Below are 106,008 nucleotides of genomic sequence, written 5' to 3'. Positions count from 1 at the left end.
CCCCCGACTCCGCCGCCCGCGCCGCGTCCCGGTCGCCGGCTGCGGCGGCGGCCTCCGCGTGCGCCCGCCGGGCCTGCTCGGCGTGCCGGTCGGCCTCGGTACGCGCCCGCGCGGCCTCGGCCGCGGCACGCTCGGCCTGCCGCACCGCCTCGGCGGCGGCGGCGGTGGCCCGCTGGGCGTCGGCGCGGGCGGCGTCGCGTTCGACGGTCAGGTCGGCGGCACGCTGCCGGTCGGTGTCCCGTTCGACGCGCAGGCCGCGCAGCTCGTGGCGGGCGGCGTCACGGTCCCGTTCGGCCTGGGTGCGCAGCGCCTCGGCGGCGCTGGCCTCGCGGCGGGCGACGTCCCGGTCCGCCTCGGCCCGGTCGGCGCGGTCCCGCGCGGCGGCGGCCCGCGCGTCGGCCTGCTCGGCGCGGGCCAGGGCGGCGTCACGTTCGGCGGCGGCGGCGCGGGCCTCCTGCCGGGCGCGGGTGGCCTCGGCGGCGGCGGTCTCGGCGTCGGTGCGGGCCTCGTCGCGCTCGGTGTGCGCCCGGGCGACGTCGGCGGCGGTCTCGGCGCGCAGCTGGGCGAGCTGACGTTCCACGCCGGCCGGGGAGAGCTCGGCGTGCAGCGCCTCGGTCAGCGTCTCGACGATCTGGTCGAGCCGGTCCACCGCCTCCCAGGTGCGGGCCACCTGTCCCGGCAGGCCGGGAGCGGTGCGGTGCCGCATCCGGGAGTTGCGGGAGGCCCGCTGGCAGGCGCCGTCGTTGTCCCGGCAGTAGCGGAACGGCCGGCCGGCGCCGACGCGCTGCGGGACGTCCCGTCCACAGTGGGCGCAGGGGCGGGTGTCGGCGGGGGCGGGCTGGGCGTCCATCGAGGCGGAAGTCTAGTGCCGGCGTCGGGACGGTCAGTCCCCGGCGCGGGCGGTACGGTCCAGGGTGTAGCGGCGTTGCAGCAGCAGCGCCGCGAGCAGCGCCGCGGCGGGCAGCAGCCCGAAGCCCCAGCGGATCGCGTCCAGCGCCGCGTCGGGCTGGGTGACGCACTGTCCTGGTCGCCGCCCGCGGCCGGGTGATCTTCGTGGCCAGCCGGATGGCGGTGCTGCCGCTGCCCCTCGCCGCCGCGTACGGGGTGAGCAAGCCGGCCCTGGTCGCCTACGCCGACGCGCTGCGCCACGAGGTCGGCACCCACGTCGGCGTCAGCGTCGTCTACCCGAGCATGGTCGCCTCACCGATCCACGACAGCACCGCCGAGGCCGGCCTGTCGCTGGGCGGGGTGTCCCGGCTGGAACCCGTCGACGGAGTGGTCGCGGCGATCCTGCGGGCAGCCCCCGCCCGCCGGGCGCCCCGCGACGTGGCCACCACGACCCGGGGCCGGCTGGAGCTGGCCCTCGCCCGGCACGCGCCCGCGCTTGCCGACCGGATGGTGCGCCGTACCGTCGCGGGCCGGATCGCTGCCGGTGACCTCGACGGGGCGCCGCTGGCCGCCGGGATGGTCCGCCGGCACCGCGACGCCACCGGCTAGCGTGTGCCGGTGCCCGTCCCTGCGTACGTGACCAGGCTGCGCGCCCACATCGGCCACGACCTGCTCCTGCTGCCCGGGGTCAGCGGCGTGGTGCGCGACGACGCCGGGCGGGTGCTGCTGGCCCGGCGGGGCGACAACGGCCGCTGGTCGGTGCCCGCCGGCATCGTCGACCCGGGCGAGCAGCCGGCCGACGCCGTGGTGCGGGAGGTCTTCGAGGAGACCGGCGTGCGGGTCCGGGTCGACCGGGTCGGCGGCGTCGCCACCCACCCGGTGGTCTATCCCAACGGCGACGTCTGCGAGTACCTCAACGTGTGGTTCCGCTGCGCGCCGGTGGGCGGCGAACCGCGCGCCGACGGCGACGAGTCGACCGAGGTGGGCTGGTTCGCCCCGGACGACCTGCCGGAGCTGGACGAGTGGGCGCGGCTGCGCATCGACACCACGCTGCGCGACGACGCCCCGACCTGGCACGCGCGGCCCGGCGAGCGGCACCGGGCGCTGCGCCGACCCGACGCCCTCTGAGGCTCGGTGCCCAACCGTGCGGTCGGGACGGGTCAGCCGGTGGCGACGGCGGCCCGGGAGCGGTCGGCGGCGATGCGCACCGCGAGGCCGGCCAGCACGGTGCCCATCACGTACCGCTGCGCCCGCGCCCAACCCGGCCGGCGGACCAGGAACGCCGACACCGAACCGGCGGTCAGCACGATCAGCGCGTTGACCGTCAGCGCGATCACGATCTGGGTCAGCCCGAGCAGCAGGCTCTGCACCGCGACGTGGCCGCGCGCCGGGTCGACGAACTGCGGCAGCAGCGACACGTACAGGATGGCGATCTTCGGGTTGAGCAGGTTGGTGACCAGGCCCATGGTGAACAGCCGGCGCGGCCGGTCCGGCGGCAGCGGCGTCGGGGTGAACGCCGACTGCCCACCCGGGCGCAGCGTCCGCCAGGCCAGCCACAGCAGGTACGCCGCGCCAGCCAGCTTCACCGCCGTGTACAGCGGCGGCACCAGCACGAAGACGGTGGCGATGCCGGCCACCGCGGCGGCCAGGTAGACCAGGAAACCGACCGCCACCCCGAGCAGGGAGACCAACCCGGCGCGGCGGCCCTGGGTCACCGACCGGGACACCAGGTAGACCATGTTCGGCCCGGGCGTCAGCACCAGGCCGAGTGCCACCAGACCGATCCCCACCAGCGCGCCCACCGTGACCATCGCCGCACCGCCCTCCCCGTGTTCGCCCCGACCCTACGCCGGGAACCGCCGCCCCGTGTGCACCGGATCTTTGCGCCGGCCCGTTCAGCGGTGACACTGCTGTGATGTCCGTCGTCCTGCGGCTGCCCGCCACCACGTCCACCGCCGAGCTGGTCCTGCGCCCGTGGCGCGACGACGACGTCGAGGCGCTGCTGGAGATCTACCGCGATCCGGAACTGCGGGCGCGCACCCGGCGCCCGTTGCACACCGCCGCCGACGCCCGCCGCTGGGTGGCGCGGCACCGGCAGGGCTGGGCAGCCGGCCGCCGCTTCTGCTTCGCCGTCTGCGAGACGGAGCCGGTCGACGACGGGCAGCGGCTCGTCGCCTGCGTGCTGCTCAAGGACGTCACACCGGGACGGCCGGACGCCGAGGTGGGCTACTGGACGGCCGCGGCGGCCCGGGGCCGCGGGGTGGCCTCGCGCGCGGTGGACGCGGTGAGCCGGTGGGCGTTCACCCGCTTCGCCGCCACCGGGCTGACCCGGCTGGAGCTGCTGCACGAGGTCGACAACCCGGCGTCCTGCCGGGTGGCGGAGAAAAGCGGATACCGGTTCGTGGAGGTGCTGCCCGCCCGGCCGCCGTACCCGGGTGACGGGCACCGGCACGTGCGCTGGCGGGACTGACCGTCTCCGGCGCGGCTCAGGCCGGCGGCGTGGGGGGCGGGCCGAGCAGCCGCAGCAGCAGGCGCGGCTCGCCGGGCCAGGCGGCGAGCAGCACCTCACGCGGCACCTGCCGGCCCGCGTACCGCAGTGCGAGGGCGACCACCACGATGTCGTCCAGCGGGCCGATCACCGGCAGGAACTCCGGGATCAGGTCGATCGGGCTGGCCAGCCAGAGGCCCGCCACCACGATGGCGATCTTCGCCTTGCGGGGGACCCGGGGGTCGGCGCGCAGCCGGCGTACCGTGGTCAGACAGTCGGGGATGAACGCGGCCAGATCGCGCAGAATGCCCGGCGGTAGCCGCCGAGCCAGCAGCACCAGCAGCGCCCAGCTCGCCAGCAGGCAGGCCACCGCCACACCGAGCCCGATCAGCCAGTCCCGCACGCTGCCCTCCTCCGCCCCGCGTCGACCCTGCCGGGAATCTACGCCCCGGCCGCCGCCACCACCCGCCGGCGGGGAATGCCCGGCCGCGCCGGCACGCTGAACCTCGGCGGTACGGCGGATACGGTGGTTCGGGGAGGTGGGTGACGTGAGCAACGCGTGGGAAGCGGCGGTCGAGGCGCAGATCCGCACCGCCGTGGAGCGCGGCGACTTCGACAACCTGCCCGGAATGGGCAAGCCGATCCCGGGCCGCGGCGCCCCCTACGACGAGTCGTGGTGGATCAAGAGTTTCCTGGAGCGGGAGGCACTGCCCAGCGATCTGCTGCTGCCGACGCCGCTGCAACTGCGCCGCCGGGTCGAGCAGGTCCCCGGCGAGGTCCGTGACCTGCCCACCGAGGAGTCCGTCCGGGCGTACGTGGCCGCGCTGAACACCGAGATCGTGGCCTGGCTGCGTACCCCGACCGGCCCGCGGGTCGTGGTCCGGCCGGTCAACGTCGACGAGACGGTGCGACGCTGGCGGGCCGACCGGGAACAGCGGTCGGCGGCGGTCGTGGCCGCTGCCACCGAGCCGGCGACCACCGCCGGCCGGCCGGCCCGGCGCCGCCGCTGGCGTTTTCCGTGGCGACGCTCGCGCTGACCGCGCCCCGTCGCGGGTGCCGGCCGTACGGTTGGCCTCCTCTGGCCGGGAGTGGCGGATGGCCCACATGCTGGTTCACACACTGATCCGCCGGGGCATTAGGTTGGCGGGATGGCGCTGCGACTTGTTCAGGTCAATTTCAAGGCTCGGGATGACCAAGCCCTCGGCCGGTTCTGGGCGGAAGCGCTCGGCTGGGGTTTGTCCAGCGAGGGACCCGGTGTGACCAACGTCGAACCCGTGGCCTTCACCTACCCGGACCCCATCGCCGTCTGCGTCGATGTTGTCACCGTCCCGGACCCCGAAACCGTGAAGTACCGCGTGCACCTTGATCTCGCCACCACCTCTGCGGCCCATCAGGCGGAGTTGGTCGCGCGCCTGAAGGATCTCGGTGCGACGCCCGCGGATGTGGGCCAGGGCGATGTCCCGTGGACGGTTCTGGCCGACCCGGAGGGCAACGTGTTCTGCGTGTTGGAACCTCGGGAGATCTACCGGGACACCGGGCCGATCGCCGCGGTGGTGGTTGACTGTGCGGATCCGCGGGCGATGGCCCGGTTCTGGGGCGAGGCAATGGACTGGACCCTGCACGAGGTGACCGATGATCACGCGGTGCTGCGCTCGGCCAAGGGTGTCGGGCCGTATCTGGAGTTCCTTCGCACGCCCGTGAAGACCGTGTGGACCCGCGTCCATCTCGACCTGAGGCCGTATTCCGGTGATGATCAGGGGGCGGAGGTGGCCCGGCTGGAGGCTCTCGGTGCCACCGGCGCCGACGTCGGCCAGGGTGATGTGTCCTGGACGTGCCTCGCCGACCCCGAGGGCAACGAGTTCTGCGTCCTCACCCCGGGCTGACGAAGTCTCGGTCGAAAACCGTTTGAGCCCTCCGGCCGCGTTCCCGTAGGTTGCCTGCGGCCCCGTCGCCGTGAGGACAGAGGACAAACGCGTGACCCCGCCCGCTCTCTAGACCTGACACCTTCTTCCGCTCACCTGTAGCCGACGCTCTCCGTCGGTTCTGCCGGGCTGCCCTGGTGCGCCCCGGCCGTACAGCGTCTGAGGCCGCGCGCGTAATCGGCCTCGTGTCAGGTCCAGAGAGAGATCATGTCTTCACAACCTCATATCGTGCTGCCCTGGGTCGTTCGTCGGACCAGGCTGCCTCTGCTGTCGTTGCGGTGCGTCAACTGCCGGGCGGAGTCGGCCACCACCGCCGAGGGCAGATTCCGCGTCAACGCCAACGGCAAGCTGCTGGACGTGTGGCTGCTGGTCCGCTGCGTGTCCTGCGACCGGACGAGCAAGCTCACCGTCCACGAGCGAACGCCGGTCAGCTCCTTCGATCCGGCCGAGCTGCACGGCTACGGCGTCAACGATCCGGAACTGGTGGCGTCCAGGCTGCTGGATCCGCTGCTCGCCCGACGCAACCGCTTCAGCTTGGACTGGACGGGGGCCTGGCGGCTGGACACCCCGCCGGCATGGCCGGACGAGGCGTGGCCGGTCCAGGTGGAGGTCGTCTTCGAGGATCCGGTACCGGTGCGCCCGGAACGGCTCATCGCGCACGGGCTCGGCCTCAGCAGGAACGAGGTACTGCGCCGGATCAAGTGCGACATTTCGCTGCGCCGTCCGACGAGCGCCGGATTCACCTTCACTGTGGTGGCCGGGGACTAGTGGGGATGTAGCCGGGCGGGCCACTCGGCGCGCCCGGCTACATCCCCGAACCATGCCGGAGGCGCACGCCACATCCGTCACAGAACGGTGCGGCCCGCAGTTGGGTCAAGCCCTCGTTGGGCTGACGCTGCCAACCTCTACAGGCCGCCAGTCAGGCATGATTGTCTGTTTATTGAATAACCGGTAACGACAATTCAGTAATCAGGGTGGACATAACGGGCAAAGGGTCGATGCATCATAATGTCTGTTCTGTTGCTTCCTATCGGAGCGATAGGTTTTTTGGCGCACGAGCCGGGCCATGTTGAGCGCCAGCCGCTCTTCATTGGCTGGTGACGCGGGCGTTCAGTAGGGACGACAACGTCCTTCAGTGGGCGCGTCACCGATCTTCAGTGGTTCGATCTTCGGGCTTAAGAAGATCGGTTCGGCGATTCGGCCCGCCCGACTGGCTTCCAGCGGAACCAGCGCCAAGGAGTTGATCTAGCTGACGGGCCGGCCATTGGGGGCTGTTCGAGAATCGATCGTTTCCTGAACAAGATCAAGACAGGGTCCGCCTGCCGGTCAGAGCTGTCCAACAAACCTGTCCAGAAAGTCGGCGTGTCCAACAAGCCGATCACAGGTTTGTCGGACACCCTGAACCGCATGACCGCTTCCACGTCCGCTCCGGACGATCCGCTCGCGCAGGCCCCGCTGTCCGGGGTGCTCGTCGGCTACGGACGGGTGTCGACCCGGGAGCAGAACCTCGCTCGCCAGGAGGCGGCGTTGACCGCGGCCGGATGCGCCCGTTGCTTCTTCGACAAGGCTTCGGGCAAGAACGCCGACCGGCCGGAGCTGGCCCGCATGTTCGACTACGTTCGACCCGGTGACGCCCTGACCGTGGTGTCCCTCGATCGTCTCGGCCGCTCCCTGGAAGACCTCATCGCGATTGTCGGCCGGCTCAAGCGCCAAGGCGTGGGATTCCTGTCGCTGCACGAAAAGCTGGACACCACCACCGCCGGCGGCATGTTCGTCTTCCACGTGTTCGCGGCCCTGGCCGAGTTCATCCGCACCATCATCGTGGCCAACACCAACGAAGGCCTGGCGGCCGCCCGCGCCCGCGGGCAACGACTCGGCCGGCCGCCAGCGATGACCCCCGAGAAACTTGCCTACGCCCGTCAGCTGCTCGCAGAGCCGGACCGCTCGATCAGCGCGATCGCCAAGCTTGTCGGCGTGTCCCGCAGCACGATCTACAAAGCACTGCCCGAGCTGCTCCCGCCGCAGCTGGCGCAGCAGCACCTCGCCGCGCAGATCGCCGCTACCCAGCTCACGTCCGACCTGGCCGAGTACGACCGCCTGCTGTAGGACGGTCTGATTTGGCCCCACCCTGGGCTTGCTTCGCTTCGGCCCGACCCAACTGGGGGCGGATCGCCAGGCCGTCCGCCCGGTTTGACCGGGGGCGCGCGGGGTAGCCGCTGCGGGTGGGCGAGGTGCGGATCAACGATCACGGGCTGCTGGCCGACGGGCTCAGCGCCGCGCTGGTCGACGTGAGCGGCTCGGTGAACTGGTGGTGCCCGGCCAGGTTCGACGGGCCGTCGGTGTTCTACCGGCTGCTCGACGGGACCGGCGGACACTGGTCGCTGCGGCCGAGCGAGCCGTTCCAGGTCCGGCGCGCCTACCTCGCGGACACCCTGGTGCTGCGGACCGTCTTCACCACCGACCGGGGCGAGGTGGCGGTGACCGACGGGCTCGCGCTGGAGCCCGGGGCACGCGGCCACGGCATCGGCCGCCGGTCGCCGCGGGTCCTGGTCCGGGAGGTGGAAGGGCTCTGCGGATCCGTCGAACTGGCAGGTCGGCGACGAAGTTGTGCGACACCCGGATGTCCTCGTGTCGGGCGAGGTGGGAGGCCATCTCCCGGCTCGACCAGTGCGACAGGCCGGTCACCTCCGGCGGGGTCGTCCGGGTCAGGGCGAGGATCCGCGCCCGTACCGGGCCGGGCACGACCGCCGGCTTACCTGGCCGGGGCCGGTCGGCGAGACCGGCCAGGCCGTAGGCGTGGTAGCGGCGTACCCAGGTGTTCACCGTCGGACGCGACGCCGAGGCCAGGGTTGCGACCTCCTCCGCGGTGTAGCCCTCGTCCCCCACAGCACCATCCGCGCCCGTCCAGCCACCACCGCGTCCACCGACCGGTCACCGACCACTCTGGACAACTCTGCCGCTGCTCCCACGTCAAACCCACACACCGCAGGCACCCAACACGAAGTAACACCAAAGCACGTAAACGATCTCAATTACGAAATATTAGGCGCGGGCGGAAAGTCCCGTACCCGCGGTGCGGTGCGGCGCCTCGTCGGCGTGACCGGTGGCCTGCTCGATCAGCATGGTCGCGAGGGTTCGGGCGTCCTGGAATGGGCGTGAGTCGTTCAGCGAGGCCGACAGAGCTCGCGCTCCCTCGAACAGGACTGCGAGCTGGCGGCCAAGGTCCTCCGGGTCGCGGGCGCCTGCCGCCGCGGCGTTGTCGATCAGTCTCGCAGTGAGCTCTTTCTTGTGGCGTTCGACGAAGGCTGTCGCATCGGGCATCGTCCCGGCCGCTTCGACCACGGCGTTGTGGAACGGGCAGCCTCTCACCACGGCTTCTGACCGGGAGTCCTCCGAGCCCTCAGCGAAGAGCTCAATGAGTCGTTCGCGCGGAGTCAGATCTTCGCGCTGAAGAGCGGTCTCGACCTGTGCTGGCCCGTCCGGCTCGGATTCGATGCGCTCGAGGTAGGCGCTCACCAGCGCTTCCTTGCTCGGGAAGTGCTGATACAGGGTTCGAGTCGATACGCGAGCCGCGCCCGTCAGCTTCGCGATGCCGGTCGCATGGATGCCATCACGCGCGAAGAGCTCGACAGCAGCCTTCAAGATCCTTTCCCGCGCACCCCGACCGCCTCTCGTTGCGGGAGCGGTCGCCTCAGCTGTAGCCATCCCCAAAGTATAGCGATCGTCTTACTTGGTGCAAAAGATCGGTTACAGTACGAAGTACATCGACCATTTTACTTTGGCCAGGGGGCCCCGGGGCCGCTGCCACGAACTCGAGAGGAGCGAGCACCGAATGTCTGACCAGACCTTCATCTCCGTCCCCCATCAGGTCGTCCGCTGGTCGATCGACACCGGAGCGTCCTTCGCGGACTTCCGTGCTCGATACGAGGCCGTCGTGCCCGTGCTGGACACGAAGCGAATGGAGCGGCTGCGCGCCGACCGGGCCGACTGGGACACTGTTCTCCGCGCGGCAGCGGACAACGCCCCGCACGGCTTCATGCGGTTCTGGAGCACCGACGTCGGCGGGACCATGCAGCTCGCCGGGGACGCAGGTGACTGCTCCTCCTACCTGATGGGCAACCACACCATCGCCGAGCGGATGTACCGGCACGACCCGGCAGTGATGCTCTACGCCCCGCTGGGGGCAGCGATCCATCGCGACGAGTTGGGCATCACTCGGTTCTCAATCGATCAGCCCAGCACTCGGTTCTCCAGCTTCGACACCCCGGAAATCACGGCTGTCGGGGAAGAACTGGACCGCAAAGTTATCCACTTGCTCCAGGTGCTCGATGTGCCCGTACCCGACACGCTCTTCGCTGGTCCAGTGAACCAGTGACCGCGACGAATCGGCCCCACAACGATCCAGAGGAAGAAATCATGCTCGATGACACAGCACGAGCCGGCGACACCCAGCTCGTAGAGCTCGGCGTCGCGGCTGCCGCCGCCGCGATCCGCCGCGGCGACACCACCGCCGAGTCCTACGCCGCCGCACTCCTTCGCCAAGCACGCAGGAACTCGGATATCCACTCGTTCATCACGATCGACGATTCGGCTGTGCTCGAGGCGGCCAACGTTGCTGACAAGGCACGCGCCGCGGGCTCCACGGCACCCCTGCTCGGTGTCCCGGTGGGAATCAAGGACAGCTACCAGACGCGGGATCTTCCCACCACGCTCGGCCTGAAGGCCCTCAAGGAGTTCGTTCCCGAGGCGGACGCCGAGGCCGTCACCGCCGTCAAAGCCGCCGGGGCGATCGTGTTCGGCAAGAACAACCTCGTCGAGATGTCGTACGGGATCACCGGCCACAACGACGAGTACGGACAGGTGCTGAACCCGTACAAGCGGGACCACCTGTCAGGCGGATCCTCAAGCGGTTCGGCCGCCTCGGTCGCCGCTCGTATCGTGCCGGCGTCGTTCGGCGGGGACACTGTTGGCTCGATCAGGATCCCCGCGGCCTTGACCGGCGTCGTCGGCTACAAGCCGACCACCGGGCGGTGGCCGCGAGGCGGAGTAGCCCCGGTCTCACATGTGCTCGATACCACAGGGCTCCTGGCTCGCAACGTCGAGGACTGCATCCTGGTCGACCAGATCGTCGGGGGCAGCGCGATCGTTTCCCCGTCTGAGGCTTCTGGCCTCACTGGTGCACGGTTCGCCTACGCCCCCAAGTACTATCTCAAGCTCGTCGATCCCGACGTCCAGCAGCAGTTCTGGGAGACCGTGCGCCGCCTGCGCGACGCCGGCGCCGAAGTGGTCGAGATCGACCTCGGAGACGACTTCTCCGACCTTGCGGACCGGACGGCGTGGAACCTGTTCCTCCGTGAGACGCAGCAGGCCGTGACCCAGTTCCTCCGCGAGAACGACTACCCGGTTTCGTTCGACGACGTCCACGACGGACTCAAGCCGCAACTCCACGCAGTGTGGAGCGCCACCGTCGTGCCGGGCGCCCCCGCTTACCTCTCGGATGAGGAGTACGCCGGCACTCTCGCCGTCGACCGTCCGAAGCTGCAGCAGCGGCTCGGTGATGTGTTCGCACGAGACGGCTTCGACGCCCTGATCTTCCCCACCACCCCTGCGCCCGCGCCGGCCATCGCTGACCAGTGGGAGTTCAGCGTCGCAGGTGAAGCCGTGACGCATCTCTTCCTGTCCAAGAACACGGTTCCTGCCAGCGGCGCAGGCATCCCGGGGATCAGTCTTCCGGCAGGGCTGACCAGCAGCGGACTGCCGATCGGGATCGAACTGAACGGCGCACACGGCCACGACCAAGAGCTTCTTGCCCTGGCACTCCGCGTCGAGAGCGTTCTCGGCACGCTGCCCGCACCCGCCTGACCCTGACTGGTGCTGCTCGACACGAGGTGCACCGGCCTAACCTGGCGATTCACGGTGATCGTCGAGATGGGTCGTTCGTCGGCGTGTAGATGAGTGAAAGTGCCTCTCCTGCAAGGGAAACTTGTGATTGCGACATCTACAGGTTTCTCTACGAGGGAGGCACTTCCGAGGTGCAGTTTACGGCGTGGTCGAAGGATCTGCGGGTCACCGCGGAGGGTTCGGGTGTGGTGTCGCACGTGGGGGCGGCACTGCTGCGGATGCTGGCCGACCGGGCGGGGTTGACCGCGGCGTTGTCGGCCGGGTTGGCCCGGACCGGTTGGTGGCCGGTCCATGATCGGGGCCGGGTACTGGTCGATCTGGCGGTGATGATCGCCGATGGTGGCGAGGCGATCTGCGATATTGACGTGCTGCGCGCCCGGAATTAGGCAACAGAGTCGCACAGGCCTTCAGCGGGGATGTGGCGGCGGAGCAGACGATCGAACAGAGCCGGCAACAACTCAAGCTTCCGGCGGCAGCATTTGATCCTGCTGCCGGCCCCGGTAGGTCTCCAGCAGCCTCAGCCAGACCTCACTGATCGTCGGGAACGCGGGCACGGCATGCCAGAGTCGTTCCACCGGCACTTCGCCTGCGACCGTGACGGTGGCCGAGTGCAGCAGTTCTCCGACGCCGGGCCCGACGAAGGTGACCCCCGCCACCGTTCCGCGGTCCACATCGACCAGCATACGGGCCTGGCCGCGATAGCCCTCGGCGTACTGGTGCGCGCCCGCGACGCGTCCGATGTCGTAGTCGACCACCTCGACCCGGCGTCCGGCCCGTTCCGCCTCGCGCGTGGTCAGGCCGACGGACGCGACCTCCGGGTCGGTGAAGACGACCTGCGGCACGGCCGCGCCGTCGGCGGTCGTTGCGTGCGCGCCCCACCTGGCGTCGTCGACCGGCTCTCCCTTGGCGCGGGCGCCGATGGCGGCGCCGACGATCCGGGCCTGGTACTTCCCCTGATGGGTCATCAGTGCCCGGTGGTTGACATCGCCGGCGGCGTAGAGCCAGCCGTCGGCGACGGCGGTCACCCGGCCGGTGTCGTCCACGGTCAGCCAGTCGCCCGCGGTGAGACCGACGGTCTCCAGGCCGAGGTCCGCCGTCCGCGGGGCTCGGCCCGTGGCGAACAGGATCTCGTCGGCGGCCAGTTCTGCGCCGTCGGCCAGCGTCATCCGCACCTCGCCGTCCTCGCGCGCCACGTATGTCACAGAGGCCCCGAAACGGATGTCGACGCCGGCTTCGCGAAGCCCGTCCGCGACCATCTCGCCGGCGAACGGCTCCATCCTCGGCAGCAGTCCGGCGTCGCCGCGGACCAGCATCGTCACCTGGGCGCCGAGCGCCTGCCAGGCGGTTGCCATCTCGACGGCCACCACGCCGCCGCCGACGATGGCAAGACGGCCTGGTACGTGGTCGGCGCTGGTGGCCTCACGGCTGGTCCAGGGGCGTACGGTGTCGAGTCCGGGTGTGTCGGGCAGGGCCGCGCTGGTGCCGGTGCAGATGGCGACGGCGTGCCGTGCGTTCAGCCGGACGGTGTCGCCGTCAGGGGTCTGCACCGCCACCTGGCGGGGGCCGTCGAGCCGGCCGTGGCCGCGTATCAGGTCGACGGAAACCGCGTTCAGCCAGTCGACCTGGTTCTCGTCGTTCCAGTACGCGGACATCTTGTCACGGTGCGCGAGGACCGCCTCGACGTCCAGCGGCCCGGCCACTGCCTGGCGCAGCCCGGGGACGCGTCGGGCGTCGGCGCGTGCCAGCACCGGCCGCAGCAGCGCCTTGCTGGGCTCGCAGGCCCAGTAAGAGCACTCGCCGCCGAGCAGTTCGCGCTCCACGATCACGGTGCTGAGCCCGGCGGCGCTGGCCCGGTCGGCCACGTTCTCGCCGACCGGGCCAGCGCCGATGACGACCACGTCGTAGGTGCGGGGTGCCTCGTTCGTCACTGCTCCTCCACGACTGCGTCTGAGACTCTGTCTAGACTGCGGCTTCCGCAGAAGCGGGGCTGCCGGGCCGAGGCTCCCTGGTCGTGTCTGCGGTACGCCGGCCCGCCACCGAAGCGCCCGCTGATGCCGCTGCATGCCGGCGACGGTGCCCGAGGTCGCGCCTCGGGTCGCCTAGAAAGGGCCGTGACCCGGGCCTGGGTCTCGGCTGGGCGCCGTTGTGCCCGTCCCCGGCCGGCCCAGCTGCGGCACGGTACGGCGTATGGCTGTGGTCAAGCTTGGGGCGCGGAGGGCGCCCCGGCGGCAGCGGTCCGGCGCCGGTGTCGGACCGAGGGCGGAACGGGCCGGCCGCCACGTAGGCTGGTGCCGGCTCGTCGCGCCCTCGCTGGCTGAGGTGGTGTCAGCGGCCGGGGGCCCGCTTCTTGACCTCTTGGAGTACCCAGCCGTTGCCGTCCGGGTCGCTAAAGGTGGCGAAGGAGCCGTAGTCGGCACGGGTGGGGTGGGGCCAGCGATCCGCGCCTGGCCGCCGGCGCGGTGGACGACGTCTCCGCCGTCGTGGCCGTGGTACACGGTCCCGCCGGCATCGTGGAACACCTCGCTCACCTCGATGCCGCGACCGACGAGCTCCGCGCGGGCCTCTTCGATGTCCGAGACGACGAGCTGTGGCCCCCGTCGTCGTCATCCACACGTCGCCGCCGCCGCCGGGCCGGGTGCGCGTGAACGGCTAGACTTGCGGGAGCTTCAGGGTTGCGCTCATCGTCATCGGTGGGGCTTCGGTCCGTGTCCCCCCTCCGACATGAACTCCCACGACAGCCGGCGGGAAGTCACGCGCTGCTCGTCTGGCTGACGGCGGGGAAGTCGATGTTGGCGGGGGAGTGGTGCGACGACTCCTTTACTCGGCCCGGGCGTAGTCGAAAATCGACATGTGTGAGGCAGGCGGTAGGTGGTGGAGCAAGGACGCGGCTTGTAATGTCACGAACGGGCCTCGCGACCCGGCATGCGGGTAGTGACCTCCTGCAGCGTCCAGCCGTTCCCGTCCGGGTCCTGGAATGAGGCGTGCGAGTTGTAGCTCTTACGTTCGGGGTCGGGGCCGGGTTGGCGCGCCTCGGGCCAGAAAGGGCTGCCGGGGCCGTGGTAGACCTCGGTGATGTCGACGCCCCGCTGAACCAGTTCCTCCCGTGTGGCCACGATGTCGGAGGTCACCAGCTCTAGGTGCCGCATCGACCCCGGTGCAGCGGCTATCGGCAGGCCTTTGCCGAACACGATGGACGTATGGCCGTCACCAGTCGGGGTCAGTTGCACGACGCGGACGTCCTCGCCGACCTCGATGTCTAAGTCCAGCCGCCAGCCCAGGCGATCCCGGTAGAACTCCATCGCCCTGTCGACATCCGACACCGGGATCGTGACCACCTCAAGATTGACGTGCATCGTACCCACTCCTTGTCCGCCCTGTCTGCGGTGTTCTGTCCCGACGGCGGGAACCCTTTGGTCCCGGCCCCGGACCACCCGGGCTCCCGCCGGCCATCAGTCACCAAGGCCGGATCAACGCCCCTGTGATCAAGGACCGGGAGCGGCGACTGCCGCCGCTGTTCCTACCGCCGGACGCTACCCCCGATTGGACCATGTCACGGGAGGATCCGGAGGTTGTGCTGGTCGGATGTCCGTCGCGAGGGTCCGTGACCCTGTGCCTGCCGAAAACCTCGTCCGTGCTGCTCAAGCGGCACGTCGGTACTCGTGGAGGATGCCGCCCAGTCGATCACTTCGCTCGATGCGCAACTGGCTGATCGCGGCCGTGTCGGTCAGCGGTTGGGGGAGTGTAGCCAGCGGTCGGGCGTTGGCAATGCCTTGATGTGGTCGGTGCTCGTTGTAGTGCCGCTCGAACTCACCGAGTGCCCGCAGCAGGTGGCGCTGGTTGAAGATGAGGGTGCGGTCGAGCAGTTCCCGGCGGCAGGTGCGTACCCACCGTTCCATGATCGCGTTCATACGGGGCATGCGGACGCCGGTGAGGATCACCTCGATTCCCGTATCGGACAGGATCGCGTCGAACAGGTCGGGGAACTTGCCGTCCCGGTCACGGATTAGGTACCGGGCCCGTACGCCGGCGTCCTGTAGGCCCATGGCCAGGTTTCTGGCGGCCTGGGTGACCCAGGCGGCGGTCGGGTGGGCGGTGGCGCCGAGGATGCGTACCCGGCGGGTGGTGTGCTCGATGACCGCGAGCACGTACATGTGGGTACCGAACAGTGTGGTGGTCTCGAAGAAGTCGCAGGCCAGCAGGGCGTCGGCCTGCGAGCGTAGGAACTGCGCCCAGGTGCTGGAGGCTCGGTCGGGTGCGGGGTCGATGCCGGCCTGTTTGAGGATCTCCCACACGGTCGACGGGGCGACCTTGATGCCCAGGACCAGCAGTTCCCCGTGCACGCGGCGGTATCCCCATCCGGGGTTCTCGGTGACCAGCCGCAGGACCAGGGCACGGATCGACCGTAGGGTCGGTGGCCGCCCCGGGCGTTTCGGCCGCGATCGTGCGGCGTGCTGTCGGGCGAGCAGGTCCCGGTGCCAGCGCAGGATCGTGTCTGGGCGTACCAGCAGCCGCAACCCGCGCAACGCCTGCCGCGGCATCGGTTGCAGCAGCGCCGCCAGCAACGCCCGGTCGGCCGGGTTGAACCAGATACGTCGGTCGCCAAGTTGCCGCTGAAGGACGCCGAGTTGATGCCGTAAGGAAGGATCTCCGCGTCCTTGTCCCGGTCACCGACCGGAAGAAGCCGCAGCACGGCGAACACGTTCGACACCGTCAGATAGGCCAATCGCATCAGCACGACAGGTCATCATGCCGCCCAAGCGGCCACCTGTAGTAGGCCGGGTGACCCGCCGACGCGGAAGGGGTACCGAGCGGCGGACCGGCTCTCACCAGGGCGGACGAGGTTTTCGGCAGGCACACGGTTGATACTGGTGGGAGCGGAACGAAAAGAGGCTCCCCACCGTCATGAATCCCGACCTCGTAAGCGCCGCCAGCGACCTACTGCCCAACCCCGACGCCAGCGTCGCCTCCATCGCCCGACTCCTCGGCGTCAGCCCGGGCACCCTCTAAAACCACATCCCCGACCTACGCGAACTACGCGCCGCCGGCCGCACCCGCGCGGAGACCACCTCATGATCAGCCGACCGACTCCGCCGTCGACTGCATGGCTGGAGCATCAAGTGACCACCTCACCCCGGCGGAGCCACTGAAGAACAATGTCGTTCTCACTGAAGTTCACATGTCGTTCAACACTTACTTCGCCGCGGTGGCAGACTGCACCGATGATCGACGAGGCCGGTGACGAGGACGCCCTGGATCGCAGCGATTTCGTTCCGGCCGTGGGCGGTGAGTGGCGCGGGCTGTTGTTCGAGAACCCGACGCTAGGACTTGCACCGCAGCTGACTTGGAGCTTTCACTTCCCCTTCCAGCCGGTGTCCCGCGATCATGGGAGCAGCCCACTCACCCTGGACCTCGAGTGGCTGCCGATTCAGGCGGACGGGTGGCGGAGCATGGCAGGCCGGAGCGCCAGCAGCTCACGCTTCGCCGAGCCGGGCGAGGCCAGCGTCTACTACTTCGCGCACCATCGCTATGACGCGATCCAGCTGCAGATACTGGAGCAGCGCGACCTGGCCATCCGGGTCCGGGCGAACGTGTCCGGTGACCTGGACAGCCTGGGAGTCGAATCGGTCGCCGCGGAGGCGTGGTTGCACTTTGCCGGCATCACCGTGGCGCTGAGCGACACGGTGACCGCTGACGCGGCCCTTGCTCGGCTCAGGGGCTTCAGCGACATCACCGGGCTGACTCATGCCGACGTGCCCAACGGGATCCACTTCCGGTTCGCTCCCGCCGGCCCCATGGAATAGGTGCGGCGGTGCGCAACGCGGAGTTCACCGATCCCCGCCTCGTGGCGGTCTACGACGTCGAGTGCCCGTGGGGCCCCGACGACGACTTCTTCCTCGCCGAGGTCGGCGTCGACCCGGCCCGGGTGCTGGACTTCGGCTGCGGCACCGGCCGGCTGACGCTCGCCCTGGCCGCCGCCGGGCACACCGTCACCGGCGTCGACCCGGCCCGCGCCTCACTCGATGCTGCCCGCGCCAAGCCCGGCGCGGACCGGGTCACCTGGATCGAGGGTGGCGCGGAGGCGCTGCCCGCCGGGGCGTACGACGTGGCGGTGATGACCAGCCACGTGGCGCAGTTCGTGGTGGACGACGACGAGTGGCGGCGGGTCCTCGCCGCGCTGCGTCGGGCGCTGCGAACGGGCGGCCGGCTGCTCTTCGACTCCCGGGATCCGGCCGACCGGCGCTGGGAGCGGTGGAACCTGGTCGACTCGCGCCGGTCCATCCACCTGCCGGACGGCTCCGTCGTGGTCACCTGGACCGAGGTGACCGACGCCCGGGACGGCGTCGTGCGGTTCACCCGGCACTTCGGCTTCGCCGACGGTGAGCTGCGCGGCGACGCGGTGCTGCGGTTCCGTACCGAGGGGGAGTTGCGGAACTCGCTCGCGCAGGCGGGTTTCCGGGTGCAGCGCATCCACGGCGGCTGGCGGGGGGAACCGGTGGGTGCGGGGGACGACGGCGAGCTCGTGGTGGTGGCGACGAAGCTCTGACGATCCCGGCTCAGCCGCCGTGGCGTACCTCCTGGTCCCAGATCTGGTCCCACGGGCGCCGCAGGCCCTGACAGAGCCAGATCGGGCCGCCGTTCTCGTCGTTGTCCACGTCGACGCGCTGGTCGACGCGGCCGGCGAGGGTGACCTGCTCGAACCAGCCGCGCAGCTGGTCGGGGCGCTCCCAGCCGACCGCGATCACCACGTCGGCGTCGGCCGGTGGTCTTCCGAATTCGGCCATGCTGTTGTGCCCGGAGTAGGCGCGGGGCAGCCCGCGTGCGGGGCCGTAGCGGGCGACGGCGCCGGCCTCGCCGTAGTTGCCGGTGAGGATCACCGCGCGCTGCCGCTGCTCCGGCGGCAGCAGCCCACGGTGCACGGCGGCGAGCGAGTCGGCGAACGCCGGCCAGCCGATGGTCTCCCCGGCGTCGTAGTTGACCTCGACGACGAAGCCGGGCAGCCGGTCGGCGGGCAGCGTGGGCAGCAGCAGCACCGCGCTGCCTGTGACCGCGACGACAGCGGCGGCGGCGAGCAGCACCCGACGCGGCACGGTACGCGCCCAGTCGACGGTGCCGACCGCGCCGGCGGCGGCGAGCACCAGCAGCAGCGGCGCGTCGTAGTAGCCCTTGCCGCCGGCTACCAGCACGATGGTGGCGGCCCGGCGGGAGCTGCCGCGTCCGGGCGGTCGGTGACGGGTACGGCCACGCTCCCATGGTGCCGGCTCGGGTGCGTACCGCGCTGTCCCGTACCGGTCACGGTTCGGCACCGTCGAACCCGGTTGGCGGGGCGGCGGCGCTGCGGTTAGCTTGGCCCCGATGCTGATCAGAGAGTTCACCGACGCCGACTGGCCGCAGGTGTGGCCCATCGTGCGGGAGGTCGTCGTCGCGGCCGACACCTTCGTCTACGACCCGGGGCTGACCGAGGAGTCGGCCCGCGCGATGTGGGTGGAGGCGCCGCCGGGGGTGACCGTGGTCGCCGTGGACGGTGACCGGGTACTCGGCACGGCGAAGATCGGCCCGAACAAGCCTGGGCCGGGCGCGCACGTCGCCACGGCCAGTTTCATGGTCTCCGCCGACGCGCGGGGCCGGGGTGTCGGCCGGGCGATGGTGGAGTACGCCCTGGACTGGGCCCGCCGGCAGGGGTACGCGGCGATGCAGTTCAACGCGGTGGCCGAGTCCAACACGTGGGCGGTGGAGCTGTACCGGCGGCTCGGGTTCACGGTGATCGGCACCGTGCCGGAGGCGTTCGCGCTGCCGGACGGCAAGCGGGTCGGCCTGCACATCATGCACCGCTTCCTCTGAGCCCTGCGGCGGACACCCGCGCGGGCGCGGCGGTGCCAGGATGGGCCGATGAACGATGAGCCGATCGACCTGGCGGTGGCGCTGGCCGGTTTCGACCAGCTGTGGAGCCCGCGGATCGTCACCCGGGTCAACGACTACGACGTACGGATCGCCAAGGTGGCCGGCGAGCACGTCTGGCACGTCCACGACCACACCGACGAGTTCTTCCTGGTCCTCGACGGCGAGCTGCGCATCGCGCTGCGCGACGGCGACGGCGAGCGGACGGTGGTGCTGCCCCGCGGCGCGGTGTACGTGGTGCCGCGCGGGACGTCGCACCGGCCGTCCTCGGTGGACGGGGCGTCCATCCTGATGTTCGAGCCGTCCGGCACGTCCAGTGTCGGGGACCGGCACGACGAGGTCCCCGAGCACGTGGACGCCACCACCGGCCACGCGCTCTGACCGGTCAGCCCACCGCCGCCCCGGCCCGCTCCGGCGCCGGGGCGGCGGGCCAGGCCAGCCGCCGTACGCCGGGCACGGCGGCGGTGCCGGCGCAGGCGAGCGCGACCAGCAGCGCCGCCCCGGCCAGCGGTGCGGACGCGCCCCAGGCGCCGGCGGCGAGTGGGGCGACCGCGTAGCCGATCGGCATCGCGCCCAGCGACATCAGCCAGTCGTACGACGTGACCCGGGCGAGCACCTCGGGCGCGAACTGCCCCTGCACCACGGTCTCCCACACCGGGTTGAGGAAGCCCAGCGCGGTCAGCGCGAGGCAGTACGCGGCGATCACCGCCGGGGCGGGCGCGGCGGCGGCCAGCAGCGCCAGCGGGACCGCGTACGTGGCCAGGGCGAGGTTGCCGACCAGGACGGGCCGGCGGGGCCGGAACCGGCCGGCCGCCAGCGAGCCGGCCAGCATGCCGACGGCCCCGCCCTGGAGCATGAGCACCCACACGCCCTCGCCGCCCAGGCGATCCACGGCGACCGCGGGACCCAGGGTCATCAGCACGGCTGCGGCGCCGTTCCACACGCCGTGCCCGACCAGGCTGGTCCAGTACCAGTCCCGGGCGCGCACCTCCCGCCAGCCGCGCACCAGGTCGGTGCCGAGGGAACGGTGCGGCACCGGCACGTGCCGGACCCGGATCGCGGCCACCAGCAGGGCGCTGACGGCGAAGGAGAGCCCGTCGAGGACGAACGCCCAGCCGGGGCCGGCGGCCCAGATCAGCAGGCCGGCCAGGGCGGGGCCGGCGAGCCGGCTGGCGTTGGCGGTCACCCCCAGCAGGGCGTTGGCGCGTTGCCGCCCGTCGGCCTCGACGGTGCCGGCGACCAGCGGCGCGACGGCCGGGATGGCGAAGGCGGAGGCGGCGCCGCCGACCGCGGAAGCCACCGCCACGTGGGTCAGCGAGGGGGCGTCGGCGAGCAGTTGCACCCCGACCACCAGTTGGGCGGCGCAGCGCACCAGGTCGGTGGTCACGGCGACCCGTTGGGCGTGGAACCGGTCGGCCACCACGCCCCCCAGGGGCAGCAGGAGCAGTCGGGGGACCATGGCGCAGGCCAGCACCAGAGCCAGCGAGCCGGTGGAGCCGGTCGCCCGGAGCACCGCCAGGGCGAGGGCGACCGGTACGACCGCGTCGCCCAGGCCGGAGACGGTACGGCCGAGGAACAGCAGCCGGAAGGAGCGTACGCGGAGGGGATGGGTCACCCCGACAAGGTATTTCGACGCCGAACATTTCGTCAACGAATATTTAGCTGTCGACGTACAGTGACCGGCATGACCGCACGCGACCGCACCGATCGGCACATCGAGCGCTGGCTGCCCGTGCTGCCGGAGCTCGACCCCGACGTCGAGGGCGCGGTCACCCGGATGTCCGGGGTCACCCGGCACCTGCGCAGCGTGAAGGACCGCTCCCTGGCCGAGCTCGGCCTGCCCGCCCACGAGTACGACACCCTGCACGCTCTCGCCGGGCGGCGCGGCCGGGCCACCCCCGGCGAGCTGGCCGACGACATGGCGATGGCCCCCGCCTCGGTGACCGCCCGGGTCGACGCCCTGGAGCGACGCGGCTTCGTGCGGCGCATCCCGTCGACGGTGGACCGCCGCCGGGTCGACGTGGAGCTGACCGACGCCGGGCGCGCCGCCTGGCATGCGGCGATCGAGGTGATCGGCCAGGAGGAGCACCGCCTGCTCGGCGTGCTCACCCCGGACGAGCGCCGACTCCTGGCCGACCTGCTGCGGCGGGTCTCCCTGCACGCCGAGCGCAGCACCGGTTGAGCCGGGCGCGAAAACGCCTGGCCTCGCCGGTGAGCCGGCTGGCAGGGTGGCCGGCATGACGGCCCAGACTCTGGCGGGCGCCCTCGCCGACCCCGTACGGCGACAGGTCTTCGCGGCGATCGTGCTCGGCGCCGCCGACGCGACGGCGGTGGCGGACCGCACCGGTCTGCCGACCCGGCAGGTGGCCACCGCGCTGCGGCGCCTGGTCGAGGCCGGCGCGATCGCCGACGCGGGCGATGATCTGCGGGTCGACGCCGACCGGTTCCGCGAGGCCGCGCGGACGTCGGCACCGGCCGCCGCCGCGCAGGAGCCGACGGACCGGGTGCTGCGCACGTTCCTGCGCGACGGGGTGGTGGTGCGGCTGCCGGCGCAGCGCGGCCGGCGGCGGGTGCTGCTGGCCCACGTCGTGGCGGCGTTCGAGCCGGGCGTGCGCTACCCGGAACGGGCGGTCGACGCGATCCTGCGGCGCTGGTGCGACGGTGGCGGCTCGGACCACGTGACCCTGCGTCGCCACCTGGTGGACGAGCAGTTGCTCGCCCGTGAGCAGGGGATCTACTGGCGGATCGGGCCGTGACCGTTCGGGCCGCAAACCATCCCGCGCGGGACGGTGTTGTTAGCCTCGGGGCATGACCTCGCGCTCGCCCGGTGGCTCACCCGACCTGATGTTCCTGCTCTCCTGGGCGAGCCATGCCTTGATGGCGGAGCACGCCGCTGGCCTGGCCCGGCTGGGCATCTCCCCGCGCGCGCACTGCGTGCTGCTCAAGGCGCGGCCCGGGGGGCTCACCCAGCGGCAGATCGGCGAGCTGTGCGGGATCGACAAGACCACCATGGTGGTGACCCTGGACCAGTTGGAGGGTGCCGGCCTGGCCCGCCGCCTGCCCTCGCCGAGCGACCGGCGGGCGCGGCTGGTCGAGGTGACCCCGGAGGGGGAGAAGGTCCTCGACGAGGCGCAGGAGATCGCCGGCCGGATCCAGCGGGACGTGCTGGCCACCCTGCCGGAGGCCGACCGCGCCGCGTTCCTGCGCTCGATCAGCGCCCTGGTCGGCGGCCGGCTCGCCGGCGGCGGGGCCTGCGGCGTCCGTCCCGCCTGCTAGTTCCGAGCAGGATAGTCCCGAACGAGACTATCTGATACGGTCGCACCTGTCTGGTTTCCCGACCGAGGAGCACGCATGACCGCGACCGCGCACCCCGCCGCCACCACCCCGTCCCTGCGCCGCCGCGCCCTGGGCGTGGGGCTCACCGTCCTCACCTGCGTCGTGCTCTGGACCGTGGGCGCGGTCGCCGGGGTCGACTACACCGTCGAAAACCCCGGCCAGCCGGCGTTCGTCGTCAACCTCGGGCCGGTCATCCTCTTCTCCCTCGGCTCGGCGCTGGTGGGCTGGGCCGGGCTGGTCCTGCTGGAGCGCTTCGCCGGCCGGCGGGCCACCGTCATCTGGATCACGCTCGCGGTGCTGATCGCCCTGCTCTCCCTCGTCCCCGTCGTCGCCACCGAGGCCACCACCGGCGCCAAGGTGATGCTGGGGCTGATGCACCTGGCGGTCGCCGCGGTGCTGATCGCCTTCCTGCCCCGGCGGGCCCGCTGACGAGCGACGCATGACGGCGGCGTCCCCGCTGCGGGGACGCCGCCGCCGCGTCCCCGGACCCGTCCGGCCCGGCGAGGTCGAAACGGCGATGGCCGAGTCACCCAGCGGCGACCTCGTCCCGCCGACCGGGCTGCTGCTGGTGGCGCACCGCGACGGCCGACCCGCCGGCTGCGCCGGGCTGCGGCTGCGGCCCGACTGGGCGGAACTGACCCGGGTCTTCGTCCACCCCACCCACCGGGGCCACGGCGGCGGCGCCGCGCTGCTGGCCGGCGCCGAGCGGCACGCCCGCGCGTCCGGTGCCGACCGGATCCGGCTGGACACCCGTGCCGACCTCGTCGAGGCCCGCGCCCTGTACGCCCGGCACGGCTACCACGAGATCCCCGCCTACAACGACGACGGGTACGCCGAGCACTGGTTCGAAAAGGTCCTGCGCGAGTTGACGCCGGGCGCGCGGCGCGCTAAATAGAGAAGAGGAAGTTGAGTCGCACCGACTCAACTACGACACCTTCGGCCAGGAGAACCGAGGAGGCACGACCATGCTGATGCGTACCGACCCGTTCCGTGAGATCGACCGCTTCGCCGAGCAGCTGTTCGGCACCACCAGCCGCCCCGCCGTCATGCACCTGGACGCCTACCGCGACGGCGACCACTTCTACGCCGCGTTCGACCTGCCCGGCGTCGACCCCGACAGCATCGACTGCACCGTCGAGCGCAACGTGCTGACCGTCCGCGCCGAGCGGCGCCGCCCCACCGGGGACAACGTCGAGCTGGTCGCCGCCGAACGTCCGATGGGCACCTTCACCCGGCAGCTGTTCCTCGGCGACACCCTCGACGCCGACCGCCTCGAGGCCGGGTACGACAACGGGGTGCTGACGCTGCGCATTCCGATCGCGGAGCGCGCCAAGCCGCGCCGGGTCACCGTCACCGCCGGCAGCAGCGGCAACGGGCACAAGCAGCTCACCTCGTGACGGTGGAGTCGCCGGTGGACGCGTCCGGCGCGTCCGCCGGCGTCGGATAGATGGCGGCCATCGCGTGGGCGCTGGCCGCCATCAGCTCCCGCAGCTCCGCCGGGGCGAGCACCTCCACCTGCGCGCCCAGCTTCAGCAGCTCGGTGTGCCCGTGCCGTACCGACTCGATCGGCACCGTCGTGTGCCGCCAGCCGTGCGCGTCCGGCGCTTCGGCCGCCGCCCGGGCCGCCCGGCTCATCGCCGGCGGGAAGACGTACGCCATGAACTCCAGCGCCGCGGCCGTGACCCGCACCCGGGCCTCGTCGCGGTAGACGCCGCGCTCGTACCGGTCGGTCCACTCCCGCCAGAACGCGACCAGGTCGAAGTCGGTGGGCCGGTCGAAGCGCTCGTCGCGCACGGTCAGCGTCAGGATCGCCGCGACCCGGTAGGTGCGGACCTGCTCCCCGGCCCGGGCCACCAGGTACCAGCGGCCGGCCTTGAGCACCACGCCCAGCGGCGCCAGCACCCGGCTCACCTCCCGGGGGCGCTTCCACCGCTGGTAACGGAGATCGACCAGGCGCTCATCCCAGATCGCCTCGGCCAGCGCGGTCAGGTGCGGGGTGGGTTCCGGGTCCCGGAACCAGCCGGGCGCGTCCAGGTGGAACCGTTGCCGGATCCGGTCACCCTGCTCGGCCAGGTCCGGCGGCAGCGCGGCGCGCAGCTTCAACTCGGCCGCGGTGAGGACCGCACCGAGGCCCAGCTCCGCGGCCGGCCCGGGCATTCCGGCCAGGAACAGCGCCGCCGCCTCGTCGGAGGTCATCCCGGTCAGCCGGGTGCGGTAGCCGCCGAGCAGCCGGTAACCGCCGGCCGGGCCCCGGTCGGCGTACACCGGGACGCCGGCGGCGCCGAGCGCCTCGACGTCGCGGTAGACGGTACGCACCGAAACCTCCAGCGCGTCGGCGAGTTCCTGGGCGGTCATCCGCCCCCGGGCCTGCAGGAGCAGCAGCAGGGAGACCAGCCGGCTGGCGCGCACCCGACGACGGTAGCGCGCGCCATGGATCCGCTCGGGCGCGCCTCATGGTCATTGGCCGCCGAGGCTGAGAGCCTTTTTCACATGCTGCGTTCTGACGCCCCGGTCCTGCCCCGCGCCTCGGCCCGGCCCGCCCTGCCGACCGGGCCGGTCGACTTCACCGAGGCGTGGCTGCGCAACCGGCGGCTGTCGGAACACACCCGTGCCGCGTACCGGCGGGACATCGCCGGCTGGCTGGCCTGGTGCGCCGCCCGCGAGCTGGACCCGCTGCACGCCAACTTCCTCGACGTCAACGCCTACGGCCGCGACCTGGAGGCCACCCTGGGTGCGCGGACCGGCCGGCCGCTGACCCCGGCGACCGTGGCCCGCAAGCTCTCCGCGCTCTCCAGCTGGTACGAGTTCCTGGTCAAGCTGCGGGCGGTGGAGGCGAACCCGGTCTCCGGCGCCGACCGGCCGCGCGTCGACCGGGACCACTCGGCCACCGTCGGGCTCACCCCCGAGGAGGTGGACGCGTTGCTGGCCGCCGCCGACGCCGACACCGGCCCGACCGCCGCCCGCAACCGGGCCGCCATCGCCCTGCTCGCCGACCTCGGGCTGCGGGTGGGGGAGCTGGTCTCGCTGAACCTCGCCGACCTGGGCGCCGAGCGGGGGCACCGCAGCGTGCGGTTCGTCGGCAAGGGCGGCAAGCCCCGCCGTCGGGCGCTGACCCCCGGCACCGCGTACGCCGTGGACGCGTACCTGGCCGACCGGGCGGCCGCGCAGGGGGTGGGCGTGCAGCAGCTCACCGGCCCGCTGCTGGCCACCGCCACCGGCGGTCGACTCGACCGGCACTCGGTGTTCCGGCTGGTCCGCCGGCTCGCCCTGACCGCCGGCATTCCGGCGGCGGCGAAGCTGTCGCCGCACTCGCTGCGGCACGCCTTCGCCACCACCGCCCGCGCCGAGGGCGTGCCGCTGGAGGACGTGCAGGACGCCATGGGTCACGCCGACCCGCGCACCACCCGCCGCTACGACCGGGACCGGCACAACCTCGACCGGGACCCGGCGTACGCGATCTGGGCGGCGCGGGCCCGCCGCCGCGGCTGACCCGCGCCGCTGAAGGAGGACGATCACGCCGCCGCCGGCCGGCTCCCGGTCCGGCCGGGGGCGGCGGCCGTCAGCCCTGCGGGCGGGGGCAGATGCAGAACGGCTGGCCCACCGGGTCGAGCAGCACCACCCAGCGCCCGTCGCCGGGCTGGAACTCGGGCTTCGTCGCGCCCGCCGCCACGAACTCCTTCTCCGCGACGGTCAGGTCGTCGACGTACAGGTCGAGGTGGTAGCGCTTGGCGGAGGTCTCGTCGGGCCAGCGCGGCGGCTGGTAGCCGTCGACCCGGCCGAACCCGATCGAGACGCCGTCGGGCCTGCTGATCATGGCGTAGTCGGCTTCGCTGTGGGTGATCTCCCAGCCGAGGACGCGGTGGTAGAAGTCGGCGTGCGCGGCCGGGGCGGAGCTGTCCAGGTTGACCATGGCGAGGTCGGCGGTGACTGTCATGACCGCAAGCCTGCCGCAGGTACCTGACATCTGCTGGCAGGTTCAGTCCGCGTGCCGGCGGCGGCGCTGGTTGGCGTGCTTACGGACGGCGAAGTCGTACGCGTCGGCGAGCAGTTCCGAGACCAGCTCCCGGGTCGCCGGGCCGGGGTCGACCACGCACACCCAGTGCTGTGCGGCGTAGAACGGGTGCGGCAGCAGCGTGTCGGCGCGGGTGTGGTCGACGTCGGCCGGTGGTGTCGGGAACAACGACAGGTACCGCGCCCGGGTCAGCCCGATGTTGAGCCGCCACGCCCCCGGCCGGTCCAGCGCCGAGGCGGTGTCGTAGTGGTCGCCGGTCACGATCGTGGCGAACGGCAGCCACCGGTCGGCGGGCAGGTCACCGAGCGGGTCGTAGACGAGGAACGTGTCGCCGCCGCCGTCGACGGCGGTGACCCCCTCGAACGAGTCGCAGATGTGTCGCTTCATGTCGTCGGCGTCCATGGCTTCAATTTTTTCATTGAAGCTCGTTGTGAAAGTTGAGCCGGGCTTCGCGCACGAAGCCCGGCTCAACCCTCAACTGCGGCGGTAACCCGTCGGCAGAGCAGGTCGAGATGGTGGTGGGCGTCGGCGGCGATGTTCCTGCGCGGACCGGACGGTGCGCATACGGTCGCAGGTGATGGGCGGTGAGCAGGCGTGGAGCCGACCGGCCCGGCCCCGCCGGCCGGTACGCACCGGTCTGCTGCTGGGTGGCCTGACGATGGCGCTGTGCCTGGTCGGCGTCGCCGGGTTGGGCGCCTGGAACGTGCAGGTGGTGATGCAGGCCGGCGGCCCGGTGCGGGAGACCGCCGACGGGTTCTTCCGGGAGCTGTCCGCCGGCGAGGTCGACCGGGCCTACGATCGGCTCTGCGACCAGGCCCGCGGGCGGTGGAGCGAGGTCGGCTTCGCCGGCTGGGTGAAGACCCCGCCGGTGGTCAGCGGCTACGAGATCCTCGACGTGTCGGTGCGTACCAAGGCCGGCCGCCCGATCGGTGAGGTTACCGTCCGCGTCACCCGCGACGGCGGGGCCGCCGAGGAGCGCCGGCTGCCGGTGGTGAAGGAGGACGGCGAGTGGCGGGTCTGCGGGGACCCGTTCTAGGAGCGCGGGCCCAGGTCGCCGGAGCGGTAGTGCCGCCGGCAGAGCACCTGGTAGCGCACCTCGGCGGTGTCCGCGGTGTCGCCGATGACGACCTGCGCGCCCTCGCGGACCACCCGCCCGTCGACCACCCGGGCGTTGAGCAGCCCCTCCCGGCCGCACCAGCAGAGCACCTCGATCTGGATCCGGGCCACCTCGTCGGCCAGCTCGAACAGCCGCTGTGCGGCGGGGAAGAGGCAGGACCGGAAGTCGGTGGCCAGGCCGAAGGCGTACACGTCGACGTCGTAGCCGTCGACCAGCTCGGCCATCTGCTCGACGTGCTCGACGTTGTAGAAGGACGCCTCGTCGCAGATCAGGTAGTCGACGCGTACCCCCTCGGCCCAGGTGTCGCGGACCAGCGTGCGCAGGTCGAGGGAGTCGGTGACCTCGACGGCGGAGTGGGCCAGGCCGATGCGGCTGGTGACCTGCGGGCCCAGCGACCGGTCGATGCGGGTGGTGACCAGGCCGCGGCGGCCCTGCCGGGCGTGGTTGTAGTTCATCTGCAACGCCATGGTGGACTTGCCGCAGTCCATCGGCCCCCAGAAGAACTTCAGCGCGGCGGCGTGCAACGGCCGCCCGTCGACACCGCGGGCGGCGGCACAGCCGATGCCGTTCTCGTCCGGGCCCGGCAGGGGGCGGGCCAGGCAGGTGGGGGCGGCGGCGTCGTCGGTCACGTCGGGGCAGCCTAGTCCATCGAGGTGCCCCGATCGGTTCGGCTCAGAGGACCTTCGGTGGGGTGTTGCCGGCCGCGAGGATGGCCCGGCGGATCGGCACGGCGGCCAGCAGCGCGAAGCCCAGCACGAAGAAGATCAGCAGGGAGACCAGGCCCACCCGGTAGGAGGCGGTGAGCTGGAACACCAGCCCGAAGGCGAGCGGCCCGAGCCAGCTGGTGCCCTTGTCGCTGATCTCGTAGAAGCCGTAGTACTCACCCTCCTTGCCGGTGGGGATGAGCTGGCTGAACAGCGACCGGCTCAGCGCCTGGCTACCGCCGAGGACCAGGCCGATCGCCCCGCCGAGGGCCATGAACGGCAGCGGCGCCTCGGCGGGCAGCCGGAACGCAGCGATGATCACGCCGGTCCACAGCACCAGGGACAGCAGCACCGTCTTCCACGCGCCGATGCGCCGGGCCAGCGCGCCCAGGGCGAGCGCCCCGCCGAAGGCGAGGAACTGCACCAGCAGGATCGTCACGATCAGGGTGCTCTGCTCCAGCCCCAGCTCCTTGGTGCCGTACTGGCTGGCGAGGGTGATCACGGTCTGGATGCCGTCGTTGTAGACCAGGAAGGCGAGCAGGAAGAACAGCGTCAGCGGGTACGCCTTGACCTCGCGCAGGGTGCGGCCGAGCTGGCGGAAGCCGTCGGTGAGCACGTTGCCGCCACCGGCCAGCGCCGCGGCGGTGGGGCGTTCGCGCAGCCAGCGCAGCGGCACCAGGGTGAACACCGCCCACCACACGCCGGCCGACACGATGGACCAGCGGGCCAGGTCCAGGGTGCGCTGCGGGTTGCCCTCCTCGCTGAGCACGGTCACCGCGACCAGGTTCAGCGCGAGCAGCAGCCCACCGCCGAGGTAGCCGATGGCCCAGCCCCGGCTGGAGATGCCGTCGCGTTCGTCGGGCCCGCCGAGCTGCGGCAGGAACGAGTTGTAGACGACCACCGCCGCGCCGAAGGCGATGTTGGCGACCAGGAACAGCGCGCCGCCGAGCAGGTACCGCTCGCCGGTGACGAAGGCCATCGCGATGGTGGCCCCCGCGCCGGTGAACGCCGCGCCGGCCAGCAGCCGCTTCTTGTGCGTCGACCGGTCGGCGATCGCCCCGACCACCGGCAGCACGAAGACGGTGAGGAACACCGACAGCGAGATCAGGTACGGGTAGTAGGAGCCGGCGGCGACCCGGATGCCCAGCGGGTGCACGTACCCCTCGCAGCTGTCCGCGCCGAGTTCGCAGCCGGCGGCCAGCTCGGTGACGGTGGTGAGGAACGGGCCGAGGAAGACCGTGATGACGGTGGTCTGGAACGCCGAGTTGGCCCAGTCGTAGAGGTACCAGCCGCGGCGTTCCCGGCGGGTGCTCGCCGGCGGTGGATCCTGCACCGCGGGGGTGACGGTCTCGGCCATGGGGTTCCTCGGTGTTCAGGCGGCCCAGTGGCCGCGGCTGCGGTAGACGTCGCGCAGCACGCCGACGTGATCGGTCATGATGCCATCCACCCCAAGATCAAGTAAGTCGTGCATCTCGGCAGGTTCGTCGATCGTCCAGACGTGCACCTGCAACCCCAACCGGTGGCAGTAGGCGAGGAACCGCCGGTCCACCACCGGCACCCGGCCGTAGCGCGGCGGCACCTGCGCGGCGACCACCGACGGGGGCAGCCGCAGCCGCCACCCGTGCAGCGACGCCACCCGCAGCCGGGCCACCCCGCGCATGCCGAGGCCGGTCGCGACCCGACCCTCGGTCAGGGCCCGCATCCGGATCAGCCGGGCGTCGCTGAACGAGGCCAGCAGCACCCGGTCGGCCGCGCCTGCCCGGGTCACCGTCTCGACCGTCGGCGCGACCCCGCCGTCGGCCTTCACGTCGATGTTGAACCGCACCCGCGGCCACGCGCCCAGCACCTCGTCGAGCCGGGGTACGACCGCCGCCCCGCCGACGCGTACCGACGCCAGGTCCGCCCAGCGCATGTCGGCGATGCGCCCCCGCTCACCGGTGACCCGTTCCAGGGTGGCGTCGTGGAAGACCACGGCCACCCCGTCGGCGGTGCCGTGCACGTCGGTCTCGACGTACCGGTAGCCGAGACCGACGGCCCGGGCGAACGCCTCGACGGTGTTCTCGTCGCCCTCGGCGGCCCCGCCGCGGTGGGCGAAGGCCAGCGGCGCGGGCGCGTCGAGGTAGCCGGATCGGGTCAGCACGCAGCGCAGTATGCCCCGCCCCGGTGGCCCCCGGGCGACCGGGCGGCGAGCAGCCCGGGTCGCCGGTCCGGCCACCCGGTACGGTGCCCTGCGACGTCGCGGCGCACCCGCCGCGAGCGGCGTGAGGCGGGGGAGACGCGTGCGGCCCAGCATCCTGTTCGTCACCGACCTGGCCTACCGGGCGCAGGGCCGCCACTACGGCGACGAGGACGTCTTCCTGACCTCCCGGCTGCGCGAGGAGTTCGACCTGGCGCTGTGCCATCCCCGCGACGCGGCCGCCCTGATGGACCGCTTCGACGCGGTCGTGGTCGTCGCGCGCGACCGGCTCGCCGAAGCGGTCGACGGGCAGTCGCTGATCCAGCCGCGGGTGCCCTTCCGGTACGAGGTCTCCTTCTACTTCGTCGACGACGCCTTCCAGTACGCCCTGCACGCGCCCGACCCGCGGCGGCGCTGGGCCCTGGCCCCGTACGCGCCGACCGGGGCGGATTTGGCCTTCGCCCGCCGCTTCGTGCGCTGGAACACCCTGGCCCACGGCGTGCAGCGGGTGGACGCCTGCCGCACCGTCGACGGGGCGCTGCTGCTGGTGGAGCTGGAGGACCTCAACCCGTACCTGTCGCTGGACCTCGTCGCCGCCGAGGTGCGGGAGGGGTTCGTGGCGGCGATGAGCACCTCCCTGCGCCGCTTCCTGGCCGCCGGCCAGGGGCTTTGACGCAGGCCCTGAGGCGGGTCAGCGCAGCCAGCCGGAGGTCAGGTCGGTGACCGCCGTCCCGGCCAGGTCGGCCAGTTTCACCCGGACGAACTCCCGCGCCGTCGTCGAGGTCTGGGTGCGCGGCGACGGGGTCGGGCCGGTGACGGCCGCGACGACGACGGTGGCGGCGTCCGCCGGGGACTGCGCTGCGGCGAAGGCCCCGGCGCTGCGGTCGAGGTACGCGCGCAGCGCCGGCCCGTACACCCCGGCCCGCTCGATCGCGCGGTCCCGGTCGACGCCGACGTTGGCGACGAACTCGCTGGCGACCGCGCCCGGCTCGATCACGGCGACGGTCACCCCGACGCCCGCCGCGACCGGCGCGAGGGACTCCATGAACCCCTCCACGGCGAACTTCGCCGCGCAGTACGCCTCGTTGAACGGCTGACCGATCACCCCACCCACGCTGGTCACGGTGACCAGCCGGCCCCGGCAGGCCCGCAGGTGCGGCAGCGCGGCTCGGCTGACGTGCAGCACCCCGAAGAAGTTGACCTCCATGACGGCCCGTACGTCGTCGACGGTCTCCTGTTCCAGGGTGCCGACGTGTCCGGCGCCGGCGTTGTTGACCACCGCGTCGAGCCGCCCGTACGCGGCCACGGTCTCGGCCACGGCGGCGGCGGCCGCGTCGGCGTCGGTGACGTCGAGCGGGCGTACGTCGATCAGGTCGGCGACGCCGGCGGCGTCGGCGACCTCGCGCAGCCGGTCGGCGCGTCCCGGGTCGCGCATGGTGGCCACGGTGCGCCAGCCGGCGCGCGCGCAGCCCAGCGCGATCTCCAGCCCGATCCCGGTGGAGGTGCCGGTGACCAGTACCGTCTGCTCGCTCATGCCCTGCCTGCCTTCCCTCGCCGTTGCCTACCGGGCAGACTCTCACCGTTGGAGTGCGCTCGAAGGCAAATCCACCCGGCCGGCACCGACTCCACCCGGCACGCGCCAGCCGAGTCGGGCGAGGAGGTGGCGGGTCAGCCCGGCGGGCGGCGGCGGTGGGCGCGGCTGGTGTCGACGGGGCGGCCCGGGTCGACGTGCCGGGGCCGGTCCGGCTCGTCGAGGCGCAGCGGCACCAGGGTGTCGGTGATCGCGTCGATGATCCGGTCGGTGCCCCGGCGGGCGGCGCCGGGCGCGCCGTGGGCCAGGTCGTGCAGGTCCAGCGGGGCGCCGAAGCGCACCCGGATCACCGGTCGGCGCAGCAGCGACCGGGCGATGCCGGGCAGCATGCCCTCAGGTGTCCGGTAGGGCAGCACCTCGTGCGAGCCCCACTGGGCGACGGGAATGATCGGGGCGCCGCAGGCCAGGGCGAGCCGGGCGGCGCCGGTCTTGCCGCGCTCGGGCCACAGCCCCGGGTCCAGGCCGATGCGGCCCTCGGGGTAGACCAGCACCACCGAGCCGCGCGCCACCGCCACGGCGGCGTCGTCGAGGGCCCGGTGCACCCCGGCGGTGCCCCGGTCGACGCGCAGGTGCCCGGCGTGACGCATCAGGGCCCCGACCACCGGGGCGCGGAAGAGCCCGCCGGTGGCCATGATCCGCGGGGCGACGCCCCGCATCTGGCAGGCCGCGGCGAGGACGACCGGGTCGAACGGGCTGATGTGGTTGGCGGCCAGGATCAGCGGGCCGCGGCGCAGCTCGGCCGGCACGTCGCCGCTGACCTCCAGCCGGGCCAGCAGGGCGACGACGAGGCGGGCGAAGACCTGCGCGGCGCGCCAGAACCGAGGCGGCCGCCAGGTGGCGGTCGGGGTGTCCATCAGTGCTGGATGGTTGCACGCCGGTGGGTGACGGTGGGCACCGATCCCGGGCCCTGCGGCAGAGGTGATCAGGGTCATTGGTCCCGGGGCGGGTCGGGACCCCCGGCCCTGCCGCAATCTCTACGACGCGCAGTAGTATTTACTACGTCTCGTAGTATGAACAGCTGGGGGTTACTGGTGGACGCGTTGGACGTCGCCCGCTGGCAGTTCGGTGTCACCACCGTCTACCACTTCCTATTCGTGCCGCTGACCATCGGCCTGTCGGTGCTGGTGGCCATCCTCCAGACGCTGTGGCACCGCACCGGCAACGAGCGCTACCTCAAGCTCACCAAGTTCTACGGCAAGCTCTTCCTGATCAACTTCGCGATGGGCGTGGTCACCGGCATCGTGCAGGAGTTCCAGTTCGGCATGAACTGGAGCGACTACTCCCGCTTCGTCGGCGACATCTTCGGCGCCCCCCTCGCGATCGAGGCGCTGGTCGCGTTCTTCCTGGAGTCAACCTTCATCGGCCTGTGGATCTTCGGCTGGGACCGGCTGCCCAAGCGGGCGCACCTGGCCAGCATCTGGGTCGCCGCGATCGGCACCAACCTCAGCGCCTACTTCATCCTCGCCGCGAACTCGTTCATGCAGAACCCGGTCGGCTACCGGATCAACCCCGACACCGGCCGCGCCGAACTCACCGACTTTTTCGCCGTGCTCACCAACAAGGTCGCGCTGATCACCTTCCCGCACACCCTGGCCGGCTCGTTCCTGGTGGCCGGTTCGCTGGTGGTCACGGTCGGGCTGTGGCACGTGATGCGCAACCGGAGCAGCGCCGACACCAGCGCGTACCGGTTCGCCACGAAGTTCGGCTCGTGGGTGGTGCTGGTCTCCGCCACCCTGGTCGTGATCACCGGCGACATCCAGGGCAAGATCATGACGCAGGTGCAGCCGATGAAGATGGCCGCCGCCGAGGGCCTCTACACCACCGAGAGCCCCGCCTCGTTCTCCGTGCTCACCGTCGGCAGCCTCGACGGCAGCCGCGAGCTGTTCGCCATCAAGATCCCGTACCTGCTGTCGTACCTGGGCACCGGCGACCCCAACGGCACCGTGCACGGCATCAACGACCTGCAGGCCCAGTACGCCAGCCAGTACGGCGCCGGCAGCTACGCCCCGATCATCCCGGTCACCTACTGGAGCTTCCGCTTCATGATCGCCTTCGGGCTGGCCGCCGCCGCGATCGCCCTGCTGGTGCTCTGGTCGCAGCGCAAGGGCCGCACCCCCACCAGCCGGTGGCTGCTGCGCGCCGGCCTGGTCATGCCGGTGCTGCCCCTGCTCGCCAACTCCTTCGGGTGGATCTTCACCGAGATGGGCCGCCAGCCGTGGATCGTCTTCGGCGAGATGCTCACCCGCGACGGCGTGTCCCGCAGCGTCTCGCTGACCGAGGTGCTCACCTCGTTCACCGCCTTCACCCTGATCTACGCCACCCTCGCCGTCATCGAGTTCAAGCTGCTCGTCCGCTACGCCCGCGCCGGCGTACCCGACCTCACCCCCGATCCCGCGATCGACGACAGCCACGACGACGCCGAGCGCCCGCTCGCCTTCGCCTACTGACCCGGAGCCCACCGTGGAACTGACGACCGTCTGGTTTCTCCTCGTCGCCGTGCTCTTCACCGGCTACTTCATCCTCGAAGGCTTCGACTTCGGCGTCGGGATGCTGCTGCCCGTCCTCGGCCGCGACGACCGGGAACGCCGCGTCCTGATCAACACCATCGGCCCGGTCTGGGACGGCAACGAGGTCTGGCTGATCACCGCCGGCGGCGCGATGTTCGCCGCCTTCCCCGAGTGGTACGCCACCCTCTTCTCCGGCTTCTACCTGCCGCTGCTGCTGATCCTGCTGGCCCTGATCGCCCGGGGCGTGGCCTTCGAGTACCGGCACAAGCGCCCCGAGGCGTCCTGGAAGCGCCGCTGGGACACGGCGATCTTCGTCGGCTCCGTCGTACCGGCGGTGCTGTGGGGCGTCGCCTTCGCCAACGTCCTGCGCGGCGTGCCGCTGGACGCCGACCACGAGTACGTCGGCGGTCTGGTCGACCTGCTGCACCCGTACGCGCTGCTCGGCGGGGTGACCACCGCGGCGCTGTTCCTCACCCACGGCGCGGTGTTCCTCGCCCTGAAGACCACCGGTGAGATCCGGGACCGGGCCGGCGCGCTCGCCGTGCGCCTGGGCATGGGCACCGCGGTGGCCGCGGTGGCGTTCCTGACCTGGACGCTGAGCATCCGCTCCAGCACCGCCGCCGTCGTGTTCGCCGTCGGCGCGGCCCTGGCCCTGCTCGGCGCGCTCGCCGCCGCCCGGGTGCGCCGGGAGGGCTGGGCGTTCACCGGCACCGCCGTGGCGATCGGCCTGGCCGTGGCGACCCTGTTCGCGGCGCTGTTCCCGAACGTGCTGCCCTCCACCCTGGACGCCGCCGGCACGCTCACCGCCGCCAACGCCGCCTCCACCCCCTACACCCTGAAGATCATGACCTGGGTGGCGGTGGTCTTCACCCCGATCGTGCTGGCCTACCAGGGTTGGACGTACTGGGTGTTCCGCAAGCGGATCGGGGTAGTGAACATCCCGCAGCACTGATACCTGCGGGGTTGCGGGAACGCGGGGCCGGGGCGAGGGGGTCGCAGCGGCCCCGCGGGCTGTCGGGCGAAAACCGCTGCACCGGCCCGATCAGGCGCGACTATGGTGGCCCGATGTCCGCCACCGCGCACGTGCGTGAGCTCACCCTCGACGACCTCAGCGACGCCTGGCAGCTCGGCCGGCACGCCTTCGGCTTCGACCCGCAGCCGCCACCGCAGGTCACCGTCGCGTTGCCCGGCCTGACCCGCTACGGCGCGTTCGACGCCACCGGCCGGGTCCTCGGCAAGGCCGTCGACCTGCACCACGAGCAGTGGTGGTCCGGGCGGGCGGTATCCGCCGCCGACGTCGCCGGGGTCGCCGTCGCCCCCGAGGCGCGCGGCCGGGGCGTGGCCCGCGCCCTGCTCACCGGCCTGCTGCGCGGCGCCCACGACCGGGGCGCCGCCGTCAGCGCCCTGTTTCCCACCGTCACCGCCCCCTACCGCGCCTGCGGCTGGGACGTCGCCGGGGTGATGCGCACCGTCGACCTGCCCACCGTGGCGCTGCCCCGGCACCGCCCGGCCGCGCACCTGAGCGTCCGCGCCGGTACGCCCGCCGACCTGCCCGCCGTCGCCGCCCTCTACGAACGACTCGCCCGGGACCGGCGCGGGCTGCTCACCCGACGCGGCGCCCTGTTCGACGCGCACACCAGCGCTGACACCCTGCCCTTCGACGGGCTCACCCTCGTCGAGGAGGACGGTCGCCTCGTCGGCTACGCCGGCTGGGACCGGGGTCGCGGGTACGGCGACGACGCCGTGCTCACCGTCGAGGACGTCTTCGCCACCACCGCCGACGCGGCCCGGGAACTCGTCGGCGTCCTCGCGAGCTGGCACAGCGTCGCACCGAAGGTGCGGCTCTGCCTGCTCGACGGTGACGCCGTCAGCGGGCAGCTGCCGCTGGAAGCCGCCCGCGAACACGAGTCGCAGCCGTGGATGCACCGGCCGGTGGACGTCACCCGCGCCGTCGCCGCCCGCGGCTGGCCCGCCCACGTGCGCGGCACCGTCGAGTTCCGCCTCACCGACCCGCTCGCCGACTGGAACACCGGCACCTGGCGGCTGGCGGTCGCCGACGGGTCGGCCGAGCTGACCCGGATCAGCGGCGACGCCGACCTGCACCTGACCGTACGCGGCTTCGCCCTGCTCTACAGCGGCGCCAGCACCGCCGCCTCCGTCGCCGACGCCGGCCTGCTGCACGCCGCCGGCGCGGACCCGCGGACCCTGGACCTGCTCGCCGCCGGGGGCGCGGCGCAGCTGCTCGACTACTTCTGACCCGCGCCGCGCACCGCCCGCCGCCGCCCCGCGCCCGCCGCCGGGGCGGCTCGGGAACCGGCGCCGGAGCCGCGTTCCGGCCCCGCGGTGCGACCGCCGCACCGGCGCCCGGGCCGCCCGCCCGCGAGGTGGGGCGGCCCGGGTGCCGGTCAGTGCGCGTGGTGGTAGGTGTGCACGACCGCGTGGCCCTTGCCGCGCGAGATCAGCCAGCGGTTGACCGGCGTGGTGAGCACGAACGCCACCAGCAGCGCGAACGCCAGCGACGCCCAGAACACCCAGCTGGTCAGGCCGGCCTCCATCGCACCGGGCACGGCGAGCATGACGGTGTTGTCGAGCAGCTCCATCACCGCGATCGACACGGTGTCGGCGGCCAGCGCCACCTTCAGCGCGGTCCGCACGTCCACCCCGGCGCGCAGCACCCCACGCATGGTCAGCGCGTAGCCGAAGACGAACGCCAACGCGACCGCGAGCACGACGGTGGGCAGGGCGGACCAGCCCAGCGCGGTGCCGATGACCATGCCGAGCACCTCACCGATCGCGCAACCGGTCAGGCAGTGCAGAGTGGCCTGCGCGGCCATGGCCCATGACGTCGCCGTGGCCGGCGCCGAGGCGGGCGGGTGGTGACCGTGGTCGGTGTGCGCGGCGCCGCCGGGGTGGTGGTGGATGCTGTGGTCCATGAACGGGCCTCCCTTCAACGCCACCGACTATACCCCCCGGGGGTATTTCGGGGAAGTGGTCGCGGCGGTGGGAGGGTGGCGCTACGACGCGGCGGGTGGGCCGGGCAACACCTGGCGGCGCCGGCCGTAGCGGGTCACACCGCGTGGCTTGTAGATGCCCAGCACGGTGGTGGTCAGCAGCACCAGCAGCCCGCCCGCGGCGTGCACGACCGGCGACATCCGCGCCTCCCACCACCGTCCGCCCGCCAGGGGAGAACCGAGCGCGGCGTCGGCGAGCGCGCCGATCGAGCCCAACTGCAGCAGCAGCACCGCCGTGGCCACCACGATCAACCCGAACTTGATCAATACCCACCAGTGCCGGAGCAGGCCCCACGCGGTGCCCAGCGACGACACCAGGCCGCTGGTCAGCGCGGCGAGCGCGAGCGGGACGATCACGAGCCGGGCGGTCAGGTCCATCGCGACGTACCCGGCCCGGATGACGGCGGGGTCGGTGCTGCGTAGCGCCGCCACCGCGAGGACGAGGAACACCGCGACCGCGCCGAGCCAACCCACCGAGGTGGTGACGTGCACGGTCAGCGCCGCCCTACGCGCGGCCGGCGGGAGCGTCACCGCTGACCCGCCGGCGCCGAGGCGCCGGCCGGGGAGTGCCGGCCCGGGCCGTGCTCGCCGGCGAGGCCGGTGAGCTGCGCGATCGCGAACAGCGCCAGGAGCGCCACCACGATGATCCCGAAGACCTTCACCCAGCGCGGCACACCCGACGATCCGGGCTCCTGCGGCTGCCCCGTCATCCACGTCTCCCGTCAAGCCGGCCTGCTACCCGTACGCCCGGCCAGCTTTATCGAGACAGTGTGTAGGTGTCAAGTCATGCTGTTACGGTGGTGCCGGCATGTATGATGCCGGGGTGCCGAAGCTGTGGACCGACACGATCGAGGCGCACCGGGCCGCGGTGCGGGACGCGACCCTCGACGCCACCGCGGCGTTGGTCGCCGAACACGGGCCGACCGGGGTGACCATGTCGCGCATCGCCGAGGTCACCGGCATCGGCCGAGCCACCCTCTACAAGTATTTTCCCGACGTCCAGGCGATCCTGATCGCCTGGCACGAACGGCAGGTCACCCGACACCTGACCCACCTCGTCGAGGTCGCCGACAGCACCGCCGACCCGGTGCCGCGACTGCACACGGTCCTGCACACCTACGCCCGGATGTCGCGACACCGCCACGGCGGCGACCTCGCCGCGATGCTGCACCGCGGTCCACACGTCGACAGCGCGCACCAGCAGCTGTCCACCTTCGTCGCCGACCTGCTCACCGCCGCCGCTGACGCCGGGGCCGTCCGCGACGACATCCCCACCGGCGAGCTGGCCGCCTACTGCCTGCACGCCCTCGCCGCCGCGAGCACGCTGGACACCGACGACGCGGTGACCCGCCTGGTCACACTGACCCTCACCGGCCTGCGCCCCGGCCCCTGACCCGCCGGGCCACGGCCGTCAGGTCCGCCGCCCGCGGTGCCGGCACCGCGCCGCACCCCCGCCGACGAGGGCCAGGGTGCGGCGCGCGCGGACACTCCGTCAGCGCGCCTCGCGCAACTCCGCCAGCCGCGCCTCGATCTCCGCCAGCTCCGCGCGCAGCTTCTCCGCCTGCTGCTCCGCCTCGGCCCGCTCCGCGGCCATGATCTGCTCCACCGCCTCGTGCACCCCCGGCACGTCGACCAGCGCCACGATCTTCAACGCCTCCGCCGGCTTCACCACGTACGGCTTCGCCAGCGCCTTGGCGCCCTGCTGCGCCGCCACCGTCCACTCGCCGTCGGCGTACGCCAGGGTCACCGTCAGGCCCGCCGGGCCCTTCGGCTTCGCCGCCTTCACCGCCCGCCGGGCCGGCTTCGCCTCCACCTGCTGCTCCACCTTCGACTCCTCCCGACGCGGCGCCGGCACCCGATCCAACACGAACTCCGGCTCCGCCGGCGCGGCCGTCGGCTGCTCCACCGGCGGCTCCGGCTTCGGCTCGGCCACCTTGCGCCCCGTGCCCCGCGGCGCCACCGCCACGTCGGCGGGGGAGAAGGGCAACTCGTCGCGGCCGAAGCGCACCACGACGAACTCCTCGGACACCTCGGGGTCGGTCAGCTCGACCACCTGGCCCACCTGGCCGGCGATCTGCCCCGCCGACGCCGTGAACACCACCTTGGGCTTCCGCCCGGCGGCCAACGCCTCCCGGATGCCGTGCACCTCGTCCTCGGACAAACCCTGGCCCGCCATCACAGCCCTCTTCCGTACATGTGTTTGACAGCTGCCTTGATACCAGCCGGCCCCGACAACCGGAAGATCAACCCCCCAGCGCCCGCAACGCCCCGTCCGCGTGCTCGTTCATCCCCAACTCGTTGTGGATCACCGCGAGCACCCGCCGGTCCGGTCCGATCACGAACGTCATCCGGCGCATGCTCAACGGCCCCAACGGCAACCGCCGCCGCACCCCGAACCGCTGCGCCACCACACCGTCGACATCCGACAGCAGCGGATAGTCGAACCCGTGCCGCCGGGCGAACTCCGCCTGCTTCTCCACCGGATCCCGGCTGATGCCCACCCGCTGCGCGCCCACCGCCGCGAACTCCGCCGCCAGATCCCGGAAGTGGCAGCTCTCCGCCGTGCAGCCCCGCGTCATCGCCGCCGGGTAGAAGAACAGCACCACCGGCCCCGCCGCGACCAGCTCCGACAGCCGCCGTGGCGTACCCGTCTGGTCCGGCAGCTCGAAATCCTCCACCAGGTCACCGACACCCACACCCACCGCGCACCTCCACCGATCGACCGACGACGCGCGGTGAGCCTAAGCGATCAACCCCACACCCCGGCCACCTCGGCCGCCACCGCCTCCGCCTGCGCGAACCCCGCCCGCGCCGCCGCCCGCCGCGCCGGATCCATCACGTTACCGCCGATCGCCGCCCGCGCCGCCCGATCCGGGGACACCACCGCCACCCGCGCCACCGACCGCAACGCCGCCACCTGTGCCGACAGGCGCGGCATCGGCCCGAACCCCGACGTCACCGGAGCCAGCACCACCACCCGCTCCGCGCCCGCCGCCAGATCCGCGTTCACCACCGACCGCACCCCACCATCGACGTACCGGCGATCGGAGATCGTCACCGGCGGCCACACCCCCGGCACCGCGCAACTGGCCCCCACCGCGTCCACCAACGACACCCCACTGGCCGCGTCGAAGACCACGAACTCACCCGAGGCCGCGTCCACCGCCGTCACCAGCAACCGCCGCGCCGGCCACTCCCGCGCCGGCAACCGGGCCTCGATCACCGCCCGCCGCGACGCCTCCGACGGGGTACGCGCCGCCACCGCCATCGCCCCCACCCGCGCCCGGGCCCGCACCGCGTCCCGGGTACGACCACCCGCCCACACCAGCCGCGCCACCGCCGACCACCCGAACCGCGCCGCCACCTCACCCGTCGGCGGCGCCAACTGCGCCTCGTACGACTCACCCACCGGCCGCCCCGAACACAACTGCGCGCCCACCACCGACCCGGCCGACGTCCCCACCACCAGGTCCGCGTCCGCCAGCACCACCCCCCGCTGCGCCAGCCCCGCCAGCAGCCCCCACTCCCAGGCCACCCCGGTCACCCCGCCGCCGCCCAGCACCAACGCCCGCGTCATGTGTGACCACCCTCTCCGTGACCGGCCCGTGCCCGAAACGGTAGCGTCGCCACCACACGGGGGCAGGGGAGCGGTCCATTGAATCCGGTCACGGTCATCACCGGCGGCAGCCGCGGCATCGGTGCCGCCGTCGCCCGCCGCCTCGCCCACGACGGCCACCACATCGCCATCGGTTACCGACGCGACCACGACGCCGCCGCCGCGGTGCTGGCCGACGTGCGCGCCCTCGGCCGCCAGGCCGTCGCCGTACCCGCCGACACCACCGACCCCGACCAGGTCGCCCGACTCTTCGCCGCCGCGGCGGACCTGGGCCCGCTCACCGGCCTGGTCAACAACGCCGGCGTCACCAGCCCCATCGGAGCCTTCACCGACCTGCGTCCCGACGACCTGCGCCACGTCGTCGACGTCAACCTCATCGGCTACGTCCTCTGCGCCCAGCAGGCCGCCCGCCGCCTCGGCGCCGACGGCGCCATCGTCAACATCTCCTCCGCCGCCGCCACCCTCGGCAGCCCGGGCGAGTACATCCACTACGCCGCCGTCAAGGCCGCCACCGACACCCTCACCATCGGCCTGGCCAAGGAACTCGCCCCGCACGGCATCCGGGTCAACGCCGTCGCCCCCGGCCTGATCCGCACCGACATCCACGCCCTGTCCGGCATGCCGGACCGCCCCGACCGCAACGCCGGCCGGGTGCCGATGGGCCGACCCGGCGAACCCGACGAGGTCGCCGGCGCCGTCGCCTGGCTCCTCAACCCCGACGCCTCCTACACCACCGGCGCGGTGCTGCGGGTCGCCGGCGGCATGTGAGCCGAGCTTCCGAGCTCCGGCCCGTCAACTCGTCAGGGGAACTGTGGCGCGCGAGACTCCTGGGCCGGTTCGAGCGAGAGGTGCGCGGACAGCGCGCGGAGGAAGTCGGGCGCGTCGAAGATCTCGCCGGCGGAGGCGACACCGCTCGTCCTCGTCCGACCGTCGAGAAGGCGGTAAACCGCTTCGACCGCCAGCGGTGCGCTGATGGCGTAGATGTCCTGACCGCTGGCGACGACGCGTCGTTGCGTGTCGCCGGAGCGCACGATGACGTCGACGGTGAACGTCTGCGCCGACTGGCCGAACTCGTCGACCGCCGTCGGTGCGGGTGCGCCCGGAGCGGCCAGGTCCCTGGCGGCGTCGGCGCTCATGTACGTGCGCACCTCGGGGATCGACAGGTGACTGGGGACGGTGACGACGTCGGCCATCGTGAACCCGCCGAGGATCCGCCGCCGGCCCATCGGAGCGGGGAAGTCCCACTCCAGGCTCGGCAGGTCCGACTCGTCGACGTAATACTCCAGCCGGCCACCGGTGTAGCGGACACGCTGGCCGGCGCGCCGTTCCCGTGAGACGGTGCCGGAGTCGAGGGTCCCGGCCGTGGGGTGCCAACTGCTCAGTCCGTACGCGACGTGCGCCTCGTCGGCCGCCACCCAGTCGCCCATCGCCGCCGTGACCAGCAGATCGCCGAGCCCGCCGAAGAAGGCCATCGCCGGGACCACCGCGACGCCCGCGGCCCGAGCCCGGTCGGTGAAGTGCGTGAACGTGTCGAGGTTCGCCTCGATCTCGGCCGCCACATCCACGTACGGGACCCCGGCGCGCAGGGCGGCCTCGATCACGGGACCCGCGGTCAGGGCGAACGGGCCGGCGCAGTTGACGACCGCAGCCGCGCCCTTCAACGCCTGGTCGAGCGAGGCCGGATCGTCCACCGACGCCACCCGGTACTCCAGCCCGGGATGCGACGCCGCCAGCGCCTCGAGCTTGCCCGCGTCGCGACCGAGGAGAAGCGGGACGAAGCCGCGGTCGCGCAACTCCGTCACCACGAACCGCCCGGTGTGCCCGTACGCGCCGAACACCGCCACCGTCTGACCCGAACCCATCTGAGTTCCTCCTCGAAAGATCGACTAGGAAGAGCCTCTCAGCGTGGCCAGCCCCGCAGTAGTGTCTGGAACGCCATGCCCCATACACTTTCGGACATGGCCACCGTCGCGCTCGCCGCCACCGACGCGATGCTGCACTTCGAGCTCGCCATGGCCTGCGAGGTCTTCGCCCGCGACCCCTCCGGCCTGGCAGACCCGTGGTACGACCTCGTCGTCTGCGGCCCCGGCCCGGTCCGGATCGGCCGATTCCACCTGGAACCCGACGACGGGTTGGACCGCCTCACCCGTGCCGACACCGTGATCATCCCCGCCGTCGAGGACATCGACGCCGACGTGCCACCCGACCTGCTCGACGCCGTCCGCGCGGCCCACGAGGCGGGCGCCCGCATGGTCTCGCTCTGCACCGGTGCGTTCGTGCTGGCCGCCGCCGGAGTGCTGGACGGGCTGCGCGCGACCACACACTGGGCCCACACCGAGGCGCTGGCCGCCCGCTACCCCCGGGTGAAGGTCGACCCGGACGTGCTCTACGTCGACAACGGCACCGTGCTCGCCTCTGCCGGCAAAGCCGCCGCGATCGACCTCTGCCTGCACCTGATCCGCCGCGACCACGGCTCGACGGTCGCCAACGCCGTCGCCCGCCGCCTGGTCGTGCCGCCGCATCGCGCCGGCGGCCAGGCGCAGTTCGTCAGCACCCCGGTGCCCGCCCGCGACGACCACCCCCTTGCCAACCTGTTCCCCTGGGCGATGGAACGGCTGAACCGTCCGCTGACCGTGGAGGACCTGGCTCGCCAGGCGAACATGAGCTCGCGCAACCTGGCCCGCCACTTCAGGTCGGCAACCGGCACCACTCCGCTGCAGTGGCTGTCGACGCAGCGCATCCGCCGGGCCCAGGAGCTGCTGGAGAACACCGACAACAGCATCGACGCCATCGCCGAGGCGGCGGGCATGGGCACCGCCACGACGCTGCGCCGACACTTCCACCGCACCGTCGGTGTACCTCCGGACGCCTACCGTCGCACCTTCCGCAGCCCCGGCCCCGCATCACAATCGTGATCACCAGCCGGCCGGCGGCCGGACAGGGGGAGCGGTGTCCTCCTGCGCATTCATCCTCGGTTGCTCAGGCGAAATCAGTTGGCGGGCTTGCCGAACCAGCGGGAGAGGTGGTCGTCCAGGTCCTGCTGGTCGTCGCCGATCCAGGCGACGTGGCCGTCCGGGCGTAGCAGGACGCACGGAACATCCAGTACCGCAGTCGAATCCCCGAGGTAATCGATCCGGTCCGACCAGCCGACGACGGTCAGGCGTTCGGTGCGGTCCAGCAGCAGGCCGCGGCCGCGATGCAGCAGACCGTAAAGGTGGCCCTGTTTCACGTCGATGTCGCGCAGGCGGCGGCCGAGCAGGTCGGGGCCTGCGCCGAAGTCGTAGCGGATGCCGATCGCGGTGATCTTCTCGATCAGATGGCGGTTCACCTCGTCGAAGTCCATCAGTTCGGTGAGCAGCCTGCGCACGGCCTGCGGGCCCGGTTCGGTGGACAGCAGTTCCATCTGGGCGCGGGTGTTGTCCAGCACGTCCGCGGCGACCGGATGACGTTCGGCCTGGTAGGTGTCCAGCAGTGTTTCCGGCGCCCAGCCGCGGATCTGCGCGGCCAGTTTCCAGCCGAGGTTGAATGCGTCCTGAACGCCCAGGTTGAGGCCCTGTCCGCCGATGGGTGGATGGACGTGTGCCGCATCGCCCGCCAGCAGCACCCGCCCGACCCGATAACGTTCGGCTAGCCGGGTGGCATCCCCGAAGCGGGACAACCAGCGCGGAGAGTGCACGCCGAAGTCGGTCCCGGCGATGGTGCGCAACTGTTGCTGGAAATCCTCGAGGGTGGGCGGTTCCGCGCGGTCGCTGACTCCCGCGGCGGGGACCACGACGCTGTAGACCCCAACACCTGCGGGTCGGAGCCAGAATCGCTGATGGGTCTCGCGGATCTCGGCCACCGTGGCGGCGATCTCCTCCGGCGGCACACCCACTTCCATCTCGCCCATCAGCGTCTCGGTGCGTGAGGGCTCGCCGGGAAAGCCGACGCCGAGCAGTTTGCGCACCGTACTGCGCCCGCCGTCACAGCCGACGAGGTAGCGCGAACGCAGCTGTTCCCCGTCGGCCAGCGCGACGGTCACGCCCTCGTCGTCCTGCTCGAGACCGGCCACCGCACAACCGCGCCGGACCTGCGCACCCAGTCCGATCGCGTGTTCTTCGAGCAGGTGAACGATGACCGGCTGCGGGATGCCCAGCAGGTACGCGTACGCGGAATCCAGGCCCTCGGGCGCCGGTTTGCTGATGGCGGCGAAGAAGCCGCCGGCCGGACGCCGTCGTCCGCGTTCGAGAATGCGATCCAGCAGCCCGCGCATCGCCATCAGCTCGAGACTGCGAATATGCAGACCGACGATGCGGACGAACGACACGGGCTCGGTTTCCTTCTCCAGGACGAGTACCCGCACATCGTGCAGCCGCAGTTCGGCGGCCAGCATCGCGCCGGTCGGCCCGCACCCGGCAATGATCACGTCGAACGTGAGGGGCGCGCGATCGGTGCCGGAGGCCGGCGATGGGAGTCCGGCGACGTCGCCCACGGTGGAGTCGCGCTCGGCCGTGTCGGTCGACGACCGCTCGGCGGTGAACTGCAGAGAGTGCAAGGGTGTTGCCTTTCGGGAGTGCCTTGTTGGCGAGGCGCTCCCGGCGACACCTACGTCGATCGCCCGACCGTCACGGGAAGGGGGAGCACCCACATCGATACAGCGTTCATGGGTCTCACCTCCTCGGGCGGTGTCACGGTCAGCTGCAAGCTACAAGCGCGAGCATCATCCCGTCCAGCCCTTTACCAGCCACGTGATCACGACTCCACACGGGCCCGTGCGGCGGCGATGCTGTCATTTCTCAGTTGACCTGGGGCACGCGGATGGCTCCTGATCTGCGGTGGCCCAGGTTGGTGAGATTCCTTGAAGAGTCATGGCTCTCATTATCTCGGGCCATGTGCGGACTTCGAGTCCGGCCGGACGGCCGCCCCACACCCGAGGAAGCCTCGCAGCGTTCTTCAGGCGGCGCTCGGCGCCGGAACACTCCGCCTGGTCGTGAGCGGGAAGGCGCGTGCCAGCAGCCCAGCGAGCCCTCGCGGATGGAAGACGGTCACCACAAGCACGGCACAGGCAAGCAGTCCAGGCAGCACGCCGAGGGTGCGCAGCGCGACCGTGGCGACGGCGGCCGTACCGAGTCCGAGGCTGAAGGGGACGACCAGCAGCAGTGCGCCCGCCCGCGCCCGGGCGAGCCCGTCGCCGGCCCACCACCCCGCTTGCAGCCACAGCATCGTCGGGATCAGGACCACGCCCATCCCGTACAGGGTGAGCGCCACCGGGCTGGTGAGGAACCCGAGCGGATCGAACTCGCCCGCCCGCCATGCTGCCGTGGTGGGCGCGAAGAACCGCCGGTACCCGGTGCCGTCCCAGCCGTACGCCAGCACAAAGAACATCGCGAAGTAGCCCAACGGCATCTGCAGCCACGAGAGGTACCGGTGCCCGCTAAGCCACAGGTGCCGGGCCACGCAGTACCCGACGATCCCCTGGGTCACGTTGGTCATCGCGAAGGTGGCGACCAACCAGGCTGGCAGGTCGGCGGTCGTCGGCGCGGCGTGCATGGTCTCCCAGCCGGTGAACTGCCACACCAGCCACAGCCCGCTCGGGGCGAAAACACACGACAGGAACAGCACTGTCGTGGTGAACCGGCGGTCGGACAACAGCGGGCGGACCGGTTCGGCGACGGCCGCGCGGGCGGCCGCCGTGCCGAACCCCGCGCCGATCGCGTACGACCAGAAGACGTCTACCTGGACCATGCCGCTCCTCCTAGGCTCTCCCTAACGGGCGATTCCGTCGAACATCAGCGCGACGACGGCACGAATCCACCGGTCACGCAGGCGGCGGCGTAGCCCTTGCGGGCAAAGATCGAGTGGGCCGCGTCGAGGATGGACTCCCGGCGGTTAGGGTCAGCGGTACGGGCCATAAATGAATGACACGTCATTCCCTTAACCCGCGCAACCCTCTGCGATGGTGCGTGGCAACGGATGTCGCGGGGTTGACCTGGATCGATGGATGCGAGAAGCCGTCACGGCTGACGCCATCCGCCAAAAGTCCCACCAAAGCCCGAGCGCGGCATCATCCGTGTGCTCTCCAACGCGCCGGACGGCCCGCTCAACCCTGCCCCTGTGCGGGCAGGATGATCGATAGCGCATGCGGGCGACCTTCGCACATATGTGCCGACAGGCGGTGCCTGCCGCGCCGCCCCGGGGTGTGGCCCGGCCTCTTGCAATGCATCAATCGAAGCCGATAGCCCAGCCGCACGACCACGGCCGCGGCGATGAGAAAGTGGCACTACGCAAGCAGACAGCCCAAGCGAACACCGCGTCGACGAACTGCGGCGGGGTGACTAAAGCGACGGGGACTGGGACTGCACCAGATCACTGAGGCCCAAGCTGGCTCAACTCTGCGAGAAGGGCTCGGGAGATGGCTCAGGTCATTGGGAATGGCTCAGGTCAGATGAGAAGTGACAGCCACCAGGCCAGGTCACTGCCGCCGTATGTCCTGATTCGATAATATACATTATGTCAAGTAGTGCGGTGGGGGGCCTCCTCCGTGAGGGGGCGGCGCTGGCATCGGCCGGCGGCGAGCCATGATCGCGTAGCACTTTCCGACTGCGACGTCGGCGTGTCGTCTCGGAAATTGCTACCCGATCATGAGGGCGGCGAAGGCCGGCTAGCTGTGCTGTCCAGGGAGGTTGGTCGAGGTTGTGTGACGACCTGATCTAGATCCTGGACGGGTGAAGGCCTCCGGTTGTGGAGTGGAGCTGTCTAGGAACCGCTCCGGCAACCAGGAGGCCTTCGTGCTCCACCGTAATGCTGCTTTGACTCCACGCGCGCGTCTGCGGCTGGCGCGTCTGATCATCGACGAACGCTGGCCGGTCGCCCGGGCCGCCGAACGCTATGACGTGTCCTGGCGCACGGCGAAACGATGGGCCCAGCGTTACGCCGAGCAGGGCGAGGCCGGGATGCAGGACCGCTCGTCACGCCCGCACCACAGCCCGGCCCGGACACCGCGACCGGTGGTCCGCAAGATCGTGCATCTGCGGTGGAAACAGCGACTGGGCCCAGTGCAGATCGGCGGGCGGCTCGGGATACCGGCCTCGACCGTGCATGCGGTGCTGACCCGCTGCCGGCTCAGCCGGCTCAGCCGGCTCAGCCATCTCGACCGGGTCACCGGCGAACCCGTCCGGCGTTACGAACACGACCGGCCCGGGGCGATGCTGCACGTCGACGTCACCAAGTACGGCAGCATTCCTGACGGCGGCGGCTGGCGCTACGTCGGCCGGGTCCAAGGCCGACGCAACCGTGAGGCCACAGCCGGACGCACCGGAGCCCGCAGCAAAACCTACGAACCGCAGATCGGTACCGCGTTCGTGCATACCGTCATCGACGACCACTCCCGCGTCGCATACGCCGAGATCCGCGATGACGAGAAAGCCGCGACCGCGATCGACGTGCTGCGCAACGCCGTCGCCTGGTTCACCGCCCGGGGCGTCACCGTCGAACGCGTGCTGTCGGACAACGGCTCGGCCTACAAATCCTTCGCCTGGCGTGATGCCTGCACCGCGCTGGGCATCCGGCCGAAGAAGACCCGCCCCTACCGGCCCCAGACCAACGGAAAAGTCGAGCGCTTCCACCGCACCCTGACCGACGGGTGGGCCATCGCCCGCTTCTACAACAGCGAACAAGCCCGCAGGAAGGCCCTACCGGCCTTCCTGCATCACTACAATCACCACCGGCCTCACTCAGCCATTGGCGGCCTACCACCCATCACCAGGTTGACCAACGTCCCTGGACAGCACAGCTAGCTCGGCCCCGACGGAGAACCACTGCACCTGCCGCTAGGCGTCCACCAATACCGGCCCGTTGGGCACGACATCATCGGCACTGCTGCACCTGTAGCGGCGGCGAGCCGGGCCGAGTCCCGGAGTTCGCCACTCCCTCGGCTGGGACGCCACCTCGCGTCCCTGCTCACGGGCGGCGCCGCCCCTGCCGAACTGCTCGCCGGACACCGCAACTCGACCCGAGCCGAGTGCGATCCCTCGGCCTGCGCCGCTCCCCTCTCCCCACGGCTGGCCCTGAACCCGAGAAACCTGCATAATATGCCTTATGCATCATAAACGGGACGAATCGGTAGGGCGGCTCATCGAGGAGTTCCTGACGGCGCGGGCCACCCGCAAGCCCTCCCCCCACACGCTGGAGGCGTACCGGCGGGACCTGCGGGCCGTCGCCGCCCTGGTCGGCGAGGACGCCACTCCCCTCCCCCTCGACCAGGTGATGATCTCGGACCTCTCCCCCCGGGTGATGCGTGCCGCGTTCGCCCGGTTCGCCGCTCCCCGGGCGGCGTCCTCGGTGCACCGCGCCTGGTCCAGTTGGAACAGTTTCTTCACGTTCCTGGTGGCCGAGGGGGTGGTGGCGGGCAATCCGATGCCGGCGGTGGGCCGGCCGCGCGCTCCGCTCCCCCAGCCCAAGCCATTGCGGGGCGAGGACACCCCGGAGGAGTTGCTCGCCTCGGTCGCCCGGGAGGACGGCCGGCAGCGGGACCCGTGGCCGGAGCGGGACGTGGCGGTGCTGGCCCTGGCGCTCTGCGCCGGGCTGCGCCTGTCGGAGCTGCTGGCACTGCGGGTGTCGTCGCTGACCGGGCGGGCCGGCGAGCGGCGGGTGGACGTGGCCGGCAAGGGCGGCCGGCCGCGGGTGGTGCCGGTGGAACCGGAGTTGGACCGGGTGCTGGCGGCCTACCTGGACAGTCGGGCGCGGCGGTTCGGGTCGCGCAGCGTACGGCCGGATTCGCCGTTGCTGGTGGACCGGCGGGGTGAGCCGCTGCGCCGGGGTGGGCTGCAGTACCTGGTGGACTCCTGCTACCGGCGGGCGGGCATCGGTGACCGGGTGCCGCGCGGCGCGCGGCTGCACGCGTTGCGGCACACGTTCGCGACGCGGTTGGCCGAGGACGGGGCGAGTGCCGCGGAGATCATGCGGTTGCTGGGGCACGCGTCGTTGGCGTCGTCGCAGACGTACATCGAGGTGACGGCGGGTCAGCAGCGGGCGGCGGTGCGGTCGAACCGCACCAACCGCGCGTTGGCGGGGCTGGTGCCGCTGTCGTTCGATCCCGCGAGTTGACCGGGGCGTCGGGTCACAGGCCGGTGCAGGGGGTGCCGTCGATCGTGCAACCCTCGGGTGCCCTGGTGCGCGGGTCCGGGTTGCGGACGTCGAAGGTGATGGTCTGCGACTGTCCGGCCGGCACGGGTGCGCCGGTGAAGGTGACGGCCCGACCGTCCTGCTGCCAGTTGGCTCCCTGCGCGTTGGTGATGGTGCCGCCCTCGGCCAGGGTGACGACGAGGGTCCAGCTCTTCGCCGCCGGGCCGTCCGGGTTGTCGAGCACCACCTGGCCGGTGTAGCCGAAGAGCCGGGTAGCGGTGGTCTCGTAGCGGGCGGTCATGGTGGCGGCGCTCGGGGCGGCGGAGGTGGGTGTGCGCGACGGGGTGGCGGTGGGGGTCCGGCTGGTGGGGCGCGGGGTGCTACGAGCGGCGGCGGCGGAGGTGGGCCGGGAGCTGCGGCTGGTCCGGGGCGCGGCACTGTCGTTGGTGGCGCCGGCGGTGGGTGGTGGGGGCAGCGGGGCCGGTGCGGCGGTCTGCTCGCCGCCGGGCAGCAGGGCCGAGAGGGCGGCGCCGGTGGCGAGGGTCGCGGTGGTCACGGCCGCGACGATCACCAGCCGGCGTCGGCGGTCGGCCGGTGCGGGTGCGCGGCCGGACAGGACGATGGCGGGCAGCTCGGCGGTCGGCGGGTCCTCGCCGCGGCGCAGGTCGACCTGCTGGAAGGCGAGCCAGTCGAGGATGGCGGGGAGCCGTCCGGTCAGGATCTGCTGGTAGCACCGCTCGCGGTGGTCGCGGTCCTCGGCGGGCCAGGTGCCGTGTTCCATGGTTTCCTGGACCGACAGTCGGCAGCCGTCGGCGGTGCGGGTGATGGTGCAGGTGAGCTGGGTGCGGCGATCGCCTTCCCGGCATTCCAGGACGAGCAGCTCGGGTGCCCGCTGGTCGGTCACCTCGGCGTCGACGGCGGCGTGGAAGCCGGGCAGCCCCGCGGTGTGCAGCAGCAGCCGTTGCGGTGCCTGCGTGACCGTCTCAGTCTCGGTGAACCAGCGGCTGAGCAGCTGCGGGTTGGTCAATGCCTGCCAGACCCGGTCGCTGGGGTGCGACAGGTCAACCTGGGCGCTGATCTCGATCACGGCGAGACTGTACGGGTTGCGGCGGGTGGCCGCACGGGGGCGGGTCCCCGTCCTGACAGGATCGTCGGTGTGCGGGTGGATGCGGCGCGGGCGGTGCTGGTCTGGCTGCGCGGGTGGTGGGCGGTGGCGGATGCGGTCCGCGCCGGCGGTGTGGCAGGCTGAGGGTGGACGCGACTGGCGGCACGGGGATGGGTGAACCATCGGGGAGCTCGTCGCGGGGGTCGACCGCCTGGGCCTCCGCGGACGAGGTGAGCCATGTCTGTTTCCACTTCCCCGACGACTGCGACGGCCCGGCTGCTGCCCGGTAAGCCGGTGGCGGAGAAGATTCTGGCGGAGGTCGCCGAGCAGGTGGCGGCGTTGCGTGCGGCGGGGGTGACGCCGGCGTTGGCGACGGTGCTGGTGGGTGACGACGACGCGAGCGCCGGGTACATCCGGATCAAGCAGCGTCAGGCGGCGGAGTTGGGTTTCGCGTCGCCGCATGTGCATCTGCCGGCGTCGGCCTCGCAGCAGGATCTACACCGGGTGCTGGCGGATTTCAACGCCGACGCGGGGGTGCACGGGGTGCTGGTGCAGCATCCGATCCCCGGTCATCTGGACTATGACCGGGCGTTGGACGTCCTCGACCCGGACAAGGACGTCGACGGCATGCACCCGGTGAACATGGGCCGGTTGGCGTTGGGTCTGCCGGGGCCGTTGCCGTGTACGCCGGCGGGGATCGAGGCGTTGCTGGCGTACCACGGGGTGCCGGTGTCGGGTCGTGAGGTGGTGATCCTGGGTCGGGGGGCGACGCTGGGGCGGCCGTTGGCGATGCTGCTGGCGCAGAAGCGGCCGACGGCGAACGCGGCGGTGACGGTGGTGCACACCGGGGTGGCGGACTGGCCGCGGTACACGCGGCGGGCGGAGATCCTGGTGGCGGCGGCGGGGGTGCCGGGGATCGTGCGGCCGGAGCACGTGCGCCCGGGCGCGGTGGTCGTCGGTGGTGGGGTGCGCTACGAGGGGCGGCGGTTGCTGCCGGACGTGGACGAGTCGTGTGCCGAGGTGGCGGGGGCGATCACGCCGCGGGTCGGCGGGGTGGGTCCGACGACGGTGGCGATGTTGTTCCGCAACGCGGTGCGGGCGGCGCAGCGGGCCGTCGGGCAGGGCTGAGGCTGCGGCGGCGGCGCCGGGGTCGGGTCGCCGCCGCCGGGTCAGCCGAGGTCGACGACGAGGGGCCGGTGGTCGGAGATCGTCGACAGGGGTGTGTCGACGGCGGTGACCGGGGGCAGCCGGTCCAGGCCGTGCCGGTCGGCGAGGATGTGGTCGAGTTGCACGCGGGGCGCGGCGGCCGGGTAGGTGGGGCGGCGGCCCAGCGGCCGCCAGCCGCTGAGCAGTCGGGCCGCGCCGGCGGGCAGGTTGAGGTCGCCGAGCAGGATCCGCGGGGCGGGCAGGGTGCGCAGCGCGCGTACGACGCGGCGCAGCTGGTGGGCGTTCCAGCCGGGGACGAACGACAGGTGGGTGGCGGCGACGGTGAGTGGCCCGTGCGGGGTGTCGAGGATCGCGGCGAGCACGACGCGGGGTTCGTCGCGCAGCAGGACGAGGCCGCCGCCGGGGCCGGGGACGTAGATCGGGGACCGTACCGGGGCGGGGCGCAGTCGGGTGACCTGCCAGGAGCGGACGGGGTGTCGGCTGACCAGGCCGACGCCGTAGCAGGGTTCGCCGTGGCCGTCGTCGTCGTGGCGCAGGGGGCGGAACTGTTCGCCGGGGGTGCCGACGACGGCGGCGGCGAAGCGGTGTTCGGGGGCGTCGAGGGCGCGGGCGGCGATGGCGGTGAGGTCGAGGTTGCCGCTGCGGGACTGGTCCCGGTCGACCTCCTGCAGGGCGAGGATGTCGGCGTCGAGGGTCTGCACCGCGGCGGTGAGCCGGTCGGGGTCGACCAGGCCGTCGGTCAGGGAGCGGCCGTGTAGCAGGTTGAACGTCGCCAGGCGCACTCCTGCACCCTACGTCGCCGTGGCACAGTTGCCCGATGGTCAAGGCGTTGCTCTGTTCGATGCTGGTGTTCGTGGCGGTGGCCTCGGTGGGGCTGTGGCTGCGTCGCCGGCGCGGTCGGTGAGGGGGTCGCCGGCCGGTGAGGTCGGCCACAGGGTGGCGCGGCGGGCTGGGGCGGGTGGGCAGAATGGCCGGCCGTGGATCCCCTGTCGCTGACCACCCTGCTCGCCGCGGCCGCAATGGCCGGTTGGGTCGACGCGGTGGTCGGTGGTGGTGGTCTGTTGCTGCTGCCGGCGTTGCTGGTGGCCGCGCCGGGGGTGCCGGTGGCGACGGCGTTGGGCACGAACAAGCTGGCCGCGATCTTCGGTACGTCGACGGCGGCGGTGACGTACGCCCGGCGTACGAAGATCGACTGGATGGTGGCGGGGCCGTCGGCGGGGCTGGCGGTGTGCTGCGCGGGTGTCGGGGCGGCGCTGGCGGGGGCGGTGCCGGCGGGGGCGTACCGGCCGGTGGTGCTGGCGGTGCTGGTGTCGGTGGCGTTGTTCGTGGTGTTCCGGCCCCGGTTGGGGGTGGTGGCGGTGCCGGCGCGGCGGACCCGGCTGCGGGTGGTCGCGGCGGTGGCGGTGGCCGGGGTGGGCATCGCCCTGTACGACGGTCTGATCGGCCCGGGTACGGGCACGTTCCTGGTGGTGGCGTTCACGGCGCTGGTGGGCGCGGACTTCGTGCACGGTTCGGCGATGGCGAAGGTGGTCAACGCGGGCACGAACCTGGGGGCGCTGGTGGTGTTCGGGGCCACCGGTCACGTGTGGTGGCTGCTGGGGGCGGCGATGGCGGTGTGCAACATCGCCGGAGCGGTGGTGGGGGCGCGGATGGCGTTGCGCCGGGGCGCCGGGTTCGTGCGGATCGTGCTGCTGGTGGTGGTGTTGGCGCTGGTGGCGAAGCTCGGCTACGACCAGTGGCGGGCGGGTTGAGCGTCGTGACGGGAGGTGGCTGACCCGATGCCGGTACGGGCCGAACACGACCGCGCCGCCCTGGCGGCGCTGCTGCGCCGCGATCCGGTGCTGCACGCCTACCAGTTGGGCGACCTGGACGACTTCTTCTGGCCGTACACGTCGTGGTTTCGTCGTGGCGAGCAGGTGGCGCTGCTCTACCACGGGGTGACACCGCCGGTGCTGCTCGCGTTCGCCGGGCCCGACGGCCGGCCGGAGCTGGCGGCGCTGCTGGCCGACCTGGCGCCGATGCTGCCCGCCCGCCTGTACGCGCACCTGTCCCCCGGTCTGGAGGAGGTGCTGGGCGGCTGGTTCGCGTTCGACCCGGCCGGGGCGCATCTGCGGATGGCGTTGACCGACCCGGCCGGGCTGGCCACGGTCACCCCGGCGGGTGAGGTGCTCGGGGAGGCCGACCTGCCGGCGCTGCGCGCCCTGTACGCGGTGGCGTATCCGGGCAACTGGTTCGATGCGCGGATGCTCGCCACCGGCCAGTACGTGGGGATCCGGCAGGCGGGTGAGCTGGTCGCGGTGGCCGGGGTGCACGTCTGGTCGCCCACCTACCGGGTGGCCGCGCTGGGCAACGTCACCACCCATCCCCGGGTACGCGGGCAGGGTCTGGCCGCGGCCGTGGTCGCCGCGCTGTGCGGGCGGCTGCGCGGCCACGTCGATCACGTCACCCTCAACGTCAAGGCCGACAACGTCGCCGCGGTGCGGCTCTATCGACGGCTCGGCTTCAGCCGGGTCGCCGACTTCGGCGAGTACACCCTGACTGCGGTGACAGACAGCATGTCCAGCCGCCACGCCGGGTCAACAACCCGACCCTGAGCTGGGCCTGTGTCGGACGGGCGGCGGCCCCTCGGACCCCTAGCGTCTCCTGGCAGAGGCCGCGTCGTGACGCGGCGGAGCCGAAGGAGCACAGATGGCAGTGACATCAGTACGGGGTCGAAGTCGGTTGGCGGTCCTCACCGCCACCGTGGCGGCCCTGGTGGCGGTGACGGGCGCGCCGGCGCTCGCGGCGCCGGGCGTCGACCCGGCCGTGGTGGACCGGGACGCCGATCCGGGCGCGAGCATCGACATCGCCAAGGTGGTCGCCACCCCGCCGATCCCGCCGAAGCCGGACGTGGTGCTGCTGGTCGACACGACCGGCAGCATGGGCACCGTCATCGGCGACGTGCAGGCCAACCTGCAGCAGGTCATCGACAACGTGCGGTCGGTGCAGCCGAGCGCGCAGTTCGCGGTGGCCTCCTACCGGGACGAGAGCGACGGCGCGGAGCTGTTCCGGGTCCGGCAGAACCTCACCGACGACGCGACCGCGTTGCAGAACGCGGTCAACGGGCTGTCCGCCGGCGGCGGCGGGGACACCCCCGAGGCGTGGGTGAACGCCCTGTTTCAGGTCTCCGACGGTGGGATCGCCTACCGCTCGGGCAGCAGCCGGATCGTGGTGCTGGTCGGCGACGCCCCCAGCCACGACCCGAGCGCCGGGCACACCCTGGCGCAAGCGACCTCGGCTCTGCAGGCCGACGAGGCGAAGGTTCTGGCGGTCAGCGTCAGCGGCGGCGGTGGCGGCCTGAACGTCAGCGGGCAGGCCGGCGCGGTGGTCGCCGCGACCGGCGGCCAGCTGGTCGGCAGCGCCCCGGAGACCGTCACCGACGCGATCCTCAGCGGGCTGCGGGATCTCGACGTCACCGTCACCCCGACGGTGACGTCCTGCGACCCGGGGCTGACCGTCACCTTCGACGCGGCCTCGCGTACCCAGCAGAGCGGCACGAACGTGCCGTTCGCCGAGACCGTCACGGTGGCCGGGAACGCCCCGCAGGGCGCCACCCTGCACTGCACGGTGGACTTCCTGCTCAACGGGCTCTCCGGCGGGCCGGCGTTCGTCGAGCAGATCAGCGTCACGGTCAACGACGTCACCCCGCCGGTGGTGGTCGTGGACGACCGGACCGTCGAGGCGACCAGCCCCGCCGGCGCGGTCATCACCTACCCGGCCTCGGCGACCGACAACGTCGACGGGCCGCTCACGCCGACGTGTGTGCCGCCGTCGGGCAGCACCTTCCCGCTCGGTGCCACCACGGTGACCTGCACCGCCACCGACGCGGCCGGCAACACCGGCAGCGACACCGCGACGATGCGGGTGGTCGACACCACCGCGCCGGCCACGGCGTGCGTGCCGACGAACAACCCGAGCGGGGGCAACATCCCCGGCTCGTACAACCCGGACGGGTTCTACCAGCTCACCTCGACCGACATCGTCGACACGGCGGTGGACGTCTACATCGCTGACAGCGCCGACCCGGCGGTGAAGTTCGGTCCGTTCCCCGCCGGCACCAAGATCAAGCTGGTGCAGGCGCCGGGTGCCCAGTCCCGGGTCAAGGACGGCACCGGCGACGTCGACTACAAGGTGACGCTGCGCGGCGACGCGGTGATCACCGGCGTGGACAACGTCGGCAACAGCTCCACGGCGACCTGCCTGGTGGCCCCGCCGCCGAAGTGACCTGCGGCTGATCGGGTGCGGGGGTGGCCGTCGGCCGCCCCCGCATTGTCAGCGGTGCCGGCTGGGCGAGTTGTCAGCGGTGCCGACTGGGCGAGTCGAACCGGCCGGCGCGGATCTCCCGCAGCGCCCGGCGGCGTACGTCGCCGGACAGGGTGTCGACGTAGAGGCGGCCGCGCAGGTGGTCGGTCTCGTGCTGCAGGGCGCGGGCCAGGAAGCCGCTGCCGGAGATGGTCAGCGGCTCGCCGTGCCGGTCGAAGCCGTGCACGGTGGCGTGCATCGCCCGGCGGGTCGGGAAGTACAGCCCGGGGATGGACAGGCAGCCCTCGTCGTCGTCCTGCGTCTCGTCGGAGAGCTCGATGCTCGGGTTGATCATGTGTCCGCGGTGGCCGTCGGCGTCGTAGACGAACACCTGGGCGCTCACCCCGATCTGCGGCGCGGCCACGCCGGCCCGGCCGGGCGCGCCCAGCAGGGTGTCCATCAGGTCGTCGACCAGGTGCTGCAGCTCGGCGTCGAAGCTGGTCACCGGCTCGCAGGCGGTGCGCAGGACGGGATCACCGATGATCCTGATGGGGCGTACGGTCATGCCGGAAAGGCTATCCGTGCCTCACGGCCGGCGGTGGCGCACCCCGGTCAGCGCTCGCCGACCAGGACGGCGACGCCGTCGAGGATGCGCGCCAGGCCGAACTCGAAGGCCCGCAGGGGGTCGCCGGCCGCCTGGTACTCCTGCCCGGCGGCGGTGCCCACCCGGGCGGCGGTGGGGAACCGCTGCGGGTCCATCACCTTCTCCAGGTACGGTGCGTGCGCCCGCCACCACTGCTCGTCGGTCATGCCGGTGCGCTGTGCGGCCTGGGCGGCCTCCACCGCGCCGCGCACCGCGCCGTGGACGTACCCGTCGACGAGGGTGACCACGGCGTCCATCTCCAGGTCGGTCAGGCCGATGCCCTCGACCGCGCGCAGTTCGTACTCGTACTTGGCGGTGACGTTGGGGCCCAGGGGTGGGCGGGTGGTGGCGACCTGCAGCAGCCAGGGGTGGCGCAGGTAGAGCGCCCAGTTCTCCCGGGCGATCTGCTCCAGCCGGCCGCGCCAGCCGCCGGGGACCTCGGCGGGCCGGGCGGTCTCGCCGTAGACGGTGTCGAGCATGACGTCGAGCAGTTCGCCCTTGCCGGGCACGTGGGTGTAGAGCGACATGGTGCCGACTCCCAGGCGCTCGGCGACGCGGCGCATGGACAGCGCGACCAGTCCCTCGGTGTCGGCCACCTCGATGGCCGCCCGCACGATCCGGTCCACGCTCAGGTCGCCGCCGCGGCGGCTGGCTTTCTCGCTGGTGCGCCAGAGCAGGGCGAGGCTGCGCGCGGGGTCCCCGGTGCCGCTGTACTCGACGCTCATGCCGTCACCCTACCGACCTGCGTACCGTATGGTGTACGGTACGGCGCACGGTAACGGGGAGAGGAGCGTGCCCATGCGACGCCACGCACCGGTCATCGAGGCCGAAGGACTGCGCAAGCGCTACGGCGACACCGACGCCCTCGCCGGGGTGGACCTGACCGTGGCCGGCGGCACGGTCTGCGCGGTCCTCGGTCCCAACGGCGCCGGCAAGACCACCATGGTGCGGATCCTGACCACCCTGCTGCGCGCCGACGCCGGCACCGCCCGGGTCGCCGGCCACGACGTGCGCCGGCACCCTGACCGGGTCCGCGCCCAGATCGGCCTGGTCGGCCAGCAGACCGCCGTCGACGAGGTGCTCGGCGGACGGCAGAACCTGGTGCTCTTCGGCCGGCTGCACCACCTCTCCCCCGCCCGGGCCCGCGCTCGCGCCGACGAGCTGCTGGTCCGCTTCGGCCTCGCCGACGCCGGTGACGAGCCGGTCGGGACGTACTCCGGGGGGATGCGCCGCCGGCTGGACCTGGCCGCCGCGCTGATCCTCGACCCGCCGGTGCTGTTCCTCGACGAACCCACCACCGGCCTCGACCCGCGCGCCCGTGGCGCCGTCCGCGACGCCGTCCGCGCGCTCGTCGCCGCCGGCACCACCGTCCTGCTCACCACCCAGTACCTGGAGGAGGCCGACCAGTTGGCCGACACGATCAGGGTCGTCGACCACGGCCGCATCATCGCCGCCGGCAGCCCCGACGACCTCAAGTCCGCCCTCGGCGGCGACCGGGTCGACGTGGTGCTGCACCACCCCGGCGACCTGACCCGCGCCGCCGAGGTCATCGGCGCGGCCACCGCCACCGCACCCCGCGTGGCCCCGGACGAGCTGCGGGTCAGCGTCACCACCACCGACCGGGTGAGCGCGCTGTCCGCCGTGCTGCGCGCCCTGGCCGACGGACGGCTGGAGGCCGCCGACGTGGCCGTGCGCCGACCCACCCTCGACGAGGTGTTCCTGCACCTCACTGCCGGCCAGGACGAGGTGACAGCGTGAGCACGCCGGCCCTGGCGCTGCACCGGGCCCGCTGGGCGCTCACCGACGCGGCCACCCTGACCGGGCGGGCCCTGGCCCACTGGGCGCGGCAACCCGGCCCGGTGATCGTCGCCCTGCTCTTCCCCGTGCTGCTGGTGTTGATGTTCGGCTACCTGCTCGGCGGGGCGATGGTGGTGCCCGGGGGCGGTGACTACCAGGAGTTCCTGCTGCCCGGCATGTTCGCCATGACCATGCTCTTCGGGGTGGAGGCCACCTACACGGCGGTGGCCACCGACGCCGCCCGCGGCGTCACCGACCGGTTCCGCTCCCTGCCGATGGCCCGCTCCGCGGTGGTCACCGGGCGGGCCGTCGCCGACCTGCTGCACGCCGTCGTCGCGCTGGCCGTCATGCTCGGCTGTGGCGCGCTGGTCGGCTGGCAGTGGCACCTCGGCGCCGGCCGGGCCCTCGCCGCCGTCGGGCTCCTGCTGCTGCTGCGCGCGGCGATGGTCGTCCTCGGCATCCACCTGGCGCTGCTGCTGCGCGCGCCGGAGTCGGTGGCCGTACTGCAGATCCTGGTCTGGCCGCTGGGCTTCGCCTCCAACGTCTTCGTCGCCCCGGACACCATGCCCGGCTGGCTGGCCGCCGTCGCCCGGTGGAACCCGCTGTCGGCCACCGCGGCGGCCTGCCGGGAGCTGTTCGGCAACCCCGGCTGGGGCGGCGAGTCCTTCGCCGCGCAGCACGCCGTCGCCCTGGCGGTCGCCTGGCCGCTGCTGCTGATCGCCGTCTGCGCACCGCTGGCCGTGCGCCGCTGGCGGAACCTGAGCCGGTGAGCGCACCGATGTGACCGGAACGGACCATCCCGGGGCCGCGCAGCGGTGGTCGGGTGCGCTGCCGGGCTCGTCAGTAGCGGCCGTCGGTGGACGTCACGGCGGCGACCGGGCGCTCGCCGCGTTCGCGGGCGGCGAAGTCGTCGAGGATGGCCTCGGTGGCGGTCGCGACGCCCGCGTCGCGGCGGGTCGCCCACGCCGACCCGGGGACCTCGATGCCGGCGGGTCCGGCACGCCTGACGGGCCAGCGGCTGCGGTCCGGGACGACGGGCGGCCCGAGGAGTCGTTCGGGGCGCTGTCGAGCTGATGACGCCAACGAATCACCGAGGGTCGCGATGCCGGCGCGGGTCGCCTGCGTCATCAGGATCGACAACACGGATGTCCCCGCGGTGAGTCACTCACGTCATCAGCTCTGTAGGCCCGGAACGCCCCCGCCTGGACGTTCGCGTGAGTCACATGCGTCATCAGCTCTGCAGCGCCCGGATGGCCCGCCGAAGCGTCGGCGTGAGTCGCTCATGTCATCAGCTCCACAGCGCCCGCAACGCCCCGGCGACGGTGACGGCAGCCCTGCTGCCGCGCGGGGCCCGGCGTCAGCCGGTGGCGAGCAGGGCGCGTACCGGGGCGGCCTTGGCGGCCGCCTCGGCGACCTCGGCGTCCGGGTCGCTGTCCCAGGTGATGCCCCCGCCGGCCCAGACGTGCAGCCGGTCGGCGTCGGCGGCCACGGTGCGGATGGTCAGGCCCAGGTCGAGGCGGCCCGGGCCGACCCAGCCGAGCGCGCCCATGCTGGCGCCGCGCCCGACGGGTTCCAGGGCGGCGATCCGGGCCAGGGCGGCGAGCTTCGGCGCGCCGGTGACCGACCCGCCGGGGCAGGTCGCCCGCAGCAGGTCCGCCAGGCCCAGCCCGTCGGCCACCGCCGCGGACACGGTCGACTCGGCCTGCCACAGGTCGCACCAGCGGCGCACCGCGAACAGCTCGTCCACCCGCACCGACCCGGTGCGCGCCACCCGGGCCAGGTCGTTGCGTTCCAGATCGACGATCATCACGTGTTCGGCGCGTTCCTTGGCCGAGGCGAGCAGTTCGTGGCGCCCGGCGGCGGTGGCGGGACGGGTGCCCTTGATCGGTCGGGTGATCACCCGGCCGTCGGTCACCTCGACCAGGGTCTCCGGGGAGGCGCAGCCGATGGCCCAGCCGTCGCCGTGCAGAGTGCCGCCGTAGCGGGCGCCGGGCAGTGCGCCGAGCCGGGACAGCGCCGGTCGCGGGTCGCCGAGGTAGCGGGCGGCGGCGTGCCCGACGACGTTGACCTGGTACACGTCGCCGCGGGCGATGGCGGCGCGGACCGCGGTGACGGCGTCGGCGTGCTGCCGGGGGGTCCAGCTCTCCCGCCAGTCGCCCAGCCACCAGCCGGGGCCGGGCCGTGCGCCGCGCGCCGGCGGTGCGGTCGGGGACGGTTGGTGACCGTAAACGACCACGGCCAGCTCCGGCAGGGCCGGCGCCGGGGTGGACGCGCCGGGCGGAGCGCCGATCATGCGGGCGCCGGCGGCGGCGGAGACGTACAGGGCGGCGCCGCAGACGCCGGTCGGCTGGTGGGTGGCCGGCCGGGCCAGGTCGGTCAGGTCGAGCCCGTGCGCGGCGAGGAACTGCTCGGCCAGTGTGGCCGGGTCGCCGCCGTCGGCCGGGCGCCACTCGTACCGGGCGCGCTCGACGAGCACGCCGCGGCACGACGGCGGCGCGCCGGGTACGTCGATCAGCGGTCGTGGGAGCGTTTCCACGCCGGTTGGCCCATTCTTCCTCATCCGTTCAGTGGATTTCCGGGGAACATGACCGATGCCTGCTCGATTCCGCGCGCTCGACCTTGGTACTGTGCGTCACTGGTCATGTGAACCATGACACAGTGCCCCCACAGTCCGGAGAACCCGATGTGCCAGCACCAACCCACCTGCCCCTCCGCCGAGGCGACCGACCGCGAAGCCGCCCGCGTCATCGCCTGCTTCCGTGAGCAGGGCTGGAGCCTGCTCTGCAACGGTGTCATCGTCTTCGAGGACACCGGCGAACTGCTCCCCGACGGCAGCACCATCGCCCCGCACCGCGGGCCCGCCCGCCACGCTCTCGTCGCCTAAGTTGACCACGCTCCGTCACAGGAGCAGGTCAACGGCACCAGGCTAGTCCCCCGGCCCGGGACCGCCCTCCCCAGGACCCGCCGGCCGGGGCGGCACGACGTCCGCCCCGGCGCAGCGTACGGGTCACTCCTCGAAGGCCTCCGGCGACGGGCACGAGCAGACCAGGTTCCGGTCGCCGTACGCCCCGTCGATCCGCCGCACCGGCGGCCAGTACTTGCCCGCCCGGTCCACCCCGGCCGGGTACGCCCCGACCGACCGCGGGTACGGGTGCGGCCACGAGTCCCCGGCGACCATCGCCGCGGTGTGCGGGGCGTTGGCGAGCGGGTTGTCCCCGGCCGGCCACTCCCCGGCACCCACCTTGTCGATCTCCGCGCGGATGGCGATCATCGCGTCGCAGAACCGGTCCAGCTCGGCCAGGTCCTCGCTCTCGGTCGGCTCCACCATCAGCGTCCCCGCCACCGGGAACGACATCGTCGGCGCGTGGAAGCCGTAGTCGATCAGCCGCTTGGCCACGTCGTCCACGCTCACCCCGGTCGCCTTCGTCAGCGGCCGCAGGTCCAGGATGCACTCGTGCGCCACCAGGCCCTTGTTGCCGGCGTACAGCACCGGGAAGTGGTTGCGCAGCCGCGCCGCCACGTAGTTCGCCGCCAGCACCGCCACCCCGGTCGCCCGGGTCAGCCCCTCGGCGCCCATCATCCGCAGGTACGCCCACGGGATCGGTAGGATCCCCGCCGAGCCGTACCGCGCCGCCGAGATCGCCGGCCGGCTGTCGACGTGCGCGCCGAGCGGGTCGCCCGGCAGGAACGGCGCCAGGTGCGCCCGCACCGCCACCGGACCCACCCCGGGGCCACCGCCGCCGTGCGGGATGCAGAACGTCTTGTGCAGGTTCAGGTGCGACACGTCCGCCCCGAACTTGCCGGGCTTGGCGAACCCGACCAGGGCGTTGAGGTTCGCCCCGTCGACGTACACCTGGCCGCCAGCGTCGTGCACCTTCGCGCACAGCGACGCGATGCCCGTCTCGTACACGCCGTGCGTCGACGGGTACGTCACCATGATCGCCGCCAGGGCGTCCCGGTGCTTGTCGATCTTCGCGTCGAGGTCGACCAGGTCGACGTTGCCGTCGTCGTCGCAGGCCACCACGACCACCCGCATGCCGGCCATCACCGCGCTCGCCGCGTTGGTGCCGTGCGCCGACGACGGGATCAGGCACACGTCGCGGTGCCCCGCGCCCCGGGAGGCGTGGTAGGAGCGGATGGCCAGCAGCCCCGCCAGCTCACCCTGCGATCCCGCGTTGGGCTGCACGCTGACCGCGTCGTAGCCGGTCACCTCCGCCAGCCACGACTCCAGCTGGCCGATCATGTCCCGGTACCCGGCGGTCTGCTCATCCGGCGCGAACGGGTGCACGTGCGCGAACTCCGGCCAGGTGATCGCCTCCATCTCGGTGGTGGCGTTCAGCTTCATCGTGCACGAGCCCAGCGGGATCATGCCCCGGTCCAGGGCGTAGTCGAAGTCCGACAACCGCCGCAGGTAGCGCAGCATCGCCGTCTCGGAGTGGTGGGTGCGGAACACCGGGTGGGTGAGGAAGTCCGAGGTGCGACGAAACTCGACCGGCAGCGCCCCACCTGCGGGTCCGTCGTGGGCGGGCACGCCGAACGCCGCCCACACCGCCGCGAGGTGCTCGGCGGTGGTGGTCTCGTCGCACGAGATCCCCACCCGGTCGGCGTCGACCAGCCGCAGGTTGACCCGCCGGTCGGCGGCCGCCGCGACCACCTCGGCCGCCCGGCCCGGCACGGTCACGGTGACGGTGTCGAAGAACGCGACGTCCGCGACGTCGACGCCGCCGGCGCGCAGCCCGGCCGCGAGCCGCGCCGCCATGTCGTGGGTACGCCGGGCGATCGCCCGCAGCCCGTCCGGGCCGTGGTACACGGCGTACATGCCGGCCATCACCGCCAGCAGCACCTGCGCGGTGCAGATGTTGCTGGTCGCCTTCTCCCGCCGGATGTGCTGCTCGCGGGTCTGCAACGCCAGCCGGTACGCCGGGTTGCCGTCGGCGTCGCGGGACACCCCGACCAGCCGGCCGGGCAGCATCCGCTCCAGACCGGAGCGGACGGCCAGGTAGCCGGCGTGCGGCCCGCCGAAGCCCATCGGCACCCCGAAGCGCTGGGTGGTGCCCGCGGCGATGTCCACGCCGATCTCTCCCGGCGGGCGCAGCAGCGTCAACGCCAGCAGGTCCGCCGCGACGGTGACCAGCGCCCCCACCGCGTGCGCCGCGGCCACCAGGTCGGCGTGGTCACGGACCGCGCCGGACGCGCCCGGGTACTGCAGGTGCAGGCCGAAGAACTCCCCCGGCAGCTCGTCGCGCTCGACGTCGAGCACCCGCACCTCGATGCCCAGCGGCTCGGCGCGGCTGGTGATCACCGCGATGGTCTGCGGCAGGGTGTCGGCGTCGACGACGTACACCGGGCTCCTGCTCTTCGACGCGCGGCGGGCGAGGGTCATCGCCTCGGCCGCGGCGGTGCCCTCGTCGAGCATCGAGGCGTTCGCGGTGGCCAGGCCGGTCAGATCGGTGACCATGGTCTGGAAGTTCAGCAGCGCCTCCAGCCGGCCCTGGCTGATCTCCGGCTGGTACGGCGTGTACGCCGTGTACCAGGCCGGGTCCTCCAGCACGTTGCGGCGGATCACTGCGGGGGTGTGGGTGCCGTGGTAGCCCAGGCCGATCATCGACACCGCGACGGTGTTGCGGGCGGCCAGGGCGCGCAGCTCGGCGATCGCCTCCCGCTCGGTGGCCGGGTCGGGCAGGTCCAGGGTGCCGTGCCAGCGGATCACCTCGGGGATCGCCGCGTCCATCAGCTCATCGATCGAGCCGTAGCCGACGGCCTCCAACATCCGGCGCTCGTCACCCGGATCGGGGCCGATGTGCCGGTCGGCGAACTTCTCTACGGTCATGCGCGGCGCTCCTGCGGGGGCGAGGTCGACAGGTCGGCCTCCCCCTGAGTCGCACCCGAAGACGCTCCACAGTGCCTGCCCCCGCGGTCCTTTTGCCTGAGAGGTTCCGGGGAGGATATGCCCCTTCGGCGCCGCCCAATTGCCGTTTGGGCGGTCTCTCCCGCGTGGGTGGTACCGGCATGGTCAACGCTACCAGCGCCGGTGTTGCCGGCAGATCGCGTACCCCCGCCGGCCGCGTCGCCGCTCCCGGCCGGGGGTCAGAGCGTGGCGGCGGCCACCGCCGCCGGCCGGGCGCCGTCCGCCGGCACCCGCGCGCACACCGCGCCGGTGACCCGGTCGGCCAGCGCGGGCAGCAGCAGCCCCAGCGGCGCGTCGACGGTCATCGCCGCGTACCCGTCGCCGCGGGTCGGGCCCTGGTTGGCGATCACCACCGGGATGCCCAGCTTCGCCGCCCGCAGCACGAACCGCCGCCCCGACATCACCGTCAACGACGAGCCGAGCACCAACAGCAGCCGCGCCGCGCCCACCATCGCGAAGCAGTGCGACACCCGCGGCGCCGGGACCGTCTCCCCGAAGAACACCACGTCCGGTTTCAGCATCCCCGTGCCGCAGAACGTGCAGTCGACCGTGCGGAACCCGGCCACCTGCTCGTCGGCGAGCTCCACGTCACCGTCGGGGTTGACCGCCCCGACCGCCGCGTCGAACCCCGGGTTCGCCTCCCGCAGCCGGCGGTCCAGCTCCTCCCGCGAGGTGCGGTTGCCGCAGTCCAGGCACACCACCTCGTCGAGGCGGCCGTGCAGTTCCACCACCTGCGGGCTGCCCGCCGCCGTGTGCAGCCCGTCGACGTTCTGGGTGATCACCCCGTCGACCAGCCCGGCGTCCTGCAATCGGGCCACCGCCCGGTGCCCGTCGTTCGGCGCCGCCCGGGCGATCATCCGCCACCCCAGGTGGCTGCGCGCCCAGTACCGCCGCCGCGCCAGCGGGTCCCGGGTGAACGTCTGATAGGTCATCGGGCTGTGCCGGCGGGCCGCGCCGCTGGGCCCCCGGTAGTCGGGGATGCCCGACTCCGTGGACAGCCCCGCCCCGCTCAGCACCACGACACCACCACCGGCGACCAGGCCGGCGAGCGCGTCGATCGTCTCCGTCACCCGTCCATGCTGCCTCAACGCCACCCCGGGCGGCGAGCGTCAGCCGGTGACCCTCGTCGCCGGCTAGTGGTGTCCATTAACGTTCGCCGGGTTGGCTGCTGCCGGGTTTTGTCGTACCCGTGGGGTTGGGTGTGTTTGTGCCTCGTCGTCGGGATCCCACCGCCCCTCGGGTCGTGTATCGCACGGCTCGTGTAGCTCTGCGGGTGACGGCGGGGCAGCGGCGGCGGTGTTTCGCATTGCTGCGCTCGGCCGGTGACGTGTGGGCGTGTGTCCTGGAGGCCAACGCGTGGCGGCGCCGCCGCGGTGATGCACCGCTGGTGGGCTATCAGGAGTTGTGCCGGGAGTTGTCCGGGTCGGGGCCGGGCACGTTCGGCGAGTTGGACAGCACGGGTGCCCGGTCGGTGTTGCGGCGGTTCTCCGATGCGTGGTTCGCGGCGGCGAAAGCCCGCCAGGATGGTGACCTGTCGGTGCGGTTTCCGCGTCGTCGGCGGGCGTTGATGCCGGTGCGCTGGTATCACGGCACCTTCACCCTCCAGGGCTGTCGGGTTCGCCTTCCCACGGCCAGGGGCACGTCGCCGTTGTGGGTCAGGCTGGCGCGGGAGGTGCCGTACCCGTCCGAGCAGGTCCGCTCGGTCACCCTGCTGTGCGAGGGCGGCCGGCTGTTCCTGGACGTGAGCGCCGAGGTGCCGGTGGCGACCTATCCGGCGGGTGAGGGGCCGGATCCGGGCCGGGTCGCCGGGGTGGATCTCGGTGTGATTCACCCGTACGCGGTGGCTGGCCCGGACGGTGAGGGGTTGTTGGTGTCGGGGCGGGCTGTGCGCGCCGAGCACCGCATGCATTTGGCCGACAGCAAGGCCCGCCGCCGCGCCGTGGCCCGCCGCGCACCGAAGCCGGGTCAGCGGGGGTCGCGGCGGTGGCGCCAGCACCGACGCCGCGCCCGCCTGGTGGAGGGCCGGCACCGGCGTAGGGTCCGTCAGGCCCAGCACGAAGCCGCCGCCACGGTCGTGTCCTGGGCGGTGCGTCGGCGGGTGGGTGTGCTGCATGTCGGTGACCCGCGCGGGGTGTTGGACATCGCGGCGGGGCGGCGGCACAACCTGCGGCTGCGGCAGTGGCAGATCGGCCGGCTCCTGCAGATCCTCACCGACAAGGCCACCTTGGCCGGCATCACCGTCCGGTTGGTTGACGAGCGGGGAACCTCGTCCACCTGCCCTGTCTGTCACCGCCGGGTGCCGAAACCGCGCGGGCGGAGCCTGTCCTGCCCGCACTGCCAGTTCTCCGGGCACCGCGACGTGGTCGCGGCCGCCAGCATCGCCACCCGCAGCCCGGGCGGCGGACCCACCACCCCGGCAGCCGTCGTGCTGCCCGAGGTGCTCACGCACCGTCGAGCCGGCCGGCACCTGCCCGGTGCCGGTCGGTCCCGGCGTGATCCCCGCCGCCCCGCGATGACGGCGCGAGGATCAGTTGGCCCGCGGAGGCCCGCCCCACCACCAGGTGGGGAGTCGCTCGCCCACACGGCGAGGATCCACAACGGTGCATCGGAAACCCGGTGAACGTTAGTGGGCACCGCACTAGGTTGGCAGGTGTGCGCGTCGTCATCGCCGGAGGCCACGGCAAGATCGCCCTCCTGCTGGAACGGGAACTGGCCGGCCGGGGCGACCGCGCCGTCGGGTTGATCCGCAACCCCGACCACGCCGCCGCGCTGCGCGCCGTCGGCGCCCACCCCGTCCTGGCGGACCTGGAACACGCCGGCGTCGACGAGATCGCCGAGCACCTCACCGGCGCCGACGCCGTGGTCTTCGCCGCCGGCGCCGGCCCGGGCAGCGGCGCCGCCCGCAAGGACACCGTCGACCGGGCCGCCGCCGTCCTGCTCGCCGACGCCGCCCAGGCCGCCGGGGTACGCCGCTACCTGCTCGTCTCCTCCATGGGGGTGCAGGACCCGCCGGCGGCCGGCACGGACGAGGTGTGGGCGGCGTACCTGCGCGCCAAGAAGGCCGCCGAGGACGACCTGACCCGCCGCGACCTGGACTGGACGGTGCTGCGACCCGGCCGGCTCACCGACGACGCGCCCACCGGCCGCATCCACCTCGACCGGCGCGTGGCGCGCGGCGCGGTCACCCGCACCGACGTGGCCCGGGTCCTCGTCGCGCTGCTCTACCACCCGGGCAGCGCCGGGCGGATCCTCGAACTCGTCGACGGGGAAACCCCGATCGGTGAGGCCGTCGCCGCCGCCGCGCCGCCGCACCCCGCGTAACCGATCGCCCCGGCGCCGCCGCGCGGCAGTCAGTCGAGGCAGAACTCGTTGCCCTCGGGGTCGGCCATCACGACGTGACCGGCGCCGAGCGGGGGCGCCGGCTCGTGGCGGCTGACCCGGGTGGCGCCGTGGCCGGTGAGCCGCTCGGCCTCCGCCTCCAGGGCCGCCATCCGCGCGTCGCCCTCGAGCCCGGGGGCGGCCCGCACGTCGAGGTGCACGCGGTTCTTGGCCTGCTTGCCCTCCGGCACCCGCTGGAAGAACAGCCGCGGCCCGGAGCCCTCGGGGTCGACCAGCGCCGAGGCGTCGTTGCGCCGCTCGGGCGGCACGCCCATCGCCTCCAGGGCCTGCTCCCACGACTCGAAGCCCCCGGGCGGGTCCTGCAACCGGTAGCCGAGGGCCTCGGCCCAGAACGCCGCCAGTCCGGCCGGGTCGGCGCAGTCGAAAGTGATCTGTACGTCGCGGGCCATCTCAGCTCGCCTCCTGTCGGGTCCGCTGGTCAGTGTGCAGGTAGAGGTCGCGCAGCAGGCACACCTCGGCCAGATGGTGGATCAGCTCGCGGTTGATGTGCAGCACCAGCGCTGCCATCGGATGCTCGGCGTACGGTCCCTCCGCCTTGCCGCACGGGCGGGCGAGGCCGGTGTCGCCGAGGGACTCGACCCCGGCCAGCCACGTGGCGTACTCCGTGTCGAGCTGGGCCAGCGCCCCGGCCGCGGTCGGGGCGTACTCGAACGACTGGTAGTCGGTGGGCGCGCGACCGAAGTGCGCGGCGTTGCGCACCGCGAGCACGCCGACGATGACGTGCCCGAGTCGCCACGCGATCGTCGTCAACGGCGGCGGGTCGGGCTCCGGCATCGCGAAGTCGATCCTCAGCGCCGCGGACCCCGCCTGCACCGGTGCGGCGCCGGTGCCGCGCGGACGCACGCTCCAGCAGCCGGGCGCCGGCTCCCAGAAGTACTCGTCGTCGGTGAGCCCGTCGAGGCGATCGCGCAGCTGGCCGGTCCAGTGCCCGGCGAGCTGGTCCCGGAGCAGGAGATTCCAGTTCTGGTCGGTCATGGTCACAGCCTCCCCCGGATAGCGGACAGGAACGTTCCGTGATCCGTGCGACGATGCGCGGGTGACCGTCGAGGCGACGACCGAGCGGGTGCTGCGGTTGCTGGCGCTGCTGCAGCGGCGGCCGTCCTGGACCGCCACCGAACTCGCCGCCGAGCTGAAGGTCACCGACCGCTCGGTGCGCCGCGACGTGGAGCGACTGCGCGCACTCGGCTACCCCGTGCACGCCACGGCGGGCGTCGGCGGCGGCTACCAGCTCGGCGCGGGTACCCGGCTGCCGCCGCTGCTCCTCGACGACGAGGAGGCCATCGCGACGGCGGTCTCCCTGCGGATGGCGTCGGGCGGCACGGTCGCCGGAGCGGGTGAGGCGGCACTGCGGGCGCTCGCGAAGCTCGACCAGGTGATGCCGGCCCGGCTGCGCGCCGAGGTGCGGGCGGTGCACGGCGCCACCGACACCCTCGTCGGCCCCGGCGTCCAGATCGACGCGGAGCTGCTGGTGACGCTCGCGCGGGCCTGCCGCGACGCCGTGCGGGTGCGGTTCCGGTACGCCGGCCGCGACGGCGCGGCACGCGAGCGCACGGTCGAGCCGGTGCGGATGGTCACCACCGGCCGCCGCTGGTACCTGATGGCTCGCGACGTCGACCGCGACGACTGGCGCACCTTCCGGCTGGACCGGATGCACGAGCTGGCGGCGACGACCTGGCGCTTCCGGGCGAGGGAGCATCCGGACCCGGTCGCCTACGTGCAGCGCTCCGTGACCGAGGCGCCCTACCGGTATCTCGCCCGGATCCGGGTGCACGCCCGACCCGACCGGGTACGGGAGCTGGTGCCGCCCCAGGTGGGCCGCGTCGAGGACGACCGCGACGGATGGTGCGTGCTCGTCGTCGGCGGGGACCACCTCGACTGGCTCGCCGCGCAGGTGGCCCGGCTGGGCTTCGAGGCGGAGGTGCTGGAGCCGCCGGAGCTGCGCCAGGCCGCCGCCCGGCTCGCCCGCCGCCTCGCGGCTATCGCCGGGGCCGGCTGACCGACCCGGGCAGTCCCTGCTCGACAGCTAGCCGCCGAGGACGGCGCGCAGCTGGGCGCTCGCCCCGCCGGCCGCCGCCGCGTCGGCGCGCAGCTGCTCCGACTGCGCGGACAGGTGTGCCTGCCACCGGTCCAACTGCTGCTGCGCCGCCGCCACCGCCGCCAGCGCCGCGGCGTGCCGCTCCTCCAGCTCCTGCAGCCGGCGCTGCACCTCCGGCGACGGCATACCCGCCGGCCCGACCGGCCCCACCGGCCCCGACGTGCTCAGGTCACCGGCGCGCCGGTGCGCCTCGGCGAGGATCTCGTCGGCCTGCCGGCGCGCGTCGGCGATGATCTCCGCCCCCTCGGCGCTGGCCTCACCGATCGTGCGGTTCGCCTCGTCCTGCGCCCGCATCGCCAGCTCCACCGCCATCGGGTCCGGCCCCTGCGGGGCGTTGCTCGGCAACGTGCCGTGCCGCAGCATCTCCACCTGGCTGAGCAGCCCGTGGTTCTCCCGCCGCTGCCGCTCCAACTCGTTGACCAGCAACGCGATCCGGTCGTCCGCCGTACGGATCACCACGGCGACCTCGTCGGCCGACAACCAGTGACTGCCCCGGAACCGCCGCGCCTCCAACATGGACAACTGACGGGCCAGCTCCCCCTGGTCAGGCATGCCGGGCAGGGCGAGGCGGTCGGAGTGGTCGATGCTCATCGGGCACCTGTCCAGCTGAAGTCGCGCGGGGCGGCGTCGTCGGCCTCGGCGAGGGGCGGGTAGAGGGAGTGATCGTAACTCTCGGTCAGGATCTGCTGGGGCTGGACACCCGAGCGGGCCAGAATCGTGATCGTGTCCCGGGTCATCTCCGGACTCCCGCAGACCAGCACCTCCGTATCGGTCCACGGTCCCAACCGCACCGCCGTGTCGGCGGCCTTGCCGATCGCCCCCTGCCAACCCCACCCGATCTCCACCGTCGGCACGTACCGCAGCCAGGTCGACCCGCCGTTCTGCCACGCCGCCGCCGGGGGCATCGACGCCAACTGCGCCAACGCCTTGTCGTCGTACAGGTCGTCCGGGGTGCGACCCCCCACCACCAGCGTCGTGCGCCGCCCCTTGCCCTGCTGCAACGCCTCCACCACCGCCCGCAGCGGCGCCAGACCGGTGCCCCCCGCGATCAGCAGCAACGGCAGGTGCGGCGAACGGTCGTACGACGACAACGCCGTACCCGTGGGATGTCCCAGCAGCAGCCGGTCGCCCGTGCGCAGCTTGCGCACCAGGTGGGTGGAGAACCGACCGGCGGCCCGCACGTGGAACTCGATCGTCCCGTCCGCCCGCGGCGCGTTCGCCGGCGACAGGTACCGCCAGGTCCGCAACTGCGGCACCTGCACCGGCAGCGACTGGCCCGGCAGGTAGTTGCACAGGTAGTTCGGGCGGACCGTGAACACCGCGATGTCCGAGCGGCGCCGCTCCGCGCCCAGCACCTCCGCCTCCCAGTACGGCGGGGACGTCCGCTCCGCCTCCGCCGCCCCGGCGAGCATCAGCTTCGCCACCAGCTCGTACGCCGCCGCCCACTCTGCCTGCAACGCCGGCGTCCAGTGCGGCCCGAGGAACCGCTCCAACGTCGCCAGCAGCGCCTGACCCACCCAGATGTAGTGCCGCTCCCCCAGCACCACCGGGTTGCCCCGCTGATCCTGGCCGTGGAAGCGCCGGTGGTCCGCGCCCAACCGCTGCGCGAACGCCGTCAACACCGTCGGGTCGTCCAGGTTGGTGATGATGTGGCCCAGCGCCTTGAGGAGCTTGTCCTCCTGGTACTGCATGTTCGTGGGGAACATCGACCGCGCCTCCGGCGCCACCACGAACAGCGTCGCGTAGAAGTACTTCGCCGCCTCCACGCCGGCGGCCGAGAACTGCGTCCAACTCTGGCGCAGCGCCACGTTGTCCATGTCGGTCAGTCCTCCTGCGCGCGGGCCGTGTCGTGACGCTCCCGCAGGGTCGTCTTCACCACGCCACTGGGGTCGTACACCCGGTCCGTCGGCCAGATGTTCGGGTTCGGCACCGCCGTGTCGTAGTAGCGGTGGTGCACCGCGTGCAACGCCGCCCACCCGACACTGCCGTTGAGCCACGACCAGTCACCGTGCACCGGCCGCCCCGCCCGCTCCTCCTGCGCACAGAACTTCATGAACAGCTCCGACTCGGTGTGCGGGTCCGACACCCGCACCCCCGCCAGCTTGAACGAGTGCAGCACCGCCTGGTTGATCACCAGCACCGCGTGCTCCCGCCACAGGGTGTCCTCGCGGCTGGTGTCCAACCCCAACCCGGCCGCCACCGCCCGCAGCTGGTCGTACCGGCCCCGGTCGCCCATGTTGCGGGTGCCGATCTCGTCGCTCAGGTAGTGGCCGTTGAACGGCGCGCAGCTGTAGTCCACCCCACCGATACGCAGCCGCATGTTGCTGATCACCGGCAGGGCGTGCCACCGCAACATCAGATCCCCGAACCACGGATGCTCCGGATGCGACAGCGCGACCTCCCGCACCAGCTCCCGGGGCACGCCCACCACCGTCGGCTGCTCCTGCGCCGTCTCGATCACCCACGGCAGCAGGTCGAACCGGCCCGGCACCGGCGGCGGCCGCCAACCCAACCGCCGCGCCGCCTCCGTCATCCCCACCTGCGCCGGGTCGCCCAGCACCGAACCGTCGTCGCGCCGGTGTCCGCAGTAGCGGATCAACTGGTCGTTCCAGATCCGCGCCCGCGGCCCCACCCCCGGCAGGTCCGGTGCGAAGACCGTGACCACCGACTGGATCCGGCCGCCGTTGTCCCCCGCCGCCAGGTGCGCGGCCAACTCCTGCGCGATCCCCGCCACCGACGTCACGTGCCGCCGGTCGCGGACCTTCAACCCCGCCCATCGGATCCGGCCCACACAGCGCACCGACTGCCGCCACGCCACCTTCGCCCCGTAGACCAGCTCGTCGCGGGTGTGCCGGTACGACCCGGTCAACGCGATCTCCTCGCGGACCTCCGCCAACCGCGCCGCCAGCCCCGGCAGCCGCCGCTCACCGTGGTACAGCTCCAGGAACTCCGCGGCCTCCGCGGCGACGTCCTCCGCGCGCTCCACGGCGGCACCGGCACCCCCCGGCGCCCGGTGCGCCGGCGTACCGGTGACCGGACAGGAGGGTGCGGCATGGTCGGCGACAGCACTGCCGGCCCGTACGGAGCGGAGGCCGACATGGTGGTCAGTGTGCACTTCGGCTCGTTTCCCCGTCCTCTGGCAGGCCACGACGCGACTCTCGCGCCGCCCCCCACACATCAGCTCGGCACCACCCCACCAGCGATCACTCACAGTGACCAGCCGATGCCCTTGGTGATTGCCCTGGACAGGATTCCTGGGAACACCACAACTGTCAACAACACGACTCCGGGCACGAGTGTGCACACCGGACACACGCTGGCATCCGCCCTTAGCATGCAACGAATCCGGCCCACCGGCACCGGACGATCAGAATCGATACGTCGTGCCGCAGGCGCGCAGCGGCCAACCGCCGCGCACCGCCACCGGCCGCGACGCCACCTGACGAAGACGGACTCAGCCCGCCCGACGACGCGCCCGACGCGCCGCCAACTCGTCGCCCACCGCATCCGACGCCGGCTCCGCGGGCTCCCCGCCACCGGACGTCGCCGGCTCCGCCGGCAGGTGCGACAACGACCCCTGGATCTCCTTGAACGCGCCACCGATCGCGATGCCGAACACGCCCTGGCCGCCCTGCAACAGGTCGACCACCTCCTCCGGCGACCGACACTCGTACACCGTCGTGCCGTCCGAGATCAGCGTGATCCCCGCCAGGTCCTCCACGCCGCGCGACCGCAACGCCTCGATCGCCTTGCGGATGTTCTGCAGGGACACCCCGGCATCCAGCAACCGCTTCACGACCTTCAACACCACCAGGTCGCGGAACGAGTACAACCGCTGCGTCCCCGACCCCGACGCGTCCCGCACACTCGGCACCACCAGCGCCGTCCGCGCCCAGTAGTCCAACTGCCGGTAGCTGATCCCCACCGCGTGGCAGGCCGTCACACCCCGGTAACCAACCGAACCGTCACCGTCCGTGCCCACCGGCGACGACGCCACACCCGGCTCGCCCCGCTCCACACCTGGCTCAGGATCCCGCGGCTCGTGCATCCCGACAACCTCCCCGTCAGTGCGGTGACACGTCGTTTCCGGGACGTGCACCCCTCGACACGGCAACCCTAGCGCCGCGCGCAGGGGTTACCGCGGAGGAACGGTCGCGACACGCCGCGCAGCGACCCGACGCACACCACACACACCCGGAACGTCACCCACAGTGACGCCCGACAGAAGATGACCGGGACGCGACCCTCAGCCGGCGAAATCCTCCGGACGCACCTGCTCCAGGAACTCGCGGAACTTCTCCACCTCGTCCTCCTGCTCGTCGGGAATCACGATCCCCGCCTCGCTGAGGACCTGCTCGGCACAACGAATCGGAGCACCCACCCGCAACGCCAACGCGATCGAATCGCTCGGCCGGGCCGACACCCGCACGCCGTCCCCGATCAGCAGATCGGCGTAGAAGACGTTCTCCTTCAACTCGGTGATCTCCACCGCCCGCAACGGCGCCTTCAACGCCGCCAGCACATCCCGCAACAGATCATGCGTCAACGGCCGGGCCGGCTTGACCCCCTGCTGCTCGTAAGCGATCGCCGTCGCCTCCACCGCACCGATCCAGATCGGCAGGTAGCGGTCCCCCTCGACCTCCCTGAGCAGGACGATCGGCTGGTTGCTGGGCAGCTCCACCCGAACTCCGACCACGCTCAGCTCGCGCACCGCCGCCTCCGTGTCGTCGTCAACCTACGCACCGCGCCCTTCCCTGCACGGTACACGGACCGCGACACGGTCGTCCCATGCGCACCAGCACCACGCCCCGGGCCGGAAAAGGGTTACCCCGGCAAGCCTACGACACGCTTCCCGGGGCAGATCTTTCCGCACGACACCTCGACGACCGGCTCACCGACCCAACGTCGAGCGCAACCCCACCCGCACCAACGCGGCATGCAACTGCTGCGACAACGCCATCAACTCCCGCGCCGTCTCCGCCGCCCGCGCCCGCGCCGCCGGATCACTCTGCCGCGCCAACGGCGCCACCAACTGAGCGAACAGACCGACCTCACGATCCGCCGCCGACCGGTACGCCCGCAGGTGCCGCGGTTCCAACCCGTACGCCGCCAGACCCGCCACCGCCCGCGCGATGATCAACGCATCCGCGTCATACCAGCCCGGCGGATCCGACACCAGCACACCGAGGCGCTCCAACTCAGCCAACGTCGACTCGTCGACCCCGCTGTGCGCCACCAGATCCGCCCGCCCGAGCCGCACCTGCGACGACTCGGGCTCCTCCACCGCACGGCCCGGCACCTCACCACCCGGACCCACCGCCACCAACGTCGGCCGCTGCCGACCCGGGCCGTCACCACCGGCGTCCCACTCGGCCAACTGGTCACGGATCACCCGCAACGGCAGATACTGATCCCGCTGCGCGGTCAACACGAACCGCAGCCGGGCCACGTCGTCCCAGCTGTACTTCCGATAACCCGCCGCCGTCCGCTGCGGCTCCACCAGACCCTCGGCCTCCAGGAACCGCAACTTCGAGATGGTGACGTCCGGGAACTCCGCCCGCAACTGCCCCAGCACCTCGCCGATGCTCATCAGCGGATGCGCACGGGCCGCACCGGGCGGCGAGGAAGCCGCAGGCTCGTTCACCCCCGGCCGGCCTCCTCCTCCGGGCGCGGACCGGCGATGAACACCACCCGGAACTTACCGATCTGCACCTCGTCACCATTGCTCAACGTGGCCGCCTCGACCCGCTCCCGGTTCACGTACGTGCCGTTGAGGCTGCCCACGTCCCGCACCGTGAACGTGCCACCGTCACGGTGGAACTCCGCGTGCCGCCGCGACACCGTCACGTCGTCGAGGAAGATGTCACTGTCCGGGTGCCGACCACTCGTGGTCACGTCATGGTCCAGCAGGAACCGGGCACCCGCGTTCGGGCCGCGACGAACCACCAGCAGCGCCATTCCCGGCGGCAACGAGCCGGACATCCGGCTCGGCACCACATCGGTGTCCGGACCCTCCAGCACTTCGTCCAACGAACCGAGATTGAGCGTCGAAGTGACGTCGAGCGGGGGGAACTCGTCGCCTGGGCGCGTCATGGGACCACCTCACGGATCTGTTCGGTCAGCGTCGGGGTAATGGCGGGTCTGGCCGCCGGGCAGTCGCACACCCGGCGGCTGGCTCCCCGTGCCCGGGAAGGCAATTACACAACGCTCAACTATTGGGGTTCTCGGTCGACTGGGCGAGCCTAGCCAGCGCCGAAATGCAGGGCAACCGGACGCGCGGACAACACCCCCGCGCCCGGGCAGGGCAACTCAGCTCTCGGTCAGCTCGCGGTACGCACCAGCGGTCAGCAAGCCGTCCAGCGCCGACGGGTCATCCGGCGTGATCTCCAACAGCCAACCGGCACCGTACGGGTCGGTGTTGATCACCTCGGGCGTGTCGCCCAGCGCCTCGTTCCGCGCCGCCACCGTCCCGCTCACCGGGGCGTAGATCTCCGACACGCTCTTGGTCGACTCGATCTCACCCAGCGGCTCACCGGCCGCCACCACCGCACCCTCGTCGGGCAACTGGACGAACACGATGTCACCCAACGCGTCCTGCGCGAAGTGGGTGATGCCGACGCGGAGCGTGCCGCCGTCGGCGCCGACCACCCACTCGTGCTCGGCGGTATAACGCAGATCCTCAGGAATCACCAGACGCGTCCTTCATCCATCGGTGCGCCGGAGGTGATCCGACGCGGCCGCGCCGGTCAGGAGACCGGACGGGCGTGTTCCAGCTTCATCGGCGCGTGCAGCGCCGAAACCTCGGCAACCCCACGCTCATCAACGTTCACGGTACCGCCGTCACCCGCGACCGATGCGGCCACCCCGCCCGGAATCTTCAACGCCGTCTCCATCGTCTTCGGATCACCGATCACCGTGATCGTGAACGGACCCGACAAGGACCGCCCGTCCACCACCAACGAGCCGCCCGACCCGTCAAGGAAGTACGTCGACGCGATGATCCGCACCGGCGACCCACCGGCGCCGGAGATCTGCATCGCCTCCGCGCCCGCGCCCCGCAACTCCTGCACCGCGTCCAGGATCCGGTCCGCCCGGATCGGCCTGCCCGCACCCGGCCGGAACTCCACACTCAGCCCCGGACCCCGCGCCGGCAACGTCCCCGCCAGGATCCCCAGCTCGTCCGCCCGCCGCCGCGCCTCGTCCAACGCCGCCTGCCGACCCTGCTCACCCGAACGCAACTGCCGCTGGCTCTCCTCCAGCGCCTCGATGTCCTGCTGGAGCCGCTTCTCCCGGGAATCCAGATCCGAGAAGATCCGGACCAGGTCCTCCTGCCGGGTCGCCGCCAGCGTCGGATCCGTCGACGTCGTCTTGAACTGGACCACCAGGGTGAACCCGAGCAACACCAGCAACACCGCGATCATCACGCCCGCGGAGGTCCACCGACGGCCCGCCGGCACCAGGGCCACCGGCGCCGGGTCGACGCGCTCGGGCTCGACGCGCTCCAGGTCGGCCTCGGGCCGTTCCGGGTCCACCTCGGCCGGCTCGGGCGCGGCCTCGATGCGCTGCGTCTCCGCCTCCTCCGCCGGCGGCGACGCCGGCTCCTGCGCCGGCGGCGCCAACGGACTCAACTCGTCCGGATCCGGCGCGTCCGGCCGGGGATCCGGCTCACCCGCCGGCCCCGACGGCCGCCGCGGCTCCGCCGGCTGCGGCCAGCCCGTCCCGGTGTCCCGCTGCTCGTCGCTCATCGCCACAAACCTACGCCCGGAACAGGTGACGACGGATCGCCGCCACGTTGCCGAAGATGCGCACCCCGAGCACGACCACCACACCGGTGGAGAGCTGACCGCCCACCCCCAGCTGGTCACCCAGGTACACGATCAGGCCCGCGACCAGCACGTTCGAGATGAACGACACCACGAACTGCTTGTCGTCGAAGATCCGGTCCAGCTTCGCCCGTACCCCACCGAACACCGCGTCCAGCGCCGCCACCACCGCGATCGGCAGATACGGCTGCAAGGCGGCGGGCACCGTCGGGTCCAGGTAGATCCCGAGAACCACACCGGCGAGCAGCGCCAGCACCGCGATCATCGGACACCTCCGGAGGGGCGGGGGGACGTACCCGAACCGGACGGCCCGGGACTCGACGAACGGTCGGCCGACCCCGACGGCGACGGGCTCGGACTGACCGAAGGCTGCGCGTAGCGTAGCCGCGGCTCCGGCGCGGCCGGCAGGGTGAGGTCGTCCGCGTCCCGGATCTGGAACGACAGGCCGGTCTCCTTCGCCACCCGCCGCATCAGATACGCCGCCCGGCTCTCCTCGAACTTGTCGCGCATCGACCCCGGCCCGATCGCCGTCACCTCGTACGGGCTCGTCACCGGCCGGAAGTCCACCAGGATCGCCGCACCCGCCGACCGGATCGTCGACGTCGCCGTCAACCGCTGACCGTTGATCGCCACCGCCTCCGCCCCGGAGGCCCACAGGTCGTTGGCCACCTTCTGCAGGTCGGTGTAGATCACCCGGGGCGGACCCGAGTCCGAGTCACCGGAGACCGCGCCGTCGTCCTTCGGCTCCGCGTCGGCCAGCCGGACCACCACCCCGTCGCCCCGCACCCGGCCCAGACCGGTCCCCGCCTCCAGGTTGCGCAACCGGGCCGCCTGCGACCCGCTCAGCGCGGCGTCGCGCTGCCGACCCACCTCCTCGCGCAGCCGGTCCGCGCGGGCGGTCATCTCGTCGGTCTCGCTCTCCCGCTGCTTGATCTGCGCGATCAGGCCGGCCCGGGCCTGACTGCGGCTCGGCTCCTCCGCCATCGTCTCCCGGTAGGCCACCGCGAACAGGAAACCGACCACCGCGATCACCGCGACGCTCACCGCGCGCGTGGAGGCGCCCCGCCACCCCGCCGGGGGTGGCGACTCCCGGCGCCGGGCGGCCGCGTCGGCGTAGCCCGGATCCAGCGGATTGCGGAACAGCTCGGTCAGGAAGTCGGGGGTGAACGCCCGGGTGGGACGCCCACCGGAGTCCGGCGTCGTGCTCATGCCGCCGCTCCCCCGGAGCGGGCCCGCACGGACCGGACCAGCCGGGCGGCCTGTACCACGTACATGGCGCCGGCCACCCAGTAGAGCACCAGGCCCCACCACGCCAGGCCCCAGCCGATCGCCCCGGCGGCGGTGGCCACCGACTCCGACGCCGTGCCCACCAGCAGGATCGGGAAGGCGGCGAGCAGCAGGAAGGTGGCTGTCTTACCCACGTAGTGCACCGGCGGCGGGCCGTACCCGTGTCGGCGCAGCACCGTCAGCGAACCGAGCAGCAGCAGCTCCCGGGCCAGCAGCGCGGCCGTGAACTGCCACGGCACCACCTCGCGGGCGGTGAAGGCGAGCAACGTCGCGAGGATGTAGAGCCGGTCGGCGAACGGGTCGAGCAGCTCGCCGAGGCGGCTGACCTGGCGGAGGCGCCGGGCGATCCACCCGTCGACCCAGTCGGTGGTGCCGCCGACGGCCAGCACCACGATCGCCGCCACGTCGGCCTCCACCACCAGGAACAGGTAGAGGAACAGCGGGACGCCGAGCAGCCGGACGAAGCTGATCAGGTTCGGCAGGGTCAGCACCCGGTCGCCGACCGCGGTGCCGTCCGTGCCCTGCGGGTGCTCTGCCCGAGCCGGCCGACGCGACACCGAACCTCCTCCCGCAGCACGGACCGGGCGCCTGCTGGGCGCCTCGGCGGGACGTGCGCGCTGACGGGCCGGCCAGCGCCGGCGCCTCGGCTGCCCCGGGCTGGGGCCTCCCCTGATGCCGCCCCGGACGTGGTGAGCGCGGGCCGGCGAGTTGCCACTATATCGGGCTCACGTATCGGCCCTCGGGGTCAGCGCTCCCGTCGTTTCCGGCTGTTCGGTGTGTGGTGCGTCACCATCCGTAGGGCATCCTAGGACACTAGTGGAGTGGCGCTGGCTGCCATCGTGGGTGAGAAGGGTCAGGCGGTGCGCGCGGTGGTAGTGGTGGTGTCCGGCTGCGTCGCCGTACCCGCCTCCACGGCCTGTCCGAAGGCCAGCAACGACAGCAGCAGGTCATGCTGCGCCCGCGCCGGCATCCGGTCGAGGATCGCCTGCACGGCTTGGTGGCGCCGCTCCTTCAGCTCGCGCAGCAGGGTCTCGGCCGCGGCGGTGGGAACCAGCCGGACCTCCCGCCGGTCGCGCGGGTCGGCCACCCGGCGCAGCAGCCCGGTGGCCTCCAGCCGGTCGCAGAGCCGGCTGGCCGAGGAGGGTACGACGTCGAGCAACTCCGCCAGCCGGTTCACGTTGGTGTCCGGCCGCGCGCTGATCAGGGCGAGCACCCGCAACTGGGTCGGCGGGACGGTGACGTGGTGCCGGGAGGTGGCGGAGTCGAGCACACCGATCAGCGCCTCGGCGGCGGCATCGATCGCCGCGGCGAGATTCGGAGGTCGCTCCACCCGGTGCCCCCTGCGATTGTTCCGCTCGTACCCGGCTGCCGGCCCTGCTACCGCTCGCCCTGACTGCTGGCACCGACCCAGTCCAGACAGACGACGACGGCGTCGTCGCGCAGGTCCGCTTCGGCGTGATAGGCGAACAGTTCGCGCATCACGGTACCAACCGCCTCGGTGGCCGGCTGCAACCGCGTGGACCGCATCGACCGCGCCATCGCCCGCTCCCCGTACGCCTCCTGGCCGCCCGGCTGCGCGTCGTAGACGCCGTCGCTGACCACGAAGAGCCGGTCCCCCGGCTCCAGGTCGAACTCCTGCACGTCGTAGCGCGTCTCGGCGAACATGCCCAGCGGCAGCTGGCGGTCCAGCTCGATCGGCGTCACGGTGGCGCCGCGGACCCGCAGCAGGTGCGGGGAGCCGGCGTCCACCGCGCGTACCCGACCGGTGACGGTGTCGACGCTGAGCAGCAACGTGGCCACGTGCCGCCGGCCGCGGTGCTGGTAGTGGATGGTGTCCGAGGCCAGCTCGGCCTGCTCCACCAGCCCGCCGCCGGAGCGCCGGGCGTTGCGCATCGCGTTGACGGTCAACGCGGTCAGCAGGGCGGCCGACATGCCCGTGCCGGTCCCGTTGAGCACGGTGACGGTGAGCCGGTCGGAGTCGACGGACCAGTCGAAGTGGTCCCCACCCACGCCGTACGCCGGCTCCAACTGGCCGGCCAGCAGGAACGCGTGGTGTCGCACGCTGCGTCCGGGCAGCAGGTCCCACTGCATCTCGGCGGCCATGCTGAGCCGTTCCCGGCGGCGGGCCCGGCGGTACCGGTCGGTCTCCCGGTCGGCGGCGCGCAGCGCGGTGGCCAACTCGTCGGCCACCTCGCCGATCGACGCCACCGTCGGCGCGTCCGCCGGCCCGGTCAGCTCGACCAGCAGCACCCCGAGCCGCTCCCCCCAGGCCGTCAGCGGCACCCAGACGCGGCAGTGCCCGTCGTCCCGGGCGTCGAGCACCGGCTGCTGGCTGCTGAAGCAGCGCTGGGCCACCCCCTGGCAGGCCAGGAAGCCGGCGTCCGGCAGGTCGGGGTCGAGCACCGGCCAGAGCCCGGTGATCCGGTAGTCGGCCAGGAACACGTCGGTGCGCGAGGCGGCGAAGCGCGACCGGACGACCCGGTCCGCGGCCTCCACCAGCTGGTCCGGCGGGGCTGCGCGCAGCGCACGGGACACCGCTGCGGGCACGTCCGGCATGTTCGTCCTCCAGAATTCTTGCTGTAGGGCAAGCATCATACGGACGCACGGTCGGACGCCGCACCGGCCGGGTCAGCCGGCGGGCTTGCCGGCCAGCCCGCCGTGGAACGCGTCCGGCACCGCGGCCGGCGCGCCCCGGGGCCGCCACCGGGCCACCGGCACGATGCCCTCGGCCGTCGGCACCCACCGCCCCAGCAGCGGGGCGAACGACGCCGGGCTCCGCATCCGGAACTGTGGCCCCATCATCGCCAGCGCCTGCGGGTGTCCGGCCAGTTCCTCGCTGTCGAAGTCGAACGCCAGGAAGCTGCCCGGGGCCACCGCATCGTAGAGCTCGTCGAGGGTCCGGGCCAGCGTCTCGTCGTCCAGGAAGGCGGCCAGGCCGAGGAAGACCACGCCGACCGGTCTCCTCCCCCAGCCGGGCACGAAGCGGTGCAGCTGAGCCGGGTCGACGGTGCCGATGTCGGTGGCGTCGCCGTACCCGTAGCCGGCGCGGTCGCTGCCGGCCAGGATGCGCTGCCCGAGCCGGATGGTGACCGGGTCGACGTCGGTGTAGAGAACGGTGGCGGAGGTGGCCACCTCGTGCACGTTGCCCTGGGTGGGCAGGCCGGCCCCGAAGACGAGGAAGCCGTCGATCCCGGCCTCGGCGACCGCCCCGACCGCCCGGCCGAGGAAGTCCCGCAGGTCCCGGAAGATCGCCGCGCACGGCCCGTACGCCTCCTCGAAGGCACGGGCAGCCGCCACGTCCACCGGGAAGTGGTGCGCACCGCCCAACCAGAAGTCGATCATGCGGGCGGTGCTCGGCTGCTCCGGCTGCTCCGGCTCGGCCATCGACGGCGCTCCCTTCGGACGGGTGGGCGACAGCGTAGCGAGGTGACCGCCCTCGCGGTATCGCCCCGGCGACAGTCCCCGGGCCGCGATACTGGCCGCGGGCGGGAGGTGCGCGGCGGTGAACTCGGCGAACGGCGCGGCGGTGGTGGTGGGCGTGGACGGCTCGGAGCCGGCGCTGCGCGCCGTCCGGCTCGCTGCGGCGGAGGCGGCCCGCCGGCACCGGCCGCTGCGGGTGGTGCACGGGTTCATCTGGCCGCTGCTGCGGGTGCCCGTGGACCCGGCTGCCGACGCCCCGCCCGGCGGCGGGCTGCGCCACCAGGCGGAAGACCTCGTCGCGCGGGCGGTCGCCGAGGCGGAGGCGACCGTACCGGGGATCCGGGTGACCGGCGAGATCATCGACGGCGAGGCGTCGGCGGTGCTGCTCGGCGAGACGCCCACCGCCGCACTGGTCGTGCTCGGTGACCGCGGGCTGGGCGGCTTCGGCGCGCTGATCCTCGGCTCGGTGGCGGTGCAGGTCGCCACGTACGCGCAGTGCCCGGTGCTGGTGGCGCGCGGCGAGGAACACGGCGGCGGCCCGGTGGTGGTCGGGGTGGACGGCTCCCCGGCGGCCCGGGAGGCCGTGGAGTTCGCCGCCGAGCAGGCCGACATCCGAGGCGCCACGCTGCACGCCCTGCACGCCTACCGCCACCCGGCCTCCGGCGGCCCGGGCGACATGCAGCCGCTGGTCTACGACGCGTCCGAACTGCGCGCCGAGGAGAATCGGGTGCTCGTCGAGGCCCTGGCCGGCATCGGCGAGCGGTACCCCGACCTGCCGATCACCCGCGAGGTGGTGCGGGACCGGGCGGTCGCCGCGCTCACCGCCGCGTCCCGCCGGGCGCTGCTGGTGGTGGTGGGCGGCCGGGGACGCGGCGAGCTGGCCGGGCTGCTGCTCGGCTCGGTGAGCCACGGGGTGCTGCACCACAGCGCCTGCCCGGTCGCCGTGGTGCGTACCCCGGACTGAGCGGTTGACCCGCCGGCAGACGGGTAGACGGCCCGGGTACGGCACGCGGTGACAGCTACCGAGGAGGCGGCTATGCCAGGACCACGGCCGGGAAGCAACGCGTACGACAAGCAACGCGCGCGCCTGCGCGACCTGATCGAGCAGTCGGGGCGGGCGGCGGACCAGGAGGCCAACCAGGTCGCCAACCGGATCATGCAGGAGGATCGCGGCCAACGGGGCGTGGTCCGGGGGGAACGGACGTTCGGCCCGAAGGGTGAGCGCGAACCAGGCGATCCGAAGTGAGGGCTTCCGGTGTGGTCGACGGGGCGATCGCCGGCGCGGTCGGCAGCGCCGCGTTGAACGTGGTCGGCTACCTGGACATCGCGGTTCGGGCCAGACCGGTGAGCAGCACCCCGGAGGAGAGCATCGGACGGTTGGCCGGTCTCGCGCACGTGGACCTGGGCCCCGAGGACCGAGCGGCCAACCGCCGCACGGGCCTCGGGGCCATCCTCGGGTACGCCGTGGGGATCGGCGCCGGCGCCGCGTTCGGGGCGCTCGTGAGCGGTCGCCGGCTGCCGCCGGCGGTCGCGACCGCGCTGCTCGGCGGCGGGGTGATGGCCACCTCGATCGGCTCGCTCGCGACGCTGGGGATCAGCGACGCGCGCACCTGGAGCCGGTCCGACTGGCTCGCCGACATCGTGCCCCATCTGGCGTACGGAATGGCGGCCGCTGCCACCTTCAACCGGCTGCGGCCGCCCTCCGCGCGGTGCGGTTAGCCCCGGTCGTCACTTTCGTCGTCGGCGATCGGCTCACCGGCCGGGCCGTACGGCGAGACCTGCCCCTTCGGCACCGGCCGCCCCACGTCCGCGTTGGACGTGCCCTTGTGCTGCGGATGCCCGCCCGCGTCCGTGGCGGTCTTCCGACTGTCCGTACTGGTCGCGCCCTTGGCGTTGCGGCGGAACTCCATCTGCTGCGGGTTCACCACGGGTCTCTCCTTCCGACGGGGTGCACGGCCGACAGGTCGCGCACCCCATTCGCTTACCCGCCGCCGTGGCGCACATTCGACCGGTGGCGGCCCGGGTGATCCGCGCCGTGGCGGGTACTGCACGGTGATGGGGAACGACCGACGGGTGGCCCGGGCCCTGCTGGACCGACAGGGACGCACCTACGCCGAGGAGGCCGGCATCAAGCTGACCGACCGGCCGGGGCCGCTGTACCAGCTGCTGGTGCTGGCCACCCTGCTGAGCACCCGGATCCGGGCGGGGGTGGCGCTCGCCGCCGCGCGGGAACTCTTCGCCGCCGGCTGGCGCACCCCGCAGGCGATGGAGGCGGCGAGCTGGCAGGAGCGGGTCGACGCGCTGGGGCGCGGGCACTACCGCCGCTACGACGAGCGGACCGCCACGATGCTCGGCACCGGCGCCCGGCTCTGCCTGGACCGCTGGCACGGTGACCTGCGCCGGCTGCACCGGGAGGCCGACGGGCAGCCGACCGCGCTGCGCCGGCTCCTCACCGAGTTCCCCGGCATCGGTCCGACCGGCGCGGACATCTTCCTGCGGGAGGCGCAGGAGGTCTGGCCGGACGTGCGCCCGTACGCCGACCGGCGGACCCTGACCGGGGCGAAGCGGCTCGGGTTGCCGGCGAATCCGCGCGGACTGGCCGGCCTGGTCGGCGAGGCGGACTTCGGCCGGCTCGCCTCGGCGCTGGTCCGGGTGGCCCTCGGCGAGGAGTCCGCGGGCGAGGTCAGCCGCACCGCAGCGGCACGCTGAGCACTACTTGGCCGGCTTGTCGCCCGGCTTGGTCAGGTGCCACACCAGCAGGGCGGCCGCCAGGGCGAGCAGGACCACGCCGCCGGAGATTCCGCCCTCCCCGTCGGCGCTGCTCCCGGTCGCGCCGAAGTAGACCACCGCCAGCCCGGCGAGCACCGCCAGGAATGTCCGCGTCCCTCGGTCCTTCACGTCTTGCACCGTACGACCGGTTCCGAACCCGTACAGAGGTTTTCGTGGCCGGTAACCCGTCCGGGTCACTCGGCCCGGCCGCCGGCCGCCGGGCCGCGCAGCCGGACCCGCCGTATCGCCCGGTCGGCCACCTCGACCACCTCGACGGTGAGCCCGGGCAGCCGCACCGACTCCCCCGGCCCGTCGGGCAGCCGGCCCAGTCCGGCCAGGACCAGTCCGGCGACGGTGGTGTAGTCGCGCGGCAGCGGGAAGGCCAGGCGCACCCCCACGTCGGCCAGGTCGTGCAGCGGGAAGTCACCGGGGAGCACCAGTGCCCCGTCCGGTTCCCGCAGCACCCCGGAGACGTCGCGGTCGGTCTCGTCGTACAGTTCGCCGACGACCTCCTCCAGCAGGTCCTCCATGGTGATCAGGCCGTCGATGCCGCCGTACTCGTCGACCACCAGGGCGAGCTGTTCGTGGCGTTGCCGCAGCTGGCGCATGGCATCGGCGACCGGCAGCGTGCCGGGCAGCAGCAGCGGCCGGCGGGCCCGCTGGCCGGCGGTGTCGCCGTGGCCGTCGACCAGGTCGCGGATGTGCACCAGGCCCCGGACGTCGTCCAGCCCGCCCGGCCCCACGACCGGGGCGCGGGAGCGCCCGGTGGCGGCCATCCGGCGCATCGCCTCCGCCGCCGACAGCGAGGCGGGCAGCACCGTCACGTCGCGTCGGGGGACCAGGATCTCCCGCAGGGTCCGGCCGGCGATGTCGAACGCCCCGGACAGGATCTCCCGCTGCTGCGCCGACAGCCCCCGCTGGCTGACCAGCATCTCGCGCAGCTCCTCCTCGGTCACCTCCTGCCGCTGTGCCCGCGGGTCCCCGCCCGCGAGCCTGACCAGCAGGTCGGTGGCGCGGCTGAGCAGCCAGATCGCCGGCCGGGACAGCCGGGCGAGCACGTCCAGCGGGGGTGCGCTGAGCAACGCCCACCGTTCCGCCCACTGCATCGCCAGCCGTTTCGGGGCCAGCTCCCCGACGACCAGGGTGACGAAGGTCAGCACCACGGTCACCAGCACCACGGCCACCGGCCGGGCCGCGGCGCCGAGGAAGCCGAGCGGGCCGATCAGCGGCTGGGCCAGCGAGACGGCGGCGGCCGCCGAGGCGAGGAAACCCGCGAGGGTGATGCCGAGCTGGATGGTGGCCAGGTAGCGGTTCGGTTCGCGGGCCAGCCGGGCCAGCCGCGCTCCGGCCCGGCCGGAGCGGCCCAGCTGGCGCAGCTGCGCCTCGCGCAGTGTCACCAGCGCCATCTCGCTGCCGGACAGGGCGGCGTTGACCAGCACCAGGACGGCCACCAGCGCGAGCTGCCCGAGCATGCCACCCCCTCCCGGCGCCACCTTGGCCCCTACTCAACCGCAGTGGCGCCGCCGGAGAGGCCGGGTCAGTCGTTTTCCAGGTCGTCGAGGGAGATGGCGTGGGTCATCAGCCAGCGGGCCAGCGCCGACATGCCGAACAGCCACAGCGGGGCCGACTCGGTGGTGCCGTTGGTGGCGAAGATCGCGAACCGCAGGTCCGGCGCCCGGTACGCCTCGATCCGCCAGCGGTGGTTCTTGTCCCGCCAGACCGCCGATGGGTCCATGGCGTCACGGTAGGCGACGCGACGCCCGTCCCGGTGCGGCTTCGGGCCAGCGGCCATCCCGCCCCGGCGACCTAGCGGGAGTCAGGACGGGCCGCCGACCACCTCGCGGGCGTCGTCGGGCAGCCGGCGGGTGGCGCCGCGCCGGTCCAGCAGCTCCAGCAGCGGCACGGCGACCCGGCGGGTGGTGTCCAGCGCCTGCCGGGCGGCGCTGAGCGTGAACGGCTGCGGCAGCCCGGCCAGCACCCGGACCGCGTCGTCGAGCGCGCCGGGCAGCAGCACCACGTTCTCCGCCAGCCGCAGCAGCGCCCCGGCCCGCACAGCAGCGCCGATCTCCCGGGGGCCCAGGCCGAGGGTGGCGAGGCGGTCCGCCTCGGGGGCGCGGAACGGGTGGTCGGCGTACTCGGCGCGGACCCGCTGCACGGCCCGGGCCACCGGTGCGGGCAGCGCGTCGACCTCGGCCGCGGTGACCCGGCCGGCGCGCAGCGCCAGCGGCGGGCGGACCAGGGCCTCGACCAGCGCGCGGTCCGGCAGCTCGAGACGCCGGCGCAGCACCTCCACCGGGACGCCCGGGTCGAGGGGGTGCTCGCGCGCGTACCGGGTGGTCTCCTCGGCCAGCCGGCTGGCCAGCCGCCGCCAGTGCTCGGGGTCGGCGAGCCAGTCGCCGGCGACCGGGCCGACGGTGGCCGGCACCCCCATCCGGGTCAGCTCCCCGGCCCGGACCAGGGCCCGGCGGCGCAGCTCCCCGGCGAGGTCGGGCCGCCCGTCGAGGTCGGCGAGGACGGCCGCCCGGGCCGCGGCGGCGCCGCGCCGGCGCAGGGGCGGCGGCGCCACGTCCAGCACCATCACCCCGCCGCTGACGTGGTGCCGTCCGGGGTCGCGCAGCAGCGCCCGGTCGCCGACGAGCAGCGGCAGCGGCCGGGCCAGCCGCAGCCGGACGGTGTCCTGCCCGAGCGGGCGGACCCGGGCCGGCACGGCCGCCGAGCCCACGTGCAGGGTGAGGGTGGCGGGCAGGTCGGCGGCCGGGTCGCCGGCCAGCCGGACGTCGAGCAGGTCGGTGAGCCGGAACCGGCCGGGGGTGAGCAGGGCGTCGCCCCGGCCCAGCCGGTCCTTCGCCACGCCCCGCAGGTTGACCGCGACCCGGGCCACCGCGTCCACCCGGTCCTGGGCGGCGCCGAGGGAGTGCAGGCCGCGTACCCGGACCGGCTCGCCGGTGGCGGCCAGCTCGAGCTGGTCGCCGACCCGCAGCCGGCCGCCGCCGAGGGTGCCGGTCACCACGGTGCCGCTGCCCCGGATGGTGAAGGACCGGTCCACCCAGAGCCGCACCGGCACCTCCGGCGCGGGCGCCGGCAGGCGGGCGACCAGCCGGTCCAGGGCCGCGCGAAGCTCGGGCAGGCCCGTGCCGGTGACCGCGCTGACCGGTACCGCCTCCACCTCGCCGAGGCTGGTGGCGGCGAGCTCCGCCCGGGCCCGGGCCAACGCCGGTCCCGGGTCGGCCAGGTCCGCGCGGGTCACCGCCAGCAGCCCGTACGACACCCCGAGCGCGTGCAGCGCGGCCAGGTGCTCCGCGGACTGCGGCATCCAGCCCTCGTCGGCGGCGACGACGACCAGCGCGGCTGGGACGGGCCCGACGCCGGCGAGCATGTTCGGCACGAAACGCTCGTGGCCGGGCACGTCGACGAAGGCGATGGTGCCGCCGGCGGGCAGCGTGGTCCAGGCGAAGCCGAGGTCGATGGTCATGCCCCGGCGGCGTTCCTCGGCCCACCGGTCGGGTTCCATCCCGGTCAACGCCCGGACCAGTGTCGACTTGCCGTGGTCGACGTGACCGGCGGTGGCGACGACGTACATGTCAGCCGGCCGCCGGAACCCGCAGCACCGCCGCGCGCAGGGCGTCGTCGGCGGCCGGGGGGACGCAGCGCAGGTCCAGCAGGAGGCGGCCCCGCAGCACCCGGCCGAGCACCGGCGGCGCGCCCAGGCGCAGCGGTCCGGCGTACGCCTCGGGCAGGCTCAGCGCCCACGAGTCCAGCACGACGCCGGGTGCGCCGCCACCACCGACCACGGCGCTGCTCGGCACCACCTCGGCCTTGCAGCCGTCGGCGCCGAGCGCGTCGCGCAGCCGTTCGGCCCGCTCCCGCAGCCCGGCGGGGTCGGCGTGCAGGGCGGACCGGGTGGGGGTGTCCGGGCCGTGCAGGGTGGCCGCCAGAGCGGCCAGGGTGAGCTTGTCGACCCGCAGCGCGCGGGCGAGGGGGTGCCGGCGCAGCCGCTCGACCAACGCGGCGTCGCCGAGCAGCAGCCCCGCCTGCGGCCCGCCGAGGAGCTTGTCGCCGCTGGCGGTGACCAGCGCCGCGCCGGCCCGCAGGGTGCCGGCGGCGTCCGGCTCGTCGGGCAGCAGCGGGTCCGGCGCGAGCAGCCCGGAGCCGATGTCGGCCACCACCGGCACGCCGAGGGTGGCCAGCGCCCGGACCGGCACGGCCGAGGTGAAGCCGGTGACCAGGAAGTTCGACGGGTGCACCTTCAGCACGAAGCCGGTCGCCGGGCCGATCGCCGCCGCGTAGTCGGCCAGGGTGGTGCGGTTGGTGGTGCCGACCTCCCGCAGCCGGGCGCCGGTGCTCTCCAGCAGGTCCGGCAGGCGGAACCCGTCGCCGATCTCCACCAGTTCGCCCCGGCTCACCACGATCTCCGCGCCGGCGGCCAGTGCGGTGGCGGCGAGGACCAGCGCGGCGGCGCCGTTGTTCACCACGTGCACGGCCGCCGCGTCCGGCACCGCGGCGGCGAGCGCGTCCAGGGCGTCGCGTCCCCGCCGGGCGCGCCGCCCGGTGCGCAGGTCCAGCTCCACGTCCGTGTGCCCGGCGGCGGCGACGACCGCCTCGACGGCGGCGGTCGACAGTGGCGCCCGGCCGAGGTTCGTGTGCAGCACGACGCCGGTGGCGTTGAGCACCGCGCGCGGCGCCGGCGCGGGCAGCGCGGCGAGGACGTCGTCGGGCACCTGTTCGGGGGTGATCTCGCCGCGGCGGGCGCGCTCCTGGGCGCGGCCCACGACGGCCTTGACCCGCTCGCGGCCGAGGGTGGCGATCGCCGTGGCCAGGCGCGGGTCGGCGAGCAGGGTGTCGGTGCGCGGCACCCGCCGTCGTGGGTCGGCCGGCGCCTGGCCCATGCGCGTCATCTCCCCCGAGCGGTTTGGCGGAGACGGACGGGAATCGAACCCGCCTGGCCCGGGTCCCGGGCCACACCGGTTTTGAAGACCGGGAGGGGCACCAGCCTCCTGAACGCCTCCGTCGAGGAGTCAACCACAGCCCCCGGCCCGCCGCGCGGCGAGCCTCAGCCTTCGCCGGCCTCCCGGCGGCGCACCCGCTCCCGCTGCGGCACGACCGTGTACTTCGGATCCCGTGCCGAGGCGACGCCGCCGTGGAAGATGCCGAACCGGGTGGCCACCGACGCGGCGAGCAGCGCGCCGCCGGAGAGTGCGGAGATCAGCCTGCTGCGCCGGCCGACCAGCGCCCCGGCCACCCCGGCGACGGTCAGCGCCCGCCCGGCGCGCAGCAGCCGGCCGGCCCGGCCCGTCCGGTACGGCTCGCTGAGCAACCCGAGCCGGGTCTCCACCGAATGCGAGCCGAGCAGCTCCAGCGCCGCGCCGGCCACGGCCATCCGCCGCGCCGGGCCGGCCTGCGCGCACGGCGCGGCGATCAGGCCCACGCCGGCGCCGCTGGCCAGCGCGCTGCCCGCGAAGATGGTCGGCAGTTCCGGGTACGCCTCGTGCCACGACGGCACCGCCGTCCCGGCCAGCAGCACCCCGGTATACGTGGCCAGGGCCGGCGCGGTGGCGGCGGCGGCCAGCCCGGCGGCCTGCCCGACCGGGGGCAGTACCCGGCGGGCCAGCCCGAGCACGCCGCGCTCGGGGAGCCAGGGCGCCGCCTCGGCGATCGCGGCAACGCCGGCGGCCGGCCCGAAGGCGCTCAGGATCCAGGTGCCCACCGACATCGGCGAGGTCGGCTTCGCGACCCGCAGCATGTGGTGGAAGCGGGACGGCCGCCCCAGGTCGTGGATCAGGAAGTACGCGCTGGCGGTGACCGCGCCCAGCGCAGTGACCCGGCCGGCGCGGCGCAACGCCGGGCGGCCGGTGAGCTGCCCGCCGGCGGCCAGGAGTGACGAGCCGGCGGCCAGGCCCCCGGTGAACAGGTACGCGGCGATGTCCCACCGCCACACCGGCGCCTTGAGGATCGGCCGGCCGTAGTACGAGGTGAACTCGGCCTCCGGCACCCGCAGCTCCTCGCCACCGCGGCCCGCCCGCCGGCGGCGACCTTTGCGGTCCACCGGCGCGACGTCGCGGGGCGGCTCCGGGGCGAGGCGCACCTCGGCGGCTCCCGAGTCGGTACGGGCCAGATCGGCGCCGCCAGCGGCGATCTTCGGGCCGTGGTCGCCCCGGTGGCCGGGGCCGCCGAGTCGGCCGGGCCCCTGCGTCTCCAGCCGATCGCGGAAGCGACGGAACAGCGAGCCGACCGGCGCGCGGTCCGGACTCACGACGAACCTCCGATGAACGCGGCGACGGCGGCCGCCGTCATGGCCAGCGCGGCCAGCCCGGCCCGCTTCCACATCTTCGGCAGGTCGCGGGTGGTCACCACCGGGTCCGGCGGCAGGCCGTACACCTCGGGCTCGTCGAGCAGCAGGAAGAACGCGCCGTCACCGCCGACGCCGTCGGTGGGGTCGTTGCCGTAGAGCCGCGCCTCCGGCACTCCCCGCTCGTGCAGCTGGGTGACCCGCCGCGCCGCCCGCTCCCGCAGCTCGTCCAGTGGGCCGAACTGAATCGACTCGGTGGGGCAGGCCTGCGCGCAGGCGGGTGTCATGCCCGCGCCGAGGCGGTCGTAGCAGAGCGTGCACTTCCACGCCCGGCCGTCGCCCTTACGCTGGTCGATCACCCCGTACGGGCAGGCCGAGATGCAGTAGCCGCAGCCGTTGCAGATGTCCTCCTGGACCACCACCGTGCCGAACTCGGTGCGGAACAGCGAGCCGGTCGGGCAGACGTCCAGGCAGGCGGCGTGGGTGCAGTGCTTGCAGACGTCCGACATCATCAGCCAGCGGAAGTCGGTGCGCTCCTCGACGCCGGTGGACCGGCCGGGCGGCTGCGAACCGGGCATGCCGAGGAACTGACCGCCCGTACCTGTGCCGGTGCCGCGATCGGTGACGGTAGCCGGTGCCGCGGCGCCGTCGGCCGCCATCTGGGCGGCGGCGGAGGCCGAGCCCGGCGGCACGCCCGGGTCGGTGCCGGTCGGATTGCCGGTGCCGGCGGCGACGGCCGCCGAGGACGCGCTGACCGACCCGTCGGTCGGGGCGCCGGCGAACGGCGGCGTGCGGTGCCCGGCCGGGACGGGCTGCTCGATGAAGGCCACGTGCCGCCAGGAGTTGGCGGTCAGCGCGCCGGTGTTGTCGTACGACATGCCGAGCAGGTCGAACCCGGAGTCCGGTACCCCGTTCCACTCCTTGCAGGCCACCTCGCACGCCTTGCAGCCGATGCAGACGCTGGTGTCGGTGAAGAAACCCAGCCGCGGGCCGGCCTCGACCCAGCCGGCGTCCGGGGCGGGGTCGAGGGGCCCGTAGAGGCTGTTGGCGTCAGGCATCGTCGCCATCCTCCCCCTCGGCGGGCGCCGGCGCAGGGGGGCGTACCCCGTCGGTCATCGTGGGCGCCGCCCGGCCCGGCACGATCCCGGCCCGCCGCTGGTACTCGGCGACCAGGTCCCGCAGGGCCGGCCCGGTCGGCCGCCGCCCGGGCCGCACGTCACAGGTGCCGACCTTGCTCTCCTGGATCAGTACGTTCGGGTCCAGGGTGATGCCGAACAGGTCGTTGGCCGAGTCGCCGGTCACCAGGCCCTCGAAGCCGAAGTGGTACGGCAGCCAGACCTGGTGGATCACCCGACCGTCCACCCGCAGCGGGGTGAGCCGGTCGGTGACCAGCACCCTCGCCTCGATCACCGCCCGGCCGCTGACCAGGTGCGCCCAGCCCAGGTGGGTCACCCCGACCTCGGCGGCCAGCTCCGGCGACACCTCGACGAACATCTCCGGCTGCAACTCCGCCAGCGGCCGGACCGTCCGGCTCATCGCGCCGGCCGTGTGGTGCTCGGTCAGCCGGCTCACCGTGAACACGTACGGGAAGACCTGGCTGTGCTCCTCGGGCGGGCTCGGGTTCACCGAGTTCACCGGGTGCGCGTAGACCTTCCGGGTCGGGTTGGCCTGCTGACCGTAGAGCGGGTTGCGCAGCGGCGACTCGGCCGGCTCGAAGTGCGTCGGCAGCGGGCCGTCGAGCACCCCGCTCGGCGCGTACAGCCAGCCCTTGCCGTCGGGCTGCATGACGAACGGGTCGTCGCCGGCGATCCCCGCCGGCCCGGACGCGCCCTCCGGCGGCCGGTACGTCGGCGGCTTGGTCTTCTCGAAGTCCGGTACGTCGTAGCCGGTCCACTCGCCCGCGTCCGGGTCCCACCAGACGTAGCGCTTGCGCTCGCTCCACGGACGGCCCTGCGGGTCGGCCGAGGCGCGGTTGTACAGGGTGCGGCGGTTCGCCGGCCAGGCCCACCCCCACTCGGCGGCCACCCAGTCCTGCTCGTGCCGGGACTTCCGCCGGGCCGCCTGGTTGACCCCGTCGGCGTAGACGCCGGTGTAGATCCAGCAGCCGATGGCGGTGGTCCCGTCGTCCCTGGCCTCGGCGAACGCGGACAGCGGGCGGCCGGTCGCCACGTCGTACCCGTTGATCTCGCGCAGCACCGCCTCGGCGCTGGGCTCCGCGTGCGGACCGTGCGTGGGGTAGTCCCAGGCCAGGTCGAGCAGCGCCCGGTCGCGCGGCTGGTCCGAGCCGGCCAGCTTCTCCCGCAGCCGGCGACCCAGGTGGTAGAAGAACCACAGCTCGGAGCGGGCGTCGCCCGGCGGGTCGAGGGCCTTCTCCCGCCACTGCAACAGCCGCTGCGTCTGGGTGAAGGTGCCCTCCTTCTCCACGTGCGAGGCGGCGGGCAGGAAGAACACCTCGGTGCGGCATTCCTCCGGCACGATCTCGCCGGTGGCGACCTCCGGGCCGTTCTTCCAGAAGGTCGCGCTCTCGATCATGAACAGGTCGCGGACGACCAGCCAGTCGAGGTTGGCCATGCCCAGGCGCTGCGCGCGGCCGTGCGCGGAGCCGACCGCCGGATTCTGGCCGAGCAGGAAGTAGCCCTTGACCTTGCCGTCGATCATGTTCAGCACCTGCTGGTAGGTGCCGTGGTCGCCGGTCATCCGGGGCAGGTACCCGTAGCAGAAGTCGTTCTCGGCCGTGGCCGCGTCACCCCAGTACGCCTTGAGCAGGCTCGCCCCGAAGGCGCGCGCGTTGCCCCAGAAACCCTTCTGCCCGGGGTGCCGGATGCTGTCCACCCACTCGTCGAAGGTCGGGTGGTCGGCGTGGTGCGGCATCGGCAGGTAGCCGGGGAGCAGGTTGAACAGCGTCGGGATGTCGGTGGACCCCTGGATGCTGGCGTGCCCGCGCAGCGCCAGGATCCCGCCGCCGGGCCGACCCATGTTGCCCAGCAGGAGCTGGATGATCGCGCCGGTGCGGATGTACTGCACCCCGACGCTGTGCTGGGTCCAGCCCACCGAGTAGATGAGCACCCCGGTGCGCTCCCGGCCGGAGTTCTCCGTCCAGGCGCGGGCCAGCTCCAGGAACCTGTCCTGCGGGATGCCGCAGACCCGCTCCACCATCTCCGGGGTGTAGCGGGCGAAGTGCCGCTTGAGGATCTGGTAGACGCAGCGCGGGTGCTGCAACGTCTCGTCCCGCGGCACCTGACCGGCGACCTGCGCACCGTGCGACTCGTGCCGCAGCCCGGCCGCGCTGTCCCGCTCCTTGGCGGTGTGCCCGCTGCCGGAGGAATCCTCGTGGCCCTCGTACTGCCAGCTGTCCTGCACGTAGCTGCTGGTCTCCGGATCGAACCCGGAGAAGAAGCCGTCACCGTCCTCGGCGTCGACGTACCGCTCGCTGACGATGGTGGCGGCGTTGGTGTACGCCAGCACGTACTCCCGGAAGTCCAGCTCGTTCTCCAGGATGTAGCGCACCACCCCGCCGAGCAGCGCGATGTCGGTGCCCGCGCGGATCGGCAGGTACGTGTCGGCCACGGCGCTGGTCCGGGTGAACCGGGGATCGACGTGGAACACCTTGGCGCCGCGCCGCTTGGCCTCCATCACCCACTGGAAGCCCACCGGGTGGGCCTCGGCCATGTTCGAGCCCTGGATGACGATGACGTCAGCGTTGGCGACGTCCTGCTGGAAGTCCGTCGCGCCACCGCGACCGAAGCTGGTCCCCAGACCGGGGACGGTGGCGGAGTGTCAAATCCGCGCCTGGTTCTCGATCTGGAGCGCCCCCATCGCCGTGAACAGCTTCTTGATGAGGTAGTTCTCCTCGTTGTCCAGCGTCGCCCCGCCCAGGCTGGAGATGCCCAGCGTCCGGTTGAGCGGCCGGCCCTCGCTGTCGACGTCCTCCCAGGTCTCCTCGCGGGCGGCGAGGATCCGGTCGGCGATCATGTCGAGCGCGGTGTCGAGTTCCAGGTCCTCCCACTCGGTGGCGTACGGCCGGCGGTAGCGGACCGTGGTCTGCCGCAGCGGGCTGGTCACCAGGCTCTTGCTGGCCGAACCCTTCGGGCAGAGCCGGCCGCGCGAGATCGGACTGTCCGGGTCGCCCTCGATCTGGGCGACCCGACCGTCGGTGACGAACACCCGCTGCCCGCAGCCCACCGCGCAGTACGGGCAGACCGAGCGGGCCATCCTGTCCGCCGTCTCCGTGCGCGCCGTCAGCTCGGCGGAGCGGCCGGACTGCGCGGCGGCGCCCCGACCGAGCGGGTCGGTGCCGGTGAGCTGCCGGTAGACCGGCCAGCCCTCGAGGAAGGTACGCACGCCCATGCTCCCGCACCCCCTCCCCGACGCCGTAGACCCTCTGAAGATAGGGCAGCGCGACGGTGCCCGCGAGCGGAGCGGAGGGATCCCTTTCGCCGGTACGAGACAGCGCCGCCCCCGGCCCTGGTGGGTCGGGGGCGGCGCTTGGGGTGTCGGTGTGCAGGTCGCCTCTCGGCGAGTGGCACGACGCGGCTCCAGCCGAACGGTATTCCGCGAAGGCAATTTAGGTGAGGCCCGGGGACACTGGACACACCGACACCTGACTCAACAGGCTACCCGCTCCGGGTCTTCCACCCGGCTTCGTGACGCCCACCACTGCTGTGGCTTCCGGCTCGCCGGTGGTGTGGCCCGCCGCTTGCGGCCTGTCGGTGCCGCGCGCCGCTGGCCGGCACCCCGGGTTCGGGGTGCCGGCCAGCGTGCCGTTCACGTGCGGTCAGCCGTTCCAGTGTTCGGCGACCAGGTCGGCGGCCTGCCGCTCCCACTGCGCGTAGGCGTCGGGGTAGGCCGAGACCTGCACGGTCTGCGCGGCCTCGGTCAGCGGCATGTCCTGCCAGCCGTCGACCTGCTTGAGGCCCTTGAGGAACGCCTTGGTGGCGTACTCGGGGTCGGTGATCTGCTTCGGGCTGCCCCAACCGCTGGACGGGCGCTGCTGGAACAGGCCCAGCGAGTCGTGGTCGTTGCGATCACCCAGGTGGCCCAGGTTCTCCAGCTTCGACTCCTGCAGAGCGGTGGCGATCGAGACCACGGCGGCCCGCTCGTCCATGCCCGACTTCTTCGTCGCGCCGATGATCGCCTTGACATTCTTCGTCTGCTCGCTGTCCAGCGTGATGCGCGACTGCTTGCCCTGCACACCGTGCGGGATCAGCTTGCCCTTGTCCACCTTGTCGGCCTGCACCACGGCCACGGCCTTGGCCTCGACCGGGTTGGCGTGGGCCTCGGTGACGGGGCCGGCGAAGACGCCACCGGCGAAGGCCAGACCAGCGATACCCAGCACGCTCTTCCGCAGAATGGTCGTGTTCATGGGGGAAGCTCCTTCAGGGGGTTGACGCCGCCGGTCGACCGGGGGATCGACATGACAGGCGGCGTAAGCACCACGAGCAGGCGCTCACACACAAGGGAAAGTCTCTGCCCGGCAGGCTTCACGAGCGGGAGCTCGGCGCCGGGTCCATGTGTAACGACCGGCGGTCCACCATCATTCCGGGGGCCCGCATCCCGGGCCGGCCACTCGATCGGGCCAGGCCAGCGGGCTTGCTCCTGCGGTCGTACAGAGGGTGTAACGACCCCGGGCCGGCCGCCATTCCGGGGTGGGGGTGCCGCCGGTCACGGGATCGGCCATCCGATCCGGGCATGAACCGGACACCGTGCCGGTCAGTTGACAGGTGCGAATCGGACAAACGCCGATCACTTCCCCCCACCCGGGCCCGCCCCGGCCCGGATCGTGGTTGTCGCCGCAGGATGACACCTCGACCAGCGCGGCACCTCGATCGACACCGTTTCACCGCAATGGCGCTCTCCGCCCCGATTCGACCCCACCACGACGGCGACATCGCGTGACGCCACCACCGCCGACGGGACCAGACGCCGATCCACCCGGACGTCGACGCGGCGGCGACCAGCAGCCGACCGGCCAGCCTGAGGCAGGCGAGGCCGGTCTGCGTCGTGGTCGGTGCCGGAAACGGCCGCGAGCGGCCGGAACGGGGGTGTTGGGAGCGGAGGCGCGAGACGGGGGAAATGGGCGGAGGGCGGAATGCGGGCGGCCTGGTCGGCTGCGCGGAGCGGAGTCGGCGTTACCCTGACACCATGCAGGCCGTCGTCAGCACCGCACCCCACCTGGCCCGCCCGGGCCGTCCCGCCGTGGTGGCGCGCACCCTGGCGGAGCTGGCCGGCCCCACCCGGGGGGTGGTGGAGCTGCCGGTGCGGTTGATGTGGAACGCCGACCGGACGTTCGACCTGGCCGACCCGGACCAGCTGCTCTGGATGTACGAGAACGTGCTGCGGGAGACCACCCGCGCCGAGGACCTGCGACACCTGATCAACGGCCGGACGCTGCGGCGGGTGTGGCGGCGGCTGAACCTGCCCCGGGGCGTCCGGCAGGCGTGGGAGAGCCGGCACCGGGGTCTGCGTACCGCGTGAGCGGCCGCCACCTGCACGAGTTCTACCGGGAGGTCGCCCGGGTGGCGCTCACGGCGGCCGGGCCGCACCGGTTCGTGCTCGGCGGCGGGGTGGCCTGGGCCGCGCACGGGCTGGTCACCCGCCCCACCGAGGACGTCGACCTGTTCGCCGACGTGGAGGGCGCGGCGGCGGCCGCCGCGGCGGAGGTACGGGCGGCGCTGGAGCGGGCCGGGTTCGAGGTGGCCGACGCCGACCCGGACAGCGACCTGGGCGGGCTGTTCGACGGCTTCGACCGGGACATGAAGGACTTCGTGGTCACCCGCGGCCCGAGGCGGATCCGGCTGAGCCTGGCCCGGCTCGACCGGTACCGCTCCCCCGTGGTGATGGATTTCGGCCCGGTGATGGACGTCCGCGACCTGGTGGCGAACAAGACCGCCGCGCTGGTGAACCGGCGCGAGGTCCGCGACTACATCGACGTGTCGGCGGCGCTGGACCACTACCCGGTGGCCGAGCTGCTGGCGCTGGCCCGGCAGGTCGACCCGGCGCTGGACGACGACGACGTCCGGGCGGCGGGCCGCTACCTGGACCGGGTGCCGGACCAGCGGTTCACCCGCTACGGCCTGGACGCGGCGCGGATCGGCGAGGTCCGTCGCCGGCTGGCCGCCTGGCCCCGCTGACCGCCGCGACGGCCAGCGGGGCGCGCCGCGCTCACTTGGTGAAGCGTCCGCCGGTCACGCCGAGGATCTCGCCGGTGACGTAGCTGGACTCCTGCGAGGCGAAGAAGACGTACGCGGGGGCGAGTTCCGCCGGCTGGCCGGGCCGCCCCATCGGGGTGTCCGTGCCGAACTGCTTGACCTTCTCCTGCGGCATGGTGGCCGGGATGAGCGGCGTCCAGACCGGGCCGGGGGCCACCGCGTTGACCCGGATGCCCTTCTCGGCCAGCTGCGCCGCGAGCCCCTTGGTGAAGTTGGCGATCCCCGCCTTGGTGGTGGCGTAGTCGAGCAGCTGCGGTGACGGGTCGAAGGCCTGGATCGACGTGGTGTTGATGATCGTGGCGCCGTCCTCCATGTGCGGGATCGCCTCCTGGCACAGCCAGAACATGGCGTACAGGTTCGTCTTCAGGACCCGGTCAAACTGGGCGGTGCTGATGCCGGCGATGCCGTCGTCCTGGGACATCTGGTAGGCGGCGTTGTTCACCAGGATGTCGATGCCGCCCAGGTCGACCAGGGTCCGCTTGACCAGTTCCCGGCAGTGGCTCTCGTCGGTGAGGTCGGTGCGCACCGCCACGCCCCGGCGGCCGGCCTCCTCGACCAGCCGCACCGTCTCCCGGGCGTCGGCGTCCTCCTCCTCGCTCAGGTAGGAGATGACCACGTCGGCGCCCTCGCGGGCGAAGGCGATCGCCACCGCACGGCCGATGCCGGAGTCACCGCCGGTGATCAGGGCCCGCTTCCCGGTCAGCCGGTCGCTGCCCCGGTACGACTCCTCGCCGTGGTCGGGCTTCGGGCCCATCTCGCCGGTCGCGCCGGGCGCGGACTGCTGCTGGGCGGGCTGGCCCTGCTGCTGGCCGTACTGCTCGGTGGGGTCCTGCTGGGTGTACTGGTCCTCGCTCACCGGTGCTCCTCGGGGTAGTTCGTCCGGCCTTCTGCTCGTCTGCCCTACCCGGCGGCCGGGACCGGAAACGACGGCGACGGCCGCCCGGATGACCTGGGTGTTACGCGACGGTGGCCGGCGGCGCTGGTGGGGTGGAACAGCTCGGGCCGCTGTGGCGGTAGTGACAGCGGCTCGTTATGGTGCGCAACGGCGCCCACGAGGCGCCCCACCCCCATTGGAAGGGCACCGCATGACCTCCTCCTCCGGCGCCTCGCGCCGCCAGGTGCTGGCCGTCGCCGCCGCCGCGGCGACCACCCCCCTGCTCGCCGGCGCCCCCGCCCGGGCCGCCGAGGCGACGGGACCGAAGACCTGGGACCTGACCGTGCTCGGCACGTCGGACACGCACGGCAACGTCTACAACTGGGATTACTACAAGGACGCCGAGTACGACGACAGCAGGCACAACGACGTCGGCGTCGCCAAGCTGGCCACCCTGGTCAACCAGATCCGCGCCGAGCGCAAGGGCAAGCCGACCCTGGTCCTCGACGCCGGGGACACCATCCAGGGCACGCCGCTGGCCACCTACTACGCCAAGCAGGAGCCGATCACCACCAGCGGTGAGACGCACCCGATGGCGAACGCGATGAACATCCTGAAGTACGACGCGGTGACGCTGGGCAACCACGAGTTCAACTACGGCCTGCCGCTGCTGGCCACCTGGATCTCGCAGCTCGGCTTCCCGGCGCTCGCCGCCAACGCGGTCAACGCGGCCACCGGCAAGCCGGCCTACCTGCCGTACGTGATCAAGAAGGTCCGCCTCGGCGGCTGGGACTCCCCGACCATCAACGTCGGCATCCTCGGCCTCACCAACCCGGGCGTGGCCATCTGGGACAAGGGCAACGTCGAGGGCAAGCTGGTCTTCCCGGGCATGGTGGAGACCGCCGCCAAGTGGGTGCCGATCATGCGCGAGCGCGGCGCCGACCTGGTCATCATCTCGGCGCACGGCGGCGACAGCGGCACCTCCAGCTACGGTCCGGAGCTGCCGAACGAGAACCCCGTCGCGCTGATCGCCCAGCAGGTCCCCGGCATCGACGCGATCCTCTTCGGCCACGCCCACGCCGAGGTGGTGGAGAAGTTCGTCACCAACACGGCGACCGGCGAGCAGGTGCTCACCGCCGAGCCGTCGAAGTGGGGCCAGCGGCTGACCCGGATGGACTTCACCGTCCAGAAGGTGCGCGGCACCTGGAAGGTCGTCACCAAGCGCGCCACCATGCTCAACACCAACACGGTGGTGGAGGACCCGGCGGTGCTCGCGGCCGTGCGCGGCCAGCACGGCAAGACCGTCGACTACGTCAACACGGTCGTCGCCCAGTCCTCCGAGGAGCTGTCGGCCGCCGAGTCGCGGTACAAGGACACCCCGATCCTGGACTTCATCAACCACGTCCAGACCGAGGTCGTCACCGCGGCGCTGGCCGGCACGTCGTACGCGTCGCTGCCGGTGCTGTCGATCGCCGCCCCGTTCAGCCGCACCGCGGTCTTCCCGCAGGGCGACGTGCGGATCCGCGACGTGGCCGGCCTCTACGTCTTCGACAACACCCTCGAGGCCGTGGTGCTCACCGGCGCCGAGGTGAAGGCGTACCTGGAGTACTCGGCGAAGTACTTCGTCACCCTGCCGGTCGGCGCGGCCGTCGACCCGGCCACCATCAGCGACCCGGCCGTGCCGGACTACAACTACGACGTGATCTCGGGCGTCGACTACGACATCGACATCAGCAAGCCGGTCGGCCAGCGGATCACCCGCCTGGTGGTGGCGGGCACCGACACCCCGGTCGCCGACACCGCGCAGTTCGTCATCGCGGTGAACAACTACCGGCGCAGCGGCGGCGGCAACTTCCCCGGCATCGTCAAGACCCAGGTCTACAACGAGCAGCAGGAGATCCGCCAGCTGCTGATCGACTGGGCGCAGGCGAAGGGGACCATCGACCCGACCGACTTCTACGTCCCGAACTGGAAGCTGGTGCGCGAGGGCGTGCCGGTCTTCTGAGCCGTACCACCGGCACACGCCGACGGGCCGCGGGGATCGATCCCCGCGGCCCGTCCGCGTCCGGCGCCGCCCCGCCGGTCGGGGTCAGCCGCCCGGCCCGAGCCGGAGGTGCCACTCGTCGTCGTTGGTCGACTCGGGTCGGTCGCGGCGCGGATCGGTCTCGGTGAGCTCCACCCGCTCGTCGGGGCGGACCCCCGGCGGCAGTTCACCGAAGCGCACATGGCGGAGGAAGGCGTACGCCTCGTCGTCGAACGAGGTGGGCTCCGGGTCGGTCATGCCCGCATTGTGCCCCCGCCGGTCCAGCACCGCCGTCGCATCAGCGACGCCCGCGCCGGTGAGCGCGCCGCCAGGGCCTTGGCGGTCGTCGTGCCCCTGAGCGGGGGTGTCAGCCGGATCGGGTGGCCATCGGCCGGGCGGGGGTCGAGGGCGTGCGCTGCCGTACCGGCGGGAGGCGGTCCAGCAGCGCCAGACCGGCCCGGACGGGAGCGCGGTTCAGCGTCTGGTCGAAGCTGGCCCGGCCCTGGCAGAACCGGACGAACATCCCCCAGCCGGCCGGCGTCGCCAGCAGGGCGTGGAAGACGTCGGGCCGGCGTTCGAACACCTCCAGCAGCCGGTGCCCGGCCCGCATCGACGGAACCAGGTGCTCGGTCACGTCCCGCTCGTAGCCGGCCAGGTCACCGGCGACGACCGCCGCGCCGGCGAGCGCCCCGGAGCGCAACGCGTAGCTGATGCCCTCCCGGCTCCACGGCTCCAGCAGGCCGGCCGCGTCGCCGGCGACCAGCACCCGGCCGTGCCGCAGCGGCGACCCCTCCGCCCGGCAGCGGGTCAGGTGCCCGGAGTCGTGCTCGGCCGCCACCCCGGACAGCCCGAGCCGGTCGACGAAGCGGCGCAGGTACTCGCGGGTCCGCTCCCCCTCGCCCCGGGCGGCGATCACCCCCACCGTCAGGCTCGACCCCTTGGGAAAAACCCAGGCGTACGAGCCGGGCACCGCTCCCCAGTCGAGCAGCAGCCGGCCGCGCCAGCGCCGCTGCTCGGCCGGCGGCACCGGCAGCTCCCGCTCCAGGCCCAGGTCCACCTGTCGGAAACGGACACCCACGTGCCGGGAACTGACCCCCGAGGAACCGTCCGCCCCGATGACCGTCCGGGCGTGCACGGTCTGACCGTCGGCCAGCCGTACGCGTACCCCGTCAGGGTCCTGGTCGATGCCGCGCACCGCGACGCCCTCGCGCAGCTCGGCCCCGGCGGCGACCGCGGCGGCGCGCAGCCGGTCGTCGAACTCGTCCCGGCGGACCATGGCCACCAGTGGGGTACGGTGCCGGCGGGTGAAGGCGCGTCGCCCGTCCCGGGTGAAGGTCACCCGGTCGACCCGGTCGTGCGCGGGCACCTCGATGCGGCCCGCGACCGCCGTCAGCGAGGTGCCGATCAGCCCGCCGCCACACGTCTTGTAACGGGGGTGCGCGGCCCGGTCCAGCACCAGCGTGCGCACCCCCGCGCCGGCCGCGGCGTGGGCGGCGGAGAGCCCGGCGGGGCCGGCGCCGACGACGACGAGATCCCAGGTGATCACGGGCTCCACCCTAGGGCACCCCGGCGCGGCCGGCCGCTCACGACCGACCGATCGGGTGGGCATTGTCGGTCACCCGGCGGGTAAGCCGCGGTACCCAGACCGCCCGTGCGACGGGCGGGTCACGGCAAGGAGGTCACCATGCAGCAGGTACGTCTGTCGGAGGCCGAGGTACGGGTGTACGACGCGGTCGCCACGCTGGAGGCGCGCGGCCAGGTGCCGTACCCGGACTCGATCGCCCAGGAGGCGGGGATGGCGGAGGAGGAGGTGCACGGCCCGTTGCACCTGCTCACCGAGAAGGACCTGCTGCACCGGGAGGACTCCCCGATGGCCGGGCTGGACTTCGGTCCACGCTGGTGTGCGCGCCAGATGGCGTGATCGGTTTGCCCCTCGGGGCGCCGGGTAGCGGTCGGTGATGGATCATCGGCCGGTCGCCGGGACGGACGCGGGTGACCGACGCCGCTGGCAAGCCCTCGGCGTCGGGCTGGTCGCGGCGTTCATGACGCTGCTGGACGTCAGCATCGTCAACGTGGCCGTCCCGTCGATGGACCGCGCGCTGCACGCGAGCCCGAGCGACCTGCAGTGGGTGCTGTCCGGGTACGCGCTGACGTTCGGCCTGATCCTGGTGCCCGCCGGCCGGCTCGGCGACGCCCGCGGGCGACGCACCGCCTTCGTGGTGGGCGTCGCCCTCTTCACGCTCACCAGCGCCCTCGCCGGCCTGGCCACCTCGCCCGCCTGGCTGGTCACCACCCGGCTGCTCCAGGGTGCCGCCGCCGGGGTGGTCAACCCCCAGGTGACCGGTCTGATCCAGCAGCTGTTCCGGGGCGCCGAACGGGGCCGGGCCTTCGGTCTGCTCGGCGCGACCATCGGCATCTCCACCGCGGTCGGCCCGCTGCTCGGCGGGCTGCTCATCCAGCTCGGCGGCGAGGAACACGGCTGGCGCTGGGTGTTCTTCGTCAACGTGCCGGTGGGCATCCTCGCGGTGGTGCTCGGCTGGCGGCTGCTGCCCGCCCCACCGGCCGGGCAGCCCGACCGGCACCGACTCGACCCGGTCGGTGTCCTGCTGCTCGGCGTCGGCGTGCTGCTCCTGCTGCTGCCGCTGGTGCAACGCGAGCAGTGGCAGAGCCCGTGGAAGTGGGCGCTCGTCCCGGCCGGCCTGGCCGTCCTGGTCGGCTTCGGCCTCTGGGAGCGCCGGTACGGCCGCCAGCAGACACCCCTGTTCGACCTGCGGCTGTTCCGGCTGCGCTCGTACACCCTCGGCGCGTTGATCGCGCTGGTCTACTTCGGCGGGTTCACCGCCATCTTCTTCATCTTCACGCTCTACCTGCAGAACGGCCTCGGCTACAGCGCGCTGATCGCCGGCCTGGCGATCACGCCGTTCGCCCTCGGCTCCGCGCTGGCCTCGACGCTCGGCGGCCGGATCGTCAACCGCTTCGGCCGCCCGCTCGTCGGCATCGGGCTGGTCGTCGTGGTGATCGGCCTCGGCACTGTGGTGATCGTGCTGCGCGGCTCGCCGCAGCACTCCGTACCGCTGTTGACCGCGGTGCCGCTGCTGGTGGCCGGGCTGGGCAGCGGGCTGGTCATCACGCCGAACCAGACCCTCACCCTCTCCCAGGTGCCGGTGCCGCAGGCGGGCAGCGCGGCCGGGATGCTCCAGACCGGCCAGCGGATCGGCTCGGCGGCCGGGATCGCGGCGGTCGGGGCGATGTTCTTCTCCTCGCTCGCGAGCACGGGTGGGGACTGGGGGGCGGCGTTCCGGCACTCGTTGCTGCTGGCGGCGGGGGTGGTCGTGCTGGCGTTGGTGGCGGCGGGGGTGGACATCTGGGTGGGGCATCGGCGGGGGTGATCCGGTCCGCCGGGGTGATCTTCGCTGCGCGGGCTGGTCGGTGGGTTTCGTGCCGGCGGCTGGTCGGTGGGATTCGCGGCGCCGGCTGGTCGGTGGTGGGTGTGTGGCACGCCGTGCCCGGCTCCGGGCGGTCAGGCTTGATCCCTGCGCCGGGCACGGCGGGCCACACCCCCGCCGTGCGCACCCTCCGCGCGGGCCTCGCCGCCCCAACCCCCACACCCCTTTCGACCGCCCGCCGTCGCCGACCCGCGCCGCGATCCGCCGACC

115 protein-coding genes, 1 tRNA gene, 2 pseudogenes and 2 riboswitches are annotated in these 106,008 nt (G+C 72.9%); of the genes and pseudogenes, 51 read left to right on the top strand and 67 right to left on the bottom strand.

Features of this window, described 5'->3' with window-relative positions; all coding sequences use genetic code 11:
- Window positions 1-850 (bottom strand): hypothetical protein (locus tag V6U89_RS23070; RefSeq protein WP_334573422.1); only part of this gene is annotated, 850 nt, incomplete at its 3' end.
- 173 nt (window positions 851-1,023) lie between these two features.
- On the opposite strand from V6U89_RS23070, the gene V6U89_RS23065 reads away from it, so the two are divergent.
- Entirely contained in the window at window positions 1,024-1,497 is a 474-nt protein-coding gene (locus tag V6U89_RS23065) for an SDR family NAD(P)-dependent oxidoreductase (protein WP_334573425.1), read from the top strand.
- 9 nt (window positions 1,498-1,506) lie between these two features.
- Window positions 1,507-2,016, top strand: coding sequence for an NUDIX hydrolase (locus V6U89_RS23060; protein WP_334573421.1), 510 nt, complete (start codon window positions 1,507-1,509; stop codon window positions 2,014-2,016).
- A gap of 32 nt (window positions 2,017-2,048) precedes the next feature.
- Here the strand turns inward: V6U89_RS23060 and V6U89_RS23055 are convergent, their stop codons facing one another.
- On the bottom strand, window positions 2,049-2,699 hold the full coding sequence (locus tag V6U89_RS23055) for a LysE family translocator (protein WP_154936942.1): 651 nt from the start codon (window positions 2,697-2,699) through the stop codon (window positions 2,049-2,051).
- Window positions 2,700-2,803: 104 nt separating this feature from the next.
- Here V6U89_RS23055 and V6U89_RS23050 point away from each other — a divergent pair, with 104 nt between their 5' ends.
- On the top strand, window positions 2,804-3,358 hold the full coding sequence (locus V6U89_RS23050; RefSeq protein WP_334573420.1) for a GNAT family N-acetyltransferase: 555 nt from the start codon (window positions 2,804-2,806) through the stop codon (window positions 3,356-3,358).
- 16 nt (window positions 3,359-3,374) lie between these two features.
- Here the strand turns inward: V6U89_RS23050 and V6U89_RS23045 are convergent, their stop codons facing one another.
- Complete coding sequence (locus V6U89_RS23045) at window positions 3,375-3,779, bottom strand: YkvA family protein (RefSeq protein WP_334573419.1); 405 nt, start codon at window positions 3,777-3,779, stop codon at window positions 3,375-3,377.
- Window positions 3,780-3,924: 145 nt separating this feature from the next.
- Here V6U89_RS23045 and V6U89_RS23040 point away from each other — a divergent pair, with 145 nt between their 5' ends.
- The 5 genes and pseudogenes from V6U89_RS23040 to V6U89_RS23020 all read left to right on the top strand — a co-directional run.
- Window positions 3,925-4,413, top strand: coding sequence for a J-domain-containing protein (locus tag V6U89_RS23040; RefSeq protein WP_334573418.1), 489 nt, complete (start codon window positions 3,925-3,927; stop codon window positions 4,411-4,413).
- Between the two features lie 111 nt (window positions 4,414-4,524).
- Window positions 4,525-5,259, top strand: coding sequence for a VOC family protein (locus V6U89_RS23035; protein ID WP_334573417.1), 735 nt, complete (start codon window positions 4,525-4,527; stop codon window positions 5,257-5,259).
- Window positions 5,260-5,526: 267 nt separating this feature from the next.
- Complete coding sequence (locus V6U89_RS23030) at window positions 5,527-6,066, top strand: DUF1062 domain-containing protein (RefSeq protein ID WP_334573416.1); 540 nt, start codon at window positions 5,527-5,529, stop codon at window positions 6,064-6,066.
- Window positions 6,067-6,660: 594 nt separating this feature from the next.
- Complete coding sequence (locus V6U89_RS23025; protein WP_334573415.1) at window positions 6,661-7,404, top strand: recombinase family protein; 744 nt, start codon at window positions 6,661-6,663, stop codon at window positions 7,402-7,404.
- Between the two features lie 116 nt (window positions 7,405-7,520).
- Window positions 7,521-7,781, top strand: a pseudogene (locus V6U89_RS23020) (trehalase-like domain-containing protein); the annotation flags it as partial.
- On the opposite strand, the gene V6U89_RS30245 reads toward V6U89_RS23020, so the two are convergent.
- Together V6U89_RS30245 and V6U89_RS23015 are read right to left on the bottom strand one after the other, a co-directional pair.
- Window positions 7,750-8,121, bottom strand: coding sequence for a helix-turn-helix domain-containing protein (locus V6U89_RS30245; protein ID WP_442933973.1), 372 nt, complete (start codon window positions 8,119-8,121; stop codon window positions 7,750-7,752). The pseudogene V6U89_RS23020 and the gene V6U89_RS30245 overlap by 32 nt on opposite strands.
- 219 nt (window positions 8,122-8,340) lie before the next feature.
- Window positions 8,341-8,940 carry a TetR/AcrR family transcriptional regulator gene (locus tag V6U89_RS23015; RefSeq protein ID WP_334573414.1) on the bottom strand — a complete coding sequence of 200 codons (600 nt, stop codon included), beginning with the start codon at window positions 8,938-8,940 and terminating at the stop codon, window positions 8,341-8,343.
- Window positions 8,941-9,130: 190 nt separating this feature from the next.
- Between V6U89_RS23015 and V6U89_RS23010 the strand changes: the two genes are divergently transcribed.
- From V6U89_RS23010 to V6U89_RS23000, 3 genes and pseudogenes are all read left to right on the top strand, one after another.
- A complete protein-coding gene (locus tag V6U89_RS23010) occupies window positions 9,131-9,673 on the top strand; it encodes a DUF302 domain-containing protein (protein ID WP_334573413.1) in 543 nt (180 codons plus the stop codon).
- 41 nt (window positions 9,674-9,714) lie between these two features.
- Window positions 9,715-11,160, top strand: a complete 1,446-nt coding sequence (locus V6U89_RS23005; protein ID WP_334573412.1) for an amidase family protein — start codon at window positions 9,715-9,717, stop codon at window positions 11,158-11,160.
- 170 nt (window positions 11,161-11,330) lie between these two features.
- Window positions 11,331-11,573, top strand: a pseudogene (locus V6U89_RS23000) (IS1380 family transposase); the annotation flags it as partial.
- Between the two features lie 84 nt (window positions 11,574-11,657).
- Here the strand turns inward: V6U89_RS23000 and V6U89_RS22995 are convergent.
- The 3 genes from V6U89_RS22995 to V6U89_RS22985 all read right to left on the bottom strand — a co-directional run bounded on the left by V6U89_RS22995 (window position 11,658) and on the right by V6U89_RS22985 (window position 15,761).
- Window positions 11,658-13,127 (bottom strand): dihydrolipoyl dehydrogenase family protein, encoded by a 1,470-nt coding sequence (locus tag V6U89_RS22995; RefSeq protein ID WP_334573411.1) that lies wholly within the window; start codon window positions 13,125-13,127, stop codon window positions 11,658-11,660.
- Window positions 13,128-14,096: 969 nt separating this feature from the next.
- The gene (locus tag V6U89_RS22990; protein WP_334573410.1) at window positions 14,097-14,552 is read right to left on the bottom strand and encodes a VOC family protein; all 456 of its coding nucleotides are present in this window, start codon (window positions 14,550-14,552) and stop codon (window positions 14,097-14,099) included.
- Between the two features lie 285 nt (window positions 14,553-14,837).
- Window positions 14,838-15,761, bottom strand: coding sequence for an integrase core domain-containing protein (locus tag V6U89_RS22985; protein ID WP_334573409.1), 924 nt, complete (start codon window positions 15,759-15,761; stop codon window positions 14,838-14,840).
- Between the two features lie 657 nt (window positions 15,762-16,418).
- Between V6U89_RS22985 and V6U89_RS22980 the strand changes: the two genes are divergently transcribed.
- Together V6U89_RS22980 and V6U89_RS22975 are read left to right on the top strand one after the other, a co-directional pair.
- Window positions 16,419-17,000, top strand: a complete 582-nt coding sequence (locus V6U89_RS22980) for a hypothetical protein (protein ID WP_334573408.1) — start codon at window positions 16,419-16,421, stop codon at window positions 16,998-17,000.
- A gap of 8 nt (window positions 17,001-17,008) precedes the next feature.
- Complete coding sequence (locus tag V6U89_RS22975; protein ID WP_334573407.1) at window positions 17,009-17,743, top strand: class I SAM-dependent methyltransferase; 735 nt, start codon at window positions 17,009-17,011, stop codon at window positions 17,741-17,743.
- A gap of 10 nt (window positions 17,744-17,753) precedes the next feature.
- Here V6U89_RS22975 and V6U89_RS22970 read toward each other — a convergent pair whose 3' ends face one another.
- On the bottom strand, window positions 17,754-18,503 hold the full coding sequence (locus tag V6U89_RS22970) for a hypothetical protein (protein ID WP_334573406.1): 750 nt from the start codon (window positions 18,501-18,503) through the stop codon (window positions 17,754-17,756).
- 49 nt (window positions 18,504-18,552) lie between these two features.
- Between V6U89_RS22970 and V6U89_RS22965 the strand changes: the two genes are divergently transcribed.
- Complete coding sequence (locus V6U89_RS22965) at window positions 18,553-19,038, top strand: GNAT family N-acetyltransferase (protein ID WP_334573405.1); 486 nt, start codon at window positions 18,553-18,555, stop codon at window positions 19,036-19,038.
- Between the two features lie 48 nt (window positions 19,039-19,086).
- On the top strand, window positions 19,087-19,476 hold the full coding sequence (locus tag V6U89_RS22960; RefSeq protein WP_334573404.1) for a cupin domain-containing protein: 390 nt from the start codon (window positions 19,087-19,089) through the stop codon (window positions 19,474-19,476).
- A 4-nt stretch (window positions 19,477-19,480) separates the two neighbouring features.
- Here V6U89_RS22960 and V6U89_RS22955 read toward each other — a convergent pair whose 3' ends face one another.
- Window positions 19,481-20,710 carry an MFS transporter gene (locus V6U89_RS22955; RefSeq protein ID WP_334573403.1) on the bottom strand — a complete coding sequence of 410 codons (1,230 nt, stop codon included), beginning with the start codon at window positions 20,708-20,710 and terminating at the stop codon, window positions 19,481-19,483.
- A 69-nt stretch (window positions 20,711-20,779) separates the two neighbouring features.
- On the opposite strand from V6U89_RS22955, the gene V6U89_RS22950 reads away from it, so the two are divergent.
- The 6 genes from V6U89_RS22950 to V6U89_RS22925 all read left to right on the top strand — a co-directional run bounded on the left by V6U89_RS22950 (window position 20,780) and on the right by V6U89_RS22925 (window position 23,828).
- On the top strand, window positions 20,780-21,277 hold the full coding sequence (locus V6U89_RS22950) for a MarR family winged helix-turn-helix transcriptional regulator (protein WP_334573402.1): 498 nt from the start codon (window positions 20,780-20,782) through the stop codon (window positions 21,275-21,277).
- Window positions 21,278-21,332: 55 nt separating this feature from the next.
- Entirely contained in the window at window positions 21,333-21,851 is a 519-nt protein-coding gene (locus tag V6U89_RS22945; protein WP_334573401.1) for a DUF2087 domain-containing protein, read from the top strand.
- 52 nt (window positions 21,852-21,903) lie between these two features.
- A complete protein-coding gene (locus tag V6U89_RS22940; protein WP_334573400.1) occupies window positions 21,904-22,371 on the top strand; it encodes a MarR family winged helix-turn-helix transcriptional regulator in 468 nt (155 codons plus the stop codon).
- Window positions 22,372-22,446: 75 nt separating this feature from the next.
- On the top strand, window positions 22,447-22,860 hold the full coding sequence (locus V6U89_RS22935) for a DUF6069 family protein (protein ID WP_334573399.1): 414 nt from the start codon (window positions 22,447-22,449) through the stop codon (window positions 22,858-22,860).
- A 10-nt stretch (window positions 22,861-22,870) separates the two neighbouring features.
- Window positions 22,871-23,326, top strand: coding sequence for a GNAT family N-acetyltransferase (locus V6U89_RS22930; RefSeq protein WP_334573398.1), 456 nt, complete (start codon window positions 22,871-22,873; stop codon window positions 23,324-23,326).
- Window positions 23,327-23,396: 70 nt separating this feature from the next.
- Window positions 23,397-23,828 carry an Hsp20/alpha crystallin family protein gene (locus V6U89_RS22925; protein WP_334573397.1) on the top strand — a complete coding sequence of 144 codons (432 nt, stop codon included), beginning with the start codon at window positions 23,397-23,399 and terminating at the stop codon, window positions 23,826-23,828.
- Here V6U89_RS22925 and V6U89_RS22920 read toward each other — a convergent pair.
- Complete coding sequence (locus tag V6U89_RS22920) at window positions 23,818-24,840, bottom strand: helix-turn-helix transcriptional regulator (protein ID WP_334573396.1); 1,023 nt, start codon at window positions 24,838-24,840, stop codon at window positions 23,818-23,820. The genes V6U89_RS22925 and V6U89_RS22920 overlap by 11 nt on opposite strands.
- A gap of 81 nt (window positions 24,841-24,921) precedes the next feature.
- On the opposite strand from V6U89_RS22920, the gene V6U89_RS22915 reads away from it, so the two are divergent.
- Window positions 24,922-25,920, top strand: coding sequence for a tyrosine-type recombinase/integrase (locus V6U89_RS22915; protein WP_334573395.1), 999 nt, complete (start codon window positions 24,922-24,924; stop codon window positions 25,918-25,920).
- Window positions 25,921-25,990: 70 nt separating this feature from the next.
- Here the strand turns inward: V6U89_RS22915 and V6U89_RS22910 are convergent, their stop codons facing one another.
- Both V6U89_RS22910 and V6U89_RS22905 read right to left on the bottom strand, forming a co-directional pair.
- On the bottom strand, window positions 25,991-26,365 hold the full coding sequence (locus tag V6U89_RS22910; protein ID WP_334573394.1) for a VOC family protein: 375 nt from the start codon (window positions 26,363-26,365) through the stop codon (window positions 25,991-25,993).
- Window positions 26,366-26,407: 42 nt separating this feature from the next.
- Window positions 26,408-26,845 carry a DUF6194 family protein gene (locus V6U89_RS22905; RefSeq protein ID WP_334573393.1) on the bottom strand — a complete coding sequence of 146 codons (438 nt, stop codon included), beginning with the start codon at window positions 26,843-26,845 and terminating at the stop codon, window positions 26,408-26,410.
- Between the two features lie 175 nt (window positions 26,846-27,020).
- On the opposite strand from V6U89_RS22905, the gene V6U89_RS22900 reads away from it, so the two are divergent.
- Window positions 27,021-27,479 carry an Rv0361 family membrane protein gene (locus tag V6U89_RS22900; protein ID WP_334573392.1) on the top strand — a complete coding sequence of 153 codons (459 nt, stop codon included), beginning with the start codon at window positions 27,021-27,023 and terminating at the stop codon, window positions 27,477-27,479.
- Here the strand turns inward: V6U89_RS22900 and V6U89_RS22895 are convergent.
- From V6U89_RS22895 to V6U89_RS22885, 3 genes are read right to left on the bottom strand one after another with little or no spacing between them, the layout of a single operon-like run.
- Window positions 27,476-28,189, bottom strand: a complete 714-nt coding sequence (locus V6U89_RS22895) for a thymidine kinase (protein WP_334573391.1) — start codon at window positions 28,187-28,189, stop codon at window positions 27,476-27,478. The genes V6U89_RS22900 and V6U89_RS22895 overlap by 4 nt on opposite strands.
- A gap of 43 nt (window positions 28,190-28,232) precedes the next feature.
- Window positions 28,233-29,621 carry an MFS transporter gene (locus V6U89_RS22890; RefSeq protein ID WP_334573390.1) on the bottom strand — a complete coding sequence of 463 codons (1,389 nt, stop codon included), beginning with the start codon at window positions 29,619-29,621 and terminating at the stop codon, window positions 28,233-28,235.
- Between the two features lie 15 nt (window positions 29,622-29,636).
- On the bottom strand, window positions 29,637-30,404 hold the full coding sequence (locus V6U89_RS22885) for a glycerophosphodiester phosphodiesterase (protein WP_334573389.1): 768 nt from the start codon (window positions 30,402-30,404) through the stop codon (window positions 29,637-29,639).
- A 139-nt stretch (window positions 30,405-30,543) separates the two neighbouring features.
- Between V6U89_RS22885 and V6U89_RS22880 the strand changes: the two genes are divergently transcribed.
- Window positions 30,544-31,113, top strand: a complete 570-nt coding sequence (locus V6U89_RS22880) for a hypothetical protein (protein ID WP_334573388.1) — start codon at window positions 30,544-30,546, stop codon at window positions 31,111-31,113.
- An 18-nt stretch (window positions 31,114-31,131) separates the two neighbouring features.
- Here the strand turns inward: V6U89_RS22880 and V6U89_RS22875 are convergent, their stop codons facing one another.
- Window positions 31,132-31,974 (bottom strand): SDR family NAD(P)-dependent oxidoreductase, encoded by an 843-nt coding sequence (locus tag V6U89_RS22875; protein WP_334573387.1) that lies wholly within the window; start codon window positions 31,972-31,974, stop codon window positions 31,132-31,134.
- Window positions 31,975-32,108: 134 nt separating this feature from the next.
- Window positions 32,109-32,885: a lysophospholipid acyltransferase family protein gene (locus tag V6U89_RS22870; protein WP_334573386.1), complete on the bottom strand. Its 777-nt coding sequence runs from the start codon at window positions 32,883-32,885 to the stop codon at window positions 32,109-32,111.
- A gap of 177 nt (window positions 32,886-33,062) precedes the next feature.
- On the opposite strand from V6U89_RS22870, the gene V6U89_RS22865 reads away from it, so the two are divergent.
- The 3 genes from V6U89_RS22865 to V6U89_RS22855 all read left to right on the top strand — a co-directional run bounded on the left by V6U89_RS22865 (window position 33,063) and on the right by V6U89_RS22855 (window position 36,794).
- On the top strand, window positions 33,063-34,478 hold the full coding sequence (locus tag V6U89_RS22865; RefSeq protein WP_334573385.1) for a cytochrome ubiquinol oxidase subunit I: 1,416 nt from the start codon (window positions 33,063-33,065) through the stop codon (window positions 34,476-34,478).
- A 13-nt stretch (window positions 34,479-34,491) separates the two neighbouring features.
- Complete coding sequence (gene cydB / locus V6U89_RS22860; RefSeq protein WP_334573384.1) at window positions 34,492-35,490, top strand: cytochrome d ubiquinol oxidase subunit II; 999 nt, start codon at window positions 34,492-34,494, stop codon at window positions 35,488-35,490.
- A 113-nt stretch (window positions 35,491-35,603) separates the two neighbouring features.
- Window positions 35,604-36,794 (top strand): GNAT family N-acetyltransferase, encoded by a 1,191-nt coding sequence (locus V6U89_RS22855; RefSeq protein WP_334573383.1) that lies wholly within the window; start codon window positions 35,604-35,606, stop codon window positions 36,792-36,794.
- Window positions 36,795-36,943: 149 nt separating this feature from the next.
- On the opposite strand, the gene V6U89_RS22850 is transcribed toward V6U89_RS22855, so the two are convergent.
- The 3 genes from V6U89_RS22850 to V6U89_RS22840 all read right to left on the bottom strand — a co-directional run bounded on the left by V6U89_RS22850 (window position 36,944) and on the right by V6U89_RS22840 (window position 38,259).
- Window positions 36,944-37,471 (bottom strand): DUF4396 domain-containing protein, encoded by a 528-nt coding sequence (locus tag V6U89_RS22850; protein WP_334573382.1) that lies wholly within the window; start codon window positions 37,469-37,471, stop codon window positions 36,944-36,946.
- 81 nt (window positions 37,472-37,552) lie between these two features.
- Entirely contained in the window at window positions 37,553-38,080 is a 528-nt protein-coding gene (locus tag V6U89_RS22845) for a DUF2269 domain-containing protein (RefSeq protein ID WP_334573381.1), read from the bottom strand.
- Window positions 38,077-38,259, bottom strand: a complete 183-nt coding sequence (locus V6U89_RS22840; protein ID WP_334573380.1) for a hypothetical protein — start codon at window positions 38,257-38,259, stop codon at window positions 38,077-38,079. The genes V6U89_RS22845 and V6U89_RS22840 overlap by 4 nt, the downstream gene beginning before the upstream one ends.
- Window positions 38,260-38,372: 113 nt before the next feature.
- Here V6U89_RS22840 and V6U89_RS22835 point away from each other — a divergent pair, with 113 nt between their 5' ends.
- Window positions 38,373-38,942: a TetR/AcrR family transcriptional regulator gene (locus V6U89_RS22835; RefSeq protein ID WP_334573379.1), complete on the top strand. Its 570-nt coding sequence runs from the start codon at window positions 38,373-38,375 to the stop codon at window positions 38,940-38,942.
- Between the two features lie 99 nt (window positions 38,943-39,041).
- Here V6U89_RS22835 and V6U89_RS22830 read toward each other — a convergent pair whose 3' ends face one another.
- The 3 genes from V6U89_RS22830 to V6U89_RS22820 all read right to left on the bottom strand — a co-directional run bounded on the left by V6U89_RS22830 (window position 39,042) and on the right by V6U89_RS22820 (window position 41,126).
- Window positions 39,042-39,725 (bottom strand): hypothetical protein, encoded by a 684-nt coding sequence (locus tag V6U89_RS22830; RefSeq protein ID WP_334573378.1) that lies wholly within the window; start codon window positions 39,723-39,725, stop codon window positions 39,042-39,044.
- A gap of 67 nt (window positions 39,726-39,792) precedes the next feature.
- On the bottom strand, window positions 39,793-40,251 hold the full coding sequence (locus V6U89_RS22825) for a peroxiredoxin (protein WP_334573377.1): 459 nt from the start codon (window positions 40,249-40,251) through the stop codon (window positions 39,793-39,795).
- Between the two features lie 47 nt (window positions 40,252-40,298).
- Entirely contained in the window at window positions 40,299-41,126 is an 828-nt protein-coding gene (locus tag V6U89_RS22820) for a patatin-like phospholipase family protein (RefSeq protein WP_334573376.1), read from the bottom strand.
- A gap of 78 nt (window positions 41,127-41,204) precedes the next feature.
- Between V6U89_RS22820 and V6U89_RS22815 the strand changes: the two genes are divergently transcribed.
- On the top strand, window positions 41,205-41,933 hold the full coding sequence (locus V6U89_RS22815) for an SDR family NAD(P)-dependent oxidoreductase (RefSeq protein WP_334573375.1): 729 nt from the start codon (window positions 41,205-41,207) through the stop codon (window positions 41,931-41,933).
- Between the two features lie 32 nt (window positions 41,934-41,965).
- Here V6U89_RS22815 and V6U89_RS22810 read toward each other — a convergent pair whose 3' ends face one another.
- Window positions 41,966-43,027, bottom strand: coding sequence for a saccharopine dehydrogenase family protein (locus tag V6U89_RS22810; RefSeq protein ID WP_334573374.1), 1,062 nt, complete (start codon window positions 43,025-43,027; stop codon window positions 41,966-41,968).
- Window positions 43,028-43,123: 96 nt separating this feature from the next.
- On the opposite strand from V6U89_RS22810, the gene V6U89_RS22805 reads away from it, so the two are divergent.
- Window positions 43,124-44,080, top strand: coding sequence for a helix-turn-helix domain-containing protein (locus V6U89_RS22805; RefSeq protein ID WP_334573373.1), 957 nt, complete (start codon window positions 43,124-43,126; stop codon window positions 44,078-44,080).
- A 74-nt stretch (window positions 44,081-44,154) separates the two neighbouring features.
- On the opposite strand, the gene rox is transcribed toward V6U89_RS22805, so the two are convergent.
- From rox to V6U89_RS22790, 3 genes are all read right to left on the bottom strand, one after another.
- Window positions 44,155-45,570 carry a rifampin monooxygenase gene (gene rox / locus V6U89_RS22800; protein WP_334573424.1) on the bottom strand — a complete coding sequence of 472 codons (1,416 nt, stop codon included), beginning with the start codon at window positions 45,568-45,570 and terminating at the stop codon, window positions 44,155-44,157.
- Window positions 45,571-46,097: 527 nt separating this feature from the next.
- Window positions 46,098-46,889 (bottom strand): hypothetical protein, encoded by a 792-nt coding sequence (locus V6U89_RS22795; protein WP_334573372.1) that lies wholly within the window; start codon window positions 46,887-46,889, stop codon window positions 46,098-46,100.
- Window positions 46,890-46,933: 44 nt separating this feature from the next.
- Entirely contained in the window at window positions 46,934-47,056 is a 123-nt protein-coding gene (locus V6U89_RS22790; protein ID WP_334573371.1) for a hypothetical protein, read from the bottom strand.
- A gap of 876 nt (window positions 47,057-47,932) precedes the next feature.
- On the opposite strand from V6U89_RS22790, the gene V6U89_RS22785 reads away from it, so the two are divergent.
- Together V6U89_RS22785 and V6U89_RS22780 are read left to right on the top strand one after the other, a co-directional pair.
- Window positions 47,933-48,940 carry an IS481 family transposase gene (locus tag V6U89_RS22785; protein WP_334573423.1) on the top strand — a complete coding sequence of 336 codons (1,008 nt, stop codon included), beginning with the start codon at window positions 47,933-47,935 and terminating at the stop codon, window positions 48,938-48,940.
- Window positions 48,941-49,241: 301 nt separating this feature from the next.
- Window positions 49,242-50,249, top strand: coding sequence for a tyrosine-type recombinase/integrase (locus V6U89_RS22780; protein WP_334573370.1), 1,008 nt, complete (start codon window positions 49,242-49,244; stop codon window positions 50,247-50,249).
- A gap of 13 nt (window positions 50,250-50,262) precedes the next feature.
- Here the strand turns inward: V6U89_RS22780 and V6U89_RS22775 are convergent, their stop codons facing one another.
- Window positions 50,263-51,354 carry a cellulose binding domain-containing protein gene (locus V6U89_RS22775; protein WP_334573369.1) on the bottom strand — a complete coding sequence of 364 codons (1,092 nt, stop codon included), beginning with the start codon at window positions 51,352-51,354 and terminating at the stop codon, window positions 50,263-50,265.
- Between the two features lie 165 nt (window positions 51,355-51,519).
- Window positions 51,520-51,596, top strand: a riboswitch (ZMP/ZTP riboswitch).
- 13 nt (window positions 51,597-51,609) lie between these two features.
- Between V6U89_RS22775 and V6U89_RS22770 the strand changes: the two genes are divergently transcribed.
- Window positions 51,610-52,500 carry a bifunctional 5,10-methylenetetrahydrofolate dehydrogenase/5,10-methenyltetrahydrofolate cyclohydrolase gene (locus V6U89_RS22770; protein ID WP_334573368.1) on the top strand — a complete coding sequence of 297 codons (891 nt, stop codon included), beginning with the start codon at window positions 51,610-51,612 and terminating at the stop codon, window positions 52,498-52,500.
- A gap of 41 nt (window positions 52,501-52,541) precedes the next feature.
- Here the strand turns inward: V6U89_RS22770 and V6U89_RS22765 are convergent, their stop codons facing one another.
- Complete coding sequence (locus tag V6U89_RS22765) at window positions 52,542-53,321, bottom strand: endonuclease/exonuclease/phosphatase family protein (RefSeq protein WP_154936897.1); 780 nt, start codon at window positions 53,319-53,321, stop codon at window positions 52,542-52,544.
- A gap of 195 nt (window positions 53,322-53,516) precedes the next feature.
- Here V6U89_RS22765 and V6U89_RS22760 point away from each other — a divergent pair, with 195 nt between their 5' ends.
- The 3 genes from V6U89_RS22760 (at window position 53,517) to V6U89_RS22750 (ending at window position 56,802) form a co-directional block, all read left to right on the top strand.
- The gene (locus tag V6U89_RS22760; RefSeq protein WP_334573367.1) at window positions 53,517-54,290 is read left to right on the top strand and encodes a sulfite exporter TauE/SafE family protein; all 774 of its coding nucleotides are present in this window, start codon (window positions 53,517-53,519) and stop codon (window positions 54,288-54,290) included.
- 27 nt (window positions 54,291-54,317) lie between these two features.
- Entirely contained in the window at window positions 54,318-55,133 is an 816-nt protein-coding gene (locus tag V6U89_RS22755) for a GNAT family N-acetyltransferase (RefSeq protein WP_334573366.1), read from the top strand.
- 94 nt (window positions 55,134-55,227) lie between these two features.
- Window positions 55,228-56,802, top strand: coding sequence for a VWA domain-containing protein (locus V6U89_RS22750; protein WP_334573365.1), 1,575 nt, complete (start codon window positions 55,228-55,230; stop codon window positions 56,800-56,802).
- A gap of 73 nt (window positions 56,803-56,875) precedes the next feature.
- Here the strand turns inward: V6U89_RS22750 and def are convergent, their stop codons facing one another.
- Both def and V6U89_RS22740 read right to left on the bottom strand, forming a co-directional pair.
- Complete coding sequence (gene def, locus V6U89_RS22745) at window positions 56,876-57,385, bottom strand: peptide deformylase (RefSeq protein WP_334573364.1); 510 nt, start codon at window positions 57,383-57,385, stop codon at window positions 56,876-56,878.
- 47 nt (window positions 57,386-57,432) lie between these two features.
- Window positions 57,433-58,188 (bottom strand): TetR/AcrR family transcriptional regulator, encoded by a 756-nt coding sequence (locus V6U89_RS22740; protein WP_334573363.1) that lies wholly within the window; start codon window positions 58,186-58,188, stop codon window positions 57,433-57,435.
- Between the two features lie 73 nt (window positions 58,189-58,261).
- Here V6U89_RS22740 and V6U89_RS22735 point away from each other — a divergent pair, with 73 nt between their 5' ends.
- Together V6U89_RS22735 and V6U89_RS22730 are read left to right on the top strand one after the other, a co-directional pair.
- Window positions 58,262-59,221, top strand: coding sequence for an ATP-binding cassette domain-containing protein (locus tag V6U89_RS22735; protein WP_334573362.1), 960 nt, complete (start codon window positions 58,262-58,264; stop codon window positions 59,219-59,221).
- Window positions 59,218-60,030 (top strand): ABC transporter permease, encoded by an 813-nt coding sequence (locus V6U89_RS22730; protein ID WP_334573361.1) that lies wholly within the window; start codon window positions 59,218-59,220, stop codon window positions 60,028-60,030. The genes V6U89_RS22735 and V6U89_RS22730 overlap by 4 nt, the downstream gene beginning before the upstream one ends.
- Before the next feature lie 70 nt (window positions 60,031-60,100).
- Here V6U89_RS22730 and V6U89_RS22725 read toward each other — a convergent pair whose 3' ends face one another.
- Window positions 60,101-60,388: a hypothetical protein gene (locus V6U89_RS22725; RefSeq protein WP_334573360.1), complete on the bottom strand. Its 288-nt coding sequence runs from the start codon at window positions 60,386-60,388 to the stop codon at window positions 60,101-60,103.
- Between the two features lie 229 nt (window positions 60,389-60,617).
- Window positions 60,618-61,820 (bottom strand): chorismate-binding protein, encoded by a 1,203-nt coding sequence (locus V6U89_RS22720; protein ID WP_334573359.1) that lies wholly within the window; start codon window positions 61,818-61,820, stop codon window positions 60,618-60,620.
- Window positions 61,821-61,943: 123 nt separating this feature from the next.
- Here V6U89_RS22720 and V6U89_RS22715 point away from each other — a divergent pair, with 123 nt between their 5' ends.
- Window positions 61,944-62,144, top strand: coding sequence for a DUF5999 family protein (locus V6U89_RS22715; RefSeq protein ID WP_088962150.1), 201 nt, complete (start codon window positions 61,944-61,946; stop codon window positions 62,142-62,144).
- 123 nt (window positions 62,145-62,267) lie between these two features.
- Here V6U89_RS22715 and gcvP read toward each other — a convergent pair whose 3' ends face one another.
- Together gcvP and V6U89_RS22705 are read right to left on the bottom strand one after the other, a co-directional pair.
- Window positions 62,268-65,090, bottom strand: coding sequence for an aminomethyl-transferring glycine dehydrogenase (gene gcvP, locus V6U89_RS22710; RefSeq protein ID WP_334573358.1), 2,823 nt, complete (start codon window positions 65,088-65,090; stop codon window positions 62,268-62,270).
- 74 nt (window positions 65,091-65,164) lie between these two features.
- A riboswitch (glycine riboswitch) is annotated at window positions 65,165-65,263 on the bottom strand.
- A gap of 84 nt (window positions 65,264-65,347) precedes the next feature.
- On the bottom strand, window positions 65,348-66,238 hold the full coding sequence (locus V6U89_RS22705) for an NAD-dependent protein deacetylase (RefSeq protein WP_334573357.1): 891 nt from the start codon (window positions 66,236-66,238) through the stop codon (window positions 65,348-65,350).
- 203 nt (window positions 66,239-66,441) lie between these two features.
- Between V6U89_RS22705 and V6U89_RS22700 the strand changes: the two genes are divergently transcribed.
- Both V6U89_RS22700 and V6U89_RS22695 read left to right on the top strand, forming a co-directional pair.
- Window positions 66,442-67,788 carry an RNA-guided endonuclease InsQ/TnpB family protein gene (locus V6U89_RS22700; RefSeq protein WP_334573356.1) on the top strand — a complete coding sequence of 449 codons (1,347 nt, stop codon included), beginning with the start codon at window positions 66,442-66,444 and terminating at the stop codon, window positions 67,786-67,788.
- Between the two features lie 32 nt (window positions 67,789-67,820).
- Window positions 67,821-68,489 (top strand): NAD(P)H-binding protein, encoded by a 669-nt coding sequence (locus tag V6U89_RS22695; RefSeq protein ID WP_334573355.1) that lies wholly within the window; start codon window positions 67,821-67,823, stop codon window positions 68,487-68,489.
- A 29-nt stretch (window positions 68,490-68,518) separates the two neighbouring features.
- Here V6U89_RS22695 and V6U89_RS22690 read toward each other — a convergent pair whose 3' ends face one another.
- On the bottom strand, window positions 68,519-68,956 hold the full coding sequence (locus tag V6U89_RS22690) for a VOC family protein (protein ID WP_334573354.1): 438 nt from the start codon (window positions 68,954-68,956) through the stop codon (window positions 68,519-68,521).
- 1 nt (window position 68,957) lies between these two features.
- The gene (locus V6U89_RS22685) at window positions 68,958-69,542 is read right to left on the bottom strand and encodes a DinB family protein (RefSeq protein WP_334573353.1); all 585 of its coding nucleotides are present in this window, start codon (window positions 69,540-69,542) and stop codon (window positions 68,958-68,960) included.
- 61 nt (window positions 69,543-69,603) lie between these two features.
- On the opposite strand from V6U89_RS22685, the gene V6U89_RS22680 reads away from it, so the two are divergent.
- The gene (locus V6U89_RS22680; RefSeq protein ID WP_334573352.1) at window positions 69,604-70,563 is read left to right on the top strand and encodes a helix-turn-helix transcriptional regulator; all 960 of its coding nucleotides are present in this window, start codon (window positions 69,604-69,606) and stop codon (window positions 70,561-70,563) included.
- 27 nt (window positions 70,564-70,590) lie between these two features.
- Here V6U89_RS22680 and V6U89_RS22675 read toward each other — a convergent pair whose 3' ends face one another.
- From V6U89_RS22675 to V6U89_RS22605, 15 genes are all read right to left on the bottom strand, one after another.
- Complete coding sequence (locus V6U89_RS22675; protein WP_170285286.1) at window positions 70,591-71,253, bottom strand: DivIVA domain-containing protein; 663 nt, start codon at window positions 71,251-71,253, stop codon at window positions 70,591-70,593.
- On the bottom strand, window positions 71,250-72,479 hold the full coding sequence (locus V6U89_RS22670; RefSeq protein ID WP_334573351.1) for a globin domain-containing protein: 1,230 nt from the start codon (window positions 72,477-72,479) through the stop codon (window positions 71,250-71,252). The genes V6U89_RS22675 and V6U89_RS22670 overlap by 4 nt, the downstream gene beginning before the upstream one ends.
- Window positions 72,480-72,484: 5 nt before the next feature.
- Window positions 72,485-73,648: a nitric oxide synthase oxygenase gene (locus tag V6U89_RS22665; RefSeq protein WP_334573350.1), complete on the bottom strand. Its 1,164-nt coding sequence runs from the start codon at window positions 73,646-73,648 to the stop codon at window positions 72,485-72,487.
- A gap of 468 nt (window positions 73,649-74,116) precedes the next feature.
- Window positions 74,117-74,710 carry a MerR family transcriptional regulator gene (locus V6U89_RS22660; protein WP_334573349.1) on the bottom strand — a complete coding sequence of 198 codons (594 nt, stop codon included), beginning with the start codon at window positions 74,708-74,710 and terminating at the stop codon, window positions 74,117-74,119.
- A 198-nt stretch (window positions 74,711-74,908) separates the two neighbouring features.
- A complete protein-coding gene (locus V6U89_RS22655) occupies window positions 74,909-75,373 on the bottom strand; it encodes a bifunctional nuclease family protein (RefSeq protein ID WP_088962140.1) in 465 nt (154 codons plus the stop codon).
- Window positions 75,374-75,553: 180 nt separating this feature from the next.
- Window positions 75,554-76,252, bottom strand: a complete 699-nt coding sequence (gene ftsR / locus V6U89_RS22650) for a transcriptional regulator FtsR (protein ID WP_210778076.1) — start codon at window positions 76,250-76,252, stop codon at window positions 75,554-75,556.
- 50 nt (window positions 76,253-76,302) lie between these two features.
- On the bottom strand, window positions 76,303-76,755 hold the full coding sequence (odhI, locus tag V6U89_RS22645) for an oxoglutarate dehydrogenase inhibitor Odhl (RefSeq protein WP_088962138.1): 453 nt from the start codon (window positions 76,753-76,755) through the stop codon (window positions 76,303-76,305).
- Between the two features lie 216 nt (window positions 76,756-76,971).
- Window positions 76,972-77,352 carry a glycine cleavage system protein GcvH gene (gene gcvH, locus V6U89_RS22640; RefSeq protein WP_088962137.1) on the bottom strand — a complete coding sequence of 127 codons (381 nt, stop codon included), beginning with the start codon at window positions 77,350-77,352 and terminating at the stop codon, window positions 76,972-76,974.
- 56 nt (window positions 77,353-77,408) lie between these two features.
- Entirely contained in the window at window positions 77,409-78,407 is a 999-nt protein-coding gene (locus V6U89_RS22635; protein WP_334573348.1) for a DUF881 domain-containing protein, read from the bottom strand.
- 10 nt (window positions 78,408-78,417) lie between these two features.
- Window positions 78,418-78,750, bottom strand: a complete 333-nt coding sequence (locus V6U89_RS22630; protein WP_067311500.1) for a small basic family protein — start codon at window positions 78,748-78,750, stop codon at window positions 78,418-78,420.
- The gene (locus tag V6U89_RS22625; protein ID WP_334573347.1) at window positions 78,747-79,694 is read right to left on the bottom strand and encodes a DUF881 domain-containing protein; all 948 of its coding nucleotides are present in this window, start codon (window positions 79,692-79,694) and stop codon (window positions 78,747-78,749) included. The genes V6U89_RS22630 and V6U89_RS22625 overlap by 4 nt, the downstream gene beginning before the upstream one ends.
- Entirely contained in the window at window positions 79,691-80,329 is a 639-nt protein-coding gene (locus V6U89_RS22620; RefSeq protein WP_334573346.1) for a CDP-alcohol phosphatidyltransferase family protein, read from the bottom strand. Before V6U89_RS22620 ends, V6U89_RS22625 begins: the two co-directional genes overlap by 4 nt.
- Window positions 80,330-80,625: 296 nt before the next feature.
- A complete protein-coding gene (locus V6U89_RS22615; RefSeq protein ID WP_334573345.1) occupies window positions 80,626-81,102 on the bottom strand; it encodes a MarR family transcriptional regulator in 477 nt (158 codons plus the stop codon).
- Between the two features lie 47 nt (window positions 81,103-81,149).
- A complete protein-coding gene (locus V6U89_RS22610; RefSeq protein WP_334573344.1) occupies window positions 81,150-82,328 on the bottom strand; it encodes a PP2C family protein-serine/threonine phosphatase in 1,179 nt (392 codons plus the stop codon).
- Between the two features lie 72 nt (window positions 82,329-82,400).
- Complete coding sequence (locus tag V6U89_RS22605; RefSeq protein ID WP_334573343.1) at window positions 82,401-83,156, bottom strand: SAM-dependent methyltransferase; 756 nt, start codon at window positions 83,154-83,156, stop codon at window positions 82,401-82,403.
- 118 nt (window positions 83,157-83,274) lie between these two features.
- Between V6U89_RS22605 and V6U89_RS22600 the strand changes: the two genes are divergently transcribed.
- The 3 genes from V6U89_RS22600 (at window position 83,275) to V6U89_RS22590 (ending at window position 84,911) form a co-directional block, all read left to right on the top strand.
- The gene (locus V6U89_RS22600) at window positions 83,275-84,156 is read left to right on the top strand and encodes a universal stress protein (RefSeq protein ID WP_334573342.1); all 882 of its coding nucleotides are present in this window, start codon (window positions 83,275-83,277) and stop codon (window positions 84,154-84,156) included.
- A 72-nt stretch (window positions 84,157-84,228) separates the two neighbouring features.
- Complete coding sequence (locus V6U89_RS22595) at window positions 84,229-84,438, top strand: phosphatidylethanolamine-binding protein (protein WP_210778069.1); 210 nt, start codon at window positions 84,229-84,231, stop codon at window positions 84,436-84,438.
- The gene (locus V6U89_RS22590) at window positions 84,435-84,911 is read left to right on the top strand and encodes a hypothetical protein (protein ID WP_334573341.1); all 477 of its coding nucleotides are present in this window, start codon (window positions 84,435-84,437) and stop codon (window positions 84,909-84,911) included. Before V6U89_RS22595 ends, V6U89_RS22590 begins: the two co-directional genes overlap by 4 nt.
- On the opposite strand, the gene V6U89_RS22585 is transcribed toward V6U89_RS22590, so the two are convergent.
- A complete protein-coding gene (locus tag V6U89_RS22585; protein ID WP_280840253.1) occupies window positions 84,908-85,120 on the bottom strand; it encodes a hypothetical protein in 213 nt (70 codons plus the stop codon). The two genes, V6U89_RS22590 and V6U89_RS22585, sit on opposite strands and share 4 nt — an antisense overlap.
- Window positions 85,121-85,247: 127 nt before the next feature.
- Here V6U89_RS22585 and V6U89_RS22580 point away from each other — a divergent pair, with 127 nt between their 5' ends.
- A complete protein-coding gene (locus tag V6U89_RS22580) occupies window positions 85,248-85,901 on the top strand; it encodes a hypothetical protein (protein WP_334573340.1) in 654 nt (217 codons plus the stop codon).
- A gap of 3 nt (window positions 85,902-85,904) precedes the next feature.
- Here V6U89_RS22580 and V6U89_RS22575 read toward each other — a convergent pair whose 3' ends face one another.
- The 10 genes from V6U89_RS22575 to V6U89_RS22530 form a co-directional block, all read right to left on the bottom strand.
- On the bottom strand, window positions 85,905-86,090 hold the full coding sequence (locus V6U89_RS22575) for a hypothetical protein (protein WP_334573426.1): 186 nt from the start codon (window positions 86,088-86,090) through the stop codon (window positions 85,905-85,907).
- A 65-nt stretch (window positions 86,091-86,155) separates the two neighbouring features.
- Window positions 86,156-87,433: a hemolysin family protein gene (locus tag V6U89_RS22570; RefSeq protein ID WP_334573339.1), complete on the bottom strand. Its 1,278-nt coding sequence runs from the start codon at window positions 87,431-87,433 to the stop codon at window positions 86,156-86,158.
- Between the two features lie 65 nt (window positions 87,434-87,498).
- Window positions 87,499-87,696, bottom strand: coding sequence for a hypothetical protein (locus V6U89_RS22565; RefSeq protein ID WP_088962125.1), 198 nt, complete (start codon window positions 87,694-87,696; stop codon window positions 87,499-87,501).
- 81 nt (window positions 87,697-87,777) lie between these two features.
- Complete coding sequence (gene selB / locus V6U89_RS22560; RefSeq protein WP_334573338.1) at window positions 87,778-89,541, bottom strand: selenocysteine-specific translation elongation factor; 1,764 nt, start codon at window positions 89,539-89,541, stop codon at window positions 87,778-87,780.
- 1 nt (window position 89,542) lies between these two features.
- On the bottom strand, window positions 89,543-90,847 hold the full coding sequence (gene selA / locus V6U89_RS22555) for an L-seryl-tRNA(Sec) selenium transferase (RefSeq protein ID WP_334573337.1): 1,305 nt from the start codon (window positions 90,845-90,847) through the stop codon (window positions 89,543-89,545).
- Window positions 90,848-90,871: 24 nt separating this feature from the next.
- Window positions 90,872-90,967: transfer RNA gene (locus V6U89_RS22550), tRNA-Sec, on the bottom strand.
- Between the two features lie 44 nt (window positions 90,968-91,011).
- Window positions 91,012-92,211, bottom strand: coding sequence for an NrfD/PsrC family molybdoenzyme membrane anchor subunit (gene nrfD / locus V6U89_RS22545; protein WP_334573336.1), 1,200 nt, complete (start codon window positions 92,209-92,211; stop codon window positions 91,012-91,014).
- Complete coding sequence (locus V6U89_RS22540) at window positions 92,208-93,305, bottom strand: 4Fe-4S dicluster domain-containing protein (RefSeq protein ID WP_334573335.1); 1,098 nt, start codon at window positions 93,303-93,305, stop codon at window positions 92,208-92,210. The genes nrfD and V6U89_RS22540 overlap by 4 nt, the downstream gene beginning before the upstream one ends.
- Window positions 93,298-96,594: a formate dehydrogenase gene (gene fdh, locus V6U89_RS22535; RefSeq protein ID WP_334573334.1), complete on the bottom strand. Its 3,297-nt coding sequence runs from the start codon at window positions 96,592-96,594 to the stop codon at window positions 93,298-93,300. Before fdh ends, V6U89_RS22540 begins: the two co-directional genes overlap by 8 nt.
- A gap of 427 nt (window positions 96,595-97,021) precedes the next feature.
- Window positions 97,022-97,609 (bottom strand): hypothetical protein, encoded by a 588-nt coding sequence (locus tag V6U89_RS22530; RefSeq protein WP_334573333.1) that lies wholly within the window; start codon window positions 97,607-97,609, stop codon window positions 97,022-97,024.
- Window positions 97,610-98,388: 779 nt separating this feature from the next.
- On the opposite strand from V6U89_RS22530, the gene V6U89_RS22525 reads away from it, so the two are divergent.
- Both V6U89_RS22525 and V6U89_RS22520 read left to right on the top strand, forming a co-directional pair.
- Entirely contained in the window at window positions 98,389-98,721 is a 333-nt protein-coding gene (locus tag V6U89_RS22525) for a hypothetical protein (RefSeq protein WP_334573332.1), read from the top strand.
- Window positions 98,718-99,377, top strand: a complete 660-nt coding sequence (locus V6U89_RS22520) for a nucleotidyl transferase AbiEii/AbiGii toxin family protein (protein WP_334573331.1) — start codon at window positions 98,718-98,720, stop codon at window positions 99,375-99,377. Before V6U89_RS22525 ends, V6U89_RS22520 begins: the two co-directional genes overlap by 4 nt.
- Window positions 99,378-99,408: 31 nt before the next feature.
- On the opposite strand, the gene V6U89_RS22515 is transcribed toward V6U89_RS22520, so the two are convergent.
- Entirely contained in the window at window positions 99,409-100,311 is a 903-nt protein-coding gene (locus V6U89_RS22515) for an SDR family oxidoreductase (protein ID WP_334573330.1), read from the bottom strand.
- Window positions 100,312-100,540: 229 nt separating this feature from the next.
- Here V6U89_RS22515 and V6U89_RS22510 point away from each other — a divergent pair, with 229 nt between their 5' ends.
- Window positions 100,541-102,334, top strand: coding sequence for a bifunctional metallophosphatase/5'-nucleotidase (locus V6U89_RS22510; RefSeq protein WP_334573329.1), 1,794 nt, complete (start codon window positions 100,541-100,543; stop codon window positions 102,332-102,334).
- An 84-nt stretch (window positions 102,335-102,418) separates the two neighbouring features.
- On the opposite strand, the gene V6U89_RS22505 is transcribed toward V6U89_RS22510, so the two are convergent.
- Together V6U89_RS22505 and V6U89_RS22500 are read right to left on the bottom strand one after the other, a co-directional pair.
- On the bottom strand, window positions 102,419-102,610 hold the full coding sequence (locus V6U89_RS22505) for a hypothetical protein (RefSeq protein WP_334573328.1): 192 nt from the start codon (window positions 102,608-102,610) through the stop codon (window positions 102,419-102,421).
- A gap of 109 nt (window positions 102,611-102,719) precedes the next feature.
- Window positions 102,720-103,898 (bottom strand): geranylgeranyl reductase family protein, encoded by a 1,179-nt coding sequence (locus V6U89_RS22500; protein WP_334573327.1) that lies wholly within the window; start codon window positions 103,896-103,898, stop codon window positions 102,720-102,722.
- A 138-nt stretch (window positions 103,899-104,036) separates the two neighbouring features.
- Here V6U89_RS22500 and V6U89_RS22495 point away from each other — a divergent pair, with 138 nt between their 5' ends.
- A complete protein-coding gene (locus tag V6U89_RS22495) occupies window positions 104,037-104,273 on the top strand; it encodes a hypothetical protein (RefSeq protein ID WP_088962112.1) in 237 nt (78 codons plus the stop codon).
- 37 nt (window positions 104,274-104,310) lie between these two features.
- Window positions 104,311-105,741 carry an MFS transporter gene (locus tag V6U89_RS22490; protein ID WP_334573326.1) on the top strand — a complete coding sequence of 477 codons (1,431 nt, stop codon included), beginning with the start codon at window positions 104,311-104,313 and terminating at the stop codon, window positions 105,739-105,741.
- Window positions 105,742-106,008 lie beyond the last annotated feature (267 nt).

It is taken from the genome of Micromonospora sp. CPCC 206171 (assembly GCF_036906755.1).
Classification (GTDB): domain Bacteria; phylum Actinomycetota; class Actinomycetes; order Mycobacteriales; family Micromonosporaceae; genus Micromonospora; species Micromonospora purpureochromogenes.
Note: the sequence above shows the minus strand (reverse complement) of the source record. Positions and strands in the feature narration are given on the sequence as shown.

Bases quoted from the DNA above. Each gene is read 5' to 3' on its own strand.
- V6U89_RS22840 (WP_334573380.1), bottom strand. From the start codon at position 38,259: ATGACGGGGCAGCCGCAGGAGCCCGGATCGTCGGGTGTGCCGCGCTGG.
- V6U89_RS22570 (WP_334573339.1), bottom strand. From the start codon at position 87,433: ATGCTCGGGCAGCTCGCGCTGGTGGCCGTCCTGGTGCTGGTCAACGCC.
- V6U89_RS22735 (WP_334573362.1), top strand. From the start codon at position 58,262: ATGCGACGCCACGCACCGGTCATCGAGGCCGAAGGACTGCGCAAGCGC.
- V6U89_RS22580 (WP_334573340.1), top strand. From the start codon at position 85,248: ATGGGGAACGACCGACGGGTGGCCCGGGCCCTGCTGGACCGACAGGGA.
- V6U89_RS22930 (WP_334573398.1), top strand. From the start codon at position 22,871: ATGACGGCGGCGTCCCCGCTGCGGGGACGCCGCCGCCGCGTCCCCGGA.
- V6U89_RS22960 (WP_334573404.1), top strand. From the start codon at position 19,087: ATGAACGATGAGCCGATCGACCTGGCGGTGGCGCTGGCCGGTTTCGAC.
- V6U89_RS22980 (WP_334573408.1), top strand. From the start codon at position 16,419: ATGATCGACGAGGCCGGTGACGAGGACGCCCTGGATCGCAGCGATTTC.
- V6U89_RS22925 (WP_334573397.1), top strand. From the start codon at position 23,397: ATGCTGATGCGTACCGACCCGTTCCGTGAGATCGACCGCTTCGCCGAG.
- V6U89_RS22780 (WP_334573370.1), top strand. From the start codon at position 49,242: ATGCATCATAAACGGGACGAATCGGTAGGGCGGCTCATCGAGGAGTTC.
- V6U89_RS22940 (WP_334573400.1), top strand. From the start codon at position 21,904: ATGACCTCGCGCTCGCCCGGTGGCTCACCCGACCTGATGTTCCTGCTC.
- V6U89_RS22965 (WP_334573405.1), top strand. From the start codon at position 18,553: ATGCTGATCAGAGAGTTCACCGACGCCGACTGGCCGCAGGTGTGGCCC.
- V6U89_RS22755 (WP_334573366.1), top strand. From the start codon at position 54,318: ATGCCGGTACGGGCCGAACACGACCGCGCCGCCCTGGCGGCGCTGCTG.
- V6U89_RS22685 (WP_334573353.1), bottom strand. From the start codon at position 69,542: ATGACCGACCAGAACTGGAATCTCCTGCTCCGGGACCAGCTCGCCGGG.
- selB (WP_334573338.1), bottom strand. From the start codon at position 89,541: ATGTACGTCGTCGCCACCGCCGGTCACGTCGACCACGGCAAGTCGACA.
- V6U89_RS22595 (WP_210778069.1), top strand. From the start codon at position 84,229: ATGCCAGGACCACGGCCGGGAAGCAACGCGTACGACAAGCAACGCGCG.
- V6U89_RS23050 (WP_334573420.1), top strand. From the start codon at position 2,804: ATGTCCGTCGTCCTGCGGCTGCCCGCCACCACGTCCACCGCCGAGCTG.
- V6U89_RS22630 (WP_067311500.1), bottom strand. From the start codon at position 78,750: ATGATCGCGGTGCTGGCGCTGCTCGCCGGTGTGGTTCTCGGGATCTAC.
- V6U89_RS22690 (WP_334573354.1), bottom strand. From the start codon at position 68,956: ATGGCCCGCGACGTACAGATCACTTTCGACTGCGCCGACCCGGCCGGA.
- V6U89_RS22740 (WP_334573363.1), bottom strand. From the start codon at position 58,188: ATGAGCGTCGAGTACAGCGGCACCGGGGACCCCGCGCGCAGCCTCGCC.
- ftsR (WP_210778076.1), bottom strand. From the start codon at position 76,252: ATGAGCATCGGCGAGGTGCTGGGGCAGTTGCGGGCGGAGTTCCCGGAC.
- def (WP_334573364.1), bottom strand. From the start codon at position 57,385: ATGACCGTACGCCCCATCAGGATCATCGGTGATCCCGTCCTGCGCACC.
- V6U89_RS22505 (WP_334573328.1), bottom strand. From the start codon at position 102,610: ATGACCGACCCGGAGCCCACCTCGTTCGACGACGAGGCGTACGCCTTC.
- V6U89_RS22670 (WP_334573351.1), bottom strand. From the start codon at position 72,479: ATGGACAACGTGGCGCTGCGCCAGAGTTGGACGCAGTTCTCGGCCGCC.
- V6U89_RS22610 (WP_334573344.1), bottom strand. From the start codon at position 82,328: ATGCCGGACGTGCCCGCAGCGGTGTCCCGTGCGCTGCGCGCAGCCCCG.
- gcvP (WP_334573358.1), bottom strand. From the start codon at position 65,090: ATGACCGTAGAGAAGTTCGCCGACCGGCACATCGGCCCCGATCCGGGT.
- V6U89_RS22830 (WP_334573378.1), bottom strand. From the start codon at position 39,725: ATGGCGGGCCAGGGTTTGTCCGAGGACGAGGTGCACGGCATCCGGGAG.
- V6U89_RS22805 (WP_334573373.1), top strand. From the start codon at position 43,124: ATGGCCACCGTCGCGCTCGCCGCCACCGACGCGATGCTGCACTTCGAG.
- V6U89_RS22905 (WP_334573393.1), bottom strand. From the start codon at position 26,845: ATGGACGCCGACGACATGAAGCGACACATCTGCGACTCGTTCGAGGGG.
- V6U89_RS22850 (WP_334573382.1), bottom strand. From the start codon at position 37,471: ATGGACCACAGCATCCACCACCACCCCGGCGGCGCCGCGCACACCGAC.
- V6U89_RS23055 (WP_154936942.1), bottom strand. From the start codon at position 2,699: ATGGTCACGGTGGGCGCGCTGGTGGGGATCGGTCTGGTGGCACTCGGC.
- V6U89_RS22525 (WP_334573332.1), top strand. From the start codon at position 98,389: ATGCAGGCCGTCGTCAGCACCGCACCCCACCTGGCCCGCCCGGGCCGT.
- V6U89_RS22795 (WP_334573372.1), bottom strand. From the start codon at position 46,889: ATGGTCCAGGTAGACGTCTTCTGGTCGTACGCGATCGGCGCGGGGTTC.
- V6U89_RS22810 (WP_334573374.1), bottom strand. From the start codon at position 43,027: ATGGGTTCGGGTCAGACGGTGGCGGTGTTCGGCGCGTACGGGCACACC.
- V6U89_RS22565 (WP_088962125.1), bottom strand. From the start codon at position 87,696: ATGGACCCATCGGCGGTCTGGCGGGACAAGAACCACCGCTGGCGGATC.
- V6U89_RS22530 (WP_334573333.1), bottom strand. From the start codon at position 97,609: ATGAACACGACCATTCTGCGGAAGAGCGTGCTGGGTATCGCTGGTCTG.
- V6U89_RS22660 (WP_334573349.1), bottom strand. From the start codon at position 74,710: ATGCACGAGCCGCGGGATCCTGAGCCAGGTGTGGAGCGGGGCGAGCCG.
- V6U89_RS22890 (WP_334573390.1), bottom strand. From the start codon at position 29,621: ATGGCCGAGACCGTCACCCCCGCGGTGCAGGATCCACCGCCGGCGAGC.
- V6U89_RS22915 (WP_334573395.1), top strand. From the start codon at position 24,922: ATGCTGCGTTCTGACGCCCCGGTCCTGCCCCGCGCCTCGGCCCGGCCC.
- V6U89_RS22495 (WP_088962112.1), top strand. From the start codon at position 104,037: ATGCAGCAGGTACGTCTGTCGGAGGCCGAGGTACGGGTGTACGACGCG.
- V6U89_RS22950 (WP_334573402.1), top strand. From the start codon at position 20,780: ATGACCGCACGCGACCGCACCGATCGGCACATCGAGCGCTGGCTGCCC.
- V6U89_RS22910 (WP_334573394.1), bottom strand. From the start codon at position 26,365: ATGACAGTCACCGCCGACCTCGCCATGGTCAACCTGGACAGCTCCGCC.
- V6U89_RS22540 (WP_334573335.1), bottom strand. From the start codon at position 93,305: ATGCCTGACGCCAACAGCCTCTACGGGCCCCTCGACCCCGCCCCGGAC.
- V6U89_RS23005 (WP_334573412.1), top strand. From the start codon at position 9,715: ATGCTCGATGACACAGCACGAGCCGGCGACACCCAGCTCGTAGAGCTC.
- V6U89_RS22675 (WP_170285286.1), bottom strand. From the start codon at position 71,253: ATGAGCATCGACCACTCCGACCGCCTCGCCCTGCCCGGCATGCCTGAC.
- V6U89_RS22750 (WP_334573365.1), top strand. From the start codon at position 55,228: ATGGCAGTGACATCAGTACGGGGTCGAAGTCGGTTGGCGGTCCTCACC.
- V6U89_RS22635 (WP_334573348.1), bottom strand. From the start codon at position 78,407: ATGAGCGACGAGCAGCGGGACACCGGGACGGGCTGGCCGCAGCCGGCG.
- V6U89_RS22900 (WP_334573392.1), top strand. From the start codon at position 27,021: ATGGGCGGTGAGCAGGCGTGGAGCCGACCGGCCCGGCCCCGCCGGCCG.
- V6U89_RS22720 (WP_334573359.1), bottom strand. From the start codon at position 61,820: ATGAGGAAGAATGGGCCAACCGGCGTGGAAACGCTCCCACGACCGCTG.
- selA (WP_334573337.1), bottom strand. From the start codon at position 90,847: ATGGGCCAGGCGCCGGCCGACCCACGACGGCGGGTGCCGCGCACCGAC.
- V6U89_RS23010 (WP_334573413.1), top strand. From the start codon at position 9,131: ATGTCTGACCAGACCTTCATCTCCGTCCCCCATCAGGTCGTCCGCTGG.
- V6U89_RS22870 (WP_334573386.1), bottom strand. From the start codon at position 32,885: ATGGACACCCCGACCGCCACCTGGCGGCCGCCTCGGTTCTGGCGCGCC.
- V6U89_RS22725 (WP_334573360.1), bottom strand. From the start codon at position 60,388: ATGACGCAGGCGACCCGCGCCGGCATCGCGACCCTCGGTGATTCGTTG.
- V6U89_RS22715 (WP_088962150.1), top strand. From the start codon at position 61,944: ATGTGCCAGCACCAACCCACCTGCCCCTCCGCCGAGGCGACCGACCGC.
- V6U89_RS22490 (WP_334573326.1), top strand. From the start codon at position 104,311: ATGGATCATCGGCCGGTCGCCGGGACGGACGCGGGTGACCGACGCCGC.
- V6U89_RS22990 (WP_334573410.1), bottom strand. From the start codon at position 14,552: ATGCACGTCAATCTTGAGGTGGTCACGATCCCGGTGTCGGATGTCGAC.
- V6U89_RS22875 (WP_334573387.1), bottom strand. From the start codon at position 31,974: ATGAGCGAGCAGACGGTACTGGTCACCGGCACCTCCACCGGGATCGGG.
- V6U89_RS22605 (WP_334573343.1), bottom strand. From the start codon at position 83,156: ATGGCCGAGCCGGAGCAGCCGGAGCAGCCGAGCACCGCCCGCATGATC.
- V6U89_RS22510 (WP_334573329.1), top strand. From the start codon at position 100,541: ATGACCTCCTCCTCCGGCGCCTCGCGCCGCCAGGTGCTGGCCGTCGCC.
- V6U89_RS22855 (WP_334573383.1), top strand. From the start codon at position 35,604: ATGTCCGCCACCGCGCACGTGCGTGAGCTCACCCTCGACGACCTCAGC.
- V6U89_RS22820 (WP_334573376.1), bottom strand. From the start codon at position 41,126: ATGACGCGGGCGTTGGTGCTGGGCGGCGGCGGGGTGACCGGGGTGGCC.
- V6U89_RS23035 (WP_334573417.1), top strand. From the start codon at position 4,525: ATGGCGCTGCGACTTGTTCAGGTCAATTTCAAGGCTCGGGATGACCAA.
- V6U89_RS22770 (WP_334573368.1), top strand. From the start codon at position 51,610: ATGTCTGTTTCCACTTCCCCGACGACTGCGACGGCCCGGCTGCTGCCC.
- V6U89_RS22935 (WP_334573399.1), top strand. From the start codon at position 22,447: ATGACCGCGACCGCGCACCCCGCCGCCACCACCCCGTCCCTGCGCCGC.
- V6U89_RS22790 (WP_334573371.1), bottom strand. From the start codon at position 47,056: ATGGCCCGTACCGCTGACCCTAACCGCCGGGAGTCCATCCTCGACGCG.
- V6U89_RS22945 (WP_334573401.1), top strand. From the start codon at position 21,333: ATGACGGCCCAGACTCTGGCGGGCGCCCTCGCCGACCCCGTACGGCGA.
- odhI (WP_088962138.1), bottom strand. From the start codon at position 76,755: ATGACGCGCCCAGGCGACGAGTTCCCCCCGCTCGACGTCACTTCGACG.
- V6U89_RS22625 (WP_334573347.1), bottom strand. From the start codon at position 79,694: ATGAGCACGACGCCGGACTCCGGTGGGCGTCCCACCCGGGCGTTCACC.